94 protein-coding genes, 2 tRNA genes and 1 other RNA gene (2 of these 97 only partly in view) are annotated in these 115,343 nt (G+C 70.1%); 23 read left to right on the top strand and 74 right to left on the bottom strand.

The window, feature by feature from the left end; translation table 11 throughout:
- From CYJ26_RS00750 to CYJ26_RS00640, 23 genes are all read right to left on the bottom strand, one after another.
- Positions 1 to 1,730: the 5' portion of a primosomal protein N' gene (locus CYJ26_RS00750; RefSeq protein ID WP_101637891.1), read on the bottom strand. It extends 358 nt beyond the left edge of the window; 1,730 of the gene's 2,088 nt are visible here — the first part of the coding sequence; the start codon lies at positions 1,728 to 1,730; the stop codon falls past the left edge of the window.
- Between the two features lie 144 nt (positions 1,731 to 1,874).
- The gene (metK, locus tag CYJ26_RS00745; RefSeq protein ID WP_006549765.1) at positions 1,875 to 3,086 is read right to left on the bottom strand and encodes a methionine adenosyltransferase; all 1,212 of its coding nucleotides are present in this window, start codon (positions 3,084 to 3,086) and stop codon (positions 1,875 to 1,877) included.
- A gap of 93 nt (positions 3,087 to 3,179) precedes the next feature.
- Positions 3,180 to 4,508 carry a bifunctional phosphopantothenoylcysteine decarboxylase/phosphopantothenate--cysteine ligase CoaBC gene (coaBC, locus tag CYJ26_RS00740; protein WP_006549766.1) on the bottom strand — a complete coding sequence of 443 codons (1,329 nt, stop codon included), beginning with the start codon at positions 4,506 to 4,508 and terminating at the stop codon, positions 3,180 to 3,182.
- Positions 4,509 to 4,514: 6 nt separating this feature from the next.
- Positions 4,515 to 4,931, bottom strand: a complete 417-nt coding sequence (gene rpoZ / locus CYJ26_RS00735) for a DNA-directed RNA polymerase subunit omega (protein WP_006549767.1) — start codon at positions 4,929 to 4,931, stop codon at positions 4,515 to 4,517.
- A 64-nt stretch (positions 4,932 to 4,995) separates the two neighbouring features.
- A complete protein-coding gene (gene gmk / locus CYJ26_RS00730; protein WP_006549768.1) occupies positions 4,996 to 5,619 on the bottom strand; it encodes a guanylate kinase in 624 nt (207 codons plus the stop codon).
- Between the two features lie 50 nt (positions 5,620 to 5,669).
- The gene (pyrF, locus tag CYJ26_RS00725; protein WP_024036635.1) at positions 5,670 to 6,563 is read right to left on the bottom strand and encodes an orotidine-5'-phosphate decarboxylase; all 894 of its coding nucleotides are present in this window, start codon (positions 6,561 to 6,563) and stop codon (positions 5,670 to 5,672) included.
- Positions 6,560 to 9,883: a carbamoyl-phosphate synthase large subunit gene (gene carB / locus CYJ26_RS00720; RefSeq protein WP_006549770.1), complete on the bottom strand. Its 3,324-nt coding sequence runs from the start codon at positions 9,881 to 9,883 to the stop codon at positions 6,560 to 6,562. The genes pyrF and carB overlap by 4 nt, the downstream gene beginning before the upstream one ends.
- A gap of 1 nt (position 9,884) precedes the next feature.
- Entirely contained in the window at positions 9,885 to 11,084 is a 1,200-nt protein-coding gene (gene carA, locus CYJ26_RS00715; RefSeq protein WP_006549771.1) for a glutamine-hydrolyzing carbamoyl-phosphate synthase small subunit, read from the bottom strand.
- A 4-nt stretch (positions 11,085 to 11,088) separates the two neighbouring features.
- Positions 11,089 to 12,402, bottom strand: a complete 1,314-nt coding sequence (locus CYJ26_RS00710; protein ID WP_006549772.1) for a dihydroorotase — start codon at positions 12,400 to 12,402, stop codon at positions 11,089 to 11,091.
- The gene (locus tag CYJ26_RS00705) at positions 12,399 to 13,385 is read right to left on the bottom strand and encodes an aspartate carbamoyltransferase catalytic subunit (RefSeq protein ID WP_006549773.1); all 987 of its coding nucleotides are present in this window, start codon (positions 13,383 to 13,385) and stop codon (positions 12,399 to 12,401) included. Before CYJ26_RS00705 ends, CYJ26_RS00710 begins: the two co-directional genes overlap by 4 nt.
- Entirely contained in the window at positions 13,382 to 13,957 is a 576-nt protein-coding gene (gene pyrR, locus CYJ26_RS00700; protein WP_006549774.1) for a bifunctional pyr operon transcriptional regulator/uracil phosphoribosyltransferase PyrR, read from the bottom strand. The genes CYJ26_RS00705 and pyrR overlap by 4 nt, the downstream gene beginning before the upstream one ends.
- A 135-nt stretch (positions 13,958 to 14,092) precedes the next feature.
- Complete coding sequence (gene nusB / locus CYJ26_RS00695; RefSeq protein WP_006549775.1) at positions 14,093 to 14,560, bottom strand: transcription antitermination factor NusB; 468 nt, start codon at positions 14,558 to 14,560, stop codon at positions 14,093 to 14,095.
- Positions 14,561 to 14,565: 5 nt separating this feature from the next.
- Positions 14,566 to 15,129: an elongation factor P gene (efp, locus tag CYJ26_RS00690; protein WP_006549776.1), complete on the bottom strand. Its 564-nt coding sequence runs from the start codon at positions 15,127 to 15,129 to the stop codon at positions 14,566 to 14,568.
- Positions 15,130 to 15,159: 30 nt separating this feature from the next.
- Positions 15,160 to 15,732, bottom strand: coding sequence for a shikimate kinase (locus tag CYJ26_RS00685; protein ID WP_050765693.1), 573 nt, complete (start codon positions 15,730 to 15,732; stop codon positions 15,160 to 15,162).
- Positions 15,729 to 17,504: a 3-dehydroquinate synthase gene (gene aroB, locus CYJ26_RS00680; RefSeq protein WP_006549778.1), complete on the bottom strand. Its 1,776-nt coding sequence runs from the start codon at positions 17,502 to 17,504 to the stop codon at positions 15,729 to 15,731. Before aroB ends, CYJ26_RS00685 begins: the two co-directional genes overlap by 4 nt.
- Positions 17,498 to 18,718 (bottom strand): chorismate synthase, encoded by a 1,221-nt coding sequence (gene aroC, locus CYJ26_RS00675; RefSeq protein ID WP_006549779.1) that lies wholly within the window; start codon positions 18,716 to 18,718, stop codon positions 17,498 to 17,500. The genes aroB and aroC overlap by 7 nt, the downstream gene beginning before the upstream one ends.
- Positions 18,719 to 18,774: 56 nt before the next feature.
- Positions 18,775 to 19,689, bottom strand: coding sequence for a shikimate dehydrogenase (locus CYJ26_RS00670; RefSeq protein WP_101637779.1), 915 nt, complete (start codon positions 19,687 to 19,689; stop codon positions 18,775 to 18,777).
- A gap of 2 nt (positions 19,690 to 19,691) precedes the next feature.
- Positions 19,692 to 20,915 (bottom strand): endolytic transglycosylase MltG, encoded by a 1,224-nt coding sequence (mltG, locus tag CYJ26_RS00665; RefSeq protein ID WP_006549782.1) that lies wholly within the window; start codon positions 20,913 to 20,915, stop codon positions 19,692 to 19,694.
- Positions 20,912 to 21,388, bottom strand: coding sequence for a Holliday junction resolvase RuvX (gene ruvX, locus CYJ26_RS00660; RefSeq protein ID WP_034235550.1), 477 nt, complete (start codon positions 21,386 to 21,388; stop codon positions 20,912 to 20,914). The genes mltG and ruvX overlap by 4 nt, the downstream gene beginning before the upstream one ends.
- Before the next feature lie 13 nt (positions 21,389 to 21,401).
- On the bottom strand, positions 21,402 to 24,116 hold the full coding sequence (gene alaS / locus CYJ26_RS00655; RefSeq protein ID WP_101637778.1) for an alanine--tRNA ligase: 2,715 nt from the start codon (positions 24,114 to 24,116) through the stop codon (positions 21,402 to 21,404).
- 128 nt (positions 24,117 to 24,244) lie between these two features.
- Positions 24,245 to 24,868, bottom strand: coding sequence for a 30S ribosomal protein S4 (gene rpsD / locus CYJ26_RS00650; protein ID WP_006549785.1), 624 nt, complete (start codon positions 24,866 to 24,868; stop codon positions 24,245 to 24,247).
- A 185-nt stretch (positions 24,869 to 25,053) separates the two neighbouring features.
- Complete coding sequence (locus CYJ26_RS00645; RefSeq protein ID WP_006549786.1) at positions 25,054 to 25,860, bottom strand: sulfite exporter TauE/SafE family protein; 807 nt, start codon at positions 25,858 to 25,860, stop codon at positions 25,054 to 25,056.
- On the bottom strand, positions 25,857 to 27,236 hold the full coding sequence (locus tag CYJ26_RS00640) for a replication-associated recombination protein A (protein WP_006549787.1): 1,380 nt from the start codon (positions 27,234 to 27,236) through the stop codon (positions 25,857 to 25,859). The genes CYJ26_RS00645 and CYJ26_RS00640 overlap by 4 nt, the downstream gene beginning before the upstream one ends.
- A 34-nt stretch (positions 27,237 to 27,270) precedes the next feature.
- Here CYJ26_RS00640 and CYJ26_RS00635 point away from each other — a divergent pair, with 34 nt between their 5' ends.
- The gene (locus tag CYJ26_RS00635; RefSeq protein ID WP_006549788.1) at positions 27,271 to 29,571 is read left to right on the top strand and encodes an MMPL family transporter; all 2,301 of its coding nucleotides are present in this window, start codon (positions 27,271 to 27,273) and stop codon (positions 29,569 to 29,571) included.
- Between the two features lie 22 nt (positions 29,572 to 29,593).
- Here the strand turns inward: CYJ26_RS00635 and CYJ26_RS00630 are convergent, their stop codons facing one another.
- The 7 genes from CYJ26_RS00630 to CYJ26_RS00600 all read right to left on the bottom strand — a co-directional run bounded on the left by CYJ26_RS00630 (position 29,594) and on the right by CYJ26_RS00600 (position 34,207).
- Positions 29,594 to 30,211 (bottom strand): L-threonylcarbamoyladenylate synthase, encoded by a 618-nt coding sequence (locus CYJ26_RS00630; protein WP_006549789.1) that lies wholly within the window; start codon positions 30,209 to 30,211, stop codon positions 29,594 to 29,596.
- Positions 30,212 to 30,353: 142 nt separating this feature from the next.
- Complete coding sequence (gene aspS / locus CYJ26_RS00625; RefSeq protein ID WP_006549791.1) at positions 30,354 to 32,153, bottom strand: aspartate--tRNA ligase; 1,800 nt, start codon at positions 32,151 to 32,153, stop codon at positions 30,354 to 30,356.
- A gap of 137 nt (positions 32,154 to 32,290) precedes the next feature.
- On the bottom strand, positions 32,291 to 32,581 hold the full coding sequence (locus CYJ26_RS00620; RefSeq protein WP_006549792.1) for a YbjN domain-containing protein: 291 nt from the start codon (positions 32,579 to 32,581) through the stop codon (positions 32,291 to 32,293).
- A 21-nt stretch (positions 32,582 to 32,602) separates the two neighbouring features.
- A complete protein-coding gene (locus CYJ26_RS00615; protein ID WP_006549793.1) occupies positions 32,603 to 32,866 on the bottom strand; it encodes a hypothetical protein in 264 nt (87 codons plus the stop codon).
- An 83-nt stretch (positions 32,867 to 32,949) separates the two neighbouring features.
- On the bottom strand, positions 32,950 to 33,210 hold the full coding sequence (locus tag CYJ26_RS00610; protein ID WP_006549794.1) for a hypothetical protein: 261 nt from the start codon (positions 33,208 to 33,210) through the stop codon (positions 32,950 to 32,952).
- On the bottom strand, positions 33,210 to 33,722 hold the full coding sequence (locus CYJ26_RS00605; protein WP_048780455.1) for a type III secretion system chaperone family protein: 513 nt from the start codon (positions 33,720 to 33,722) through the stop codon (positions 33,210 to 33,212). The genes CYJ26_RS00610 and CYJ26_RS00605 overlap by 1 nt, the downstream gene beginning before the upstream one ends.
- A 5-nt stretch (positions 33,723 to 33,727) precedes the next feature.
- On the bottom strand, positions 33,728 to 34,207 hold the full coding sequence (locus CYJ26_RS00600) for a type III secretion system chaperone family protein (protein ID WP_180950808.1): 480 nt from the start codon (positions 34,205 to 34,207) through the stop codon (positions 33,728 to 33,730).
- A 398-nt stretch (positions 34,208 to 34,605) separates the two neighbouring features.
- Here CYJ26_RS00600 and CYJ26_RS00595 point away from each other — a divergent pair, with 398 nt between their 5' ends.
- Positions 34,606 to 37,116: a DEAD/DEAH box helicase gene (locus CYJ26_RS00595; protein WP_101637776.1), complete on the top strand. Its 2,511-nt coding sequence runs from the start codon at positions 34,606 to 34,608 to the stop codon at positions 37,114 to 37,116.
- 73 nt (positions 37,117 to 37,189) lie between these two features.
- Here CYJ26_RS00595 and CYJ26_RS00590 read toward each other — a convergent pair whose 3' ends face one another.
- The 8 genes from CYJ26_RS00590 to fdh are packed head-to-tail and all read right to left on the bottom strand — an operon-like array spanning position 37,190 to position 49,021.
- The gene (locus tag CYJ26_RS00590) at positions 37,190 to 38,851 is read right to left on the bottom strand and encodes a GTPase (protein ID WP_101637775.1); all 1,662 of its coding nucleotides are present in this window, start codon (positions 38,849 to 38,851) and stop codon (positions 37,190 to 37,192) included.
- Positions 38,848 to 40,557: a GTPase domain-containing protein gene (locus CYJ26_RS00585; protein ID WP_101637774.1), complete on the bottom strand. Its 1,710-nt coding sequence runs from the start codon at positions 40,555 to 40,557 to the stop codon at positions 38,848 to 38,850. The genes CYJ26_RS00590 and CYJ26_RS00585 overlap by 4 nt, the downstream gene beginning before the upstream one ends.
- Positions 40,550 to 41,953: a histidine--tRNA ligase gene (hisS, locus tag CYJ26_RS00580; protein ID WP_006549801.1), complete on the bottom strand. Its 1,404-nt coding sequence runs from the start codon at positions 41,951 to 41,953 to the stop codon at positions 40,550 to 40,552. Before hisS ends, CYJ26_RS00585 begins: the two co-directional genes overlap by 8 nt.
- A 60-nt stretch (positions 41,954 to 42,013) precedes the next feature.
- Positions 42,014 to 42,823, bottom strand: coding sequence for an MBL fold metallo-hydrolase (locus CYJ26_RS00575; protein WP_101637773.1), 810 nt, complete (start codon positions 42,821 to 42,823; stop codon positions 42,014 to 42,016).
- A gap of 9 nt (positions 42,824 to 42,832) precedes the next feature.
- Entirely contained in the window at positions 42,833 to 43,681 is an 849-nt protein-coding gene (gene fdhD / locus CYJ26_RS00570) for a formate dehydrogenase accessory sulfurtransferase FdhD (RefSeq protein WP_101637772.1), read from the bottom strand.
- Positions 43,681 to 44,751: an NrfD/PsrC family molybdoenzyme membrane anchor subunit gene (gene nrfD, locus CYJ26_RS00565; protein ID WP_101637771.1), complete on the bottom strand. Its 1,071-nt coding sequence runs from the start codon at positions 44,749 to 44,751 to the stop codon at positions 43,681 to 43,683. Before nrfD ends, fdhD begins: the two co-directional genes overlap by 1 nt.
- Positions 44,748 to 45,794 (bottom strand): 4Fe-4S dicluster domain-containing protein, encoded by a 1,047-nt coding sequence (locus CYJ26_RS00560; RefSeq protein ID WP_034235453.1) that lies wholly within the window; start codon positions 45,792 to 45,794, stop codon positions 44,748 to 44,750. Before CYJ26_RS00560 ends, nrfD begins: the two co-directional genes overlap by 4 nt.
- Positions 45,791 to 49,021 carry a formate dehydrogenase gene (fdh, locus tag CYJ26_RS00555; protein WP_101637770.1) on the bottom strand — a complete coding sequence of 1,077 codons (3,231 nt, stop codon included), beginning with the start codon at positions 49,019 to 49,021 and terminating at the stop codon, positions 45,791 to 45,793. The genes CYJ26_RS00560 and fdh overlap by 4 nt, the downstream gene beginning before the upstream one ends.
- 405 nt (positions 49,022 to 49,426) lie before the next feature.
- Here fdh and CYJ26_RS00550 point away from each other — a divergent pair, with 405 nt between their 5' ends.
- Entirely contained in the window at positions 49,427 to 50,977 is a 1,551-nt protein-coding gene (locus CYJ26_RS00550) for a DUF349 domain-containing protein (protein ID WP_239668783.1), read from the top strand.
- A gap of 129 nt (positions 50,978 to 51,106) precedes the next feature.
- Entirely contained in the window at positions 51,107 to 51,718 is a 612-nt protein-coding gene (locus CYJ26_RS00545; protein ID WP_048684480.1) for a hypothetical protein, read from the top strand.
- Between the two features lie 29 nt (positions 51,719 to 51,747).
- Here CYJ26_RS00545 and CYJ26_RS00540 read toward each other — a convergent pair whose 3' ends face one another.
- From CYJ26_RS00540 to CYJ26_RS00430, 23 genes are all read right to left on the bottom strand, one after another.
- Positions 51,748 to 54,075, bottom strand: a complete 2,328-nt coding sequence (locus CYJ26_RS00540) for a RelA/SpoT family protein (protein ID WP_006549811.1) — start codon at positions 54,073 to 54,075, stop codon at positions 51,748 to 51,750.
- Positions 54,076 to 54,123: 48 nt separating this feature from the next.
- Positions 54,124 to 54,690 (bottom strand): adenine phosphoribosyltransferase, encoded by a 567-nt coding sequence (locus CYJ26_RS00535; RefSeq protein ID WP_006549812.1) that lies wholly within the window; start codon positions 54,688 to 54,690, stop codon positions 54,124 to 54,126.
- A complete protein-coding gene (gene secF / locus CYJ26_RS00530) occupies positions 54,687 to 55,790 on the bottom strand; it encodes a protein translocase subunit SecF (protein ID WP_006549813.1) in 1,104 nt (367 codons plus the stop codon). The genes CYJ26_RS00535 and secF overlap by 4 nt, the downstream gene beginning before the upstream one ends.
- Positions 55,787 to 57,760 carry a protein translocase subunit SecD gene (gene secD, locus CYJ26_RS00525; RefSeq protein ID WP_101637768.1) on the bottom strand — a complete coding sequence of 658 codons (1,974 nt, stop codon included), beginning with the start codon at positions 57,758 to 57,760 and terminating at the stop codon, positions 55,787 to 55,789. Before secD ends, secF begins: the two co-directional genes overlap by 4 nt.
- Before the next feature lie 99 nt (positions 57,761 to 57,859).
- Positions 57,860 to 58,279, bottom strand: coding sequence for a preprotein translocase subunit YajC (locus CYJ26_RS00520; protein ID WP_024036558.1), 420 nt, complete (start codon positions 58,277 to 58,279; stop codon positions 57,860 to 57,862).
- Between the two features lie 126 nt (positions 58,280 to 58,405).
- The gene (ruvB, locus tag CYJ26_RS00515; RefSeq protein WP_034235563.1) at positions 58,406 to 59,446 is read right to left on the bottom strand and encodes a Holliday junction branch migration DNA helicase RuvB; all 1,041 of its coding nucleotides are present in this window, start codon (positions 59,444 to 59,446) and stop codon (positions 58,406 to 58,408) included.
- Positions 59,430 to 60,059 carry a Holliday junction branch migration protein RuvA gene (gene ruvA / locus CYJ26_RS00510; RefSeq protein WP_006549816.1) on the bottom strand — a complete coding sequence of 210 codons (630 nt, stop codon included), beginning with the start codon at positions 60,057 to 60,059 and terminating at the stop codon, positions 59,430 to 59,432. The genes ruvB and ruvA overlap by 17 nt, the downstream gene beginning before the upstream one ends.
- A gap of 69 nt (positions 60,060 to 60,128) precedes the next feature.
- Complete coding sequence (locus CYJ26_RS00505; protein WP_048684484.1) at positions 60,129 to 60,743, bottom strand: crossover junction endodeoxyribonuclease RuvC; 615 nt, start codon at positions 60,741 to 60,743, stop codon at positions 60,129 to 60,131.
- A 73-nt stretch (positions 60,744 to 60,816) separates the two neighbouring features.
- Entirely contained in the window at positions 60,817 to 61,581 is a 765-nt protein-coding gene (locus CYJ26_RS00500) for a YebC/PmpR family DNA-binding transcriptional regulator (protein WP_006549818.1), read from the bottom strand.
- Positions 61,582 to 61,644: 63 nt separating this feature from the next.
- On the bottom strand, positions 61,645 to 62,343 hold the full coding sequence (gene pdxT, locus CYJ26_RS00495) for a pyridoxal 5'-phosphate synthase glutaminase subunit PdxT (RefSeq protein ID WP_040319954.1): 699 nt from the start codon (positions 62,341 to 62,343) through the stop codon (positions 61,645 to 61,647).
- A 50-nt stretch (positions 62,344 to 62,393) separates the two neighbouring features.
- A complete protein-coding gene (gene pdxS, locus CYJ26_RS00490; protein WP_101637767.1) occupies positions 62,394 to 63,290 on the bottom strand; it encodes a pyridoxal 5'-phosphate synthase lyase subunit PdxS in 897 nt (298 codons plus the stop codon).
- A gap of 92 nt (positions 63,291 to 63,382) precedes the next feature.
- Positions 63,383 to 64,018, bottom strand: coding sequence for an NUDIX hydrolase (locus tag CYJ26_RS00485; protein WP_101637766.1), 636 nt, complete (start codon positions 64,016 to 64,018; stop codon positions 63,383 to 63,385).
- A complete protein-coding gene (locus CYJ26_RS00480) occupies positions 64,015 to 65,139 on the bottom strand; it encodes a PrsW family intramembrane metalloprotease (protein WP_244901980.1) in 1,125 nt (374 codons plus the stop codon). The genes CYJ26_RS00485 and CYJ26_RS00480 overlap by 4 nt, the downstream gene beginning before the upstream one ends.
- The gene (locus CYJ26_RS00475) at positions 65,136 to 65,804 is read right to left on the bottom strand and encodes a hypothetical protein (protein WP_006549824.1); all 669 of its coding nucleotides are present in this window, start codon (positions 65,802 to 65,804) and stop codon (positions 65,136 to 65,138) included. Before CYJ26_RS00475 ends, CYJ26_RS00480 begins: the two co-directional genes overlap by 4 nt.
- Positions 65,801 to 66,991, bottom strand: coding sequence for a glycosyltransferase family 4 protein (locus tag CYJ26_RS00470; protein ID WP_101637765.1), 1,191 nt, complete (start codon positions 66,989 to 66,991; stop codon positions 65,801 to 65,803). Before CYJ26_RS00470 ends, CYJ26_RS00475 begins: the two co-directional genes overlap by 4 nt.
- Positions 66,988 to 68,064: a phosphatidylinositol mannoside acyltransferase gene (locus CYJ26_RS00465; protein WP_034235469.1), complete on the bottom strand. Its 1,077-nt coding sequence runs from the start codon at positions 68,062 to 68,064 to the stop codon at positions 66,988 to 66,990. Before CYJ26_RS00465 ends, CYJ26_RS00470 begins: the two co-directional genes overlap by 4 nt.
- Complete coding sequence (pgsA, locus tag CYJ26_RS00460; protein ID WP_006549827.1) at positions 68,061 to 68,723, bottom strand: phosphatidylinositol phosphate synthase; 663 nt, start codon at positions 68,721 to 68,723, stop codon at positions 68,061 to 68,063. The genes CYJ26_RS00465 and pgsA overlap by 4 nt, the downstream gene beginning before the upstream one ends.
- A gap of 55 nt (positions 68,724 to 68,778) precedes the next feature.
- Positions 68,779 to 69,429, bottom strand: a complete 651-nt coding sequence (locus CYJ26_RS00455; RefSeq protein WP_006549828.1) for an HIT family protein — start codon at positions 69,427 to 69,429, stop codon at positions 68,779 to 68,781.
- Positions 69,426 to 71,465, bottom strand: coding sequence for a threonine--tRNA ligase (thrS, locus tag CYJ26_RS00450; RefSeq protein ID WP_101637764.1), 2,040 nt, complete (start codon positions 71,463 to 71,465; stop codon positions 69,426 to 69,428). Before thrS ends, CYJ26_RS00455 begins: the two co-directional genes overlap by 4 nt.
- 89 nt (positions 71,466 to 71,554) lie before the next feature.
- A complete protein-coding gene (locus CYJ26_RS00445) occupies positions 71,555 to 72,538 on the bottom strand; it encodes a lipid II:glycine glycyltransferase FemX (RefSeq protein WP_006549830.1) in 984 nt (327 codons plus the stop codon).
- A 194-nt stretch (positions 72,539 to 72,732) separates the two neighbouring features.
- On the bottom strand, positions 72,733 to 73,962 hold the full coding sequence (locus CYJ26_RS00440) for a carboxylate--amine ligase (RefSeq protein WP_101637763.1): 1,230 nt from the start codon (positions 73,960 to 73,962) through the stop codon (positions 72,733 to 72,735).
- Between the two features lie 102 nt (positions 73,963 to 74,064).
- Positions 74,065 to 74,136, bottom strand: a tRNA-Val gene (locus CYJ26_RS00435).
- A gap of 1 nt (position 74,137) precedes the next feature.
- Positions 74,138 to 74,210: transfer RNA gene (locus tag CYJ26_RS00430), tRNA-Gly, on the bottom strand.
- Between the two features lie 131 nt (positions 74,211 to 74,341).
- Between CYJ26_RS00430 and glgX the strand changes: the two genes are divergently transcribed.
- A complete protein-coding gene (gene glgX, locus CYJ26_RS00425; RefSeq protein WP_101637762.1) occupies positions 74,342 to 76,606 on the top strand; it encodes a glycogen debranching protein GlgX in 2,265 nt (754 codons plus the stop codon).
- Here the strand turns inward: glgX and CYJ26_RS00420 are convergent.
- The gene (locus CYJ26_RS00420) at positions 76,575 to 77,807 is read right to left on the bottom strand and encodes a carboxylate--amine ligase (protein ID WP_244901978.1); all 1,233 of its coding nucleotides are present in this window, start codon (positions 77,805 to 77,807) and stop codon (positions 76,575 to 76,577) included. The genes glgX and CYJ26_RS00420 overlap by 32 nt on opposite strands.
- Before the next feature lie 238 nt (positions 77,808 to 78,045).
- Between CYJ26_RS00420 and CYJ26_RS00415 the strand changes: the two genes are divergently transcribed.
- Together CYJ26_RS00415 and CYJ26_RS00410 are read left to right on the top strand one after the other, a co-directional pair.
- Positions 78,046 to 78,594, top strand: coding sequence for a DUF3000 domain-containing protein (locus CYJ26_RS00415; protein ID WP_048684504.1), 549 nt, complete (start codon positions 78,046 to 78,048; stop codon positions 78,592 to 78,594).
- Positions 78,591 to 79,886: an HRDC domain-containing protein gene (locus CYJ26_RS00410; protein WP_180950807.1), complete on the top strand. Its 1,296-nt coding sequence runs from the start codon at positions 78,591 to 78,593 to the stop codon at positions 79,884 to 79,886. Before CYJ26_RS00415 ends, CYJ26_RS00410 begins: the two co-directional genes overlap by 4 nt.
- Positions 79,887 to 79,970: 84 nt before the next feature.
- On the opposite strand, the gene pflA is transcribed toward CYJ26_RS00410, so the two are convergent.
- From pflA to dxs, 4 genes are all read right to left on the bottom strand, one after another.
- The gene (gene pflA / locus CYJ26_RS00405; RefSeq protein WP_006549836.1) at positions 79,971 to 80,855 is read right to left on the bottom strand and encodes a pyruvate formate-lyase-activating protein; all 885 of its coding nucleotides are present in this window, start codon (positions 80,853 to 80,855) and stop codon (positions 79,971 to 79,973) included.
- Positions 80,856 to 80,880: 25 nt separating this feature from the next.
- Positions 80,881 to 81,126 carry an autonomous glycyl radical cofactor GrcA2 gene (gene grcA2, locus CYJ26_RS00400; protein WP_006549837.1) on the bottom strand — a complete coding sequence of 82 codons (246 nt, stop codon included), beginning with the start codon at positions 81,124 to 81,126 and terminating at the stop codon, positions 80,881 to 80,883.
- An 89-nt stretch (positions 81,127 to 81,215) separates the two neighbouring features.
- Entirely contained in the window at positions 81,216 to 83,336 is a 2,121-nt protein-coding gene (gene pflB / locus CYJ26_RS00395; protein WP_006549838.1) for a formate C-acetyltransferase, read from the bottom strand.
- A gap of 284 nt (positions 83,337 to 83,620) precedes the next feature.
- Positions 83,621 to 85,657: a 1-deoxy-D-xylulose-5-phosphate synthase gene (gene dxs / locus CYJ26_RS00390; RefSeq protein WP_411161164.1), complete on the bottom strand. Its 2,037-nt coding sequence runs from the start codon at positions 85,655 to 85,657 to the stop codon at positions 83,621 to 83,623.
- Between the two features lie 274 nt (positions 85,658 to 85,931).
- Between dxs and CYJ26_RS00385 the strand changes: the two genes are divergently transcribed.
- Together CYJ26_RS00385 and CYJ26_RS00380 are read left to right on the top strand one after the other, a co-directional pair.
- Complete coding sequence (locus tag CYJ26_RS00385; protein ID WP_006549840.1) at positions 85,932 to 87,953, top strand: alpha/beta hydrolase family protein; 2,022 nt, start codon at positions 85,932 to 85,934, stop codon at positions 87,951 to 87,953.
- A 5-nt stretch (positions 87,954 to 87,958) separates the two neighbouring features.
- Positions 87,959 to 89,866, top strand: a complete 1,908-nt coding sequence (locus CYJ26_RS00380; RefSeq protein WP_101637760.1) for a chloride channel protein — start codon at positions 87,959 to 87,961, stop codon at positions 89,864 to 89,866.
- Here CYJ26_RS00380 and CYJ26_RS00375 read toward each other — a convergent pair.
- Positions 89,863 to 90,378: a hypothetical protein gene (locus tag CYJ26_RS00375; protein ID WP_006549842.1), complete on the bottom strand. Its 516-nt coding sequence runs from the start codon at positions 90,376 to 90,378 to the stop codon at positions 89,863 to 89,865. The two genes, CYJ26_RS00380 and CYJ26_RS00375, sit on opposite strands and share 4 nt — an antisense overlap.
- A 112-nt stretch (positions 90,379 to 90,490) precedes the next feature.
- Between CYJ26_RS00375 and CYJ26_RS00370 the strand changes: the two genes are divergently transcribed.
- The 3 genes from CYJ26_RS00370 to sucB all read left to right on the top strand — a co-directional run bounded on the left by CYJ26_RS00370 (position 90,491) and on the right by sucB (position 95,345).
- Entirely contained in the window at positions 90,491 to 92,059 is a 1,569-nt protein-coding gene (locus CYJ26_RS00370) for a leucyl aminopeptidase (RefSeq protein ID WP_244901977.1), read from the top strand.
- Between the two features lie 176 nt (positions 92,060 to 92,235).
- Complete coding sequence (gene lpdA, locus CYJ26_RS00365) at positions 92,236 to 93,609, top strand: dihydrolipoyl dehydrogenase (RefSeq protein ID WP_024036600.1); 1,374 nt, start codon at positions 92,236 to 92,238, stop codon at positions 93,607 to 93,609.
- A 38-nt stretch (positions 93,610 to 93,647) separates the two neighbouring features.
- The gene (gene sucB, locus CYJ26_RS00360) at positions 93,648 to 95,345 is read left to right on the top strand and encodes a 2-oxoglutarate dehydrogenase, E2 component, dihydrolipoamide succinyltransferase (protein ID WP_101637759.1); all 1,698 of its coding nucleotides are present in this window, start codon (positions 93,648 to 93,650) and stop codon (positions 95,343 to 95,345) included.
- 87 nt (positions 95,346 to 95,432) lie between these two features.
- Here sucB and CYJ26_RS00355 read toward each other — a convergent pair whose 3' ends face one another.
- On the bottom strand, positions 95,433 to 97,022 hold the full coding sequence (locus CYJ26_RS00355) for a protein kinase domain-containing protein (RefSeq protein WP_101637758.1): 1,590 nt from the start codon (positions 97,020 to 97,022) through the stop codon (positions 95,433 to 95,435).
- Positions 97,023 to 97,137: 115 nt separating this feature from the next.
- Here CYJ26_RS00355 and lipB point away from each other — a divergent pair, with 115 nt between their 5' ends.
- The 7 genes from lipB to CYJ26_RS00320 all read left to right on the top strand — a co-directional run bounded on the left by lipB (position 97,138) and on the right by CYJ26_RS00320 (position 104,283).
- Complete coding sequence (gene lipB, locus CYJ26_RS00350; RefSeq protein WP_101637757.1) at positions 97,138 to 97,821, top strand: lipoyl(octanoyl) transferase LipB; 684 nt, start codon at positions 97,138 to 97,140, stop codon at positions 97,819 to 97,821.
- Between the two features lie 81 nt (positions 97,822 to 97,902).
- The gene (gene lipA / locus CYJ26_RS00345; protein WP_006549849.1) at positions 97,903 to 98,928 is read left to right on the top strand and encodes a lipoyl synthase; all 1,026 of its coding nucleotides are present in this window, start codon (positions 97,903 to 97,905) and stop codon (positions 98,926 to 98,928) included.
- Between the two features lie 27 nt (positions 98,929 to 98,955).
- Positions 98,956 to 99,678 (top strand): DUF4191 domain-containing protein, encoded by a 723-nt coding sequence (locus CYJ26_RS00340; RefSeq protein ID WP_006549850.1) that lies wholly within the window; start codon positions 98,956 to 98,958, stop codon positions 99,676 to 99,678.
- Positions 99,679 to 99,816: 138 nt separating this feature from the next.
- The gene (gene glnA, locus CYJ26_RS00335) at positions 99,817 to 101,241 is read left to right on the top strand and encodes a type I glutamate--ammonia ligase (RefSeq protein WP_101637756.1); all 1,425 of its coding nucleotides are present in this window, start codon (positions 99,817 to 99,819) and stop codon (positions 101,239 to 101,241) included.
- 240 nt (positions 101,242 to 101,481) lie between these two features.
- Positions 101,482 to 102,426 carry an ABC transporter substrate-binding protein gene (locus CYJ26_RS00330; RefSeq protein ID WP_006549852.1) on the top strand — a complete coding sequence of 315 codons (945 nt, stop codon included), beginning with the start codon at positions 101,482 to 101,484 and terminating at the stop codon, positions 102,424 to 102,426.
- A gap of 73 nt (positions 102,427 to 102,499) precedes the next feature.
- Positions 102,500 to 103,483, top strand: a complete 984-nt coding sequence (locus CYJ26_RS00325) for an amino acid ABC transporter permease (protein ID WP_034236317.1) — start codon at positions 102,500 to 102,502, stop codon at positions 103,481 to 103,483.
- The gene (locus CYJ26_RS00320) at positions 103,480 to 104,283 is read left to right on the top strand and encodes an amino acid ABC transporter ATP-binding protein (RefSeq protein WP_006549854.1); all 804 of its coding nucleotides are present in this window, start codon (positions 103,480 to 103,482) and stop codon (positions 104,281 to 104,283) included. The genes CYJ26_RS00325 and CYJ26_RS00320 overlap by 4 nt, the downstream gene beginning before the upstream one ends.
- Positions 104,284 to 104,302: 19 nt before the next feature.
- Here the strand turns inward: CYJ26_RS00320 and CYJ26_RS00315 are convergent, their stop codons facing one another.
- From CYJ26_RS00315 to CYJ26_RS00300, 4 genes are all read right to left on the bottom strand, one after another.
- On the bottom strand, positions 104,303 to 105,028 hold the full coding sequence (locus CYJ26_RS00315) for a class I SAM-dependent methyltransferase (protein ID WP_180950806.1): 726 nt from the start codon (positions 105,026 to 105,028) through the stop codon (positions 104,303 to 104,305).
- Positions 105,029 to 105,137: 109 nt separating this feature from the next.
- A complete protein-coding gene (locus CYJ26_RS00310) occupies positions 105,138 to 105,800 on the bottom strand; it encodes a histidine phosphatase family protein (RefSeq protein WP_024035472.1) in 663 nt (220 codons plus the stop codon).
- Between the two features lie 114 nt (positions 105,801 to 105,914).
- Positions 105,915 to 109,427 (bottom strand): bifunctional [glutamine synthetase] adenylyltransferase/[glutamine synthetase]-adenylyl-L-tyrosine phosphorylase, encoded by a 3,513-nt coding sequence (locus CYJ26_RS00305; protein ID WP_101637754.1) that lies wholly within the window; start codon positions 109,425 to 109,427, stop codon positions 105,915 to 105,917.
- A 2-nt stretch (positions 109,428 to 109,429) separates the two neighbouring features.
- Positions 109,430 to 110,761, bottom strand: a complete 1,332-nt coding sequence (locus CYJ26_RS00300; protein WP_006549858.1) for a glutamine synthetase family protein — start codon at positions 110,759 to 110,761, stop codon at positions 109,430 to 109,432.
- A 135-nt stretch (positions 110,762 to 110,896) separates the two neighbouring features.
- Between CYJ26_RS00300 and panB the strand changes: the two genes are divergently transcribed.
- The 3 genes from panB to CYJ26_RS00285 all read left to right on the top strand — a co-directional run bounded on the left by panB (position 110,897) and on the right by CYJ26_RS00285 (position 114,021).
- On the top strand, positions 110,897 to 111,814 hold the full coding sequence (gene panB / locus CYJ26_RS00295; protein WP_081449234.1) for a 3-methyl-2-oxobutanoate hydroxymethyltransferase: 918 nt from the start codon (positions 110,897 to 110,899) through the stop codon (positions 111,812 to 111,814).
- Positions 111,815 to 111,825: 11 nt separating this feature from the next.
- Positions 111,826 to 112,743 (top strand): type I methionyl aminopeptidase, encoded by a 918-nt coding sequence (gene map / locus CYJ26_RS00290; protein ID WP_024035012.1) that lies wholly within the window; start codon positions 111,826 to 111,828, stop codon positions 112,741 to 112,743.
- A gap of 129 nt (positions 112,744 to 112,872) precedes the next feature.
- Complete coding sequence (locus tag CYJ26_RS00285) at positions 112,873 to 114,021, top strand: hypothetical protein (RefSeq protein WP_034236323.1); 1,149 nt, start codon at positions 112,873 to 112,875, stop codon at positions 114,019 to 114,021.
- 86 nt (positions 114,022 to 114,107) lie between these two features.
- On the opposite strand, the gene rnpB is transcribed toward CYJ26_RS00285, so the two are convergent.
- An RNA gene (gene rnpB / locus CYJ26_RS00280) (RNase P RNA component class A) lies at positions 114,108 to 114,496 on the bottom strand.
- A 34-nt stretch (positions 114,497 to 114,530) separates the two neighbouring features.
- Here rnpB and CYJ26_RS00275 point away from each other — a divergent pair.
- A complete protein-coding gene (locus tag CYJ26_RS00275; protein ID WP_006549862.1) occupies positions 114,531 to 115,328 on the top strand; it encodes a YaaA family protein in 798 nt (265 codons plus the stop codon).
- 4 nt (positions 115,329 to 115,332) lie between these two features.
- Here CYJ26_RS00275 and CYJ26_RS00270 read toward each other — a convergent pair whose 3' ends face one another.
- Positions 115,333 to 115,343 carry the final stretch of a zinc ribbon domain-containing protein gene (locus CYJ26_RS00270; protein WP_006549863.1) on the bottom strand. The gene runs 724 nt beyond the window's last position, so the window shows 11 of its 735 coding nt (coding positions 725-735); its start codon lies beyond the right edge, outside the window — the gene reads right to left on this strand; its stop codon occupies positions 115,333 to 115,335.

Genomic DNA, 115,343 nt, shown 5'->3' with positions numbered 1-115,343 from the left:
TCCCAGCGCACCAGCGCCTGCGCCACCTGCTCGGCAGGCCCGCCGAGCAGGATGACGCGTGCCTGTGGCCGGGCCAGGACCACCGCGCCCGACCACCGCCGCAGGGCCTCGCTGGAGGCTCCCAGGTCCGGACGGGCCGACAAGGTCGCGCCGTCAAGCAGCAGCACCGCGTGGTAGCCGCCCTCCGCCACCGGCTCAGCCCCCGGGGTGGCGACGACGAGCCTGGGCCGGGCATCAACGGTCTGGATGACGCCATGATCCTCTCGCGCTCCGGAGACCACCACCGGCACCATCGGAAAGGCCCGTCCCAGCTCATCGGCCGTACGAGCCGAGCCCACGGCGACCATCCTCAACAGCGTGTGTCCGCAGGCCGAACAGGACCATGACGCCATCTGGCGCCCACACCACCGGCAGGAGACCTCACCACTGCGGCTCATCATCACCGGCCCTGCGCAGGTGGCACAGTGAGCCGGAGTCCGGCAGGAGGCGCAGGCCACCACAGGCGCGTATCCACCACGTGGTACCTGGACCAGCACCGGCCCGCTGTGGAGAGCCTCACGCAGCGCACGGTGTGCCAGGGAGGGGATGCGGGCGTAGCCGGAGGCGCCCTCGGCCTCCAGCTCAGGCGCACCAGGAACCTGCACCCGGGGGATGACGTGCCTGATCAGCTCACGCGGCGCCGTGATCTGCTCGGCCCATCCTTGAGCGACGTAGCTGTGGGCCTCGATGCTGCGTGAGTACCCGGCGATGAGCAGCCCTGCCTTCTCCAGACCGCTGCGCAGTGCCAGGACTGTCCGGGCGTGGACGTAGGGCGAACGTGGCTCGTCCAGACGATCATCACCGTCGTCCCAGATCACCGCCAGGCCGAGGTTGTGCACAGGGGCGAAGGCAGCGGCCCTGGTCCCCACGACCACGCGAGCGTGACCGAGCAGGGCAGCGAGAAAGGCCTTGTAGCGGCGTGCTGGACCGTGCTCGGCCGACAGGACGACCACCGGCTCCGCCTGCCCCTGCTCAGCCTCCAAGCAGGCCGCCAGGCGCGCAGCCAGGCTCTGTGCCCCAGCAGTGGTCGCGGTGAGCACGAGGGCCCCTCGGCCAGCCGACAGGGTTGCGCTCACGGCACGGGCGAGCAGCACCTGCCAGTCCTCCACCACCCCGGTGCGCCCGGGCAGTGCCGTCCACACCGCACGCGGAGCAGCTGCCTGAGCCAGGGCCTGAAGAAACTGCGGACCGCCGTCATAGGCCGCCCAGCCTGTCTCACCGTCCGCGGCAGGCGTGGGCAACGCCGGCACGCTGACCTCGCGGTCGCGCTCGGCGCGCTCGGTACGCGCGTGCCGCGCCGGCACAGCCAGACGCAGGACGTCCGCCCTGGTGCCCGCCGTGCGCTCGGCCACCGCCTCCACCAGCCGTCTGGTGGAGGGCGGGACAACAGGCAGGTCCGAGACCACCCGGCGCAGCGCGGTCAGGCGCCCGGTATGGGTGGTGGTACTCCCCCGCTCCCACAACCACCCGTGGACCTCCTGGCCGCCGAAGGCCACAGTGACCCGCGTGCCGACGGCCGCGGCGACGTCCAGCTCAGGAGGGACGAGGTAGTCGAAGGGACGGTCCAGGTGCGGCAGCGGGCTGTCCAGGATGACCCGGGCAACCGGGTCGACGACGCCGGGCACGCGTACCGTGCGCTCTGCCGGGGCCGGTACCACGAGCAAGGCATCCTGATGACCGCTCTGGCTCATCGTCATCCCCCCCCCCGCAGCCTGACGGTGTCCCTGTCCCTCGTCACTCTACGGCGTACCACCGACACGAATACCCGGCCGTGCCAGCGGCGTCCAGAGGCCAGCCAGTCCCATGGACCGGCCGGCCCCGCGTGCCGACCGGGATCAGGCGCCGACGGCCTGGCGCAGCGCCTCGGCCCGGTCGGTCTGCTCCCAGGTGAAGTCCGGACGACCGAAGTGCCCGTAGGCGCTGGTGGAGCGGAAGATCGGACGCAGCAGGTCCAGGTCACGGATGATGGCGGCCGGGCGCAGGTCAAAGACCTTGCGGATGGCCTGCACGATGCGCGCCTGGGGCACGGTCTCGGTGCCGAAGGTCTCGACGAACACGCCCACCGGGTGGGCCGAGCCGATGGCGTAGGCCACCTGGACCTCGCAGCGCCGCGCCAGGCCGGCTGCCACGACGTTCTTGGCGACCCACCGCATGGCGTAGGCCCCGGACCGGTCCACCTTCGAGGCGTCCTTACCGGAGAAGGCACCTCCACCGTGACGAGCCATCCCGCCGTAGGTGTCCACGATGATCTTGCGACCGGTCAGGCCGGCGTCGCCAGCAGGGCCGCCGATAATGAACTGACCCGAGGGGTTGACGAGCACCTCCAGGTTGCTCGTCGCCAGCTCCAGCCCCTTGGCCTCCTCGGCCTGGAGCACCGGACGCAGCACCTCATCCACCAGGGCGTCGCGCAGCCAGGCCTGGCTGCGGTCAGGATCGTGCTGGGTGGAGATCACGACGTTCTCCAGGCTGACCGCGCGTTCGCCGTCGTAGCCGATCGTCACCTGGGTCTTGCCATCAGGGCGCAGGCCCTCAACGATCCCCTGCTTGCGCACCGCTGCCAGGCGCTCGGCCAGACGGTGGGCCAGGTGGATCGGCACGGGCATGAGCTCGGCAGTATCGGTACAGGCGTAGCCAAACATCAGTCCCTGGTCGCCCGCGCCCTGGAAGTCCAGCGGGTCGAGGTCACCAGCATCGCCACGCACCTCCAGCGCCTTGTCCACTCCGGCAGCGATATCCGGGGACTGCTGGCCGATCGAGACCGACACCCCGCACGAGGCGCCGTCAAAGCAGACCTCGGAGGAGGTGTAGCCGATCGCGACGATCTCGTCGCGCACGATCTGGGGGATCTCGACGTAGGCCTCCTCGGTGGTCACCTCTCCGGCCACATGAACCAGTCCCGTGGTCACCATCGTCTCCACAGCCACGTGCGCAGCCGGGTCCTGCTCCAGGATCGCGTCGAGGATGGAGTCGGAGATGCGGTCACAGACCTTGTCCGGGTGGCCTTCAGTAACGGACTCGGACGTAAACGGACGCAGGGAAGAGATCACGGGCTCACCCTACCGGCGGCGTGCGACGCGAACGAGGTCCCCCGGGCCGGCGCCGATGTGGATCGCGGCACGTCATGGACGCTGACGCTGGCCTCAGCGCGTCTGCCCGTCCCGCGCGTCCAGGCGCTCGGCAACCAGACCCACCAGCGCCCGAGCGACCTCAGCCTTCGACCCGCTAGCCTCCGCCACCGGCTCGCCCACGCGGTCCAGAACCACGACGCGGTTGGGCACGTCCCCGAATCCCGTGTGCTCGCCCACGGCGTTGACCGCCAGAAGATCCGCGCCCTTGCGGCGCGCCTTGGCGGCACCGTGCGCGAGGACGTCACCCTCACCGTCCCCGGTCTCGGCCGCGAAGCCCACGACGAGCGTGCGCCCGTCCTGGCGCGGCGGATCAGCGACCAGCTCGGCCAGGACGTCTGGGTTCTCCACCAGCTCGATCCTCATGCCTCGCTCGCCGGTGAGCGAGCCTGCCGGCTGCCCGTCCAGCGTGTGCTTCTTGATCTTCGAGGATCGCACCTGCGCCGGACGGTAGTCAGCCACCGCCGCCGCCATGACGATGACGTCGGCGTCCTGACCCGCCTGACGCACCGCCTCGCGCAGCTCCAGCGCGGTGGAGACCTGGACGACCTCGGCCTGCGCCGGCAGGTCACGCAGGACCTCGGCCTCGATATTGGCGGCCACGAGGGTCACCCTCGCACCAAGCCGGGCAGCCTCGGCCGCCATCGCCACGCCCTGGCGCCCGGAGGAGCGGTTACCCAGGTAGCGCACCGGGTCGATCGGCTCGCGAGTCCCCCCGGCCGAGACGACGACGTGGCGGCCCGACAGGACCTGTGCGGCGCCCGCCGCCTCCTCCTGGGTGAGCACCGCCAGCGCCTGGGCTACGACCCGCTCGGGCTCTGGTAGGCGTCCGAGCCCTGAGTCGCTACCCGTCAGGCGCCCGGAGTCCGGGTCGATGACCTTCAGGCCACGACGGCGCAGCGTCGCCACGTTCTCCACCGTGGCCGGGTTCAGCCACATCTGGGTGTGCATCGCCGGCGCCAGGACCACCGGGGCCGTCGCGGTGAGGATGGTGGCCGTCAGCAGGTCGTCGGCGCGGCCGGCGGCCACGCGGGCCAGGAGATCGGCCGAGGCGGGGGCCACCAGGACCAGGTCCGCCCACTCCGCCGTCGCCACGTGCTCGACGGCGGCCGGGTCGTCGAAGACGCCCGTGCTCACCGCACTGCCAGACACCGCCGCCAGGGCAGGGGCCCCGATGAAGCGCAGGGCCGCCTGGGTAGCCACCACCTTGACCTCATGACCGGCCTGACGCAGCAGGCGGATGATCGTGGGGGCCTTATAGGCAGCGATGGAGCCGGAGACACCGACGACGACGCGCCGCGGCCCGTCCAGGGCCGCGGCGCGCTCACTGATCACCGACGCCACGTCGGCTCAGAACTGGATGTCGTCCAGGCTGGTGGCGGCGTTGGAGCCGTCCTCACCCTCGGCCTCGCCCAGCGTGACCGGAGAGTCCAGCGAGATATCGGAGAACATGTCCGCCTCAGCAGCACGACGGGCCTCTTCGGCCTCAGCGCGGCGGGCACGGGCAACGTCACCGGGGATGACCTCGAGCTTGTCCTCGACGATCTCGCGCAGGGCGATGCCCAGCGGCTTCTCCTCAGGGGCGACCTCGACCAGCGGGCCGAAGTACTCCAGCTGGTTGTCCTCCAGCTGCTGGGTGTAGCTGTTGATCTGACGAGCGCGCTTAGCGGCCTCCACCACGAGCCCGTACTTCGAGTCGACCTTCTCCAGGAGGTCGTCGATCGGCGGGTTCGTGATGCCCTCCGGCTTCGGGGAGGTTCCGAGCATGTGCGTGACCTGCTTTCGTCATCGTGTGCCCGGCCGTGTGAGGCCAGGCGGTAACCGGGACAGTCTAGCCTGCCAGGCCAAGAAGAGACTCGAGCTCGCTCGTGGCACGCGCCACGGTGTCGTTGACGATCGTCACGTCGAACTCCCCTTCGGCCGCCATCTCCGTGCGGGCGGTAGCCAGGCGCCGTTCCTGCTCGGCCGCATCCTCGGTGCCACGGCCCCGGAGCCTGGCCACCAGCTCCTCCCAGCTGGGAGGAGCAATGAAGACCAGCTGGCATCCCGGCATGGAGCGGCGGACCTGACGTGCGCCGTCCAGGTCGATCTCCAGCACGGCAGGCCTGCCTGCCGCCAGCTCCGCCTCCACCGGACCGCGCGGGGTGCCGTAGCGGTAGCGTCCGTGGACCAGGGCCCACTCAAGCATCTGCCCGTCAGCCACCAGCCGGTCGAACTCCTCGTCGGTGACGAAGTGGTAGTGGACCCCGTCAACCTCTCCGGGCCTCGGAGCCCGGGTGGTCGCGGAGACCGAGACGAACAGGTCCGGGTGACGACGGCGCAGCTCAGCCACAAGCGTGCCCTTGCCCACCGCGGTGGGGCCGGCGATGACGGTGAGCGCCGGCGTCGGCCGATGTGACGCCGGGGAGCCCGGGGCGCAGGTCGTGGGATGGTCGGGTAGGGAGGGGAGGCTCATGCCACCATCATGCCAGGCGAGCCGCCCCTGCCCTGCCCACTACCTGCCAGTCAGCCGCGCAGGGCGCTGGCCGCGCTCGCGCTCGCCTGGGCCGCAGCCTGGCGCAGGTCGCTCACCTCGGGCCCGGCCCGCAGCACACCGCGGGAGGTCGAGGCCAGGACCTGGCGGCGCGCCGGGCCGAAGACCTCCTCCAGCTCCGCCGCCCCCGCGCCCTGGGCGCCCACGCCCGGCGCGAGCAAGGGGGCATTGGCCGCGGCCAGGTCCAGGTCAAGGCGCCTGACGGCGTCACCGATCGTGGCACCCACCACCAGGCCCAGGCTTCCCAAGGTCCCTGCCGCCCGCGCCGCGGCGTTGAGCTGCCCGACGCCGGTTACCACGCCTGCGGCGACCGACTGCCCCTGCTCGTCACGTGCGTGCTGGACACTGGCTCCCTCGGGGTTCGAGGTCAGGCCCAGGACGAACAGGCCACGTCCCGTGGCCTGGGCCAGCTCGATGGCCGGCGTCAGCGATCCCAGGCCCAGGTAGGGCGAGACGGTGATCGCGTCAGCCGCCAGCGGGGCGCCGTCGGCCAGGTAGGCCTGTGCGTAGCCAGCCATCGTGGAGCCGATGTCGCCACGCTTGACGTCCAGGATAGCCAGCGTCCCCACCTGTCGCAGGGCGGCCAGGGTCTCCTCCAGCACGGCGACGCCGGCTGAGCCGTGACGCTCGAAGAAGGCCGACTGCGGCTTGATCGCAGCCACCCGCCCTCCCAGAGCCTCAACCACTCGTGCGGAGAACTCCCTCAGGCCCGCGACGTCGTCGCCCAGGCCCCAGGCCTGGAGCAGGCCAGGATGCGGATCGATGCCCACGCACAGGGGGCCCAGATCGTCCATGGCGTCAGCCAGACGGGCCCCAAAGGGCAGGATCCCGGGAAAGTCCTGGTCGGCGTGGTCAGTCAGGCTCATCGCTGCTCACTCCTCTCGTGGCGAGCGGCGCGGTCAGCGTTGTGCTCCTGGAGGCTGCGCACCTTGAAGGGGCCGCGCAGCTGGGCCTCCAGCGCCTGGACCGCTGCCTGCAGCTCCTGGACGGTGGTGATCATCGGCTTGTTGGCGCTCGTCGTCGCTGCGCGGATGGAGTAGCCGTCAGCGCGCGCTCCCTGGCCCTTGGGAGTGTTGACCACCATGTCGACCGCACCGGACTCGATCAGCCCCACGATAGTCTGCTCGCCGTCCTTGCTCACGCCCTCGCTCAGCTTGCGCACGGGCGTGGCCGGGATGCCGTTGCGTCGCAGGACCTGGGCGGTACCGGTGGTGGCCAGGATGGTGAAGCCGAGCTCGGCCAGACGTGCCACCGGCAGGATGATCGCGCGCTTGTCACGATCAGCCACCGAGACGAACAAGGTGCCCTCGTCCGGCAGCCCGCCGTAGGCCCCCGCCTGGGACTTGGCGAAGGCGCGCGGGAAGTCGACGTCGTAGCCCATGACCTCGCCGGTCGAGCGCATCTCCGGTCCGAGCACGGTGTCCACCACCCGGCCCTGCGGGGTACGGAAGCGCTTGAAGGGCAGGACCGCCTCCTTGACCGCGATCGGATCAAACAGGTCGGTGACGGAGGCGTCCTCGGCCGGCAAGTAGCCCTGGGCCTTGAGTGAGGCGATCGACTCCCCCGCCATGAGCAGCGCCGCCGCCTTGGCCAGCTGGACGCCCGTGGCCTTGGAGACGAAGGGGACCGTACGCGAGGCACGCGGGTTGGCCTCGATGACGTAGAGCGTGTCGCTCATGAGCGCGAACTGGATGTTGAGCAGTCCCCGCACGCCCACCCCGGCGGCGATCGCCTCGGTAGAGCGACGGATCCTGGCGATCTCGGCGTCCGACAGCGTCATCGGCGGCAGGACGCAGGCCGAGTCCCCGGAGTGGATACCGGCCTCCTCGATGTGCTCCATGACCCCGCCCAGGAACAGCTCGTGGCCGTCGTAGAGGGCGTCGACGTCGATCTCGATAGCGTCGTCAAGGAAGCGGTCGATGAGGAGGGGGCCGTTGGCGTAGGCGCCACCGCTCTCCGCACCGGCTCGGGCCAGGTAGTCCTCCAGGCCCGAGCGGTCATAGACGATCTCCATACCGCGCCCGCCCAGCACGTAGCTGGGACGCACGAGGACGGGGTAGCCGATGCCCTCAGCCACAGCCAGCGTCTGGTCGTCACTGCGCGCCGTGCCATGAGCCGGGGCGGGCAGTCCGGCCTTCTCCAGGACCACGCCGAAGACCTGACGGTCCTCCGCGGCGTCGATCGCCTCGGGGCTCGTGCCCAGGATCGGCACGCCGGCAGCCTTGAGCCGGGCCGCCAGGCTCAGCGGAGTCTGCCCGCCCAGCTGGACGACCATGCCGGCCACCGGGCCGGCTGCCTTCTCCGCCTCGTAAACCTCCATGACGTCCTCGAAGGTCAGCGGCTCGAAGTACAGGCGGTCCGAGACGTCGTAGTCGGTCGAGACGGTCTCCGGGTTGCAGTTGACCATGACGGTCTCGTACCGCTCAGCCAGGGCCATCGTCGCGTGGACGCAGGAGTAGTCGAACTCGATCCCCTGACCAATGCGGTTGGGGCCCGATCCCAGGATGATGACCGCCTCACGCTCGCGCGGGGCCACCTCGGTCTCCATGTCGTAGGAGGAGTAGTGGTAGGGCGTGCGCGCGGCGAACTCAGCGGCGCAGGTGTCCACGGTCTTGTAGACCGGGCGCAGGCCGAAGGCCCGGCGAACCTCGCGCACCGTGTCCTCGCTGATGCCCCGCAGGGCTGCGACCTGGGAGTCGGAGAAGCCGTGGCGCTTGGCCCGGGCCAGGACCTCGCGGGTCAGGGCCGGCGCCTGCTGGACGGACTCAGCCACCTCCTGCAGAAGCATCATCTGGTCCAGGAACCACGGGTCGATCTTCGTGACCTCGAAGAGCTGGTCCAGGGTGGCGCCACCGCGGATGGCCTGCTGGAGCTCCAGCAGACGGTGCTCGGTGGGCACCTGGATGGACTCCAGGAGGGCGGCGGTGGCCTTGGCATCGGGCCGGGGACCGTCCCAGTGGAAGACCGTGCCCTTCTTGTCGATCGAGCGCATAGCCTTCTGCAGCGCCTCGGTGAAGGAACGGCCGATGGCCATGGCCTCGCCCACCGACTTCATCGTGGTGGTCAGCGTCGGGTCCGCGCCGCGGAACTTCTCGAAGGCGAAGCGCGGGACCTTGACCACCACGTAGTCGAGCGTGGGCTCGAAGGAGGCCGGGGTCGAGCCGGTGATGTCGTTGGGGATCTCGTCCAAGGTGTAGCCCACAGCCAGGCGCGCGGCGATCTTGGCGATGGGGAAGCCCGTGGCCTTAGAGGCCAGCGCCGAGGAGCGCGAGACACGCGGGTTCATCTCGATGACGATGACGCGCCCGGTAGCCGGGTCCACGGCGAACTGGATGTTGCAGCCACCGGTGTCCACGCCGACCTCACGGATGACGGCGATACCGATGTCACGCAGGCGCTGGAGCTCGCGGTCCGTCAGCGTCAGCGCCGGAGCCACCGTCACCGAGTCACCGGTGTGCACGCCCACCGGGTCGACGTTCTCGATGGAGCACACGACCACGACGTTGTCCGCCTTGTCCCGCATCAGCTCCAGCTCGTACTCCTTCCAGCCCAGGATGGACTCCTCCAGGAGTACCTCGGTGGTGCGTGAGGCAGCCAGGCCCTGGCCCGCGATGCGCTCCAGGTCCTCGGCGTCATAGGCCACGCCTGAGCCCAGGCCGCCCATGGTGAAGGAGGGACGCACCACCACCGGGTAGCCGCCCAGGGCCTCAACGCCCGCGTGGCACTCTGCCATGGTGTGCGCGATGCAGGAGCGGGCAACCTCCGCCCCGCAGCGCTCGACAACCTTCTTGAACTCCTCGCGGTCCTCGCCGGCGTTGATGGCCGCGGCGTTGGCCCCGATGAGCTCGACGTCGTACTTGTCCAGCACGCCGGCCTCCACCAGGCTCATGGCGGCGTTGAGGGCGGTCTGGCCACCCAGCGTGGGCAGGAGGGCGTCAGGGCGCTCCCGCTCGATGATGGTGGTGAGCACCTCGGTGGTAATCGGCTCGACGTAGGTGGCGTCAGCGATATCAGGATCGGTCATGATCGTGGCCGGGTTGGAGTTGACCAGGATGACCCGGATGCCCTCACCACGCAGCACGCGGCAGGCCTGGGTGCCAGAGTAGTCGAACTCGCAGGCCTGCCCGATGACGATCGGGCCGGAGCCGATGACCAGGACGGAGCGGATGTCGTCGCGGCGGGGCATGTCAGCGAGCCTCCTTCATCAGGCGCACGAAGCGGTCAAACAGGTGCTCGCCGTCGTGCGGCCCGGCAGCAGCCTCAGGGTGGTACTGGACGGAGAAGGCCGGCAGGTCCAGGGCTCGCAGGCCCTCAACCACACCATCGTTGAGGCCGACGTGGCTGACCTCGACCCGTCCGTAGCGCCCGCCGTCGTAGGGCGCCAGGCTCGGCTCCTCCACCGGGGCGTCGACGGCGAAGCCGTGGTTGTGGGCCGTGATCTCCACCTTGCCCGTCGCCCGGTCCAGGACCGGCTGGTTGACCCCGCGGTGGCCGTAGCCCAGCTTGTAGGTCCCGTAGCCCAGCGCCCGGCCAAAGACCTGGTTGCCCAGGCAGATGCCGAAGAAGGGCAGGCCGGCGTCGAGCACACCGCGCAGCAGCTCGACCTCGCGGTCGGCCGTGCCCGGGTCCCCCGGCCCGTTGGAGAAGAAGACGCCGTCCGGGTGAAGAGCCAGGACCTGGTCCAGGGTGGTGGACTGGGGCAGGACGTGGACACGCACACCGCGCTCGGCCAGCTGCCAGGGCGTGCGGTTCTTGATACCCAGGTCGATGGCGGCCACGACCGCCACCGGCTCGCGCCCGGCGAACTCGCCGCTGGGCTCGACCACGTAGCCCTGCGGCGTGGTCACCTCAGCGGCCAGGGCTGCGCCGGCCATCTGGGGGGCGCTGCGCACCGCCTCCAGGCAGATCTGGACGGCTGCGGCCGAGGGGCCGCCGGCGTCGTCAGCCCCTGCCGGCAGGGCGTCACCGGAGAAGATGCCGGCGCGCATGGCGCCGCGCTCACGAAGGTGGCGGGTCAGCGCACGGGTGTCGACCTCGCACAGACCGACCACGTCCTGGTTGACCAGCTCGTCCTCCAGCTCGCGCCGGGAGCGCCAGCTGGAGGCACGGCGCGCAGGCTCGCGTACGACGTAGCCGGCCACCCAGATGCGCGAGGACTCCGGGTCCTCGTCGTTGACGCCCGTGTTGCCGATGTGCGGTGCGGTCTGGACCACGATCTGGCGGTGGTAGGAGGGGTCGGTGAGGGTCTCCTGGTACCCGGTCATCCCGGTGTTGAAGACGATCTCCCCCACCGTGCGCCCGGTGGCGCCGTAGGAACGGCCGCGCAGGACGTAGCCGTCCTCCAGCACCAGCAGGGCGGTACCGCGGTCACTGCTGCGTTCACTCATCTCTTCAGTCCTCCTGTGTCGCGGTCGGGGCGCCGCCGAGTACCGTGGGGCGGCCGTGCAGGAAGGTCGCGATGACCTGTCCAGGCAGCTCCATGCCGGCGTAGGGCGTGTTGGTTGAGGCGGTCCACTGGGCGCGCGGGTCGACCAGGCGGCGCACGCTGGGGTCGACGACGGTGATGTTGGCGCTGGCGCCCACGCTCAGGCCCTGACCCTGGTCGCGCAGGCGCCCGATGAGCGCCGGTACGGTGGACATGGCCCGGGCCAGGTCCCGCCAGCTCATCCGGCCGGTGGAGACCATCGTCTCGATCAGCACCGGCAGGGCCGTCTCCAGCCCGGTCATGCCGAAGGCGCCGGCCTGCCACTCGCAGTCCTTGGACTCCAGGGGGTGGGGAGCGTGGTCGGTGCCCACGACGTCGATGGTCCCGTCCGCCAGGGCCTGGCGCACGGCCTCGACGTCCTCGGCCGTGCGCAGGGGCGGGTTGACCTTGTACAGCGGCGAGTAGCTGCGGGCCAGCTCGTCGGTGAGCAGCAGGTGGTGCGGGGTGACCTCGGCGGTGACCTGGATGCCGCGGCCCTTGGCCCAGCGCACCAGGTCCACGCTGCCGGCGGTCGACAGGTGGCACACGTGCAGGCGCGAGCCCACGTGCTCGGCCAGGAGCACGTCACGGGCGATGATCGACTCCTCCGCCACGGCCGGCCAGCCTCGCAGCCCGAGCTCGGCGCTGACCGCGCCCTCGTGCATCTGGGAGCCCTCGGTCAGCCGCGGGTCCTGAGAGTGCTGGGCGATGACGCCGTCGAAGGCCTTGACGTACTCCAGCGCCCGGCGCATGAGGACCGGGTCGGACACGCACTTGCCGTCGTCGGAGAAGACCCGCACGCGGGCGGCGGAGTGCGCCATGGCACCCATCTCGCTCAGGTGCTTGCCCTCCAGCCCCTGGGAGACGGCTCCCACCGGGTGGACGTCGACCCACCCGGCCTCGCGCCCGAGCCGCAGGACCTGCTCGACCACCCCGGCGTTGTCCTGGACCGGGTGGGTGTTGGCCATGGCGAAGACAGCCGTGTAACCGCCTACGGCCGCGGCACGGGTGCCGGAGAAGACGGTTTCGGCGCTCTCGCCGCCTGGCTCGCGCAGGTGGGTGTGCAGGTCGACCAGGCCCGGCAGCGCCACCAGGCCCTCCAGGTCATGGCGCTGGGTGCCTGACGGCGCCTGCGAGGCTGCCTCGGGCCCGAGGGCCGCGATCTGGCCGTCAGCGATGAGGATGTCCGTCGGGTCCTCGCCGTAGGGGCGGACACCGGTCAGGAGGTGGGAGGAGGTCACAGCTGGTTCCCTTCGTCGGCCAGGAGCAGGTAGAGGGCTGCCATCCGCACTGACACGCCGTTGCCAACCTGCTCGATCACGCGTGAGCGCGGATCGTCGGCAGCCTCGGCGGTGATCTCCAGGCCCCGGTTCATCGGGCCCGGGTGCATGACGATGGCGTGCTCGGGCATCGCCGAGCGTCGTGCCAGGTTCAGGCCGTAAGAGTGGGAGTACTCCGCAGGGCTGGGGAAGTAGCCGCCGCCGGCGGCGCTCATGCGCTCGCGCTGAACCCGCAGCATCATGACGGCGTCGGGACGCACCTGCTCGATCGTGGCGTCCAGGTCGTAGGAGACCTCGCAGGGCCAGCCCTCCATGCCCACCGGCAGGAGGGTCGGCGGGGCCACGAGGGTGACCTGGGCGCCGAGCGTGGTGAGCAGGTCCACGTTGGAGCGGGCCACGCGCGAGTGCAGCACGTCGCCCACGATGACGACCTTAGCTCCGGCCAGGTCCCGTCCCTGGGGCGCGGGCGAGCCATCGGAGCGCTCACCGCAAGGGTCGTACCAGCGGCGCAGGGTCATGGCGTCCAGCAGCGCCTGGGTGGGGTGCTGGTGCTTGCCGTCGCCGGCGTTGAGGACAGGAACGTTGATCCAGCCCGCGTGCGCCAGCAGGTGAGCGGCGCCGTCGGCGCTGTGGCGGATGACGACGGCGTCAGCACCCATCGCCATGATCGTCTGGGCCGTATCCTTGAGGGACTCCCCCTTGGAGACCGAGGAGCCCTTGGCGGAGAAGCTGATGACATCAGCGCTCAGGCGCTTGGCGGCTGCCTCGAAGGACAGGCGGGTACGGGTGGAGTCCTCGAAGAAGAGGTTGACCACGGTCTTGCCCCGCAGCGTGGGCAGCTTCTTGACGGCGTGACGCTGGGTGGCGGCCATGGCCTCGGCGGTGTCCAGGACCATGACGGCCTCGTCGTGGGACAGATCCTTGGCGCTGAGCAGGTGCTTCATCGTGCCTCCTCGTTCCCGCCGGCGATCGTGACGGCGTCGGCGTCGGCTCCGAGCTCAGTCAGGGAGACGACGACCTTCTCGGTGCGCGAGGTCGGCAGGTTCTTGCCCACGTAGTCCGCCCGGATCGGCAGCTCCCGGTGGCCGCGGTCCACGAGGACCGCGAGCTGGACCGCGGCCGCGCGTCCGATCGAGCCCAGGGCGTCCAGGGCGGCGCGGATGGTGCGCCCGGAGTAGAGGACGTCATCGACCAGGATGACCGTGCGTCCCTCCAGCGTGCCACCGGGAATGAGGGTGGGCTGAGGGACGCGGATGGGGTGACGACCCAGGTCGTCGCGGTACATCGTGATGTCGAGGGTGCCGACGGGGACCTCACGACGGTCCGCGCCCACGGCGGTGGCCAGCGCGGAAGCCAGCCGCCTGGCCAGCGGGACGCCGCCGGAGGGGATACCGAGGAGGAGGACGTCGTCGACTCCCCGGTTGCGCTCAACGATCTCGTGAGCGATACGAACGAGGGAGCGCGCGATCTCGGCCTCGCCGAGGATCTGCTTCCCAGTGGACTGCGTGCTGGCCACGGTGCGTGGACCTCCTTCCCCGCCTCACTGGACGGGCTTCAAGGATGTCGGACGCCTCAATCGTAGTCCCACCACCCAGCTCGCCGCGCGCCTGACTCCAGATCAGGCGCGCGGCGAAGGTCACGTTGGAGGCGCTCAGCGCAGCGTGTCAGCCAGGTCCCCGATCCGCCCCAGGACGCCACCGAGGTAGCGAGGGGAGTCGTCGGTTGAGAGCATCTTGGCCAAGGTCTGGGCCTCGTCAAGGGCAACCGGCACGTCGACGTCGTCGTTATAGACGATCTCCCAGGTGGTCACGCGGGCGATCGCCCGGTCCACCGCCGGCATACGAGTCAGGCTCCACCCCTGGGAGTAGGTCTCGATGTGCTCGTCGATCTGCTCCAGGTGGTCCGCCACGCCCGTGAGGATCTCACGCGTGTAGGCGGGAGCCTCGGTGTGGTTGGCGGAGTGGACGGCCCGCTCGGCTGCCAGGGCGCGCAGGTTCTCAGCCGCCTCGCCCGCCCGCAGCAGGCCGCGCTGGTCGGCCTCGAAGAGGATCTCGATAGCCCGCCGGCGCGCCTTGGTCCGGGCGGTGACGGTGTGCTTGATCCGTGCGGAGTCAGTCATACCGATCAGTCGGTGACGCGGGAGATGTAGTCGCCGCTACGGGTGTCGACCTTGACCTTGTCACCCTCGTTGAGGAAGAGCGGCACCTGGATCTCGGCGCCGGTCTCCAGGGTGGCCGGCTTGGTGCCCGCCGAGGAGCGGTCACCCTGCAGGCCGGGCTCGGTGTGGGAGATGGTCAGCACGACCGCCGCCGGGAGCTCGACGAAGAGCACCGAGTCCTCGTGGAAGGCGACGATGACGTCCTGACCCTCGAGCATGTAGGTCGCGGCCTCGCCGACCGTGTCAGCAGGCACGTAGGTCTGCTCGTAGGTCTTGACGTCCATGAAGACGAAGTCGTCGCCGTCCTTGTAGGAGTACTGCATGTCGCGGCGGTCGACCGTCGCGGTCTCAACCTTGATGCCGGCGTTGAAGGTGCGGTCCACGGTCTTGCCGCTCAGGACGTTCTTCAGCTTCGTGCGCACGAAGGCCGGGCCCTTGCCAGGCTTGACGTGCTGGAACTCGACCACCTGCCACAGCTGGCCCTCGATGTTGAGCACAAGGCCGTTCTTCAGGTCGTTCGTCGTTGCCACGAGTGGGTTCCTCACTGTTGGGGGCGAAAGTCAGACGCCTGCCAGTCTATCGCGCCTCTGCGGGAGCGAGGACAGGGCCTGGGCCACCTCCTGGGCACTGGTGTGCGTGGTGTCGATGACACCATCGGCCAGAGCCTGGCACTGCGCATCGCGCTCGTGAAGCATCTGGGTGAAGACGTGGTTGACGTTGCCCAGGGCCACCGAGCGCGGAGCATCCAGCCCGTTGCGGTAGGCCAGGCGGCGTACGGAGGCCGTCAGCGCCACCACCCGCGCACCGCGCTGGCGGGCGCCGGCTAGTGCCGCACCCACCTCGGCGCGCCCCAGGCACCCCGAGCCCAGCGCCACGACGTCGCCGTCCTCCAAGGCCTGCAGGGTCTGGACGGCCACCGCCGCCTCCACCTCGCGGTAGCGCTCCTCCCCCACGGCGACCAGGGCGCTGGCCTCAGCCACGCCCAGGTGCTGCGCCACGCGCTGGGCCAGGTCGATAGACCTGCCGCCGCGCTGGGCAGCCAGGGCTGCCCCCACGCTTGTGCAGCCCGATCCGGGTGGGCCCAGGAGGATGACCGCGACGGTCCGCTCACCGCCGTCACGAGGCTGGTTCATGACGCCGGCCTCGTGACGGCCTCGTGGGCCGCCTCCAGCACGCAGTCCTCAGGCTCCACGCCTCGCACCGGGTGGGCCAAGGCATCGAGGAGCACCATGCGGATACGACCAGCGCGGACCTTCTTGTCCCGGCGCATCACCGCCACCATCTCCTCCCATCGTCCTTGCCCCTGGGGGAAGGCCAGCGGCAGCCCGGCGCTGGCAAAGGCCTCACGGTGCAGGCGAACCAGCTCATCGTCCATCATCCCCATGCCCCTGGCCACCTCGGCAGCGTAGAGGCAGCCCACGGCCACGGCCTCGCCGTGACGCCACTGGTAGTGCGTCACGGTCTCGATCGCGTGGGCGTAGGTGTGACCGTAGTTCAGCACCTCGCGCAGGCCGGACTCCCTCAGGTCCTGGCCGACGACTCCCGCCTTGACGGCCACCGAGCGCGCCACGAGCTCGGCCAGGGCAGAACCGCTCCAGCGCGTCAGCTCCTCACCAGCGGCCAGGACCCGCTCGATGATGACCGGGTCAGCCATGAGCCCGCACTTGACGACCTCGCCCAGACCCGCACGCAGCTCGGCCTGCGGCAGGGTCTCCAGGCTCCCCAGGTCGCACAGGACCGAGGCTGGGCTGTGGAAGGCACCGACGAGGTTCTTGCCGGCGGCCGTGTCAATACCCGTCTTGCCGCCCACGGCCGCGTCCACCATCGCCAGCAGGCTCGTAGGCACCTGGACCACCGGGATGCCCCGCAACCAGGTCGCTGCGGCCATGCCAGCCAGGTCCGTCGTCGCTCCGCCGCCCACAGCGACCACGACGCCGTCGCGCCCGATCCCTGCCCCTCCCAGGGCCTCCCACAGGCTTGAGAGGGTCTCGGCGTTCTTCGAGGCCTCACCACCGGGGACCTCGATGACGCTCGTGCGCAGGCCCGCCTCGGTGAGCGCTGCCTCATAGCGTCGGGCCACCCGGGCTACCGAGTCCGCGTGGATGAGCGCCACGCCGCCCGCGCCCCCTCCAGGAGCCTTGCCAACGCCCTGGACGACGTCGGCTGACAGCTCGTGACCAATGACCACGTGGTAGGGACGGGCCCCGCCCACACGGATGCGTACCTTGCCGTGCTCGTCAGGCGCGCCGATCGGGACCGCTACCGGGGTGCGGGTCGGCACCTCGCCAACCTGGCCTGATGCGGCACCGGCGCCAGCGGGCTCAACCTTGCGCAGCAGCGCGAGGATCTGCGAGGTGATCTGCTCCGGGCTCAGGCCGTCGGTGGACACGGTGTGGGCCGCCACCTCCTCGTACAGGTGGTGACGGGCGCGATGGAGCTCCTCCATGCGCGCGAGCATGGGATTGGCCAGCAGGTCCTCGTCGTCCGAGCTCGATCCTGCCGGCCTCATCAGCGGCCGACCGGTACCGTCACCGACGTGGGCGGCCGCCGTCGCGGGCTCAGCCGCCAGGTGGATCACGAGCCGGCCCGTGAGCATGCGGCGGTTCTCCTCGCGCAGCACCGCTCCCCCGCCCAGTGCCACCACGCCCTGGGCCGCCGCCGGGGAGGTCAGCACGTGGCGCAGGGTGCGGGTCTCCCGATCGCGGAAGCCCTGCTCACCCTCGGCGGCGAAGATCTCGGGAATCGTGGCGCGAGCACGACGGCGGATCTCGGCGTCGGTGTCAGTGACCTGGACCCCGAGGGCGACGGCGAGCTGACGCGCCACCGTGGTCTTTCCCGCACCGGGCAGGCCGACGAGGATGATGGGCAGGATGTCAGTGTTGATGCGGGGCTGGTACTTCACCACTGGGTCCTCTCTGACACACGAGCGAGGTAGGACTCCAGGTTACGCCTGGCCTCTGACACGCTGTCCCCTCCGGTCTTCTCCAGCAGGGCCTGAGCGAGCACCAGCGCGACCATGGCCTCGGCAATGACGGCCCCAGGCACGACGGCGGTGGTATCCGATCGCTGGTGCAGGCCCGTGGCCGCCGAGCCGTCAGCCAGGTCAATCGTGCGCAGCGCGCGGGGCACGGTCGAGATGGGCTTGTAGGCGGCCCGCACCACGATATCGGCGCCGTTGGAGATGCCGCCCTCGATGCCGCCGGCCCGGTTAGAGGCACGCTCCAGCCGGCCGGAGCTGACCGCGAGGATCTCGTCGTGGGCTGCGCTTCCGCGCCGGGCGGCCTCGGCGAAACCGTCACCGATCTCGACGCCCTTGACCGCCTGGATGCCCATGAGGGCGCTGGCCAGACGGGCGTCGAGCCGCCGCTCGGCCTCGACGTAGCTCCCCAGGCCCACTGGCACCCCGGTAGCCACGACCTCGACGACGCCGCCCAGCGTGTCTGCAGACTTCTTGGCGGCGTCGATCTCGGCCACCATCCGGGCGCTGACCTGCGGGTCCGTGCACCGCACCGGGTCCGCGCTCAGCCGTGCCTCGTCCTGCGGGGTCGGGCGGGCGGCGTCGTCGGGCAGGGCCACGGAGCCCACACGCACCACGTGGCTGACCAGCTGGATACCGGCCACCTGCTCCGCCAGCGCGCTGGCCACCGCACCCAGGGCGACCCTGGCAGCCGTCTCGCGGGCCGAGGCCCGCTCCAGGACCGGACGGGCGTCAGGAAGGTCGTACTTGAGGATGCCGGACAGGTCTGCGTGCCCGGGCCTGGGCCGGGTCAGGGGCCGGTTGCGCGCGATCTCGCGCTCGTCCCCAGTGCCGGCGTCCACGAGCAGCGCGGCCGGGTCCACCGGGTCGGGGCTCATCACCACCGACCACTTGGGCCACTCGGAGTTGCCGATCTGCAGCGCCACCGGCGAGCCGATCGTGCGCCCGTGGCGCACGCCGCCCAGGATCGTCAGGGCGTCAGCCTCGAAGGCCTGACGGGCACCGCGTCCGTGCCCGAGGCGCCGGCGTGCCAGCGCGCGACTGATCTGCTCGCTCGTAATCTCCACACCCGCCGGCACGCCTTCTAGCAGGGCGGTCAGGGCCTGGCCGTGTGACTCACCGGCAGTCGTCCATCGCAGCATGACGCCATCTTCCCACACGCCACCGACGCCGTCGGCCGGGGTCTCAGCGCACGGGTCTACCGGGCGGACAGCGCCTGGAGGACGGCGCGACGCATGACCTGCGCATCCGGAAGGTGACCGGTCATGAGTCGCACCTGCGGCACGGCCTGGTGGAGCAGCATGAGCCAGCCCGGAGCCACCACTCCCCCGGCCTCCTGCCAGGCAGCAGCCAGGGCAGTCGGCCACGGGTCATAGACGACGTCGAGCAGCGTGGCCTGCTCCAGCGCCGAGCGCGATCCAGCGACCCGGCGCAGCGCAGGCACGAGCGCGTCCGCCGCGCCAGCCGGCAGGGTGGACACCGCCAGCTGCGCACCGGCGAGGGCCTGGGCCACCTCACGGCAGGAGGCCTCCTCCTGCGGGCGCCAGGTCAGCGCCTCGATCTCCAGCCCCATCCGGTGCGCCGCTGCCAGGGCCCGGCCGGGACCCGCATGATGGCGCGCCGCGACGACGATCCTGCGCGCGCCCAGCTCGGTCAGCGCCGCCAGGGCCGAGCAGGCCGTCGCTCCCGAGCCGAGGACGAAGGCCGTGCCGCCTCCTGCTGCCGCGGGCCCGGCAGTCTCACGCAGCGCCCCGACGATCCCGGCAACGTCGGTGTTGAAGGCCGCCAGCAGCGCCGGGCCCGTACCTGAGCGCTGAGCAACCACCGTATTGGCGGCCCCCACCGTCTGCGCCAGAGGATCGACGATGTCAACGAGAGTGAGCAGGCGCTGCTTGTGCGGCATCGTCACGCTCAGCCCCTCCCAGGTAGGAGCCTCGCCCGCCGGTGCCCCCAGCCGAGCCAAGAGCTCCTCCAGCTCACCCGGCGCGACCTCACGGCTGAGGTACTCCCAGTCCTCCAGGCCTAGGTCCTCATAGGCCGCTCGGTGCAGCACCGGTGACAGGGAGTGTGCGACCGGCTGACCGATGACGGCGGCGCGGTGCCTGACAGACATGGTCAGTTCCCGGCGCTGCTGGTCGACTGCCCCGAGCAGGTCTCGGCATGCTCCTGGCACCAGGCGGTCAGCTGCTCAGTGTTCTTCAGCTGCTCCTCGTGAGTGGCTGAGAAGAGCGTCTCTCCGGTGTCCAGGTTGACCGTGACGAAGTACAGCCAGTCACCGGCCGGAGGGTTGATGACGCCCTGGATCGCCTCCAGACCGGGGTTGGAGATCGGGCCGGGCGGCAGGCCCTCGTGCTGGTAGGTGTTGTACGGGTTGGAGGCGTCGGCGACCTCGTCCGCCGTCGGGATGCCTCCGGTACGTCCGAGCCCGTAGAGCACGGTGGAGTCCATCTGCAGCCTGCCCTTGGTCTCGCCGTCAGTGTCCGCCAGGCGGTTCTCGATCACCCGGGCCACCTGGCCGTAGTAGCTGGCCGAGGCGACCTCACGCTCGACGATCGAGGCCTTGATGAGCACGGTCTCGTAGTCGGAGGCCGCTACGCCCGCCGACTCCAGACGGGAGAGCGTCAGGCTCACCATCGCCCCCACGACGTCAGTCGCCGCCGCGTTCTCCGGCACGTCGTAGGTCGACGGCGCCAGCCAGCCCTCCACCTGGCCACCGGCGGCCTCAGGCAGACCGATACCTGAGGCGTCAGCGAAGGCGGCGTCGACCTCCTCGGAGGTGAAGCCGGCCACGGAGACCAGGCGGTCCTTGACCTGGGCCATGGTGTAGCCCTCGGGGATGGTCAGGGTGTGGTCCGATCGCGAGGCCGGGTCCAGCAGGGCCGCCACCGCGTTGGCAGCCGACATCTGCAGGCGCAGGGTGTAGGTGCCGGCCTGGATCTTGGAGGCGTTGGAGTTGGCGGCATAGGCGTCAGTGAAGGCTCCCACCGTAGCCACGACGCCGGCGTCCTTGAGGATCTGACCGATCTCGCCGCCGGAGGCGCCCTCAGGAATGGTCACGACCACCTCACCGGTACCGGCCCCGGTGTAGTCCGAGACCGTACCCGAGCCGCTGACCGCGCCCTTGACCACGTCCAGGGCCTGGTAGGCCACGAACCCGACGCCGGCCAGCACCAGGACGAGGACGAGGGTAGAGATGAGAGCGCGACGGCGACGCCGCCGACGCTGCTGGAGCCACTGCCGGCTGCGCTCACGCCGAGCGGAGCGGGTCTGACGCGGCGCAGGCGGCTGCGCCTCGCCCTCGCCCTCGCCCAAGGTGGCGAAGAAGTCGTCCTGGCTCATAGTCCACCTCTCTGGCTGGGCGTCACGGGCTCGCCTGCTGGCCGCCCCGTCCTGCGTTCGATCTCCAGGGCCTGCTCGAGGATAACGACAGCCGCGGCCTGGTCAACCACTGGTCGAAAGTCCTTGGCGTGCCGTCCTGAGCCGTGCAGGGCCTGGTGGGCACTGACCGTACTGAGTCGCTCGTCAACCAGGCGTACCGGAACCGGGCCGACGCGCGCCGCTAGCTGACGGGCCCAGCCACGCGCGTCACGGGTGGAGGCCGTGGAGCCGCCGCTGAGCTGGATCGGCAGGCCGACCACGACCTCAATCGCCTCGTAGTCCTCGACCAGGTCAGCCGCCTCCTCCAGATCGGCTCCGTAGCGGTCTCGGGTCAGTGTGCACTCTGGGACGGCCAGGATCGCGTCGGCGTCGCACCGGGCGACGCCGACGCGGGCCTTGCCGACGTCAAAGGCGAGTCTACTTCCCAAGCGCACAGGCACCGCCGATTCAGCCGGCCAGGGCGTGTGAGAGCGCGCGCAGCGCCTCGTCCAGGGCCGCCGCGTCCTGGCCGCCGCCCTGGGCCAGGTCCGGCTTACCGCCGCCACCACCGCCCAGGGTCTTGGCCGCCACCCGGACCAGGTCTCCGGCCTTCGCGCCCAGGTCTCGGGCGGCCCCGTTCGTCGCCACGATGACCAGCGGGCGCTCGCCGCTGACTCCGCCCACGGCCACGACCGCCGGCTCGCCCTCCCCCAGGCGCTGGCGCACGTCGAGCACGAGGCTGCGCAGGGCGTCGGCCGAGCCGACGCTGCCCAGATTGGCCGAAGCCAGGAGGTAGCCGCCCACACGCTCCGCTGAGTCAACGACCTCGGCGGCCTTGGCCACCATGGCCGCCTGCTCGGCTGCAGCGAGCTTCTTCTCGGCCTCCTTCAGTCGCGTCATGAGCGAGGCGATGCGCTCGGGCAGCTCGTCCGAGCGGCCACCGACGATGGCCGTGACCTGGGAGACCAGAGCGTGCTCCTTGGCCTGGAAGTCGTAGGCACCGTCACCCACGAGGGCGTCGATGCGTCGCACGCCCGAGCCGATGGAGGACTCTCCCAGCACCGCCACCCGGCCGATGTGGCCGGTGGAGGGCACGTGGGTACCGCCGCACAGCTCCTTGTCAAAGCCGTCACCGATGGTGACCACGCGGACCTCGGTGCCGTACTTCTCCCCGAACAGCGCAATGGCACCGGCCTGGCGAGCCTCGTCCAGGCTCATGACGTCGGTGCGTACCGTCAGGTCCTGGGCCAGCTTGTCATTGACCAGGGCCTCAATGTCGCCCACCTGGCCGGCCGACAGCGCCGAGCCGTGGCGGAAGTCAAAGCGCAGGCGGGACGGAGAGTTCTCGCTTCCGGCCTGGTCGGCATGCTCGTTGACCACCTGGCGCAGGCCCGCGTAGACCATGTGGGTCGCGGTGTGCGCCCGAGCGATCGCCAGGCGGCGGGCGGAGTCGATCTCAGCGTAGGCACGCTCACCCAACGCGATCGTGCCCTCGGTCAGTCGACCGCGGTGGACTGACAGGCCACGGATGGGAGCCTGGACGTCGACGACCTCGACGACGCCACCGTCAGCCAGGCGGATGACGCCCTGGTCGGCGAGCTGGCCACCCATCTCCGCGTAGAAGGGGGTGCGGTCCAGGACGACCTCGACCTCAGCGGGAGCCGTGACAGCGGGCTGTGGGACGCCGTCGACCAGCAGTCCGGTGACCACCGCCTCGGCGCTGGACTCGGTGTAGCCCAGGAAGGTGGAGCCACCACCCATCGCCTTCTCGATCTCCTGGAAGGCGCGGATGTCAGCGTGGCCCGCCTTCTTGGCGCGGGCGTCAGCGCGGGCCCGTTCCTTCTGCTCGGCCATGAGGTTGCGGAAGGCGAGCTCGTCGACCTCGACGCCCTGCTCGGCAGCCATCTCCAGGGTCAGGTCGATGGGGAAGCCGGAGGTGTCGTGCAGCTCGAAGGCCACCGAGCCGGGAACCACCGGCTTGGTCCCGGAGTCCTTGGCCTTCTCCTTGGCGGCGGCCACGGCCGTGTCCAGGATCGTCGTGCCGGCGGCCAGGGTACGGCGGAAGGCGTCCTCCTCGGCGTAGGCGACCTCGGAGATCTGCGCCCAGCCGGTCTCCAGCTCGGGGTAGGACAGCTTCATGACGTCCTTGGAGGCTGTCAGCAGGGTGGGCATCGCTGCGTCCAGCACGCCGAGCAGACGCATGGAGCGCACCGCGCGGCGGATGAGGCGACGCAGCACGTAGCCGCGGCCGTCGTTGCCCGGGCGCACGCCGTCGCCAATGAGCATGAGGGCGCTGCGGACGTGGTCGGCGACCACGCGCATGCGCACGTCGTCCTCGTAGGCCTGCCCCGCGCTAGGGCCGGCCGCTCCCAGGCCGTACTTCTTGCCGCTCATCGCCTCAGCAGCCGCGATGACGGGGTAGACCTCGTCGATCTCGTACATGTTGGGCTTGTCCTGCATGATGAAGGCCAGCCGCTCCAGGCCCGCACCGGTGTCAATGGCGGTCTGGTCGAGCTTGCCGACGAGCTCAAAGTCGTGGCCCTCGCCCTCCCCGCGCAGGAACTCATCGAAGACGAGGTTCCAGATCTCCAGGAAGCGGTCACCCTGAGCATCGGCCACCGGGCCGCCGTCCGGACCGTACTGGGCGCCGCGGTCGTAGTGGATCTCGCAGCAGGCACCGGCGGGGCCGGGCTGGCCGGTGGACCAGGAGATCTCCTCAAAGGGCAGCTTCTGGACGTGCTGCTGCGGCACACCGATCACCTTGGTCAGGTGGTTCCAGGAGACCTCGTCCTTCTCCCAGATCGTCATCCACAGCCGATCACCGTCCAGGCCGTACTTGCCCTCGGACTGGGGCCCGGTCAGCAGGTCCCAGGCGTAGGAGATGGCCCCCTCCTTGAAGTAGTCCCCGAAGGAGAAGTTGCCGTTCATCTGGAAGAAGGTGCCGTGACGCGTGGTGCGGCCGACGTTGTCGATGTCATTGGTGCGGATGCACTTCTGCACCGAGGCGGCGCGAGGCCACGGCGCCTGCTCCGTGCCCAGGATGTAGGGAATAAAGGGCACCATGCCGGCGACGGTGAAGAGGATGGAGGGCTCCGGGGAGACCAGCGAGACCGAGGGACGGATCTCGTGGCCCTGCGAGGCGAAGTAGTCCAGCCAGCGTGAGCGGATCTCGGAGGTGCGCATAGGAGTGTGCTCTGTTTCCTCAGTGGTACGAGTGTAAAAGACCAGGGCTGAGACTACCCCGGAAAACCGGAACGCCCCGAACCGGCCAGCGGTTCGGGGCGCCCGGCTGCGTCACGCGCGGGGCGTGATCAGCGCGAGTAGTACTCGACGACCATCTGGACGTCGCAGGTCACGGGGACCTCGTCGCGCTTGGGACGACGCACGAGCGTGGCCGAGAGCTTCTCCAGCTCGACGGTCAGGTACTCCGGGACGGCGGGCAGCACGTCGCGGTGTGTGCCAGCAGCGGCGATCTGGAAGGGGACCATGACCTGCGAACGCGGGCGAACCTGGATGGTCTGGCCGGGCTTGACGCGGAAGGAGGGACGGTCCACGACCTTGCCGTCGACCAGGATGTGACGGTGGACGACGTCCTGGCGGGCCTGGGCGATGGTGCGGGCGAAGCCGGCGCGCAGGACGAGGGCGTCCAGACGCATCTCCAGCAGCTCAACCAGGGACTCACCGGTCAGGCCCTTCTCGCGACGAGCCTCCTCGAAGACACGCTGGAGCTGAGCCTCGCGGATACCGTACTGGGCGCGCAGGCGCTGCTTCTCCTTCAGACGCACGGCGTAGTCGGACTCGGTGCGACGGCGGGCACGGCCGTGCTCACCGGGGCCGTAGGGGCGCTTCTCGAAGTAGCGCACGGCCTTGGGGGTCAGCGGGATGCCGAGGGCGCGGGACAGGCGCACCTGACGGCGGGAACGGGAGGAGCTCATAAGTCTCTTCTTCCTGTCGGATCGTGTCGCACGCCGGCAGCGGGTGCTTCCGGCGCGGGGTCAGCCTCGGAGGGCCAGGACCCCAGGAGCGCCAGCACGCACTCTCGCACGCACTGGCAACCCCGGCACTCTAGCGGTTGCTCGGCCCCGTCAGCGAGCCAGGACAGGCCGGTGTGAGGCGTTCCTCAGCCCTGCTGCGAGGCCCGGACACAGCGTCGGCTGCGCACGAGGGTGTGGACGACGACGGCGAGGAGGAACAGGCTGAAGGCCACGTTACCGGCCGCCGGGCTCAGGGCGGCCGCGCTGCTCACCCCCAGCGGCGCCGCTGCCACCGCGGCCACGCCCACGAGCAGGCTGGTCCTCAGGTCCACCATGTGGTGACGGGCGTTGGAGACCGTCCCAGCGATCCCGGTGGGGATCATGACCAGCAGGGAGGTGCCGCGCGCCAGGAGGTCGCCCACGCCGACCACGAGCTCCAGACCAGGGACGATGACGCTGCCACCGCCTACCCCCACCAGGCCTGAGAGCACACCCGCCACCACGCCCACCCCCACCAGGGCGACCACGCGCGCAGGGTCGAGCTCAAGCGCCGCCTGCCGCACCGGTACCCGCAGCTGCTGGGTGATGATGACCAGGGCCACGAAGCCGATGAGCGTCCACGGCAGGACACGTTCAGGAAGCCTGCGCAGCAGCCAGGTGCCGAGCTGCGCTCCTAGGAGCGAGCCGGCCACGAGGACGCCCGCCCCGACCACTGAGATCTCACCCCGGGCGGCGTAGGAGGCTGAGCCCACCGCCGCCGTCACCACGATCGCGGCCAGCGAGGTGGCCGCGGCCCGGCGCTGGTCCATGCCGAGCACGGCCATGAGGGCGGGCACGATGACCAGTCCCCCACCTACGCCGAACAGGCCGGACAGGAAGCCGGCCACGAGCCCGGTGGCCAGGGTCGCCACCACGCCTGGCAGCCAGCCCGGGCCGGTCAGCGCGCACCTCACGGGCGACCCAGGATCCGCCGCACGGCCTCCAGCCGAGCCGCCAGCTGCTTCTCGTGCCCGTGGGAGGTGGGTTCGTAGTAACGCGCGTGGGCCAGCTCCTCAGGCAGGTACTGCTGGGCGACGACGGCGTGAGGGAAGTCATGGGGGTAGAGATAGCCCTCCCCGTGGCCCAGCGCCTTGGCACCGGCGTAGTGGGCGTCGCGCAGATGGGGCGGCACCGCCCCGCCCTTGCCCGCTGACACGTCCGCCAGGGCCTGGGAGATACCCACCGTCACGGCATTGGACTTGGGCGCCGTAGCCACAGCCAGCGCCGCCTCGGCCAGGACCAGCTGGGCCTCCGGCATACCGATCAGCGTCACCGCCTGCTGCGCGGCCACCGCCGTGGTCAGCACCGAGGGGTCAGCCAGCCCGACGTCCTCGGCAGCGTGGATGGTGATGCGCCGGGCGATGTAGCGCGGGTCCTCCCCCGCCGCGATCATGCGCGCCAGGTAGTGCAGGGTCGCGTCCGGGTCCGAGCCCCGCATCGACTTGATGAAGGCGCTGATGACGTCATAGTGCTGGTCACCCTGGCGGTCGTAGCGCACCGCGGCCACGTCCGCGGCCTGCTCGACGTCGGTCAGCGTGATCACCGGGCGCGACTGGTCCTGGCCGGCCTCCTGGCTGCGCGAGAGCACCGCCCCGGCTGCCGCCTCCAGGACGGTGAGGGACTTGCGTGCGTCCGAGCCGGCCATGCGCACGACCTGCTCCCGGGCCTCCTCCTCGATACCCACGGCGTCGCCCAGGCCACGCTCGTCGACGAGCGCGCGGTCGACCACCTTGCCCACGTCCTGGGCAGACAGGGGATGAAGCGTCAGCAGTAAGGAGCGTGAGAGCAGGGGCGAGACCACCGAGAAGCTCGGGTTCTCCGTCGTGGCAGCCATGAGGGTGACCCAGCGGTTCTCCACGCTGGGCAGCAGGGCGTCCTGCTGAGAGCGGGAGAAGCGGTGGACCTCGTCCACAAAGAGCACCGTCTCCTCGCCGCTGGAGGCCAGCAGCCTCCTGGCCGCCTCGACCACGGCGCGCACGTCCTTGACCCCGGCGGTCACGGCGCTCAGCTCGACGAAACGGCGCCCCGATCCCCGGGCCACGAGGTAGGCCAGGGTGGTCTTTCCGGTTCCGGGAGGGCCCCACAGGATCACTGAGGACACCCCCGCGCCCGCCACACCGCCGTCGTCCGCCGGGCAGACCAGGCGCCGCAGCGGCGAGCCGGCGGTCAGCAGGTGCCCCTGGCCCACGAGCTCGTCGAGGGTACGCGGGCGCATCCGCACCGCCAGAGGGGCGTGCGGGTCCACGGGCAGGCCCACCTCGTCCCGCCCGGCGCTGTCAAACAGGTCCACAGGCCGAGCCTATCTCTCGTGGGACAATGACCTCATGCTCACCTGGCTCGCACGACGTCTCCTCAAGGACGCCTGGATCGTCGTCGCCGTCTGGGCCGCGCTCGCGGCCGTGCTCATGGTTCTGGCCCTGACCGGACTGGGCGGCAAAGGGCTCTTTGACCGCCTGGAGACCGACGCCGCCACCATCGGCGGCACCCAGTCGGCCCAGGGCGAGGAGATCATCTCGACCCTGACCGGGGACGCACAGACCGTCAGCCTCCTGGTCACCGGCGTCGACATCTCACAGGCCACGACCCAGCAGGCCGTGGCCACGGCGCTGGAGCCTGTCCACAAGGAGCTGGGGTCCCTGGTCGGCCAGACCAACGTCCTCGACCCCTTCGTCGTCCCCGGCATGCTCGACCAGCCGGCCGCCCGCGTCCTGGCCTCCAAGGACCTCGATGGCTTCCTTCTGGTCGTCACGGTCGACCCCAACGGCGAGGAGGTCTCCTCCCCCGACGACCAGGAGTACCAGGAGAAGGTCGCCGACATGGTCGAGCAGGTCGAGGCCCGCCTGGCCCAGGTTCCCGGCGAGCTGCGGTCGGTCAGCGCCACAGCCCAGGGCATCGTCTCCGATGACCACCTCATGTCCGCCGCGGTCAGCCAGCAGGTGGAGTCCGATCTCGTGCGCGGGGAGATGATCGCGCTGCCGGTGACCCTCGTGGTCATGGTGCTCGTCTTCGGCGGCTTCCTGGCGGCCGGGATGCCCATCCTGGGGGCCCTGTCCTCCATCGCAGGCTCCTTCGGCGTGCTGTGGATCGCCTCCACGCTCGTGGACCTGCAGTCCTTCGTCGTCAATATCGTCACCGTTATCGGCCTGGGCCTGTCGATCGACTACGCCCTGCTCATCACCTCGCGCTACCGCGAGGAGCTCGCACAGCCGGCTCAGGTGCCGCAGGAGAGCGCAGGTGCGGGCCAGGCCCGCCGCAACCGACGTCGTAGCCGTCGTAGCGGCCCGGTAGCCCAGGCCCTGACGACGACGATCACGACCGCCGGCCGTACCGTGCTGTTCTCGGGCCTGACCGTCGCCATCTCCCTGTTCTCGCTCCTGCTCATGGGCACCGACGTCCTGCGCTCGATCGCTGTGGCCTCGATCGCCGTCGTCCTCATCGCCGTCGCCGCGGCACTCACCCTCGTTCCCGCCGTCCTGGTGCTGGCGGGAGAGCGACTGGCTCGGCCCTCACCGCTGGGACGACTGCCGGTGCTGGGGACCTTGCAGCGCCACCTTGGCGACGTCACCCGCCAGGAGGGCTTCTTCTCACGCCTGGCGCGTGCGGTCCACCGGGTGCCCTGGCTCGTGCTGGGAGCCTGCCTCCTCATCCTGGTCGCCCTGGCGCTGCCGGTGCGCGGCATGCACCTGCTCACCTCCACCACCGAGCTGCTGCCCAGCGCCTCGCCCCAGCGCACCTACCTCACGGTCCTGCAGGAGGACTATCCCGCCACCCAGCAGCAGGACGCCACCCTCATCATCGCCGCGACCGGGCAGGAGGTGACCACCTTCATCAATGACCAGGTCGCTGCCGCCCCGGGAGTGGACTCGGTGCTCCAGTCCGCCACCGCCGGGCAGTACACCGTGGTCTACCTCGACCTGGCCGGAGACGGTACGCAGGCCTCCAGCGAGCGGGCCGTCCAGGCGGTGCGGGACCTGGCCGCCCCCGCCGACACCTGGGTGACCGGGCAGGCGGCCAGCCAGCTGGACTTCCGCTCCGCCGTGCTGGACGGCCTGCCCTGGGTGGTCGCCGTCATCGCCCTGGCAACCTTCGTGCTGCTCTTCCTCATGACCGGATCGGTGCTCGTCCCGTTCAAGGCTTTGGTCATCAACGCCCTGTCCCTGGCCGCCTCGATCGGGGTCCTCGTGTGGGTCTTCCAGGAGGGGCACCTGACCGGTCTGCTCGGCTTCACCCCGATCGGGGGTGTGGAGGCCTACGTCGTGGTCACCGCCGTCGGCGTCGGATTCGGGCTGGCTATGGACTACGAGGTCTTCATCCTGGCCCGGATCAAGGAGTACTGGGACGCCGGCTGCGACAACGACACCGCCGTCGAGCGCGGCCTGCAGCACTCAGGACGGATCGTCACCTCGGCGGCGCTGATCATGGTGCTGGTCTTCCTCGGCTTCGTGGGAGGCGACCTGCTCATCATCAAGCAGGTCGGGCTGGCGCTAGCCGTCATCGTGGCACTGGACGCCACGCTCGTGCGCATGCTGCTCGTGCCCGCCACGATGACCCTCCTGGGTCGGTGGAACTGGTGGGCGCCGCAGCCGATGCGCCGCCTCTACGAGCGCTACGGTATCCGGCACTGAGGCGGCCAGCGAGACAGTGCCCTTAGAGCAGGCTCACGTCCCCGGCGCCCTCGCGAGCGACCTCGGGGACGTCACTGGTCAGGTCCACCACCGTCGTCGGCTCGGTGGAGGTCACCGGCCCCTCGATGACGACGTCAATGAGGTGACCCAGGGCGTCCTCGATCTCCCAGCCGCTGGTCTCGGGCTCCTCGTTGCCGGGACGGATGAAGGTTGAGGACAGGATCGGGGCGCCGAAGCCGGCCACGAGCGCCTGGGTGATGGCGTGGTCAGGGATGCGCACGCCCAGCGTGTGCTTCTTGGGGTTGAGCGTCATCCGGGGGACCTCCTTGGTGCCCTTGAGGATGAAGGTCCACGGCCCCGGAGTCAGGCGCTTGATGAGGCGGAAGGCGTTGTTGCCCACGATCGCCAGCGGGCCGGCCTGGGCGAAGTCGGCGCACACGAAGGTGAAGTTGTGCTTGTCATCGAGCTGTCGGATGGCCCGGATGCGGTCCAGGCCCTCCTTGTTCCCCGGGGCGCAGGCCAGCGCGTAGCCGGAGTCCGTGGGGTAGGCGACCAGGCCGCCGTCGTGAAGCGTGTCCACGACCTTGGAGACCAGGCGTGCCTGCGGGTTGACCGGGTGGAGCTCGATGTAGCGCGACATGGCCCTATTGTGCTCCAGGTCTCGACGCCCGCGGGGCCGGACGGGGCCGACTCCCAGGACGACGGCGGCCGGCGGCTCACGCTCGTGCGTGGCCGCCGGCCGCGGTGCCGCCTCAGCCTGGGCGAGGCTGAGGCGTGAGTGCTCAGTCCGCCTTGGCCGCAGCCTTGGCGTCCTTGTCCTCAGGCACGGTGTCCACGCCGGCCTCCTTGCGCTGCTCGGGCGTGATGGGAGCAGGCGCGTCCGTCAGCGGGTCGTAGCCGCCACCGGACTTGGGGAAGGCGATGACGTCGCGGATGGAGTCGGCGTGGGTGAGCAGGGAGACGATGCGGTCCCAGCCGAAGGCGATGCCACCGTGGGGCGGGGCACCGAACTTGAAGGCGTCGAGCAGGAAGCCGAACTTCGCCTGCGCCTCCTCCTCACCGATCCCCATGACGTTGAAGACGCGCTTCTGGACGTCGTTGCGGTGGATACGGATCGAGCCGCCACCGATCTCGTTGCCGTTGCACACGATGTCGTAGGCGTAAGCCAGGGCGTGGCCCGGGTCCTTGTCAAAGGAGTCCAGCCACTCAGGCTTGGGCGAGGTGAAGGCGTGGTGGACGGCGGTCCAGGCGGACTTGCCCAGCGCCACGTCGCCCTCCGCCTTGGCCTCGGCCGAGGGCTTGAACAGGGGGGCGTCCACGACCCACACGAAGGACCAGGCGTCCTCGTCAATGAGGCCGCAGCGCTTGCCGATCTCCAGACGGGCCGCGCCCAGGAGGGCGCGCGAGGCGTCCACGCCGCCGGCGGCGAAGAAGATCGCGTCACCAGGCTTGGCGCCAGCGGCCTCGGCCAGGCCCGCACGCTCGGCCTCGGTGATGTTCTTGGCCACCGGGCCGCCCAGCTCCCCGTCCTCGGAGACGGTGACGTAGGCCAGGCCCTTGGCGCCACGCTGCTTGGCCCACTCCTGCCAGGCGTCAAAGGTGCGTCGGGACTGGGAGGCACCGCCCGGCATGACGACGGATCCGACGTACTCGTTCTGGAAGACGCGGAAGGTGGTGTCCTTGAAGTACTCGGTCAGGTCCGTCAGCTCCAGGCCGAAGCGCAGGTCCGGCTTGTCCGAGCCGTACTTCTCCATGGCGTCCTTGTACGTCATGTGCGGGATCGGAGTGGGCAGGTCGTAGCCGATGAGAGCCCAGACCTCCTTGAGGACGTCCTCGGCGACCTTGATGACGTCCTCCTGCTCGACGAAGGACATCTCGATGTCGAGCTGGGTGAACTCGGGCTGGCGGTCAGCGCGGAAGTCCTCGTCACGGTAGCAGCGGGCGATCTGGTAGTAGCGCTCCATCCCGGCCACCATGAGCAGCTGCTTGAACAGCTGGGGGCTCTGGGGCAGGGCGTACCAGGAGCCCGGCGCCAGACGCGCGGGCACGAGGAAGTCGCGTGCACCCTCAGGGGTGGAACGGGTGAGCGTCGGGGTCTCGATCTCGACGAAGTCGTGGCTGGCCAGCACCTTGCGCGCGGCCTGGGAGACCTGGGAGCGCAGGCGGATGGCGTGCTGCATGGAGGAGCGACGCAGGTCGAGGTAGCGGTACTTCAGTCGCGCCTCCTCCCCCACGCTTCCAGCATCCTCGGCGTGGTCGGAGACCTGGAAGGGCAGCGGGGCGGAGGGGTTGAGGATCTCGACGTCGGAGACGACGACCTCGATCTCGCCGGTGGGCAGGTTGGGGTTGGCGTTGCCCTCGGGGCGGGCACTGACCTCGCCGGTGACCTGAAGGACGTACTCGGCGCGCAGGTCGTGGGCGACCTCCTCGCGGATGACGACCTGGGCGATACCCGAGGCGTCACGCAGGTCGATGAAGGCGACCCCTCCGTGGTCACGGCGGCGGTCCACCCAGCCGGTGAGGGTGACGGTCTGGCCGATGTCGGTGCGACGCAGGCTTCCTGCGGTGCGGGTTCGCAGCACGGGTTGTGGTCCCTTCCGTTGGGGGGCGCATGGTTCCGGCGCCCGGCGGAGCGCACCGCGAGACGGGCGGGCGCTGAGGGTGATCCTAGCGCTCGGCCCTCCCACTGCCCGACAACGGACGGCGCCGCGGGCCAGGCTCAGCGCGCGAGCTGCGTGCGCAGCTGCCCGAAGACCTCAGTCATGGCGGTGATCGCGCCGTCGACCTGGGCAGCAAGCTGGGCCTGCGTGACGCCGGCGCCCCAGTCCACCCCGTACGCGGCACCCACACGCACGGCGTGCCCCTGCTGGTTCCAGAAGCAGGCGGGCATCGGGTGGCTGCGGTGGCCGGCTTCCAGCAAGTCACGTAGCGCGGCCAGGCCAGAGACCGGCAGGTCCAGCCCCAGGTCGCCGACGACTACCAGGGAGCTTCCACGGCCACCACGGACCATGAGGTGGAAGACGTCCTGTCCTCAGGGCAGCACGACGTCGCCGGCGGGCGTGACCTGGTAGGTCCAGGAACGAGATGCCAGCAGGTCCTGGACCCGCTGGCTGCTCGGCAGCGGCAGGACGCTGGTGGGCTCGGGCGCCGGCGGGTCCGCCACCGGCAGGGTTCCCAGACCGAGCTGACCGGCAGCCACGGAGAGCATCACGCTGAGGGTGTGGACGGCGTGGCCGACCTGGTAGGCCATCTGCTCAGCCGTCAGCCCGTCGGGATAGCGCACGCTGGTGCTCACTGCCCGGGCAAGCCGGGAGCCAGGCGCATGTGCACCGCGCCCGTCGCCCACGGAACCTCTCGGCGCCACTGGTCGACGACGCCTCAGACCTGAGCCTCCGGGTCCGCGGGCACGAGCGCCGGCAACTGAGCCTGTACCGACAGCGTGTCATGGCGGTCACCGTAGACCTGGAAGAAGCAGGGGCCGAAGGGCGAGTCCCAGATGAGGTCACCCTCGCCATCGAAGCGGGCCTGCCAACCACGTTCAGACAGGATGCTCGCCAGGCCCACCGTAGACAGCGGCACCTGCGAGGACCCGTTGGTCGCAGTGATGCCGTAGCCCGGACCCTGGAAGTGCTCAGTCATCACCACTGGCTCTCGTTCAGGTTGTCGGCACGCAGTGCGAGCCGGCTCCGCACATCCGCGAAGGCGTCAGCGATCGTTCCCATCGCACAGGCCACCTGCTGCTCGAGCTGGCAGTCAGCCACCCCGTGCTCCCAGTCGACCATGTGGGAGGCGCCGACGGAGAAGGTCAGGGCGTCATCGTTCTCGCGCCAGAAGCAGGTGGGCCAGATGTGCTCGCGGTGCCAGTCCTCCAGCGCGAAGCGCACCTCATCCAGGCGCTCCAGGGGCAGGTCCTCAAGCATGTAACCCATGACGTTGAGCATCTCCCCGCTCTCGCCACGCACCATGAAAGTCAGCAGGTCATCGTCCCAGCGTCCTACCAGGTCGCCGTCACAGTCCGTCTCGTAGACCCAGCCGTGACGCTCGAGCAGCTCCTGCACACGCTCACGCGTGAGGGGACGCACCTGCTGGGCGTCCGGCGCGCTGGCAGCGCCAGAGTCCCGGCGCCGCGCCCTGGAGAAGAGACCTCGCACGCCCCTCACCGTCCTAGCACCTCGTTGAGATCTGCGAACAGACCGTTGACCGTGGCGATCGCGCAGTCCACGTGCTGGGCCAGCTGGAGATCGCTCAGACCGTACTCGTAATCCACCGCGTGGCAGGCGAAGACCCGCACCTCGCCGTCGTCGTCAATCCGGTAGCACGCGGTGGGCCAGGCGCTGCGCCGGTGCGAGGCGTCCAGGACCGTGCGCACCTGCTCCAGGTGGCTGGCGTCGATGGTGCCTGGCAGCTGTGCCCAGATGCGCAGCACCTCCTGCTTCTGCCCACCCAGGTTGAAGTAGAAAGTAGCATCGTCCCATATCCCGCCCAGGTCGCCGTCGGAGTCGATGAAGTAGCGCCAGTCCCGCTCCTTGAACAGAGCAAGCAACCGGTCCTGGCTCAGTGGCGCGAGCACCTGCGATGAGTCCGCGCCTGCCCGCGGCGTCGGGTCAGGGCGCGAGAAGCGTGACAGAAGGCTCAAGGTAGGATCCCGGTGGCTGGTCGGCGCGAGCGCCGAGGTGGAAATGAGATGATGCTCACGCATCCTACAGGAGCACACGCACGGTTCAGGAATGCCTCACCTGGTGTCCGGCCTCACGTGTGACCTGAGGCGGTGCGGCGCGCCAGCCCTCGCCGTTTGGCTCCCGGCCCCGTAACCTTCGAGGCAGGAGCGATCCGTGCTGTCAGCCCCGTTCGGGTCCTGCACCGTCCCTGGAGGCGGGCAGGGACCCGTGAGTCTGTGCGTCAAGCCCGTCAGTCACCGCCGTCCATGGCCTGGTGCGGGGCGAGTGTGGTGGGTGCGGTGCGGCAAGAGGCTGGTCGAAGGGACCTGCCCCACACTCCGCGACCGGCCCCGACGGGCCACAGACGGGAACATCAATGAGTAGCACCACTGGGTCCACTGCATCTTCTGCCTCCTCGGGCCAGGGCGATCGCCCCCTGAGCCTGGACGACCTGTTCAACGCCGAGGTAGCCGGCGCCTCCTCCCAGACCCCGGACGAGGAGCTCGACAGCTTCGTCGAGTCCGAGGACGAGCCTGACGACGTCGACACCGCTGGCGAGCTGAACCTGCCCGAGAACGATCCCGAGGACGGCTCTGAGCCTGACGAGGACGACGCTGAGGGCGAGGAGCTGGAGGAGGACCAGGTCGACGGGCACCTGCCCTTCGCCCCCACCAGCGCCTCGGCGGCCTCCGCGGACGAGGCTGAGCAGGACGACGCCGCTGACCTCAAGCCTGAGGACGTCACCTTCGCCGATCTCGGCCTGCCTGCTGACCTGCTCAAGGCCGTGACCGACATGGGCTACGTCACCCCCACCGCGATCCAGCGCGAGGCGATCCCGGTCCTGCTGTCGGGCCGTGACGTCGTCGGCGTGGCCCAGACCGGCACCGGCAAGACCGCCGCCTTCGGCCTGCCGCTGCTCGACGCCGTCGACGCCCGTGACGGCGAGGTCCAGGCCCTGGTCCTGGCGCCCACCCGTGAGCTGGCCCTGCAGAGTGCCGAGGCCATCACGGACATGGCCTCACGCTCACGCGGGCTCGACGTCGTCGCCGTCTACGGTGGCGCCCCCTACGGCCCGCAGATCGGCGCCCTGAAGTCGGGCGCCCAGGTGGTCGTGGGTACCCCCGGGCGCGTCATCGACCTCATCGACAAGGGCGCCCTGCACCTGGGCGCTGTGCGCTACTTCGTGCTTGACGAGGCTGACGAGATGCTGCGCATGGGCTTCGCCGAGGACGTGGAGACGATCGCCGCCTCCCTGCCTGCCGAGCGCCGGACGGCGCTGTTCTCTGCCACCATGCCCCCCGCCATCCAGGCGGTGGCCCGTCAGCACCTGAGCGACCCGGCACGGGTAGAGGTCTCGCGCCAGTCCTCGACCGTGGACACGGTCCACCAGACCTACGCCGTCGTGCCCTTCCGCCACAAGGTCGGCGCGGTCTCGCGAGTCCTGGCCACCACCGAGGCTGAGGCCGCCATCGTCTTCGTGCGCACCAAGTCCACGGCCGAGGACGTAGCCATCGAGCTGGCAGGCCGAGGGATCCAGGCCGCTGCGATCTCCGGCGACGTCCCCCAGCGTGAGCGCGAGCGCCTCGTCGAGCGCCTGCGCAGCGGCACCCTGGACGTGCTGGTGGCCACGGACGTGGCTGCACGTGGCCTGGACGTGGACCGTATCGGCCTGGTCGTCAACTTCGACGTACCTCGTGAGGCCGAGGCCTACGTCCACCGCATCGGCCGCACCGGCCGTGCCGGCCGCCACGGCGAGGCGGTCACCTTCCTCACCCCCAAGGAGAAGGGCAAGCTCCGCCAGATCGAGCGTCTGACGGGCACGAGGCTGGAGGAGATCACTCTGCCCTCCCCCGCTGACGTCTCACGCCACCGCGCGGCCACGCTGCTGGACAAGGCGGCGCAGCGCCACGAGCGCGGCCGGCTGGAGATGTACACCGAGATGGTCCAGGACAAGGCAGCCGAGCTGGAGATCGAGGTGAGCGACCTGGCGGCCACGCTGCTGGCCCTCGCCGTAGGCGACGCCGGTCCCAAGACCTGGCAGGAGCGCAAGGAGGAGCCGCGCCAGCGCGTGCGCCGCGAGGAGAACGTCGACTCCGAGGGCACCTTCGTCTCGGCCACATTCGAGGGCGGACGTGACCGTGGCGAGCGTGGGCGCGGCCGTGACCGGATCGAGGGCAAGCCTGGCGCCAGCCGCGGCGGGCGCCGTCACGAGGACGGCACCGGCACGGTCTACCGGGTCGAGGTCGGTCACCGCGACCGCGTGCTGCCCGGGGCGATCGTGGGCGCACTGGCCAACGAGGGAGGGATCTCCGGGTCGGATATCGGCAAGATCGACATCCTGCAGTCCTTCTCCCTGGTCGAGATCCACACACCGCTGAGCGACGAGCAGCTTCAGGCCATGGGACGGGCGACCTTCGGCGGCCGCGAGCTGCGGATCCACCCCGACCAGGGGCCGGGCCACGGCTGGGACGGAAGCGACAACGCTCCCTCCGAGCACAGCCAGCGCCGCGCTGAGCGTCCCCGCCGTGAGGACGGCGGACGCGGCGGCTACCGTTCCGACCGCTCTGAGCGCGGCCGGCATGACGAAGGACGTGGTGGCTACCGCTCTGAGCGCGGCCGGCGTGACGAGGGTCGCGACGGCGGACGCGGCGGCTACCGCGAGGGCCGCGGCGGCTACCGTTCCGACCGCGGTGGGCGCGAGGACCGCTCTGAGCGCGGCCGGCGTGACGAAGGACGTGGTGGCTACCGCGGCGAGCGTGGTGGCTACCGCGGCGAGCGCGGCCGGCGTGACGAAGGACGTGGTGGCTACCGCTCCGAGCGCGCAGGCCGCGACGGCGGACGCGGCGGCTACCGCTCGGACCGCGGGCGTGACCGGGACCGCTGGTAAGCATCTTGACGACGGCGGCCGGCCCCAGCAGGGGCCGGCCGCCGTCGTGCTGCGTCACTGATCGCGCACAGGTCTAGCGGCGCTCCGGCGCGGCCAGCTCGGACAGCACACGCCTGACGTCCTCCCACCGGCTGACCTCGGCGCGCGCCGGTTCGACCACGCCTGAGCGCACGACGCCGTCCGTGGCCTCACGCAGCCTGCGCGCAGCACGCCGCTGGGCACGACGCGCCCCGGCACGTGCCAGGGCCCGTCCCAAGACCCAGGCCACCAGCCCGAGCACGACGCCGCCCACGAGCAGCACCGCCGGCCAGGGCACCAGGCCCCAGCGAGGCGGCTGCAGGTCCATCAGAAGCAGCATGCGCAGCAGGTGCGTGAGCCCCAGCCACGCGCCACCAGCCAGGGCCGTCCAGACCAAGGCCCACTGCAGGACGCTGGCCGCAGACCACCACCGCGGGGTTCGGGGCGCGATGAGCGGGGTGCGGCTCACCGCCACGTCCAGGTCCTCCAGGAGCGCCTCGGCACGCTCCTCACCGTGGCTGACGATCTCGTCGCGTGCGGGCTCGGGCAGGTGGGAAGCGAGCGCCGCGGACCACTGCCGAGCTGCGGTGCGCAGGCGGCCGCTGGCCGCGGGGCGGACAGGAGGCAAGGAGCTGCGGCCGATGACCTCGCTCCTGGGCGTGACGCCACGAGGCTGGCCGGTGGGCTGCCCAGCTCTTCCAGCGCTCAGGTGCAGGCCGCGTAGCGGGTCCTTACGCAGTCGCGCCACCCACCGCAGCGGTGGCCAGCCGACGTAGCCTGCGGCCTGCAGGACGAGGCTACGGCCGACGGCGCGCGTGACCGTCTCCACGCCCGCGGCCGCAGCCGCGGCGTCCTCCAGCTCAGCCAGAGCGGCCCGCTGGTCAGCCTCGCTGGCTCTCCCCTCCATCTCGCCTGGCCCGCCCACAGCCTGGCTGGCCGCGCGTGCCACCGTCCGCAGGTCCGCCTCCAGCCGGGCGCTCGCCGCTTCCCGACGCCCAGCGACCTGGCGGATCGTGTCACGCAGTTTCTCTACGCCCTGGCCGGTGCGGGCACTGACGAGCACCGGCGCCACGGTGGCCCAGCCCTCGCCCGCCAACAGCTGGCTCAGGTGGCAGGCCAGCGCCGCCTGCTCGTCCTGGGTGAGCCGGTCGACCTGGTTGAGGACGACGACGCTGACCGCGCTGTGAGCGGCCATCGGCGCGAGAAAGCCGTGATGCACGACGCCGTCGGCGTACTTCTGCGGGTCCAGGACCCACACGAGCACGTCCACCATCCCGGCCAGACGCGCCGCGCTCGCGCGGTGAGACGGCTCGTCAGAGTCGATATCGGGCAGGTCCAGCAGGATCGTGCGCTCCCCCAGGTCCGCCGGCACCCAGGCCCGCTGAGTCACCTCCAGCCAGTCCAGGAGCTCGCTAGCCTCATCGGCCTGTGTGGGGGAAAGAGCGGCCAGCGGCGCCGTCGTCGTCGGGCGGCGAAGGGAGGCCTGGGCGACCTCGCTACCCAGGAGCGCGTTGAACAGGCTCGACTTGCCCGAGCCGGTGGCTCCCAGCAGGGCCACGACGCAGGACAGCGGGGCGAGGGCACGCCGCTGGCCGGCTCGTGTGAGCAGGTCATGGGCCGGGGCAAGGGCTGCGGAAAGGGTGGGCTCGTCCAGCTCCTGGGCCAGGGTGACCGCCTGGTCCAGGGCGGCCAGCTTGTCCTGGAGGGTCTTGCTCATCGCCACTCCTGCACGGCTACCTCGACCCCTCTGACATGCTCGCGCAGGAGGCCGGACTCAGGTGCGCTGCTCGGCAGGGTCTTCAGGACGGCGCGCTGCTGCGTGGCAAGCAGCTCCTGGACCCGCCTCATGAGGTCGTCATAGGCACGCTTAGCCATCGTGCGCATCGCCTGGTCGCCGAAGACAGCCTCCAGCAGCCGCTGCGCCACCAAGGCGGTACCTCCCGCGATCCCGACCTCGGCGCCGCTCAGTCCGCCGGTGTGGGCGAAGACCAGCACCATGAGCGCCACGCCGACTCCTCCCACCCCGTAGGACAGGACACGCGCCGTCAGGCGTCTGTCCGTGCCCTCGGCACGCACCATCTCCAGCACACCAGCCTGCCAACCACGCACCAGCTCACCCGCGCGCTCGCGCAGGTCCTCCTCCCCTGCTCCCCACTGAGCCGCCTGGCCCGTGCGGCTGGGCAGGGTCCCCACGCGCCGCCAGGACCGGAGCGTCTGGCTGGCGGCCCCACCGGCCTCAGCCACGAGCAGGTCGACGACGCTGGACTCGATCGCCTCCCCCACCTGGGCGGCCGGGGTGGGTCTGCCCAGGAGCGCCGCCGAGACCCGGTCACGCAGCCGGGAGACCTGCCGCTCCAGCCCTCGCAGCCACTGGCCGGTTCCCACCAGGTCCTGCCACCGGGCCAGGACCTCACCGCGCAGGATCGTTCCGTCAGACACGGCCTCGGCGACCCGCCGCCCGGCACGCTCGTGGCAGGCCTGGGCCTCCTGCGCCAGCTCCTGGCGCTGTGTCTCCTGGCTCTCCAGGGCGTCGCCAACATGGCTCGCCTGCGCCACGGCAGCCTCGAGCGCCCCGTGAACCGTGCGCCTGGCGACCTGACGGCGAGCCTGGGCGTCGGCGGCCAGTGACCACAGCCAGCTACGCACGGGCTCAACCTCGTCGGGGGCAAGCAGCCCGTCCCCGTCGCGAGCGGTCTCAGGGATGACAAAGACCGGGCAGTCCTCTAGGCCCGCGGCACCCAGCCGTGAGCGCAGGTCCTCCTCGACCTCCTGCGCCTGGGCCGGGACCCGGTTGAGGACCACCGCAACGGTGACGTCCCGCTGGGCCGCCTCACGCAGGTGCCGCCAGGGCACGGCGTCGGCGTAACGCGCGGCGGTGGTGACGAAGACCCACAGGTCCGCGCTGGCCAGCAGGGTGGCGGCCAAGGCGCGGTTGTCATCGACCACGGAGTCCACGTCCGGGGCGTCCAGCAGCGCGATGCCCGCCGGCAGCTGCGAGCTGGCGCGCAGCTCCAGCTCGCGCGGCGTCACCAAGGCCGGAGGCGTGGCCGCGGCCAGGGCGTCCACGCGCACGCGCGCCAGCGTGCCCAGCACCCGGTCGGTCTCGAACCAGTGGCCCTCGCCCTGGGCGTGCAGCAGCACGGGCCGGCGCGTCGTGGGGCGGATGGCCGAGGAGGCCACCACCGCCTGTCCCACCAGCGAGGAGACGAGGGTGGACTTGCCGGCGCCTGTCGAGCCGCCGACGACCGCGAGCACGGGGGCGTCAGCCGACTCCAGGCGCGGCAGGACGTAGCCGCCCAGCTGCGCCGCCAGGTCATGGGCTTGCCGACGGCTCGCCTCGGCGCCGGGCAGCCGGTAGGGCAGCTCGACGGCGTCCAGGCAGGCTCGCAGTCCGGCGACCTGCGTCAGGAGGGTGTCAGGCACCGCGTACCCGCAGCTGGGGACGCAGGTCCTGCGGGTCGGAGGGCACCCAGGTCTGCGCGTCGGCCGGGGTCTGCTCGCCGGAGCGGATGTCCTTGACGGAGTCCTCCTCGCCCTGGGCGCCGGGGAACCAGACGAAGGGGATCCCGCGCTTGTCCGCGAACTTGATCTGCTTACCGAACTTGGCCGCGGTGGGCGCGACGTCGGTGGCGATGCCGCGTCGGCGCAAGGCGTCAGCCACGGCGTCCGAGGCAGCTCGGTGCTCCTCGTCGGTCACGGCCACGAGGACGGCCGTCGGCACCGCCCGGCTGACCTCGACCAGCTCGTCGGCAATGACGCGTGAGAGCAGGCGGGACAGTCCGATCGAGATGCCCACGCCCGGGAAGGTGCGCTTGCCGTTGGAGGCCAGGGAGTCGTAGCGCCCGCCCGAGCACACCGATCCCAGGTCCTCGGCCCCGGCCATGAAGGACTCGTAGACGGTCCCGGTGTAGTAGTCCAGGCCTCGGGCGATCTTGAGGTCCGCCACGATCGCGCCGGGACGACGGCGGGCGGCGGTGGTCAGCAGGCCGGACAGCTCATCCAGGCCCGTGGCCAGCAGCTCGGTGGGCTCAGCGCCGTCAAGGGCCTGGGCCACCGCCTCACGCACGGCCTGCGGGTCCGGGGAGCAGATCGTGGCCAGGCGCAGGGCCGCCTGCGCCTGGGCCTGCGTGGTCCCGACAGCCTCAACCAGCTCGGCCGCCACGGCCTCGGGACCGATCTTGTCGAGCTTGTCCACCACGCGCAGGACCTCGATGAGCTGGTCGTCGCCGATGCCGATGGACTGGTAGAAGCCCTGGGCCACCTTGCGGTTGGACACGTGGATGGTCACGGCCGGGATCGGCAGGGCGGACAGGGCCTCGTGCATGATGAGCGGGGCCTCGACGTCGTAGTGCAGCGGCAGGGCGCCGTCACCCACGACGTCGATATCCACCTGGTAGAACTCGCGGAAGCGGCCCTCCTGCGGGCGCTCACCACGCCAGACCTTCTGGATCTGGTAGCGCTTGAAGGGGAAGTGCAGGACTCCGGCGTTGTCGACGACGTAGCGGGCGAAGGGCACGGTGAGGTCAAAGTGCAGGCCTAGCTGCTTGGCCGGATCGACCTCCTGCTCCCGCTCGCTGGGATCAGCCTGGAGACGGGACAGGAGGTAGACCTCCTTGGAGGTCTCCCCCTTCTTCGTCAGCTGGGTCAGGGGCTCCACCGCGCGGGTCTCGATACCGCTGTAGCCGTGGAGCTCGAAGGTGTGCCTCAGGGTGTCGATGAAATGCTGCTCGATGACACGTCCGGCGGGAAGCCACTCGGGGAAACCGGACAGGGTGGACTGGGCTGGGCGCGCGGATACGGATGAGGCCATGGCCGGCATTCTCCCACGTCCTGACACCGGCGCAGAACCCCGGGCACCACGGGCGCGGAGCGCACAGGATCAGGCGTGTCGGTCCCCGCCGCGGACCTTGGCCTCAGCCAGGTAGGGGTTGCCGCGGTGCTCGTGCTCCATCGTCGTCACCGCCCCGTGCCCGGGCAGGAGCACCGTGGCCGGGTCCACGGCCTGGGCCAGGAAGCGCAGCGTGGCCCACATCTGCACCTGGTCCCCACCAGGCAGGTCGGTCCGCCCCACACTGCCCTTGAAGATGACGTCCCCGCTCAGCGCCAGGAGGTAGTCCTTCTCCTCCACCGTCGAGGGGTCGTCAAGGACCTCGGCCTCGTAGAGCAGGTCATTGTCGCCCAGGGTGGCGTTGAGGAAGAAGAGGGTCGAGCCCTCCGAGTGCCCCGGGGCGGCCACGGCCTGCAGGGCCACGCCCGGCACGATCTCGAAGGCCTGGGAGAAGGCGGAGGCGGGCAGGACGCGCAGGTCGGTGGGAGGCAGCCATGGGCTGGAGGCGAGCTGGGCGAAGGTCATCCCGTTGGCCCGGATCGCCGTCGTCGTGTCCGGGTCCTCCAGACGGTAGCGGTCCGGCTCAGGGACGTAGACGGGCACGGTCACCGTGTCCTGGCTGGCAAGCAGCCCCTCTGCGTGGGCGGCGTCAATGAGCCGCTGGGCGTCCCAGACGTGGTCGGCGTGACCGTGGGTGAGCAGGACCGCTCCCAGGCTCAGGCCGTGGGAGCGCAGCAGGGCCAGGGCGCCGCGCGTGGCACCGGCTCCAGGGTCGACGACGAGGGCCGGGCGCCCGGGTCCGGCTGCCAGCACGTAGCAGTTGGCGCCGAAGACGGCAGCGAGGGTGCGCTCAAGGATCATGGGACCAGCCTAGCCGGGCAGGATGATGCGCTCGGGATGGGTGTAGACGTTCATCCGCTCCCCGCGCACGAAGCCGATCAAGGTCATGCCGACCTCCTGGGCGACCTCGACGGCCAACGACGACGGGGCGCTGATCCCGGCCAGCACCGGGACCCCGGCCATGGCCGCCTTCTGAGCCAGCTCAAAGCTGGTGCGCCCGGAGACGAAGAGCACCGTGCCGCGCGCCGGACGCAGTCCCTGCTGCATGGCCCAGCCCACGACCTTGTCGGTGGCGTTGTGGCGCCCCACGTCCTCCCGGGCCACGAGCAGCCGGCCCGAGGCGTCAAAGAGCGCGACGCCGTGCAGGCCCCCGGTGGAGGAGAAGACCTTCTGGGCCTCGCGCAGCGCCCCAGGCATGGCCAGGACCGTAGCCGCCTCGACCTGGACGTCGTCAGCGTGCAGGTCCCAGGGCACCTGGGTGCGCAGCAGGTCGATCGACTGGGTCCCGCACACCCCGCAGGCCGAGGAGGTGACCACCTGTCGCAGGCGCTCACGCGGGACCTCCACACCCGGTGCCAGGCGCAGGTCCAGGACGTTGTAGGTGTTGACGGGCTGGCCGGTGGCGTCGTCCATGACCGAGCCCGCGCAGTAGCGCGCCGTCCGAACATCCTCCAGCGTGGTGATGACGCCTTCGGCGGCGAGCAGGCCCTGCGCGAGCTCGACGTCGTGGCCTGGAGTGCGCATCGTCACCGTGTAGGGCTCACCACCCACGCGAATCTCCAGCGGCTCCTCGACACTGAGCGTGTCCACCCGGCCCCACCCCGCGGGGTGGTCGGCGTCGATCGCCAGGATGCGGTGACGCGAGGTCAGCCTCGACATCAGAAGATCGAGTCCTCGGGCCACTGGCCTCCAGGCTCAGTGACCGAGCGTCCCTGCGCCAGCTTGTCCATGAAACGACGCCGCTGGGGACGCACGGTGTAGACGGGGTCCTTGGCGCTGGCCAGCCCCGCGTAGTAGATCGCGAAGCGCGTGCAGGCGCTGCCGGCGATGAGGGCGGCGCCGCTGACCGCGGCCACGGCCCGGTTGCGACCGGCGAAGAGCGCCCCGACGCCGCCGATGCTTGTCAGGATCTTCGCGGCCTTGTGCAGAGTGCCGGCCCGTCCCTCGTGCAAGGGCTGGCCCTCCTCGCCCAGACGCCGCTCCATCATGTGGTCGGCTGCCAGGTCACAGGCAGCGGCCACGGCGGCCAGGCGCCGCACCGGCGCGGTCTCACAGGGCCTGTTGAGCAGGAGGTTGAGCCCGCAGCCCGCTCCCTGGCCCGAGGCCACGAAGAGGAAGGGCATCTCGCGGTAGGCCTGGTGCCACAAGGGCGTGGCGGTGTCGGAGAAGAGCACCGCCGTGTAGGCCGCCAGCGGCGGGGCAAAGAAGGCGGCTCCGGCCGAGGCGAAGATGGAGGAAACGTCCACCAGCTCCCGCCACCACGACTCACGCGGCAGCCAGGGCTGGATGATCTCCAGGGCCGCAGCTCCCCCGGTGAAGACCGAGAAGCCGGTGAGGATCCACGAGCCCACGCTCATGGGGCTGGTGAGCTTGGCGGTGCGCATCATGTTGAGGAAGCGCTCGGGCCGTCCCAGGTCGATGACCAGGGCCGTGGCCCCGATGCCCAGTGAGCCCAGTCCCGCGATACGGGCCACACGCCTCAGGGAGTGGCGGTGGGTGATGTCCGCCCCTGCTCCAATGAGACCTGATCCGGCTGCCATGCCACCGAAGAAGAGGTAGATCGCGATCTCCTCCTCCCAGGGTGCGGGCTTGACGATGTTCTGCCCGTAGTAGGAGGTGAACTCGACCTCCGGCACCACCCAGTCCGGGCCCACGGCCTTGCGACGTCGCCGCTTCCCGTCGCGCTGTGGCACGGGCGGACGCAGGGAATCGAGGTCGGTGACGGTCACTTCTGCCTCCCGTGAGCGATGAACATGCCGAGGGCCGTGGCGATCATGGCCGTGCCCGCGACGCCGGCGAAGTTGAACATGGAGGCCAGGTCAGCCGTGGGGACCTCGGGGTCCGGCGGCAGGCCGTATGCCTCAGGCTCGTCCATGAGCAGGAAGACCGAGCCGGTGCCGCCCACCCCGTCCTGCGGGTTGGCGCCGTACAGGCGGGCCTCGGTGTGTCCCTGGGCGTGGAGCTCAGCCAGCCGTGCCCGGGCCCGGCGCACCATCTCGTCGTGGTCACCGAACTGGATGGACTCAGTGGGACAGTTGGTCGCGCACGCTGGCCTCTTGCCTGCCTTGAGGCGGTCGTAGCACAGCGTGCACTTCTGGGCGTTGCCGCCGTTGGGGATCTCCTCGCTGTGCCCACCGATCGTGATGGTGCCCTTCTCACGGCGGTCGATAACGCCGAAGGGGCACGCAGCCACGCAGTACCCGCAGCCGTTGCACACGTCGGCCTGGACGACGACGGAGCCGAACTCGCTGCGGAAGAGCGCCCCGGTGGGGCACACGTCCAGGCACCCGGCGTGGGTGCAGTGCTTGCACACGTCCGAGCTCATGAGCCAGCGCACTACCGGCAGTCCCTGAGGCTCCTGCGCGGCACCCTGGCCCGGCCGAGGGCCCTGACCGGGAACTCCGCCGTCCGCCGTTGTCCCCTCCTGCTCGGCCCAGCCGGGCCGGTGCCCGGGCATTCCCAGCGCCACCACCCCCGAGCGCCGCGCAGCGGCGACCTGCTCGCTGGTCTGCTCGACGAAGGCCACGTGGCGCCACTGATTGGCACCCAGGTGGTAGGTGTTGTCGAAGGAGTTGCCGGAGAAGGTGTTGCCGTGCTCATGCTCCTGGCGGGCCGGGACGCGGTTCCACTCCTTGCAGGCCACCTCACAGGCCTTGCAGCCGATGCAGATCGAGGTGTCGGTGAAGAAGCCCTGGCGCTTGTACTCACGGCCGTACCCCACGTCACGCAGCGGGTCGGTGGGGCCGTGCAGCTGGTTACGAAAGATGCTCATGCGATGCTCCCGGATGCGGTGGCGAGGCTGCCCAGCGGGTCCTGGCCGGTGGTGGGGGTCAGGCCCGCACGGCGCTGGTACTCACGCATGAGCTCCAGGCGCGCCGGGCCCGTGGGACGCCGGCCGGGACGGATGTCGACCGTCGAGGCCTTGGAGTCCTGGATGTGGGTGTTGGCGTCCAGCACGATGCCGAGCAGGTCGTTGGCCGAGTCGCCGGTGGTGATCGAGGTGGTGCCGTTGCCCCAGTGGAAGGGCATGCCGATCTGGTGGACGGTGCGTCCACCGATCTGGAGCGGGGTGAAGCGGTCGGTGACCAGGACGCGCGCCTCGATCACGCCGCGTGGCGAGATGAGCGTGGCCCATCCCCCGTTCTCCAGCCCCCGCTCGTCGGCCAGCTGGCGGTCAACCTCGCAGAACATGGCGGGCTGGAGCTCAGCGAGGTAGGGCAAGGTACGGGTCATGCCGCCGGACGTGTAGTGCTCGGTGAGACGGTAGGTCGTGAGCACGTAGGGGTAGACCTCGGCACCCGGCTGGCCTGCTGAGGGAGCGAAGAGGTTGTCCGCCCGGTCGAAGTTCTCCCGGGTCGGGTTGGCCTGCAGGGCGTACAGCGGGTTGGCCAGGGGCGACTCCTGCGGCTCGTAGTGGGTCGGGAAGGGGCCGTCCACCAGTCCCCGCGGGGCGAAGAGCCAGGCCTTGCCGTCAGCCTGGGCGGTGAAGGCATCCGTCCCGTCCAGGCCTGCCAGCCCGTGCACGCCCTGCGGCGCCACGTAGTCCGGGGCCTTGGTCGCCGGGAAGTCCGGGACGTCGTCGCCGACCCAGCGTTGCGACTCCTCGTCCCACCACACCAGCTTCTTGCGCTCGGACCACGGCCGGCCCTCGGCATCAGCCGAGGCCCGGTTGTACATGATGCGGTTGTTGGCCGGCCAGGCCCAGGCCCAGTTGTGCGCCAGCGGCCCGTCCTGCTCGTCACGGTCAGGGCGCAGCGCTGCGTGGTTGACGCCGTCGGCGTAGATGCCGGTGTAGATCCAGCACCCCGCCGAGGTCGAGCCATCGTCCTTGAGGTCGGCGTAGGCACTGAGCGGCTGGCCCTTCCTCTCCCCCTCCAGGTGGTAGCCGTTGATCTCGGCCACCACGGACTGCGGGTCGATCTCCCCCTCAGCGTCGGTGAGGTAGTCCCAGGTCATGTCCAGCAGGAGGCGGTCCATCGGGTCGGTGGAGTGGGCGAGCTTGTCCTGGATGCGCTTGCCAAGCAGGTAGTAGAACTGGAGGTCTGACATCCCCACCCCCGGAGCGTCCACGGCCTTGTGGCGCCACTGGACCAGACGGTGGGTGTTGGTGAAGGTGCCGGCCTTCTCCGCGTGAGAGGCGGCAGGCATGAGGAAGACCTCGGTGCCGATCTCCTCGGTGACCAGCTCACCAGTCTCGATCTCCGGGGCGTCGCGCCAGAAGTTCGACGTCTCGGTCTCGCGCAGGTCACGCACCACCAGCCACTTGAGCCTGGACAACGCCAGACGCTGCAGACGCGAGTGTGCCTGGGCCACCGCCGGGTTCTGGCCGATGACGAAGTAGCCCTCGACCCCGCCGTCCATCATGCGCAGGACTGTCTGGTAGGTCCCGTGCGCACCGGTGAGCCGCGGCAGCTGGCCGAAGTGGAAGTCGTTGTCCGGCGTGGCGGACTGCCCCCACCAGGCCTTGAGCAGGCTGACGGTGTAGGCCTTGGCCGCCGCCCAGCTACCCTTCTGCTCGGTGGAGGACACTGCGGCCAGATACTGCTCCAGCGTGTCCGACTTCCCGGCCACGGGCATGGGCAGATAGCCGGGCAGGATGTGGAAGAGCGTGGGGATGTCGGTCGAGCCCTGGATCGAGGTGTGCCCGCGCAGGCCCATGATCCCTCCGCCCGGACGCCCCATGTTGCCCATGAGCAGCTGGAGGATGCCGGCGGCCCGGATCATCTGGGCGCCACCGGTGTGCTGGGTCCAGCCCAGGGCGTAGCAGAAGGTCGTGGTGCGCTCACGGCCCGAGTTCGCCACGACGGCGTCGACCAGGTAGTCCAGGTCCTCGCGGCTGACTCCGCAGACCTCCTGGACGAGCTCAGGGGTGTAGCGGGCGAAGTGACGGCGCAGCAGGTTGAGCACGCAGCGGGGGTTGGCCAGCGTCGGGTCGGTCCTGATGCGCGAGCGGCGCATCGGGTCACCCTCCAGGCCGTCATCAGCCTCGTACTCCCACATCGCGGCGTCGTAGGTGCCGGTCGCCTCGTCGTAGCCGGAGAACAGCCCGTCCAGGTCCTCGGTGTCGGCGTAGCGCTCGCTGACCACGGAGGTGGCGTTGGTGAAGGTCAGGACGTAGTCCTTGAACCACAGCTCCTCGCTCAGGACCCGGTTGATGACGGCGCCCAGCAGGGCCACGTCACTGCCGGTACGGATAGGGATGTGCCGGTCAGCCTGGGAGGAGGTACGCGAGAAGCGCGGGTCGATGTGAATGACCGTGGCCCCACGCTTCTTGGCCTCGATGACCCACTGGAAGCCCACCGGGTGCGCCTCGGCGAAGTTGGAGCCCTCGATGATGACGAGGTCGGCGTTGGCGATGTCCTGCAGGGACAGGGTCGAGCCTCCTCGCCCGAAGGAGCCGGTGAGCCCGGGCACGGTAGCCGAGTGGCAGATCCGCGCCTGGTTCTCCACCTGGATGACACCCGAAGCCGTGTACAGCTTCTTCATGAGGTAGTTCTCCTCATTGTCCAGGGCCGCGCCGCCCAGGTGCGCGATGCCCAGGGTGCGGTGCAGACCGGTGTGACCGGCGTCGTCGGACTCCTGCCAGGTACGCCGGCGGGTGTCGATGTAGCGGTCTGCGATCATGTCGATCGCCGTGTCCTGGTCGAGCTCCTCCCACTGGGTGGAGTAGGGCCGGCGGTAGCGTACGGTGGCGATGCGGGTAGGCGAGTTGACCAGCTGCTCAGAGGCAGAGCCCTTGGGGCACAGCCGTCCACGGCTGATCGGGGAGTCCGGGTCACCCTCGATCTGGATGATCCGCTCGTCCTTGACGTAGATGAGCTGTCCGCAGCCCACCGCGCAGTAGGGGCACACCGAGCGCACCACCCGGTCCGCGGTCTCGGTACGGGCCTGGACCGCCTTGGTGGTCGGCGAGGTGACCGAGCGCCCACGTCCCAGGAAGTCGCCGGAGACGACCTGACGGACGACGGGCCAGTCCAGGAGAGTTGGCAGCTGTGCCATGGGGACCTCCGGGTCGCGAGTACTCAAGGAGCGAGGCAGGGGGCCTGCGTCTGCTGGGGCAATCGTAGGCCACAAGTCCCACCTGCGTGACGCACCTGGCACACAGAGACTCTCCACCCTTGTTCCGCCCCGGGATGACGTACCTGGAGGCCCCGGCCCCGGCGGGTCGGCCGACCCCAGAGCCGGACGAATTTAGAAAGACAGGTGTCCAACAAACCTCGATCGGCCTCGACGGCTTTCGCCCTGGGCACCACGAGCACCGCCTCCTGCTCACCGCGGGCTCCTAACGGGTAGGCTCGTGACGCTGTCGCCCTGCGGCACCACCACCATCACCCGGCCTCGGCCGGGCGGACACGGAAAGGGCACGCGCGTGCCCGACCCCGTCAACCACTGAAGGAGCACATCGTGACCGAGCAGTCCGAGCAGTTCGAGCCGTCCCAGCCTGAGACCCTCAGCGCTGCTGAGCCTGTCACCGAGTCCGTCGCCGCCCAGGCGACCGACCCCCAGCCCACCAGCCCCGAGCCGGAGGCCTCTACCGAGCCCGAGGCCGCGGCTCCTGCCGAGCCGGCCCAGGAGGCTCAGCCCACCGCCGAGGCGGACCAGGCCCCGGCCAGCGAGGCGGCACCGTCGGCCACCCCGACGCCGGCGAGCCTGCCCGCGCCCTCCGTGGCGGCCCCCGCCGCTGCGCCCGAGCCCGAGATCGACCCGCAGGAGGCCATGGACGCCGCCAAGTGGGGACGTGTGGACGGCGAGGGCAAGGTCTACGTCCAGGACGGAGGCACCGAGCGCGAGGTCGGTCAGTTCCCCGACGCGCCGATCGCCGAGGCGATGGCCTTCTACGTCCGCCGCTTCCTCGACCTCAAGGCCACGGTGGACCTGTTCGCCACGCGCCTGCCCCAGCTGTCGGTCCGGGAGATCGACTCCACGCTGGCCTCCATCGAGGAGTCCCTCAAGGAGCCCGCTGCGGTGGGTGACCTGGACGGGCTGCGTGCCCGCTTCGCCGCGCTGCGCGCCGTGGCGGCCGAGCGCCGTCAGGCCGTGACCGCCGAGCGCGCCGCGGCCAAGGAGCAGGCTCTCAAGGACCGCACCGCCCTGGTCGAGCGCGCTGAGGCCATCGCCGCCCAGGACCCGGCCCGCACCCAGTGGAAGAGCTCGGGCGCCGAGCTGCGCGAGCTGCTGGAGCAGTGGAAGGGCGCCCAGCGCCGTGGACCGCGCCTGGACCGCCCCACCGAGGACGGCCTGTGGAAGCGCTTCAGCCACGCCCGCACCACCTTCGACCGCCACCGCCGCCAGTACTTCAGCGAGCTGGACGCCAAGCAGGCCAAGGTCAAGGCCGCCAAGGAGGCGCTCATCAAGCGCGCCGAGGAGCTCCAGCACTCCACCGACTGGGCCGGTACCTCCCAGAAGTACCGCGAGCTGATGGAGGAGTGGAAGAAGGCCGGCCGCGCCTCGCGCAAGGAGGACGACGCCCTGTGGGCCCGCTTCCGTGCGGCCCAGCAGGTCTTCTTCGACGCCCGTCACGCCAAGGACGCGGCCGTGGACGCCGAGTTCGCCGAGAACCTCAAGGTCAAGGAGGCTCTCGTTGCCAAGGCTGAGGCCCTGCTGCCCATCAAGGACATCAAGGCCGCCAAGAAGGCACTGCGCCCCATCCAGGACGCCTGGGAGGAGGCCGGCCGCGTGCCGCGTGGCGCGGTGCGCCGCATCGAGGGACGCATGCGGGCCGTCGAGGACGCCATCCGCGAGGCGGAGAACGCCGAGTGGCGCCGTAGCGACCCGGAGACCAAGGCCCGCGCCGAGGGCCTAGCCGGTCAGCTGGAGGACTCCATCGCCGAGCTCGAGGCTGACCTCGCCGCCGCCCAGGCCGCTGGCAACTCCAAGAAGATCGCGGAGGCCGAAGCGGCTCTGACCGCCCGCCGCGCCTGGCTGGAGCAGGTGCGCCTATCGGCTCGCGCCTGACCAGGTTCCCTCCGGTGCCCTCGTGCCCCGTGTCCACAGCGCACGAGGGCACCGGCGTACCAGGACTCGTTGTCCACAGGGCCTCGCCTGCCACTAGCCCCTGCCGCGCCACGCCACCACCATGGCCCTATGACGACGACGTTCCCGCCCTCCAGGCAGCCACGCCCCTATCCCACCGCTGACCGCTGGTGGTCACCGCCTGTGACCACCGCCGTGGTGGAGGCGCTGACGGACCGCGAGCTCGGGCTGCTGCGGCAGGCGAGCACCGATCCGCTTCTGACTGAGCAGGTCCTCGGCCGCCTGTGGCCAAGAGACCGCCTCGTTCTGCCTCGCCAGCGCATGCACGCCCTGCGCCCGGCGCTTCTGCCCTCTGTTGTCCTCACCGGCGCCGGGGCGCTGTGGGTCCACGCCGGCGGCACCCCGCCCCAGGTCATCGTCGTCGCCTCACCCGAGCGCTGCGGACACACCCCGCGTACCCTGACGCGGCGTGTGAGGCTGCCTGCCGTGGACGTCACCGACATCGCCGGCCAACGCTGCACCACCCTGGAGCGCACCGTCGTCGACCTCGCACGCACCGCACCGGCCCTCCAAGCCGTCCAAGCCGTGCTGTGTGCCATGGCGCGCGGCACCCGCCGTGCCGCGCTGCTGGCTGCCCTGGAGCGGTGCCGAGGTTCCTGCGGCGTGGGACGCCCGCGGGCCCGCGCCATCATCCACGCCGTCTATGACGCCCCGCCCGCGTAGAGGTGCTGGCGCGCGGGCGCGGCCGCTGCTCAGGAGTGGCGGCGCGAGGTCGAGGTGGTCCGGCGGGCCTCGAAGACGCCGTCGATACGCCGCAGCGAGGCCAGGGTGTGGTCCAGGTGGCTCGCCTCAGCCAGCTCGACGACGAAGTGACCAGTGACCACCCGGTCACGGCTGGTGCCAATGTTGGCGCTCATGAGGTTAACGTGGTTGTCCGCGAGAACCCGCGTGATATCGGCCAGCAGTCCCCCGCGGTCCAGCGCCTCGACCTCAACCTGGACCAGGTAGGCACTCGGGGCGTGATCGGCCCAGTGGACCTCGATCATGCGCTCGGGCTCGCGCTGGAGCTGCTCGACGTTGAGGCAGTCGGTCCGGTGCACCGAGATCCCCGAGCCCCGAGTGATGAAACCGACGATCGGGTCACCAGGCATCGGTGTGCAGCAGCGCGCGAGCTTGACGTAGACGTCCCCAGCGTCCATGCCCTTCACGACCACGCCGGAGTCCGTCGGGCGCGGACTGCGGTGGGAGGAGGCGCGCGTGGGCACCACGCCCTCAGCCAGGGTCTCCTCCGCCCCGGCCTCGCCGCCCATGGCGGCCACCAGGGTGTCCACCACGTGCTGGGCCGAGATATGCCCCTCCCCGACCGCCGCGTACAGCCCGTCGATATCCCCCTTGTCCAGGGTCTTGGCCACGTCCGTGAGCGAGTCGTGGCTCATGAGGCGCTGGATCGGCAGGTCCTTCTTGCGCATCGCACGCGCGATGGCGGACTTGCCCTCCTCAATGGCCTCCTCACGGCGCTCCTTGGAGAACCAGGAACGGATCTTGTTGCGGGCCCTGGGCGAGCCCACGAAGCTGAGCCAGTCGCGCGAGGGCCCCGCGCCCTGGGCCTTGGAGGTGAAGACCTCGACCGTGTCTCCGTTCTCCAGCTGGGTGTCCAGCGGCACCAGCCGGCCGTTGACCCGGGCACCTACCGTTCGGTGCCCCACCTCGGTGTGGACCGCGTAGGCGAAGTCCACCGGCGTCGACTTGCCGGGCAGCGCCAGCACGTCCCCCTTAGGGGTGAAGACGTAGACCTGGGTACCGGCCATCTCGTAGCGCAGGGAGTCGAGGAACTCCGCCGGGTCCTGGGTCTCCTTCTGCCAATCCACGAGCTGGCGCAGCCACGCCATCTCACCGGCGTCGGCGTCCACGGCGCGTCCGCCTGCGGGGCTGGGACCGGTGGCGTTGGGATCCTCCTTGTACTTCCAGTGCGCCGCCACGCCGTACTCGGCCATCCGGTGCATCTCGTGGGTACGGATCTGGATCTCCACCGGCTTGCCGCCGGGGCCGACGACGGTGGTGTGCAGGGACTGGTAGAGGTTGAACTTCGGGACTGCGATGTAGTCCTTGAAGCGACCGGACATCGGCGTCCAGCGCGAGTGCAGCGCACCGAGCACGGCGTAGCAGTCCTGGATGGTGTCCACGATGACGCGCACGGCCACCAGGTCGTAGATGTCGTCGAAGTCCTTACCTCGCACGATCATCTTCTGGTACACGGAGTAGTAGTGCTTGGGCCGGCCAGTGACCGTGCCCTTGATCTTGTTGACCCGCAGGTCCTCCTCGATCTGCAGGCGCACCTGGCGCAGGTACTCCTCGCGGGCGGGGGCCCGCTCGGCGACCATATGCTCGATCTCCTCGTAGACACCGGGGTACAGCGCCTTGAAGGAGCGGTCCTCCAGCTCCCACTTGATCGTGTTCATCCCCAGCCGGTGGGCCAACGGGGCGTAGATCTCCAGGGTCTCCTTCGCCTTGCGGGCCGCGCCCTCGGCCGAGACGTACTTCCAGGTGCGAGCGTTGTGGAGCCGGTCCCCCAGCTTGATGACCAGGACGCGAATGTCCTTGGACATGGCGATGATCATCTTGCGCACGGTCTCGGCCTGCGCGGCCTCGCCGTACTGCAGCTTGTCCAGCTTGGTCACGCCATCGACCAAGAGGGCGATCTCGTCGCCAAAGTCTGCCCGCAGACGCTCCAGGGTGTAGTCGGTGTCCTCGACGGTGTCATGCAGCAGCGCCGCCGCCAGGGTCTGGGGCGTCATCCCCAGCTCACCCAGGATCGTGGCCACGGCGACCGGGTGGGTGATGTAGGGCTCGCCGGACTTGCGGCGCTGGCCCTCGTGCGCCTTCTGAGCCACCTCGTAGGCACGCACGATGAGGCTCGTGTCCGCCTTGGGGTGATTGGCACGCAGCGCGCGCAGCAGCGGCTCGATCGCCGGTGGGGTCGAGTGCCCGCGCGAACCGAACCAGGCCAGACGGCTGCGAACGCGCGAGCCGGGGACGACGCTCTGGGCGCCGGCGTCGTTGGTGCTCCTCGTCTCCGTCATAAACGGATCATAGCCGCGCCGAGGCCGCCAGCGCCCGCAGCCGCAGGCTCAGGACGAGGCGAAGGTGACCACGGAGTCGATCCGCCGTCCTGGCAGCTTGGAGCGCCCGCCGAGCCCCGCCAGCTCCAGGAGCATGCACAGGCCGACAACCTCAGCCCCGGCTTCCTCCAGCAGCGCGATCGAGGCCGCGGCCGTCCCACCCGTGGCCAGGACGTCGTCGATCACAAGGACCCTCTGACCGGGCACCACCGTCTCGGCGCGCAGCTCCATCCGGGCGCTGCCGTACTCCAGCTCGTAGTCCACGCCCAGCACCGGACCGGGCAGCTTGCCGCCCTTGCGCACGACGATCAGCGGCAGGCCCAGGTGGACCGCCAGCGGGGCGGCCAGGATGAAGCCGCGCGACTCCAGGCCGGCGACGGCGTCGACATGACCACGGTAGTGGGTTGCCAGACCGTCGACGAAACGCGCGAAGGCCTCACCGTTGGCCAGCAGCGGCGTGATGTCCCGGAAGAGGACGCCCGGCTCGGGAAAGTCCGGAACCTCCCGCAGGTTGTCCAGCACCAGGCTAGACAGCTCGGCGGGCAGCGCGGGCAGGTCAGGCTGAGGAGCGGTCATGAGTGCTTCTTCTTCCTCTTGGGCTGGGCGGCCACACCCAGGTGGCGCCCCGGCGTGAGCGGCGCCGCCACCGGCTGCGCGGCCAGGACCGCCAGGGCCTGCGGGTCGTCACTGGCCTCAGCCTCGCGCTCACCACGAGCACGGGCCACACGAGCGGCCTGCTCACGCACGCCCTTCTCCCGGCGTCGCAGGTCCACCAGCAGGGGCGTGGCCAGGAAGATCGAGGACATCGTTCCCGCGATCATGCCGATGAACAGGGTCAGCGCGATGTCTCGCAGCGTGCCGGCGCCCAGGATGAAGGCACCGACCACCAGCAGCGAGGCCACCGGCAGCACACCGACCACAGAGGTGTTGATCGAGCGGATGAAGGTCTGGTTGACCGCGAGGTTGGCCAGCTCGGCGTAGGTCGAGCGCGTCTGCGTGGCGAAGTCCTTGGTGTTCTCGCGGATCTTGTCAAAGACCACGACGGTGTCATAGAGCGAGTATCCCAGGATCGTCAGCACACCGATGATGGTGGCCGGGGTGACCTCGAAGCCCGAGGCCGCGTAGACACCTACGGTGATGATGATGTCGTGGACGAGGGCCAGCAGCGCAGCCACCGCCATCTTCCAGGTGCGGAAGTAGGCCCAGATGAGCGCCCCGACCAGGACGAAGAAGATCACCAGTCCACGCAGAGCCTTGTCCGTGACGTCAGAGGACCAGGTCGGGCCGATCGTCGTGGCCGACACGGCGCCGGCATCGACGTCGTAAGCCTTGGCCAGGGCCGCGGCCAGGGAGTCGGACTGCTCCTTGGTCAGCTCGGTGGTCTGCACGCGCACGGAGGACGAGCCCATCGTGGTCACCGACGAGGAGGCGGACATCCCCTCCTGGTTCAGGACGTCATTGGCCGGTCCCTCGGAGGGGGAGGCGACGCCGGTGATAGTCACCTCGGTGCCGCCCTTGAAGTCGATACCGGGGTTGAGACCGGGCTTGACCACGAGCACGGCCGAGATCGCGATGGCGACCAGGGCGACGATGTACCAGATCTTGCGGCGCGCGACGAAGGGCATCGACGTGCGCCCGGAGTAGAGGTCGTTACCTAGCTGGGCGAGACTCTTCACTTGTCCTCTCCCTCCTCTCCGCTCGTGGTACCGGGGTCGACGGCGTCAGCCTCCTGGTCGTGCTCGGCGCTCGGCTCGTCCTCGGCCTGGCGCGCCTGGGCACGGGCCTCGGCCTTGCGCCGGGCCAGCGAGGAGATCACCGAGTCAATCGCGCTCTGGCGGCCCTTGCCGTAGGCGGCCAGGGAGCGCGCCCCCAGGTGCTCCGGGTCCAGGCCGGACCAGCGGTGGCCCTGGCCGAAGAAGCGGAAGCGCAGGATCCACACCATCATCGGGTGAGTGAAGAAGACGATGATCGCCAGGTCCACCACCGTGGTCACGCCCAGGGTGAAGGCGAAGCCCTGGACGCCTCCCACCGCAAGGAAGTAGAGCACAACCGCAGCCAGGAGGTTGACGGCGTCGGAGACGATAATCGTCTGGCGGGCGTGGGACCATCCTTCATCCACGGCAGCCACGAGGGTACGTCCGTGGCGGACCTCGTCACGGATACGTTCGAAGTAGATGATGAAGGAGTCCATCGTGATACCGATGGAGATGATGAGTCCGGCCACTCCCGCCAGCGACAGGCGGTAGCCCATCGCCCAGCTCAGCAGCGCGATGGCCAGGTAGGTCACCCCGGCCGCGGCCACCAGCGAGGTCACAGCCACCACCGCCAGGCCACGGTACTGCCAGGCCAGGTAGACGATGATGAGCAGGAAGCCGACCAGACCCGCGATGAGGCCGTGGCGCAGCTGCTCGATGCCCAGCGTCGCGGAAATCTGCTGCTCGGACTGCACGGTGAAGGTCAGCGGCAGGGAGCCGAAGGACAACTGGTTGGCCAGCGTGTTGGCCTGGGCCTGGGTGAAACTGCCCGAGATCTGGACCCGGCCGTCGGTGATCGGGGTGGTCACGTCCGAGCTGAAGCCTGAGGCCATGAGCGTCAGGCCGTCGAGCACGATGGCGAACCGGGCCTTCTGGGAGTCGGTCGAGCCCGTCTGGGTCGTCGTCGAGGCCGAGGCGGCCGCCGCGTCACGGTAGGCCAGCAGGCGCTTGGAGACCGCGGCGAACTCGTCGGTGCCCTTCTTGTCGAACTCCAGGGAGACGACCCACTTGTTCGTCGTCGTGCCCTGGCTCGTGGTCTCCAGGCCGGAGCTCGCACGCGAGATATCGGTACCGGCGATATCGGCCGGGCCCAGGATGTAGGTGGCACCCGAGCCGTCCTTGGCGCAGGAGATGACGGCCTTGCTCGGGTCCTGGCTCACGCCGGTGAGGTTGTCCGCGGCCGTGCAGTCAGTCATGTAGGCGTCGTAGATCATCTGCTCGGTGATCCACTCGTCGGAGGAATGGTCGTCTGAGGTCGCCGGCAGCGGGTCAGAGCTGATCGTGCCGTCCTGGTTGACGTCGGCGTAGGTCTGAGCGACCTGCTCGGCCGTCACGGTCGGCACCGCCGTCGCCTGCGGCGTGGGCTCCTGGGCCGGCTCGCTTGCCGGCGCGCTGGTCGCGTCCTGGGTGGCGGCGTCGCTGGCCTGCGGCGAGGCAGAGGCGCTGGCCGCTGCCTTGGCGAGGTACTGGTTCTGAGCCTGGGCAATCGCCGTGGCCGAGCCCTGGATGATCCGGATGACCGGGCGGAAGTACAGCACCGCGGAGGTGCGCACGAGCTCCAGGGTCTCCTGGCTGGGCTGGCCGGGCAGGGCGACGACGATGTTCTGACCACCCTGACGAGAGATCTGTGCCTCGGCCACGCCAGAGGCATCCACACGCTGGCGGATGATCTCAATGGCCTGCTGCACGTCCTCGTCAGTGATGGTCGAGCCGTCCGTGGTGGTCGGCGTCAGGATGATCTGGGTACCGCCCTCCAGGTCGAGCGCCAGTCCCGGCGTCATCGAGGTGCGGTGGGTGGCAGCGCCCAGGGCCAGTGCGGCGTACCCGATGGCGATGACGACGAGCAGCACAAGGAGCCGTCGGCCCGGGTGCTTGATCTGCTTGCTAGACACGCGGTCTCTTCCTCGCAGTGGTGGGGTCAGCGGACGTCTTGCGGGCGACCGCAGTGGGATCGGGAGCAGGACTGGTCGGCGCCGCGGAACACGGCGGGCTCAGTCCTGCTGGTCACGGGCAGGGGCGTGAGGCTCGGCCGCCGAGCTCAGGGGCTCAGGAGCGGTCTGCTCCGTCTCCTCCACCGCGTCCTCGACCGTCTCGTCAGCGGCCAGGTCGTCGCCGTCGGCCAGCTCGGAGAGCTCATCCTCCACGGAGGCGAAGGGGGGCTCCTCCGCGCCCAGGATGGAGGCCTTGGCCCACAGCGACTCATCTCCCAGGGCCGTCGCCAGGGTGACGACCTCGCCGTCGACCTCCACGACCTTGCCGTAGAAGCCCGCGCGCGTGCGCACCCAGGTGCCCGGAACCATGGCCTCCTCGATGCGCGCGTTCTGCTGAGCCGTCATCTTCTCCTGCTGCTTGCGCGCAAAGCGCGACATGAGCCAGAAGGCAAGGACCATGACGATGAGCATCCAGAGCATCCAGGCTCCTCCGTTCGAGGGTGACACTGTCCCAGGCAGGGACAACCTTGCCGAGTCTAGGGCACTTGCGGCGTCAGTCGGTGCGGTGAGCGTCACCTGAGAGTGTGAGCCCCGCCGCCCAGGCGCTCACACCAGCAGCATCCCACCCTCAGGCGGCTGCAGGCCGAGGTGCTCGTAGGCGGCGGCCGTGGCGCTGCGACCGCGTGGCGTGCGCACGACCAGCCCCTCGCGCACGAGGTAGGGCTCGGCCACGGTCTCCACTGTCTCTGGCTCCTCCCCCACGCTCACCGCCAGCGTGGTCAGCCCCACCGGGCCTCCCCCGAAGCGGGTGCACAGGGCCTCCAGGACGGCGCGGTCCAGGCGATCCAGCCCGAGGGCATCGACCTCGAAGACCTCCAGGGCGGCCCGCGCAGCCTCCAGGTCCAGGTACCCGGGAGTGCCGTGGACCTCGGCCCAGTCCTGGACCCGGCGCAGCAGGCGGTTGGCGATACGCGGGGTACCACGCGAGCGGCGAGCCAGCTCCGCACCGGCCTGCGCCTCCAGCTGCACGCCCAGCAGCCCGGCCGAGCGGGCCAGGATCCGGGAGAGCTCGGCGGGACCGTAGTACTCCAGATGGCCGGTGAAACCGAAGCGGTCGCGCAGCGGCGCGGGAAGGAGGCCGGCTCGGGTCGTGGCGCCCACGACGGTGAAGGGAGGCAGTGACAGCGGGATCGAGGTGGCACCGGGGCCCTTGCCCACCACCACGTCAACCCGGTAGTCCTCCATCGCCAGGTACAGCATCTCCTCCGCCGTACGCGCCAGGCGGTGGATCTCGTCGATGAAGAGGACGTCCCCCTCCTCCAGGGAGGACAGGATCGCTGCGAGGTCGCCGGCGTGCTGGATAGCCGGACCGCTGGTCAGCCGCAGAGAGCCCTCTACCTCCGCGGCAATGATCATCGCCAGGGTCGTCTTGCCCAGTCCCGGGGGGCCTGAGAGCAGGACGTGGTCGGGAGTCGTGCCGCGTGAGAGCGCGGCCCGCAGCACCACCGAGAGCTGACCGCGGACCACCTCCTGGCCCACGAAATCCTCCAGCCGCTTGGGTCGGAGCGCTGCCTCGGCCGCACGTTCGAGCTCGTCAGCCCCGCCGCCAACCACGCGGCCTGGGATCGCCTCAGCCACGGTGACCACCACCGAGCCAGCGCAGCGAGGCCCGCAGCAGCTCCGGGACGCTGAGCGCCTCGCCTTGCTCCTGGGCTCCTGACTCCACCGCGCCCACAGCCTGGCGGGCCGTCGCCTCGTTCCAGCCCAGCTGGACCAGCGCCGCCACCACGTCAGGGTTGGCTTCCTCGCCCGTCTCAGCCGGAGCCTGAGGCCTCTCCGCAGCCAGGTCCTGCCCGGTCAGCGGTCCCAGCTTGTCCCCGACGTCGATGATGACGCGCTGTGCCCCCTTGGGCCCCAGGCCCGGTACCCGCTTGAGCGCCGCCACGTCCTGGCTGGCGATGGCACGGCGCAGGGCGTCAGGAGTGTGCACAGCCAGGATCGCCAGCGCCAGCTTGGCGCCGACCCCCTTGGCGCCCAGCAGGACCCGGAAGCACTGGCGCTCGTCGGCGTCAGCGAAACCGAAGAGCGTCAAGGCGTCCTCACGCACGACGAGCTCGGTGTGAACCGTGCCCTCCTCGCCCACGCGCAGCCCGGCCAGCGTGGTGGGCGTGGCCTGGAAGGCCATGCCCACGCCACCGACCTCGATGACGGCGCCGGTCAGCGAGATGTCGAGGACCGTGCCACGCAGGGAGGCGATCATGCAGGCTTCTCCTTCTCACGCTCGAACGTCTGTACAGACAGTAGCAGGCCGGGCAGGGCGGTGTCGCCGTCAGCGGCGGGCGCGGCGCGGATCGACGGCGCCGGTGCGCCGGGCGGCGGCCTGCGCCTGCGCCCACTGGCGCTGGGCGGGGGTGCGGGCGCTGGCACGCACCGCGCCGCCTTGCGAGACCATCTCCGCGCCGCCGTCGATCCCGGTGCCGCCTCCGCGCCAGCCGTGGCAGATGGCCTGGGCCAGTGCGTCGGCCGCGTCAGCAGGCTTCGGCGGGGCGTCCAGACCGAGGATGCGCGCGACCATCGCCTGGACCTGGAGCTTGTCCGCGGTACCTGAGCCGGTCACCGCAGCCTTGGCCTCGCTGGGAGTGTGCTGGGCAACCTCGAGGCCGGCCCGGGCCCCAGCCACCATGACCACACCCATCACCTGGGCCACCGAGATGACCGAGCGCAGGTTGTCCTGGGCGAAGACACGCTCGACCGACACGCTCGTAGGTCCCAGCCGGGCGATCCAGTCATCCAGGGCGTCGGCGATCGCTGCGAGCCTGAGCTCCGGGCTCATCGACGGCGGCGTGCGCACGACCCCGACCTCGACCAGGCGGGCGCGCCGCCTGGCGTCGATGTCAACGCAGCCCAGGCCGCACCGCGTGAGACCGGGATCGACCCCGAGCACCCGCTGGAGCGCGACCTGGGCGGTACGCGAGCGAGGAGAGCGACCTGGCTGGCCGCTCAGCGTGGCAGCCAGCTCAGTCCTCGTCCTCGTCGAGCTGGGCGGCGACCTCGGCAGAGATGTCCACAGAGGTGAAGACGTTCTGGACGTCGTCCAGGTCCTCCAGGGCGTCGATCAGGCGCATCACCTTGCGGGCGCCGTCGAGGTCGACCTCGACCTTGGTGCCGGCCACGAACTGGGACTCGGCGGAGTCGTACTCCATGCCAGCCTCGGTCACGGCGTTGCGCACGGCGATGAGGTCGGTGGGCTCGCACAGGACCTCGAAGGACTCCGGCCCCTCGACGACCTCCTCGGCACCGGCGTCAAGGACGGCCATGAGGATGGAGTCCTCGTCGATACCGTCAGCCTTGGCGATCTCCACCACGCCCTTGCGAGTGAAGTTGTAGGCGACCGACCCCGGGTCAGCCAGGTTGCCGCCGGTGCGGGTGAAGGCCACGCGCACGTCCGAGGCCGCACGGTTGCGGTTGTCAGTCAGGCACTCCACGAGGAAGGCCACACCGGCCGGACCGTAGCCCTCGTACATGATGGTCTGCCAGTCGGCGCCACCGGCCTCCTCGCCGCTACCACGCTTGACGGCGCGGGTGATGTTGTCCGCCGGCACAGAGTTCTTCTTGGCCTTCTGGATGGCGTCGAACAGGGTCGGGTTACCTGCGGGGTCCCCACCGCCGGTGCGGGCAGCGACCTCGATGTTCTTGATCAGGCGGGCGAAGAGCTTGCCGCGCTTGGCGTCAATCGCAGCCTTCTTGTGCTTGGTGGTCGCCCACTTGGAGTGTCCCGACATATGTGCTCCTTGGGTAAGTCGGTGCCCGCCAGGCAGGCACCGAAAGCCTGTGACGCACCGGTCCTAGGACCGGTGCCTCACCATCTCGACAAAGACGTCATGGACCCGGTGATCGCTTCCGACCTCAGGGTGGAAGGACGTGGCAAGCAGCGGTCCCTGACGAACCGCGACGATCCTACCGCCTGTCCCAGGCCGGTCCGCGCCGGCACGGCCAGATCGCGTTGTGGCAAGGACCTCCACGCCCTCGCCAACCTCCTCCACCCAGGGCGCTCGGATGAAGACGGCCCGCAGGGGACGCTCCTCATTAGCGCCCAGGGTCGGAGCCACCAGGTCCTCCTCGTAGGAGTCGACCTGCCGGCCAAAGGCGTTGCGTCGCACCGTCATGTCGATGCCGCCGATCAAGGGCTGGCCCGAGGCCGCCCCCTGAACGCGATCGGCCAGCATGATCATCCCCGCGCACGAGCCGTAGACCGCCATTCCGTCGCGCACCAGCGCACGCACAGGCTCCAGCATCCCGAAGGACGCCAGGAGCTTGCCCATGGTGGTGGACTCCCCACCGGGCAGCACCAGACCGTCCACGCGTGCGCCGTCGGCTCCAGCCAGCTGAGCCGCGCTGCGCACGGCCACGGCCCGAGCCCCCGCCGCTTCCAGGGCCAGGCAGTGCTCGCGCACGTCCCCCTGCAGCGCCAGGACACCAATGCTCACGCGCGAGTCAGGCAGCGAGGCGGCCGGGAAGAGGGCACGCGGGGTGTGCTGGCCCATGACCGAGGTTCCGACGCGCCGCGCAGGCTCGCTCCCCGTCACGGCTCCCCTCACCAACCGCGCTCAGCCAGGCGGTGCGGGGCGGGAACGTCCTCGACGTTGATTCCCACCATGGCCTCACCCAGGCCGCGCGAGACCTCGGCGATGACGTCGGGGTCGTCAAACTGGGCCGTGGCGCGCACGATCGCGGCGGCGCGCTTAGCAGGGTCACCAGACTTGAAGATGCCCGAGCCCACGAAGACGCCCTCAGCGCCCATATGCATCATCATCGCAGCGTCCGCCGGTGTGGCGATACCACCAGCCGTGAACAGGACGACCGGAAGGCTGCCCGTGCGCGCGACCTCGGCGACCAGCTCGTAGGGGGCACTAAGCTCCTTGGCAGCCACGTAGAGCTCGTCCTCGGGAAGCGAGGTCAGACGCCGGATCTCGTCGCGGATGGTGCGCATGTGGGTCACGGCGTTGGACACGTCACCGGTGCCGGCCTCGCCCTTGGAGCGGATCATGGCCGCCCCCTCGGTGATGCGCCGCAACGCCTCGCCCAGGTTGGTCGCCCCGCACACGAAGGGCACGGTGAAAGCCTGCTTGTCGATGTGGTGGGAGTAGTCGGCCGGGGTGAGCACCTCGGACTCATCGATGTAATCCACCCCGAGGGACTGCAGGACCTGCGCCTCCACAAAGTGGCCGATGCGGGCCTTGGCCATGACCGGGATGGAAACGGCCTCGATGATGCCGGTGATCAGGTCCGGGTCGGACATGCGGGCCACCCCGCCCTGGGCGCGGATGTCAGCGGGCACACGCTCCAAGGCCATGACGGCGACGGCGCCCGCGTCCTCGGCGATGCGCGCCTGCTCGGGGGTCACGACGTCCATGATGACGCCGCCCTTGAGCATGTCGGCCATGCCGCGCTTGATCGTCAGGGTGCCGGTGGTCGGGCTGGTGGTGCTCATGCGTGTCCTCAAGGACGGGCCGTGGAGCCAGGCCCCACGGCGACAACGGTTCGGTGGCGGCATCGTACGCCGGGCCCCGCCCCGCGCGGACCTCAGTCCCACTCCGTGATCGACCAGGCCACACCGTTCCACCCGGCCAGCAGCTCGCGGGCCAGCCCGGGCAGCTGGGTCGGGTAGACCGTCATGCCTTGGCTCACTGCGCGCTCCAGCTCCTCCAAGGGCCACCAGCGCACGGAGTCCAGGACCTCACGCTCCAGGTCCGTCCATCCGCTGCGGTCCATCTCGCCGTCCAGGTCGGCGCTGGCCTCGGCCTGGCCTGGGTCCAGCAGCGCGAGGAAGAGCTCCTCCTCCTGGCGGACGGTGACCAGGTTGAAGTCGAAGCGGCTGTCGCGGTAGACCACGGGGCCCCTCAAGGCGTCGTCGGCCAGCTCGATGCCGGTCTCCTCGGCCAGCTCGCGTGCCGCGGCCTGGCGGCTGGTCTCGCCCTCCAGGATCCCGCCACCGGGCGTGAAGGACCACCAGTGGCTGGCGTCGGTGCGATCGTGCCCCGTGACCAGGAGGATCGCGGGAGTGGGAACCGTCCGCAACGCGATGACCCGGGCGCCCCGGCGTCGCGGCAGACCCTCAGCATCCAGGTGCCACTCCCCCGCCGGGTCGATCAGCTCGCGCCAGTTGCGAGGAACCAGCTTCGGGTCACGCCCGTCCGGGGTCAGCTCAGCTCGACTCATCCTTGTCCCAGCTCCTCCTTGGCTCCACGCACCCGCTCCAGCAGCTGGCGCTCCTGACTGGCGTAGTCCGCCTCGGCGTGCCCGTCCAGCGCCTGCTGGCGCAGGGCGGCCAGGCTCGCCGAGGCCGCCAGGAAGTCCTTCATCGCGGCCTGGGCCGCCGGTCCGCGCTGCCTGGCCCAGCGCGTGGCCGTGGCCCGGCCGGCCCCGGTGGTGATCATCGTGATCTCCGCAGGCTCGTACCAGCCGGCGCGGGCATAGTCCGCCAGGCGCTGGCGCATCGTCATGCGCTCGCTCCAGCGTAACCAGACCACCAGGCTCACGCAGGCCAGGAAGAAGGGAACCTCCACCAGGAGGTAGAGGGAGGGGGCGGCCGAGAGCACGCCGTTCCAGAACGCGTGGAGGGCGACGGCGCCCACCAGCCCGCACGGCGTCATCCACACCCAGGCCACGGGCGAGCGCATCCGCGAGGCGAGCCCGATGGCCAGTCCCGTGCAGGCGGTGAAGGTGACGTGGGCGAAGGGCGAGGCGACTGCCCTCATGACGAAGGTCGCCATGAGCTGGTCACGGAACTGGACGAAGTAGAGGATGTTCTCAGCGAAGGCGAAGCCTGCCGCCACCACCGCCGCGTAGACGATCCCGTCCACCGGGCCGTTGAAGGAGCCTCGCCACACCAGGAAGATGATGAGGACCCCCAGCCCCTTAGTCATCTCCTCGATCAGGGGCGCGGAGACGATCGAGGCCACCAGGTCCCCACTGGCCACCGAGGCCGAGGCCGCCAGGACCGCCGTCGTCGTGTTGACCGCCAGAGAGATGACGGTGGCTACTCCCGCACCCCATAGAAAGGCCACGAGCAGGTTCGGGACCGGCTCGGGCTCCCACCGGTCGATCCACCGCACGGCCACCAACACGATGCCTAGAGGGACCAAGGCCAGCAGGGCCGGCCAGATCATGGCAGCGCCGTCGCCGGCCTGGGCGTAGATGACGGCGAGCACGATCAGCAGTCCCACCCCGCCCAGGGCAGCCATGAGGTAGGCCGCGACATCACGCACACGGCGACGCCGTAGCGCCTGAGGGCTGGACCAGCTCGCCCGCCGCTGACCGGTGGACGGGTCAAGGCTCACGGGGTCTCCCGGGCCGGGTCGGCGTCCTCAACGAGGTCGGCTGCTGGCAGGGGCGTGACGTCGTCGTCCATGTCCAAGGCCGCCGGCATGGGGGCGTGCCCGGCCAGGTGGGCCACGCGCACCAGGGTGCGAGCGCGCAGCTGACGGGCCTGGGCCACGTGGGTGTTGTGGAAACGGCGGGCGATGACCAAACGGTAGGAGCTGCGGTCCAGCCGGTCCAGGGCCTCACGCCCGGCCTCGGTCTGGCCGAGCTCCTGGCGGACTGGCTCGGACAGCACCGTGCGCAGGACCCGGGACAGGTCTGACTCTGCAGCCGCACGGCTACGTACCTGGGCGGCGGTCTCAGCCTCCGGGTCCAACCCGTCGTCAACCAGGGGGCCGCCAGCCTCCAGCGCCTCGTGCGCAGCCCGGGACACCAGGAGGGCCGAGGCCGGGTCCAGCAGGCCCAGGGAGGCGATCTCCGCGGCCGCCTGGGCACGGTGGACCAGCTGGGCCTCCAGGGTCGCGCGCGAGCCCAGGACCTGGCGGTGCAGGCGGTCGACCCGCAGGGCGTGGGCGTACAGGACCCACCCGGTCACGAGTACCACCAAAGCCAGGAGCGCCGTGACAAGGCCGGCCAGCTGCCACTGCGCCGTCTGCTCACCAGCAGCGATCACCTGGTTCATCGCTCCCCCACCTCCAAGGCGTCACGGATGCGGCCCACCACCGTACGCGCGCCCTTGGCCGCGGTCACACGCGTGTGCGCCGTGGACAGCGCCATGTCGTAGACGTCGAGGACGGCGTCGGTCACGGTCGACCAGTCGTAGCGGCCGACTACGCCGTCAGCCGCCTGGCGCCGGGCGCTAGCTGCCTCAGTATTGGTCAGGGTCTCCACGATGACCCGGGCCAGGTCCTGGCTGTCCTCGTTGCGGAACAGCGCGCCGTAACGGCCCTGGCCCAGGACGTCGGAGAAGGCGGTCAGGTCTGAGGCGATGACGTGGCTGCCTGCCGCCATGGCCTCCACAAGCACGATCCCGAAGGACTCTCCCCCTGTCTGCGGCGCCACGTAGCAGGTCGAGGAGGCCAGCATGGCGGCCTTGTCCTCGTCGCTGACCCCACCGAGGAAGACCACGTGCTCACCCCAGGGCGCCAGCTGCTCACGCACCTGACCGGCCTCGCCACGTCCGGCGATGAGGAAGCGGGCGCCGGGCACGGCCTCCAGCACGGTCGGAATCGCCCCGGCCAGGACGGACAGGCCCTTGCGAGGCTCGTCCAGGCGCCCGAGGAAGCTGATCGTGGGCGCCTGGTCGGTGCCGGCGAAGCGCGGATCGTCGTCGGGCGCGCTGGCGAAGGGGGCGACGTTGACGCCGTTGGGGATGACGACGGCGTCGCCACCGTGGAAGTGGACCAGGGTGCGCCGGGCCTCTTCGGAGACCGCGATCCGGGCCGTGATCCGCTCCAGGAGCGGAGCCATGACCGGTGAGACCAGCTCACGAGCGATCGAGCGGTCCATGGCGGCGTGAAAGGTCGCCACCACCGGCGCCTGGGCGGCCTGGAGGACGAGCATCCCCACGCTGGGGGTGATGGGCTCGTGGATATGGACCAGGTCGAAATCGCCAGCCTCGAGCCAGCGCCTGGCCCGCCGGGCCACCAGCGCCCCGAAGTTGAGCCTGGCCACGGAGCCGTTGTAGGGAATGGCCACGGAGTCGCCCGCGCTGGTCACCCAGTCGGGCAGCTCCAGGTCCACCGAGGCCGGCGCCAGGACCTGGACCTCGTGGCCACGGCGGATGAGCTCACCGGCCAGGTCCATCACGTGCACCTGGACACCGCCGTGGGCGTCCATGGAGTAGGGGCACACCAGCCCGATCCTCATGACTCCTCCTCATCCACGCGGCCGGTACCCCCAACCGTCTGCGAGGCCTGGCTCGCAGCCTCCCTCGCGCGGGAGCGGGCCAGACGCTCCTGGTCCAGATCGGCATCGAAGACGGCCTGGAGCATGTGCCAGTCGACGGCGTGGCGGGTCAGCCCGGGCTCCAGGGCAGCAGCCCACGCACGCGTCCAGGCGGCCACCACCTGGCGGTCGCGAGCCCTGGTGCTCGTGGCCTCACCGCTCTCGGCCACCGGCGGGACCTGGGGGCGCTCCACCTTGGTCAGGACCAGCTCCACGCCCCATGCTCCGCCCGCGCGACGCCGTCGCTCGCCGTGCAGGCGCTCGTAGGACACCGTGGCCACGTACAGGGGCAGGTCCAGACGGTGTGCGATGGCCGCCGGACCTGCCGCCACATGTGCGACCTCACCGGCCAGCTCCACCTCGATGCCTGAGGAGGACAGGTCCCGGTCGGCCAGCAGCGCGACGACGTAGCGGCCCTCGCCTGCGGCCGAGACCAGCTCGTCAAAGACCTTTTGCCCGCGGGCCTGCCCGATGATCCTCATGCCCAGGCCCTGGCGGAAGGCCACGAACTGCTCGAAGAGGTCCTGTGGCTCCAGCTTCTCGGCCACGGTGAGCACGGGAGCCAGGACACGGCTGGCCCAGGCCCCCACGAGGTCCCAGTTACCCATGTGGGGCAGGGCCACCACGATGCTGCCGCGCTCCAGGTCCGCCTGCAGCCGGGGGTCCAGGACCGCTCGCACCCGGGCGTCCACCTGCGTCGGGCTCAGTCCTCGCAGGGCAAAGACCTCATAGAAGTAGCGCATGTAGGAGCGCATGCCCGCCCGCGTCGCCGCCTCCAGGTCTCCTCGTGAGGTCCCCTCGGGCAGCAGACGGGCGAGGTTGCCACGCAGCTGAGGCACGCCGCCAGTGCGAGCGTTGCCCGCGAAGCCAGACAACCGCTGTACCGCCCAGGCCACGTCCGCCCCCAGGTGGAAGGCACCGTAGCCTACCCGCGCACGCAGGCGCGGGACCCAGCGCCAGGCCAGGCGATAGAGGTCCTCGGCTCCCAGGCTCACCGCTGGTGCTCCTGGTCAGGCTGGCCCTCACGACCGTCGCCGCGTGCCAGGAGCTGGCTGCGCACCGTGAGCACACGCTGCACCACTGTGATCAAGGAGGCTGCCGCCACCAGGACCAGGGCCGCCGTCAGCACCCACGTCGGCGCTCCCAGGCCGACCACGAAGGTGGCCAGCAGAGCCACGACCAATCGATCCGTGCGCTCTGCGATCCCGATCGAGGCGGTGGCACCCACCGACTCCGCCCTGGCCCGGGCGTAGGGGACGGCCGCTGCCAGCACCACACAGGCCAGGGCGGCGCCGAGCGTGAGAGTGCGCTGCGTGCCCTCGGGCAGGTGCAGCCCCGCCCAGGCCGCCAGCGAGGCGAAGACGGCGCCGTCGGCCAGGCGGTCCAGGGTCGAGTCCAGGAAGGCGCCGAAGACCGAGGTCCGTCCGGTGGCGCGGGCGAGGATCCCGTCGAAGGAGTCCGCCACGAGCACCAGGGCCGCCAGCACCGGTCCCAGGATGAAGTGGCCCTGGGGCAGGGTGGCCACCGCCACCGCCACCGAGGCGATCGTGCCGGTGACGGTCAGCATGTTGGGGGTGATCCCGATCTTCGCCATAGCGAGGGCGGGTGTGGTGAACAGGGCCTTGGTCAGGCCACGTCCGTGCTGTCCGAGCATGTCTTCCTTGCGATCGGGGTGGGTCGACGGCGGGGCGGGGCAGGAGCCTCAGGCCTCACCGGGGACTGGGGTTGTCAGGGTCAGCGCCCCACGCCTGGGCGAGCAGCTCACGCTGCTCGCCCAGGAGCTGGGGCACAGGCTTCGTCTTGCCGATGATGGGCATGAAATTCGCGTCCCCCGTCCACCGGGGCACGATGTGCTGGTGGAGGTGCGCCGCGATCCCGGCACCTGCCACCTGTCCCTGGTTCATCCCCAGGTTGAAGCCGTGGGGGTGGCTGACCTGGCGTACCACCTCCATGGCACGGGCGGTCAGCTCACTGATCTCCGCGCGCTCGGCGGCGGTGGCCTCGGTCCAGTCTGCGATGTGGCGGTAGGGGCACACGAGCAGGTGGCCGGTGTTGTAGGGGTAGAGGTTCATCAGCACGTACGCCCTCTCGCCCCGATGGACGATGAGGGAGTCCTCGTCGCCGCGACCGGGCGCGGCGCAGAAGGGGCAGCTGTGGCTGGAGGAGTCAGCCGGCTTGTCCTGCCCGCCGATGTAGACCATGCGGTGCGGGGTCCACAGGCGGCCGAAGGGGTCAGGGGCGTCAGCGTGCTGGAAGGGGGCCTGGATCGTGACCGGTCCGAGTGGACCGTCCACGACGGTGCCGGGCAGGTCCGTCAGGTCTGCCCGGCCTGCGTCGTCGGCCGCAGCGTGCTCACTCATCGGGCGAGCTTCTCCCCCGCCGGGTCGTTGACCTTGCGGGCGATGACGTCGGCGATGTGCTCGATCGCCTCGTCCACCGGCACGCCGTTGGTCTGCTCGCCGTCACGGAAGCGGAAGGAGACGGCGCCAGCCTCAGCGTCCTCACCACCGGCGATGAGGGTGAAGGGGACCTTCTCCTTGGAGGCGTTGCGGATCTTCTTACCGAAGCGGTCGTCGGACAGGTCCGTCTCCACGCGCACGCCCCGCTCGCGCAGCCTGGCGGCGACCTGCGTGACGTAGTCGTCGAAGGCCTCGGCCACCGGGATCAGACGCACCTGGACCGGGGCCAGCCAGGCCGGGAAGGCCCCGGCGTAGTGCTCGGTGAGCACGCCGATGAAGCGCTCGACGCTGCCGAGCTTGGCCGAGTGGAGCATGATCGGGCGCTGGTGGGAGCCGTCCGCGGCGGTGTACTCCAGGTCGAAGCGCTCGGGCTGGTTGAAGTCGTACTGGATCGTCGACATCTGCCAGGTGCGGCCGATGGCGTCCTTGACCTGGACGGAGACCTTGGGGCCGTAGAAGGCGGCGCCGCCCGGGTCAGGCACGAGGTCGAGGCCCGTGGAGGCGCAGACCTGGGACAGGGTGCGGGTGGCCGCCTCCCAGTCCTCGTCCGAGCCGATGAACTTGTCCTTCTTGGCCCCGTCCTCGTCGCGGGTGGACAGCTCCAGGTAGAAGTCCGTCAGGCCGAAGGCCTTGAGGATCGAGATAAAGAACTCGATCTGCTTCTTGATCTCCTCCGGAGCCTGCTCGCGTGTGCAGTAGGTGTGGGAGTCGTCCTGGGTGAAGCCGCGCATGCGAGTCAGGCCGTGGACCACGCCGGACTTCTCGTAGCGGTAGTCGTGTCCCATCTCGAACAGCCGCAGCGGCAGCTCACGGTAGGAGCGTCCGCGCGAGCGGAAGATGAGGTTGTGCATGGGGCAGTTCATGGCCTTGAGGTAGTACTCCTGGCCGGCCTTGGTCACGTTGCCCTCGGCGTCGGTCTCCTCGTCGGCGAGCATCGGCGGGAACATCGTGTCCGCGTAGTAGGGCAGGTGACCCGAGGTGTGGAAGAGGCCCGCCTTGGTGATCTCCGGGGTGTGGACAAAGTCGAAGCCGGCCCGCTCGTGGCGCTCGATGACGTACTTCTCGATCTCGTGGCGCAGCATGCCGCCCTTGGGGTGGAAGACGACCAGACCCGGGCCGATCTCCTCAGGGAAGGAGAACAGGTCCAGCTCGGCCCCGAGCTTGCGGTGGTCGCGCTTGGCGGCCTCGGCCAGGCGGGTCTGGTAGGCCTTGAGATCCTCCTTGGAGGCCCAGGCAGTGCCGTAGATGCGCTGGAGGGAGTCGCCGTGCTGGTCACCCTTCCAGTAGGCCGAGGAGGACTTGGTCAGGGCAAAACCCTGGCCGATCAGCTTGGTGGAGGGCAGGTGCGGGCCGCGGCACAGGTCCTTCCAGGCCACCTCACCGTTCCTGCGCACGTTGTCGTAGATGGTCAGGCCGCCGGCGCCGACCTCCACGCTGGCCGAGGCCTCAGCGCCCTTGCCCTTGGTGTCGATGAGCTCGAGCTTGTAGGGCTGGTCGGCCAGCTCGACGCGTCCCTCCTCCTCGCTGATCTCACGGCGGACGAAGGACTGCCCCTCCTTGACGATGCGCTTCATGCGCTTCTCGATGTCCTTGAGCAGCTCCGGGGTCACGGCGTCGATATTGCCGAAGTCGTAGTAGAAGCCGTCGGTGATGAAGGGTCCGATGCCGAGGTTGACCTCGGGGAAGATCTCCTGGACGGCCTGGGCCATGACGTGGGTGGCGCTGTGGCGCAGGATGTTGAGACCGTCCTGGCTGGCCAGCATAATGGGCTCGACGACGGCGCCGGTGTGAAGCTCGCGGGACAGGTCCCACGGCTCGCCGTCGACCTTCATCGCCACGACATCGCGGTCGCCCTCGAACAGGGTCGTTCCCGTGGTGCCCTCCTCGATGATGCGCTCGGCGCCGTCGAGGGTGATGGTCAGTTGCTGGGGTGACACGGGTACTCCTTCAGGTAGGCGGCGCGGGCTGTACTGGTGCTCGCGCGTACGCACCGGATCATAGCCAGTGGCGCCACCGTGCCGCTGCCTCAGACTCCCAGGCGCCGCCTGACCAGGTGACGGCCCCGGCGAGCCAGGCTCAGGAGCCGGTAGGTGGCCGGGCGCAGGTAGACGTCCCAGGCGCCGTCGACCTCCGTGGGAGCCTGGGCAAAGCGTCGCTTGTAACGGCCTACGGAGTACAGCTCCGGTACCCGGGAGGACTCCGCCCCCATGAGGTCCAGCCCTTCCTTGCCCTCGGCTGCCATGGTGCACGCCACAGCCCAGTCCAGCGCCTCCGCGCCGCGGAAGCCGCGGGACTCGTCCGAGGAGGCGCCATAGTAGGCCGTAGCCATCGTGCCCGAGACCGTCACCAGGTCCCAGCAGTGCGCGACGCCGTCGCGACGCAGCACGAACAGCCGCGCGTGCTCGCTGCCCAGCTGGGTGAGCATGTCCCAGTAGACCTGTGAGGGATGGGCCCGGAAGCCGTCACGCCGCGCCGTAGCGAGCATGACCTGGTAGACCTCCTCGAACTGCTCACGGCTCAGGCCGGTCTCCTCGGCGATGACGCAGCCGGCCTCACGAGCCACGCGCTCGGCCCGGCGCACACCACGGCGCCCGTCCTTTGGCATCGCCTGGCTGATCGCCTGCGGCGTGCCGGGCCGCAGGTCGATGACGTAGGTGCGGTCATAGGTGATCGAAGCCATGAGGGGGTGGGTGTCGCGGGCCTGGAAGCGGGCGTGCATCCGGATGAAGACGATCCGAGGCTCGCGCCTGCGCACCTCGGCCACCAGCAGGCGCCGGAGCTCGGCCTCGCGCTGCGGGCTCTGCTCCTTGAGCCAGACCGGCCCTCGTTTGGCCCACAGGTAGGGTTGTCCGGCGATCTCGTAACGGTAGAGCGCGAGGACGGCCACCGGCTTGTCCTCGATCATGTAGGCGTAGCGCCCGAAGAGCGGGTGCTCCTGGCTGGCCTCGAAGGCCTCCCAGACCTGAAGCTGTTCGACAGGGGCCGGGGTGCAGCCGACGGCGATCCGCATCTGACGAGCATCAAGCGGTACCAGGCGCGCCGTCTCGGCAGAGGAAGACCCCCCCCCAGACGTCTCGGCAGAGGCAGGGTACGAGGGCATCAGGATCTCTCCTCCGGGCATGTAGTGACCGGCCCATGGTATGGCAGCCGTAGGAGCCCCACCAATCCTCCCCGAGGAGGAGTCGCCCCCCCGCCTCAGGGGGCCTACCCGCGTCGCAGCAGGGGCCGGGGCCGGTAGCGGTGGAACTTGCGATCGTGGTTGAGCCTCTGAGCAGCCAGGATGACCCGACGCCGCAGCGACTTCTCGGCAGGATCCTGCAGAGGATCGACGGCGTGGCAGGCCAGGCGCAGCACGCGCCTGCGCAGCTGGCGGTCACGGACCTGGTGGAGGATGAGGTGGATGGGTACCAAGGTGTAAAGAACTTCTTGGCACGCCTGCCTGCGCGGCCCCGGGCGGCCATCGACCAGGTCCTCGATCATGGGCACCATGGGATTGACCCCGGCAGCGGTCATGTAGTAGCTGTTGCGGCCGATGCGGGGATTGACTTCGAAGAAGACGGCCTGCCCGGTGCGGGGATCAACCTTGAGGTCAAAGTTGGCGAATCCCCGGTACCCGCTGGAGGCGAGCAAGGACTCCACGCCCGCCCACAGCTCGGGGTAGGGCTCGGTGATCATGGCCACCGGGTTGCCGATGAGGCTCGGCGCGTGGTCCTCCAGGAGCACCCGGGCCGATCCGATCATCGTGACCTCGCCCGTGGAGGCCACATAGGCCGTCACCGAGCGCATCGCGTCATCCTCGCCCGGGATACGCTCCTGAATGAGGAAGGTGGAGGCGAACCCCGCCTCGCGCAGGTCCTGCCACAGCCGGCGCAGCTGGTCAGGAGTGTCGATCTGGTAGATCTTGCGCTTGGAGGGGAAGCTCAGGGCGTCCCAGTCCGCCCCGACGGCCGGCTTGCCGATCAGGGGAAAGTCGATCCCCACCTCAGGGTCCCCCGCTGCCAGCTGGCTGCCACGGACCACGACCTGTCGCGGCGTGATCAGCCCGTGCTCGGCGCAGGCACGAGCGAAAGCCACCTTGTCGCTCAGCGCGTCCATGGCCTCCAGGCTCGGGAAGGGAACGACGTACTGCGGTTCGAGCTCGTGACGATGGCGGGCCAGGAAGCTTGCCGCCCAGTCCCAGTTGCCGATGACGACGGCGCTACGCGGCCCACGACCGTCGACCAGGCTGCGCAGGGTGTCCATCAGGGCCGTCTGGTCGGCATAGCCCTGGTTGATGACGTCGATGTAGCAGGACAGGGCAATCGCCTGGACCGGGCTGGGAGAGATGAGCCGGACCCGTTGTCCGGTCGCCTCGTGCAGCTGGCGAGCCAGGGCGTAGGCACCCGTGTCTCCGCCCAGCACCACGGGAAGAATGTCAGGGCGAACGGCGGGCATACGGTGTGCAGTCAGCTGTCAGTCCTCCGGCCATGAGGTCGTCGTCAGGTCGATCGAGCCAGGTTAAGGAAAACCCCGGACGCGGGTCCGGGGCAACTACCGTGGGCGATACTGGGATCGAACCAGTGACCTCTTCCGTGTCAGGGAAGCGCGCTCCCGCTGCGCCAATCGCCCGAGCGGATGACGGGACTCGAACCCGCGACCCTCACCTTGGCAAGGTGATGCTCTACCAACTGAGCCACATCCGCGTGGCACCCTCATCGGGTGCGGAGAAAAAGTTAGCAGGTCATTGACCTGGCCGCCAAATCCCATGAGTGTGACTCCTCACCTAGTCGCGTGGTCCGCTGCACACAATCCTCACACGTGACAGGCTTGGCCTATGTCGTCTGCCACCACCGCCCCTGACCCCTGGGCGCCACAGGTGTGGCCCGGACGGGCTTATCCGCTGGGCGCTACCTTCGATGGATCGGGCACGAACTTCGCCCTGTTCTCCTCCCTCGCCCAGGCCGTGGACCTGTGCCTGTTCGACGGGGAGGGCCACGAGACCCGCGTGGCACTGACTGAGGTGGACGCCAACGTCTGGCACTGCTACCTGCCCTGGGTGCGCCCCGGTCAGCACTACGGATTCCGGGTCACCGGCCCCTATGACCCCGCCGCAGGGCACCGGTGCGACGCCTCGAAGCTGTTGCTCGACCCCTACGCCAAGGCGATCTCGGGCCATGTGACCCCCTCCCCCTCGCTGTACTCCTACAGCTTCGAGGACCCTTCGGCCCGCAACGAGGAGGACTCAGCCCCCGCCACGATGCGCTCGGTGGTCACCTCCCCCTTCTTCGACTGGGGCCACGACCGTCCCCCGGCCCGCGCCTACCACGACACCGTCATCTACGAGGCCCACGTCAAGGGCATGACCCGCCTGCACCCCCTGGTGCCCGAGGAGCTGCGGGGGACCTACGCTGGCCTGGCCCACCCCGCGGTCATCAGCTACCTCACGGACCTGGGCGTCACAGCGATCGAGCTCATGCCGGTCCATCAGTTCGTCAACGACACCCACCTGCAGGAGAAGGGGCTGTCCAACTACTGGGGCTACAACACCATCGGCTTCTTCGCCCCGCACAACGCCTACGCCGCCTACGGCAGCGACGGCCAGCAGGTCCAGGAGTTCAAGGCCCTGGTCAAGGCCATGCACGAGGCCGGTATCGAGGTGATCCTCGACGTCGTCTACAACCACACCGCCGAGGGCAACCACATGGGTCCCACCCTGTCCTTCCGCGGCATCGACAACGCCGCCTACTACCGGCTGGTCGACGACGACCGGGCCCATTACTTCGACACCACCGGCACGGGCAACTCCCTGCTCATGCGCTCCCCCGCCGTCCTTCAGCTCATCATGGACTCGCTGCGCTACTGGGTCACCGACATGCATGTCGACGGGTTCCGCTTCGACCTGGCCTCGACCCTGGCCCGGCAGTTCGCCGAGGTCGACAAGCTCAGCGCCTTCTTCGACATCATCCACCAGGACCCAATCCTCTCCCAGGTCAAGCTCATTGCCGAGCCCTGGGACGTGGGAGAAGGCGGTTACCAGGTCGGCGGCTTCCCTCAGCTGTGGAGCGAGTGGAACGGCAAGTACCGTGACACGGTCCGCGACTTCTGGCGCGGGGAGCCCTCAACGCTGGGCGAGTTCGCCTCGCGCCTGACCGGCTCGTCCGACCTCTACCAGCACTCCGGGCGCACCCCGGTAGCCAGCATCAACTTTGTCACGGCCCATGACGGCTTCACCCTGGCCGACCTGGTCTCCTACAACTCCAAGCACAACGAGGCCAACGGCGAGGGCGGAGCCGACGGCGACTCCAACAACCGTTCGTGGAACTGTGGGGTCGAGGGGCCCACCGATGATCCCGCGGTGCTCGACCTGCGCCGTCGCCAGGTCCGCAATTTCCTCGCGACCGTGCTCTTTAGCCAGGGTGTCCCCATGATCTGCCACGGCGACGAGCTCGGGCGCAGCCAGGGTGGCAACAACAACACCTACTGCCAGGACAACGAGACCAGCTGGGTGAGCTGGGACCTGGATGAGGAGGCCAAGCAGCTCCATGACTTCACCCGCCAGATGGTCCGCCTGCGCCGCGACCACCCGGTGATGCGCCGTCGTCGTTTCTTCTCCGGCGACGCCGGGCACGGCGGAGAGTCAGCGCTGGGCGAGATCGCCTGGCTGCGCCCCTCGGGCGAGCGCATGACCGATGCTGACTGGGGTACCTGGTACGCCCGCGCCATGGCCGTCTTCCTCAACGGCGGAGCGATTGCCGAGCCTGATGAGCGCGGCCAGCGCCTGGTGGACGATTCCTTCCTCGTCCTCATCAACGCCTCGCCCGACGACATCGAGTTCACCCTGCCCGGCGCCGACTACGCCGCGGCCTGGAGCGTCGAGCTGGACACCGCCCCCACCGAGCGCCTGGAGCCAGGCTCGACCCATGAGGCCGGCGCAGTCATCACCGTTGAGGCGCGCTCGATGACCTTCTTGTCCGCACCAACCTGCGAGTCCGGGACGCTCGCGGCTGTCCCGGTCCCTCCCAGGACTGACGCCAGCCCGCAGACGCCGACAGCTGACAGGGAGCGGCCTAGAACTTGGTGCGCATATGCTCGAAGTTGATCCGCGCCCACATCCGCTGAACCAGGCGGTCCTCGCGGTTGAGCAGAGGATTGGCCCAGGTCCCCTCAGCGAAAAAGGGCTCCAGGCGCCGGCGCAGCGCAGGGTCGCCCGCCTCACGTAGGGCCACGGCCGCCGGCACCATGGAGAAGAGGAAGGGGCGGTCCGCGGCGCGCTCGGCGTCGCTGAGTGAGGTCGCCACGTCCCGGCCTAAGACATAGTGGTCAACAAGAGGCCGGACAAAGGGGCAGCCGGCCAGCGTCACGTAGTAGGAGTTACGGCCCGGGCGGGTGTTGACCTCCAGGAAATGGGGGTTGCCCTGGGCATCGTCCATGACGTCGAAGTTCGCGTAGCCGCTGTAGCCGGTCTCGCGGATGAAGCGGCGCGCGTGGTCCAGAAGGTCCTGGCGCCTGCGGTCACCCAGGATGACCAGGGGGTTGCCCACGCCCTTGGCTGAGCGGTCCTGGACGACGACGTCGCCGGAGACGGCCATACGGACCTCACCACGGGCGTCGGCGAAGACCGTGAGGGTGTGCAGCGAGGTATCCGCCGTCGAGAGCACCTCCTGGATGATGAGGCCGTGGTGGTAGCCCGAGGCCTCGACCTGGGCACTCACCCGAACCAGCTCCTCGTAGGACCCCAGCGTGTAGACCTTGTGCTTGTCCTCAATATCGGCGTAGTGCCAGTCCGCGGAGTGAGACGGCTTGACGATGAGGGGGAAGTCCGCGCCGCGCAGCTGCTCGACCCCACCGAGCACCTCCAGCCCGGAGTCAGTCACCTCCTGTGCCACCTGGCCGAAGGGCAGGACCCAGGTGCGCGGATAAGGGATCCCCAGACGCTGGCACAGCGCGTAGAAGCGGTCCTTCTGCGTCAAGCGGTCCAGCAGGTCGAAGTCGATGACCGGGACCGCGTACCCCCAGGCCTCCAGGTCCGCCCTGTTCTTGGCCAGGGTACGAGCGTGCCAGTCGCTGGCACCGGAGAGCACGAGCGGCCGAGTGCCATCGGGGATCCTCCCGGCCTGCTCACGCAGCGCCCGCAGCAGGGTCTCCTCCTGGTCCAGCCCGTCGATGACGGTGTAGGAGGTGAAGCGGCTGGTGGAGGTGTAACGGATGTCGGCCGAGGCCAGGACGGTCGAGGTCAGGCCGTAGACCTCGTGGAACTGCCGGGCGTAGGAGTAGCCGAGGGCGTCTGCTCCCAGAAGCACAGGATGAAACTGCGGCACCATACTCCCAATACTCCGTTCCACGACGGTCACGTCACTGTCGGACGCCGGCAACGTTGGCTGTCACCGGCGACTCACTGTAACCCATCGGTGCACCTGCTCCCTGAGGCGGCGTGGGAGCCACCGCCAGGGGCAGGTACGCCGCTAGCCTGGCCCGGTGACCCCACCGTCGACCACCAGCGTCTCGCCGCCGCTCGATGCCCGTGCCGATCAGGAGACGATCCCGGAGCGCTTTGAGCAGGCGCTGCTGTCCCTGCGTCACGCCCCTCGTGCGCGCGGGCTCATCCTCGATGAGGTCCCTGCTCCACGACGGATAGCGCCCTACGCCGCTGCACTGACGGCAGAGACCACCCTGACCCTCGATGGCGCCCCGGAGGCCTCCGGGCGTTTCGTTGTGCTGCACGACCCTGCGGGTCAGGACGCCTGGGACGGGGACTTCCGCCTGGTGGTCATGGCCCGTGCCCGGCTCGACGACGAGGTGGGCACCGACCCGTTACTCGGCTCAGCAGTGTGGTCCTGGCTCGCGGACGCGCTGGACTCGGCCGGCGCCGGGCACCGAGCACTGGTGGGCACGGTCACCCGGGTCCTGTCCGAGACCTTCGGAGGTCTTGAGCTCACGGACGCCTGCGCCCACGCCGAGATCCGGGCCTCCTGGTCACCCACCACCCCGGACCTGGGACCGCATCTGCAGGCCTGGTACGAGCTCATCCACCTGGCTGCCGGCCACGAGCCTGAGCTGGCCACCTCACTCCACCTGGCAGGCCGGTGAACACCGTGTCCGCCTCCTCTCCCCTGCCCGTGGCCCACCCAGGCACCACCGACAACCCCGTCCCGTCTGCCGAGGTACGTGACTACGTCCATCCGCACGAAGGGCTGCCACCGGTCACTGACTCCCCGGAGCTGCTCTCCCAGGCTGCCGACTGCCTGGCAGCCGGTCATGGGCCGGTCGCCGTCGACGCCGAACGCGCCTCGGGCTTCCGCTACGGCCAGGACGCCTACCTCATCCAGCTGCGCCGCGAGGGTGCCGGGACCTTCCTGGTGGACCCGGTCACGGCCGGGGACATGAGCGCACTGGCAGCCGCCCTGGACGGCCCCGAGTGGATCCTGCACGCTGCGGACCAGGACCTGCCGTGCCTGAGCGCCCTTGGCCTGCACCCTCGTTCCCTGTTCGACACTGAGCTAGCCGCCCGGCTCCTGGGACGGGCCCGGGTCGGGCTGGGCGCCGTCGTCGAGGAGACCCTGGGCCTGCGGCTGGCCAAGGACCACGCGGCCGCGGACTGGTCCACCCGGCCGCTCCCGCGCACCTGGCTCGTGTACGCCGCGCTCGACGTCGAGCTCCTAGCCGACCTGCGCGTGGCGCTCGGTGCCGAGCTAGAGGAGGCAGGCAAGGCTGAGTGGGCTCGCCAAGAGTTCGATTACGAGCGCACTCGTCCACCGCGTCCAGCCAAGATCGACCCCTGGCGCAAGACGCCCCGGGCTGGGCGAGCCATGCGCTCGGCGCGGTCCCTGGCGGTGCTGCGAGAGGTATGGACGGCGCGAGAGGAGCTGGCTCAGCAGCTGGATCGCACACCCTCGAAGGTGCTTCCCCACAGCGCCGTCGTCGCCGCGGCCGTCGCCCGTCCTACCTCCAGGCGCAAGCTGGCTGCGCTCAAGGAGTTCTCCTCCCGCCAGGCCCGCCTCAACCAGGAGGTGTGGTGGCGCGCGGTCGAGAAGGCGCTCGAGCTTCCTGAGGACCAGCTGCCGGCGATGCACGCTGCGCTCGCCCCGGGCGAGCTGCCCCAGCCGCGCTCGTGGGCACGTCACCACAGTGAGGCAGCCATCGCCCTGGATGAGGTGCGTGGTGCCGTACGTCAGCGCGCCGAGCAGCTGCGCGTGCCCCAGGAACTGCTGCTCGCGCCGGACACGCAGCGTCATCTCGCCTGGCAGATCGGCGAGGAGGAGGCGGCCGGCCACGTGCCTGACGTCTCGGTCATCGCGGTGGCCCGACGTCTGGAAGAGCTGGGAGCACGGCCGTGGCAGGTCGAGCAGACGGCGGCCCAGCTCTCCGACGCCCTGGCCTGATCCGAGGCTGACTCACGCCTCGATCCAGCCACCGCACTGCCTGAGAGCGGCGGCAGGCCGGAACCTGCCACCGCGCCGAACCGGTCAGTGGACCGTGAAGCCGTGGGAGCGGAAGACCTCCCGGGTGGACTCCACCAGCTCCGGCGAGGGCGGGGGGACGTCGCGCAGGGTGTAGTTCAGTCCCAGCGCGTCCCACTTATCCGTGCCCATCTGGTGGAAAGGCAGGACCTCGACCCGCGAGACCACGTTCCTCCACCGCTCGATGATCTGGGCGACCTTCTCGATATTCTCCGGGTCATCAGTCAGTCCCGGCACGAGCACGAAGCGCGCCCAGATCTCGATGCCCTTGGCCGCCAGGCGGTCACCGAAGGCGATCGTGGGGGCGAGCTGGCGTCCGGTGACCCGTTTGTAGGTCTCCTCGTCCCCGCTCTTGACGTCGAGCAGCACCAGGTCGACGTTGTCGAGCATCTCGTCGCTGGCGTTGGCGCCGAGGAACCCGGAGGTGTCGATGCAGGTATGGATCCCCATCTTCTTGGCACCCTCCAGCAGCCTGCCCGCAAAGGCGGGCTGCATGAGCACCTCTCCTCCGGACAGGGTGATGCCGCCCTTGGAGGCGCGGAAGACACCGCGGTAGCGCCTCATGCGCCGCAGCAGCTCCTCAGCCTCCACCGGCTCACCGTCCTTCATAAGGAAGGTGTCCGGGTTGTGGCAGTACTGGCAGCGCAGCGGGCAGCCGTTGAGGAAGACGGTCATCCGTGTGCCGGGGCCGTCCACCGCCGTGACCAGCTCCCAGGAGTGGATCGAGCCGAGCGAGCCGTCGCGCATCCGGGCCAGACGGTCCGAACGCTCGATGTCGCTCAGCTCCTCAAGTCCTCCGATGCCCGCCCCGCGCAAGCGGGCGGCCGGGGCCAGGAAGTCCTGGTCCCGGCCGCCCGATGCTGCAGGGGCAGAAGTGTCAGTAGTGCTCATCTGACTTCTTCAACCCCGTACCGGCTCAGGCGCCGGCGTGGAAGGTGCGGTTGAGGACGTCAAGCTGCTGCTCACGGGTGAGCTTGACGAAGTTGACGGCGTAGCCGGAGACGCGAACGGTGAGGTTCGGGTAGTTCTCCGGGTGCTCCATCGCGTCCTCGAGGGTGTTGCGGTCCAGGACGTTGATGTTGGCGTGGTACAGGCCCTTGACGCCGCCGTTGTCCTCGCGCTGAGCCTTCATCGAGGCGAGGCGCTCTTCGTACGTGGCCATGAGTGGCCCCTTTCATTCAAGTGGTGTGTTTCGACACGAGTGTCGAGTGGTTGTCCTGCCCGCCGGCCGGCGGGTGGACGCATGAGGGATCAGGCCTCGGCGGAGTCCTCGGGAACGAAGCCCGCGTCGAGGATGCCCACGAGGTTGGACACGCGCTCGTCGAGCGTGCGGCCCAGGCCCTGCGGGGTGATCGTGTTGGTGAGAGAGATGCCGTCGAGGGCGTCGTTGTAGTCGAGCTTGCCCACGCTCAGCATGGAGGCCACCATGCCGTGGGTGTCCATGCCGTTCTCCGGGTTGGCACCGGGGGCGAAGGGGGTGCCCTTCTGGTGACCCGAGGGGAAGGCGCCGGTGGCCTTGCCGTAGACGACGTTCGAGGTGATCGTCAGGACCGACTGGGTCGGGATCGCGTCACGGTAGAAAGGCTGAGCCTTGATCTTGGACATGATCGTGTGGACCACGGTAGCCGCGATCTCGTCGGCGCGGTCGTCGTCGTTACCGTAGATCGGGAAGTCACCCTCGGTGACGTAGTCCACCACGAGGCCGGTCTCGTCGCGCACCGGCGTGACCTTGGCGTACTTGATGGCGGACAGCGAGTCAGCCACGATGGACAGGCCCGCGATACCGCAGCCCATGGTGCGCACGATCTCAGAGTCGTGCAGCGCCATCTCGATCGCCTCGTAGGCGTAACGGTCGTGGCAGTAGTGGATGATGTTGAGGGCCTCGACGTAGGTGGCCACCACCCAGTCGAGCATCTTCTCGTACTTGTCCCAGACCTCGTCGAAGTCGAGCGGGCCGTCGCCCTCGATGCCGGGCAGGCCGGTGACAACCTGCTTGCCGGTCATCTCGTCGCGGCCGCCGTTGATGGCGTACAGCAGCGCCTTGGCGGAGTTGACGCGGGCGCCGAAGAACTGCATCTGCTTGCCCACGCGCATCGGGGACACGCAGCAGGCGATCGCGGCGTCGTCGCCCCAGTGCTCACGGATCTGCTCGTCAGCCTCGTACTGGATGGAGGAGGTCGTGATCGAGATCAGCGCACAGAAGTCCTTGTAGCCCTGCGGCAGCTTCTCGTCCCAGAAGATCGTGATGTTCGGCTCGGGGGCCGGGCCGAGGTTGCGCAGGGTCTGCAGCAGACGGAAGGAGGTCTTGGTGACCAGCGGGCGGCCGTCCTCACCGAAGCCGGCGTCAGACCAGGTGGCCCAGTAGGGGTCACCGGAGAAGATCTGGTCGTAGTCGGTGGTGCGCAGGAAGCGGGTGATGCGCAGCTTCATGACGAAGTTGTCGATGAGCTCCTGGGCGTAGGTCTCGTCGATGACGCCCTCGCGCAGGTCGCGCTCGAAGTAGATGTCCAGGAAGGCCGACAGGCGACCGATGGACATGGCGGCGCCGTCCTGGGACTTGACGGAGGCCAGGTAGGCGAAGTAGGTCCACTGGACAGCCTCGTGGGCGTCCTTGGCCGGGCCCGAGATGTCAAAGCCGTAGGAGTCGGCCATGACCTTGAGCTTCTTCAGGGCCTTGATCTGCTCGGCGTGCTCCTCGCGGTAGCGGGCCCAGTGCTCGGAGAAGGGCTTGTCCGCGACGGCGTCCTTGGCCTTCTGCTTCTCCTCGATGAGGTAGTCGACGCCGTACAGGGCCACACGACGGTAGTCACCGATGATGCGGCCGCGTCCGTAGGCGTCGGGCAGACCGGTGATGATGTGGGAGGAGCGGGCGGCGCGGATGCGCGGGGTGTAGATGTCGAAGACCGCGTCGTTGTGGGTCTTGCGGTAGCGGGTGAAGATCTTCTGGACCTCGGGGTCGATCTCCTTACCCGCCTCCTTGATGGCCTGGGCCACCATGCGCCAGCCGCCGTTGGGCATCATGGCGCGCTTGAGCGGGGAGTCGGTCTGCAGGCCGACGACGACGTCGTCGTCCTCGGAGATGTAGCCGGCCGGGAAGGCGTCAATGTCCGACGGCGTGTGGGTGTCGACGTCGAGGATGCGGACCTTGCGCTCCTCCTTGAGGTAGTTCTCCTCCAGGGTGTCCCACAGGCGCAGGGTCTTGTCGGTCGCACCGGCAAGGAACGAGGCGTCGCCGTCGTAGGGGGTGTAGTTGCGCTGGATGAAGTCGCGGACGTCGATGCCCTGCGACCAGGAGCCCTTGACGAACCCCTCCCATGCGTCGCGGCTGGTGCTCTCGTCCGCGGTGGCGGATGCTGTGACCTCGGTGGTCATCCGTGCCCTCCTGTAGGTGGGTGGCGGCTGGCCACCCGATGGTGTCCGCCCTTGTGGGGCGCTGCGGCACGTCCTCGCGCCGTCGCTACCAGGGTATGCGTCCACGTGGCCCAGGTGAACCTTTCACACGGTCGAGGCCGGTGGGATCACTCACAGGGGAATCGTTAGGCACTCCGTCCTACTCCCCTGCCGTCACGCGTCCGTGACGCAAGCCTCAGACCGGGAGCGCGATGACAGGACAAACCGGACCTTGGTCCCATGCGTCGACGGCGTCCGCCAGATCCTCAGGCGCTGCGCGTGCGCACGATCCGCCGTGCGGCCCGGGCAACGCCGTCGGCGTCCATTCCGAAGTCAGCCAGCAGCTGGTCGCGCGAGGCCGTGGTCAAGAAGCGACGCGGCACGCCGATACGCGCCACGAGCGGCGGGCGCTCAGCCCCCAGGGCCACCTCGCCGTCGCCCTGAGAGCCGGTCCACCGCTCCTCCAGCGCGTCACGCAGCTGGGAGCCGATACCACCTTCCACCAGCCCGTCCTCCACCACGACGGCGCCGCGGCAGCGCGCGACGAGGTCGACCAGGGTCTGCGGCACCGGGATCGCCCAGCGTGGGCTGACCACGAGCACCGGCTCACCCTGCTCGGCCAGCCGGACGCCGGCCTGGAGGGCGGCAGGAACCATCGCCCCGATACCGACGATGACCACCGCGCCGGACACGTCCCCCTGGGTGGAGTCGGCCAGCACGTCGAGCGCCTCGAAGGGATGATCGGGGTCACCGATCGTGCGTAGGACCGGCTGGGGCGCAGGAAGCGCTCCCTTGGCGTAACGCAGGACGGTCGGTCCGTCCTGGGTCGCCACCGCCGTGCGCAGCGCCTGGCGCAGGGTCTGCTCGTCACGGGGCGCGGCCAGCCGCAGGCCTGGCACGTGAGACAGCAAGGCCATGTCCCACATCCCGTTGTGGCTGGCGCCGTCCGTGCCGGTCAGGCCCGCACGGTCCAGGACCACCGTCACCCCAGCCCAGTGGAGAGCGACGTCCATGAGGAGCTGGTCAAAGGCACGATTGAGGAAGGTGGCATACAGCGCGACCACCGGGTGCATGCCCGCGAAGGCCATGCCAGCGGCCGCCGTGAGCGCGTGCTGCTCCGCGATCCCGACGTCGATGACGCGCTCGGGCATCGCGTCCGCCAGGGGCTGGAGCCCAACCGGTTGCTGCATGGCAGCCGTGACGCCGACGATCCGCTCGTCGCGGCGGGCCAGCTCCAGGACCTCCTCGGCGAAGACGGCAGTCCAGCCGAAGCGCTCGGGCACCACCGGCAGCCCGGTCTCCGGGTGGATCCTGCCCACCGCGTGGAAACGGTCAGCCATGTCCTCCTCGGCCGGGGTGTAGCCACGGCCCTTCTGCGTGATGACGTGGACGATGACTGGCTCGGCGTACTCACGGGCCCGGGTCAGCGCGAACTCCAGGGCCGTCTCATCGTGCCCGTCCACCGGGCCGGTGTACTTGATCCCCAGGTCCTCGAAGAAGGCGGAGGGTACCAGCACGTCCTTCAGGCCCCGCTTGAGCCCGTGCAGGGCGTCATAGGCAGCGCGTCCCGGCGCTCCCTGGCTCAGCAGCCCCTTCTTGACGGTTGACAGCATCCGCTCGTAGCCGGGGTTGGTACGCAGTGCGTCCAGGTGGTGGGCGAGCCCGCCGATGGTGGGGGCGTAGGAGCGGCCGTTGTCGTTGACGACGATGACCAGGTGCTTGTCCACCGAGTCCGCGATGTTGTTCAGGGCCTCCCAGGCCATGCCGCCAGTCATGGCGCCGTCACCGATCACCGCCACCACGTGCCGGTCCTCGCGGTGGGCCAGGTGGTTGGCCCGGGCGATCCCGTCAGCCCAGGACAGGGCGGTCGAGGCGTGGGAGTTCTCCACCACGTCATGAACCGACTCCGAGCGCGCCGGGTAGCCGGAGACCCCGCCACGCTCACGCAGGTGGCTGAAGTCCTGGCGTCCGGTGAGCAGCTTGTGCACGTAGGCCTGGTGCCCGGTGTCGAAGACGATGGTGTCGCGAGGAGAGCTGAAGACCCGGTGCACCGCCAGCGTCAGCTCGACCACACCGAGGTTGGGGCCCAGGTGGCCGCCGGTGCGGGCCACCGTGGCCACCAGGTACTCGCGGATCTCCTGCGCCAGGGCGGTGAGGTCGTCGCTGGTCAGGCGCCGCAGGTCACTGGGGCACCTGATCGAGGACAGCAACGGCGTGGCCGGCAGGTCCTGGCACGCCTGGACGTGCGCACCGCCACGCACGTGGTCCTGGCCCGAGCCGGGAGCCTGGGTGCTCAGGTTCATCGCCGTCGTCCTCCCGATTGGTCCCTGCCCGCGCATGAGGTGCCCATGCGCGGGGCTGGCGTGGCTGCCGCCTGTCATCGGCCGCCGAGGTGCACCTGCAGGGTCGGTGGCCAGACACCACAGCATAGGCGCTGAGTGACCACCCCTGCTCCCGCGGCGCATGCTGTGTGTCACCCAGGGGACACGCAGGGCACGTAGGGTATGGCATGGCACGCGTCACGCGGCCTCCTCACGGCCCGACGCGACGCACCAGCCCAACGGACAGGAGCAACTCATGAGCACCACCGCCCCCTTCGGCACCTGGCCCTCGCCCATCTCACCGGGCACGATCACCACCCGCACGGTGACCCTGTCACAGGTGCGCGTGGACGGCCCGGACACCTACTGGGTCGAGCAGCGCGCCTCCCAGGCAGGGCGCCAGGTCCTGCTGCGCCGTGACGGTGACGGCCAGGTCGGCGAGGTCCTGCCGCTCACGCCCTCCGACGAGCTGGTGGACGTGCGCACCGGCGTCCACGAGTACGGCGGACGCGCCTACGCCGTCGACTCGGGCATCATCGTCGTCTCCCACGCCGGGGACGGCCGGCTCTACCGCTACGACGTCAACCACCGTCTGCGCGGCCTGGTACCGCTGACGATCTACGGGGACGTGCGTCACGGGGACCTGGAGATCGACACCGCCCGCGGGCTGGTCTACGCCGTGCGCGAGGACCACCGCGGGGGCGGCGAGTCGGTCAACACCCTCGTCGCCGTCCCCCTGGACGGCTCGGCCGCACGCGACGACTCGCCCGTGCGCACCCTCGTATCGGGCACGGACTTCGTCACCTCTCCCACGCTGTCCCCCGACGGCGAGCACCTGGCCTGGATCACCTGGAACCACCCCTCGATGCCCTGGGACGAGGCGGTTCTCCACGTCGGCGACCTCCAGCCGGACGGCACCATCGGCTCCCAGACCGTGCTGGACGGGGGCGAGGGGCACTCCGTGTCCGAGCCGCGCTGGACCGAGGAGTGCGACCTGGTCCACGTCGCCAACGGCTCGGGCTTCTGGAACCTCTACCGCACCGAGGGGTTCCCCCGCCGCGGTACCAACCGCGAGGGGTGGACCCGCCAGCTGCGCACCCGTCCCCTCCACCCGGCCGAGGCCACTTTCACCTTCCCGGCCTGGCAGCTGGGTCCGCACCACTTCGACGTCCTGGACGGCGAGCACCTCATCGCCTCCTGGGCCCGCGACGCCGTGTGGCACCTGGGCACCATCCGTCTGGCCAACGGCGAGCTGGAGGAGTGGAACGTGGGCTGGCAGCCGTTGGGCAACGTCGCCTCGTCCTCCTCGGGGCGGGTGGTCATGCTGGCCAGCAACGAGCACTGCCTGCCGGCCATCGTCGAGGTCGGTCACGGCGGCGTGCAGGTCCTGCGTGACTCCGGCGAGCTGGACCCGGAGTCGATCGGGATCTCCTTCCCCGAGGCGGTGTCCTGGCCGAGCTCCGACGGCGCCACCGCACACGGCTTCTTCTATCCTCCGGCCTCGGCCGGCTACACCGGGCCGGACGGTGATCTCCCTCCCCTGATCGTCAACGTCCACGGCGGGCCGACGGCGGCCTCGCGCCCGGGCTACGACCTGCGCGTGCAGTACTGGACCAGCCGCGGATTCGCCTACCTCGACGTCAACTACCGCGGCTCGACCGGCTACGGCAGCTCCTACCGCAAGGCGCTTAACGGCGCCTGGGGGCTGGTCGACGTCGACGACGTCGTCAGTGGCGCCCGGTACCTGGCTGAGCAGGGCCTGGTGGATCCCAGCCGCATGGCGGTGCGAGGTTCCTCGGCCGGTGGCTTCACCGTGCTGTCCAGCCTCATCCGCTCCGACGTCTTCTCCGCCGCCACCTCCAGCTTCGGGGTCACGGACCTGGCACAGATGGCTCGCACGACCCACAAGTTCGAGTCGCGCTACATCCACACCCTGGTGGGTGCCACGGATACCGAGGACCCGGTCCTGGCCGAGCGCTCCCCGATCTCCCACGTCAGCGACATCCACGCCCCGCTGCTGCTCCTGCAGGGCAGCGAGGACCCGATTGTCCCGGCTGACCAGGCCACGACCCTCTACCGGGCCGTGGCCGACCAGGGCCTGCCGGTGGCCCTGGAGGTCTTCCAGGGCGAGGGCCACGGGTTCCGCTCGGCGTCCAACATCCACCGGGCCCTGGAGGCCGAGCTCAGCTTCTACACCCAGGTCTGGCACCTGCCGGTCACTGAGGAGCTACGCACCGCGGTACGCGTGGACAACCTCGATCCCGCCAGGCAGGACTGAGCCAGGTGCCTGGGCACGAACCGCCCCAGGGTCCTGGCCGTCCCCGCCTGCGCCAGCGCGCCGCAGCCGACGCCCTGGCCATCCTGCGTTACCACCGCTCTGGCCTGTACAGCCTGGCGGTCCTGGTAGGCCTGGCAGCGGGAGCCGGTGCGATCTGCTTCCGGCTGGGTATCGACGCCTGGGCGCAGCTGCTGACCGGCAGCCACGCCCCGGCTACCAGCCCGGCAGGTGGCGGTCTGCTGTCCTTCGCAGGGGGCTGGTTCCTCCTGCTGGTACCAGTGGTCTCGGGCCTGATCGTCGGACCGCTCATGGCATGGCTCGGGCCCACTCCCACCGGTCACGGCGTGGCGGGAGTCATCTGGTCTGCGCGCCGCAGGGACGGCGCTATGGCTCCCCGCGCGGCCACGGCCAGCGTCGTGGCCGCGGCCCTGACCATCGGCGGTGGCGGCTCAGTCGGCCCTGAAGGACCCATCGCCGAGCTAGGTGCCTCCACCGCCTCGCTCGCCGGACGTCGGATGGGCTTGCCGAGCCGGTGGGTGCGGATGCTGGCTGCAGCAGGCACGGCCGCCGGCGTCGCGGCCGCCTTCAACGCCCCGCTGGCTGGTGCCTTCTTCGCCATGGAGGTCATCCTCCTGGACTTCACGGTTGACGCCTTCGCCTTCGTGGTCCTGGCTTGCGTCTCCTCCACCGTCCTGTCCCACCAGGTGCTCGGTGAGGCGGTGACGATGCCTCTTCCTGAGCTCGACCTGGCCGGGGATGCCCGCCTGGGCTGGGTCGCCCTACTGGGCGTGGTCGGCGGCGTCGTCGGCGTCGTCTTCTCCCGCTGCCGCTACCTCATGGCCGACGCCGCAGCCTGGCTGTGGCGGGTGACCCACCTGCCGATATGGGCCCGCCCGGCGCTGGGAGGGCTCACGGTTGGCGCCCTGCTCATGATCTGGCCGCAGTCCTACGGGGAGTCCTCCGCGGTCCTGTCCACGATCCTGGACGGCGGCTACAGCGCCGGGGCGCTGGTGGGGCTCATGAGCCTGAAGATCGTGGCCACGAGCCTCACCCTGGCGGTGGGCTTCGCCGGCGGGGTCTTCGCCCCCTCGCTCTTCATCGGGGGCGCCCTGGGAGCCGCCTTCGGCCTGGCGCTGGTCCCCGACCACCCTTCAGCAGCCGCGGTCTTCGGAGTCATCGGGATGGGCGCGGTCTTCACCGGTGCCGCACGGGCTCCGATCACCGCCGTCGTCCTCATCATCGAGATGACCTCGCAGTACTCCCTGCTCACCCCCCTCATGCTGGCCAGCGTGCTGGCCACCTTCGCCAGCAGGTTCCTGACCCGCACGACGATCTACACCGAGGAGCTGCGCCGCCGCGGGGAGGACGTGGAGGACCCGCTCGCCTCGACCCTGGTCGGGCGTGCCACGGCACGGCGGCTCATGTCCTCACCGCCGGCCGTATTGCTGGCCAGCGACCGCCTCACCCACGCCGCGCGGGTGCTCCAGGCCTCCGGCTCCTCAGTCCTGCCCGTGGTCGACGACGCCGTGGCGCCCGGTGCCGGGAGCCTGGGCTCCCTCCTGGGCTGCGTCAGCGCGGTCCAGATCGCCGAGACCCTGGCGGAGCCGGACCACAGCCGCGCCAAGACGCTGGGCGAGCTGCGGCTGACCCACGAGAAGGTCGACGAGCACGAGGAAGCCACCGCCGTCCTCGCCCTGCTCTCACGCAGCCACGCTGACGGGGTGCCGGTCGTGCGCGGGCCTGGCGCCAGCGGCGGCGCGGCCTCGTGCCAGCTCGTCGGCTGGATCTCCCAGCAGGACATGGTTCGCCGCCTCTACCGTCACCAGCGCGCGGCCCAGGAGGCGGCCGCCAGCCGCACCTCACTAGGTGCACGCGTGCAGCGCCGGCTGCGCCGTCGCCTCTCCTCGCGCTAGCCCTGGCGCCGGGTCAGCTCCTCCCGACGCTCAGCGGCCACGACGATGCGCCGCGGGTCGCTCATCCACATCCACACCGCGGCCACGGCCGGCAGGAGGAGAGGCAGGAAGGCAAGGCGACGTCCGCCGTCGGCCCACACGCTGGAGTCCAGGCCAGGCGCCGTGCCGGTCCACGTCAGCAGGCCGAAGAGCAGCGCGCCGGTGAGCAGGGCGGTCAGGCTCATCCACCCCACCATGCGCATCCGCCGACCGTTGTGGGCCACGCATACAGCCGCCAGCAGGTAGAGGATCCCCGCCGCCACGTCGAGGGAGTCGACCACAGGGGTCTGGGTGGGGCGGCGGATGAGGTCCACGGCCGAGGGTGCCAGCACGAGGGCTCCGAGAACTGCCAGGGCCACCACCAGCAGGCGGCTCCAGCCCCGTGCCGGACGACGATGGTCCTCGACGGTGCGCACCACGAGGGGCTGGTCGCCGGCTGCCTCGTGATGCGACGTTGCTCCAGGTCGCTCCATCGTGCCCGTGTCCTCCTCAACCTCACCTCACGCCGTGCCACGCCCAGCGCCGGCCACGGTCGTGCCCAGCCACGTCACCGACTGTGCGGCCCAGGACACTACCATTGCCGGGGTGAGCACCACACAGAGCGCGCCCAGCAGCGCCAGCCAGACCACTTTGTCCCTGACCAGCCTTCCTGCGAACCAGGTCCAGGCCCAGACCATCGTCCTAGCGGCCGTGCGTGAGGCAGGCACCTCGCCTCGCGCACGAGTGCTGACCGACGGCGTCGACACCTCCGGCCTGGACGTGGAGGCCTTGGAGCAGACACTGTCCGCTCTCGGCTACACCGCAGGCCTGGACGAGGTCGTGCGCCTGCACTCGCGCGGCCTGGGTGAGGTCACCGCCGCCACCCTGCTCGTGGTGGGCACGGGCACGGACCTGGAGCTGGCCGCGCAGGCCGACGCCGACGCCGTGGCCCTGGGCGGTACACGCGCCGGGGTGCTCGCGCGAGCTGCGGCCCGCGCCGTGCGCGAGCTGGCCGGGACCGACTCGGCCGTGCTCGCCCTGCCGGCCGCTGACGCCAGCGACCTCGAGGCCGTGGCCCGCGGCGCCGCCGCCGGCGGTTACTCCTGGGCGGGGCGCGTTCCTGCGCCCACAGCGGCACTGACTGAGGCCGTCATCGCCACCAGCCTCGCCGGTGAGGCGGCCGAGCAGGCCCTGGCGCGTGCCAGCATCCTTGGCGGAGCGCTGCGACTGACCCGTGATCTGGTCAACGAGCCTCCCAACCGTCTGACTCCGCAGACCTTCACCGAGCTGGCCCAGCGCGTGGCCCAGGACTACAGCCTGGAGATCGAGGTCCTGGACGAGGTTGCCCTGGCCGAGGGCGGCTTCGGCGGGATCGTGGGTGTGGGCCAGGGATCGGTCCACCCGCCGCGCCTGGTGCGCGTGAGCTGGGTTCCCGAGGCAGCGGCACGCCGTGTGGCGCTGATCGGCAAGGGCATCACCTTCGACTCCGGCGGCCTGTCCCTCAAGCCGCCGGCCTCCATGCCGGAGATGAAGTCTGACATGGCCGGTGCTGCCACCGTGCTGGCCACGGTGGTCGCCGCCGCCCGTCTGGGGCTGGAGGTGCGGGTGGACGCCTGGCTGGCACTGGCGGAGAACATGCCGACCACCGACGCCCAGCGTCCCAGTGACATCGTCTCGATGTACGGGGGTACCACGGTCGAGATCACGAATACCGACGCCGAGGGCCGCCTGGTCATGGCTGACGCGCTGGCGAGGGCCGTGGAGGACGAGCCTGACGCGGTGCTCGACGTCGCCACGCTGACCGGCGCCCAGATCGTGGCGCTGGGCGAGCGCGTCAGCGGCGTCATGGGGACGCCGGCCCTGCGCCAGGCCGTCACCGAGGCCGCCGTGGCCGCTGGCGAGGCCTTCTGGGCCGTGCCGCTGCCCGAGCACCTGCGCGCCAACCTCGACTCTCCCTTCGCCCAGCTGCGCAACGCCAGCGTCGGCAACCGCGCAGGCGGCATGCTCGTGGCCGGCCTGTTCCTGCGCGAGTTCGTCGGCCAGGTCCCCTGGGCCCACCTGGACGTGGCCGGACCGGCCTTCAACGACAAGTCCGCCTGGGGCGGGGTGCCGGTGGGTGGCACCGGCGCCGGCGTGGCCACGCTGGTCGAGCTGCTGCGCTCGATGGCCTGCTAGGAGGCCGACGGCGTCGCCAGCCACCCCACCAGATGAGGTGACCCTTCTCACGGCTCGGTCAGGACCCTAGTCCTGACCGAGCCGTCTGTTCAGTGGGTGCGGGAGCCGCGGAGGTGAAACAATGTGCAGCGTGCCGGGCCCCGACTGGGCGATGGACAGAACTGAGGAGAGTTTTCGTGACAGACACCGTCTACGACATGGTCATCCTGGGCGCTGGCTCGGGCGGCTACGCCGCAGCACTGCGCGGGGCCCAGCTGGGTCTCAAGGTCGCCCTCATCGAGGCTGACAAGGTCGGCGGCACCTGCCTCCACCGCGGGTGCGTTCCCACCAAGGCCATCCTGCACGCCGCTGAGACGGCCGATGCCGTCCGTGAGGCTGGGGCCCTGGGCATCCAGGCCGAGCTGCACGGCATCGACATGGCCGCCGTCGGCGCTTACAAGGACGGCATCATCACCAAGATGTACAAGGGCCTGCAGGGCCTGGTCTCCTCGCGCGGGATCGACCTCATCACCGGATGGGGCAAGCTGGTCTCCCCCACCACCGTCGAGGTTGACGGTAAGGCGATCACCGGCAAGAACGTCATCCTGGCCTCCGGCTCCTTCTCCAAGACCATCGGGCAGACCATCGACGACAAGGTCATCACCTCCGAGCAGGCCCTCGAGCTCGACCACGTCCCCTCCTCGGCCGTCATCCTGGGCGGCGGGGTCATTGGTGTGGAGTTCGCCTCCGCCTGGGCCTCTCTGGGTACTCAGGTCACCATCATCGAAGGCCTGCCGCGCCTGGTCCCCAACGAGGACGAGGCCATCTCCAAGCAGCTGGAGCGCGCCTTCCGCAAGCGCAAGATCGCCTTCAAGACCAAGACGATGTTCAAGTCCGTGGACCGCACCGCCACGGGCGTGACCGTCCACACCGAGGACGGCAAGTCCTACGACGCCGAGCTCATGCTCATCGCCGTCGGCCGCGGGCCGGCGACCGCCAACCTGGGCTACGAGGAGGTCGGCGTGTCCATGGACCGTGGCTTCGTCCTGGCTGACGAGTACGGCCGCACCAACGTTCCCGGCGTGTGGGCCGTGGGCGACATCGTCCCCGGCGTCCAGCTCGCCCACCGCGGCTTCGCCCAGGGCATCGTCGTGGCGGAGAAGATCGCCGGTCTGGACCCGACCCCGGTCGATGACGTCAAGGTCCCCAAGGTCACCTTCTGCGAGCCCGAGATCGCGTCGGTCGGCCTGAGCGAGGCCAAGGCCAAGGAGATCCACGGCGAGGACGCCATCACCACCGCCGAGTTCAATGTCGCTGGCAACGCCAAGAGCCAGATCCTGGGGACCCAGGGCTTCGTCAAGCTGGTTTCTCTCAAGGACGGCCCGATTCTCGGCTTCCACGCCATCGGCGCACGCATGGGCGAGCAGGTCGGCGAGGGCCAGCTCATGGTGAGCTGGGAGGCAGACGCCGACGACGTCGCCTCCCTCGTCCACGCCCACCCCACACAGAACGAGACCCTCGGCGAGGCCGCTATGGTGCTTGCTGGCAAGCCCCTGCACAACCACGGCTGACACGTCGGCGTACCGCAGAAGAGATCAAAGGAAGACAGATGTCTGAATCCGTCAAGATGCCCGCCCTGGGCGAGTCCGTGACCGAGGGAACCGTCTCCTCCTGGCTCAAGGCCGTAGGTGACACCGTCGAGGCCGACGAGCCCCTGCTGGAGGTCGCCACCGACAAGGTCGACACCGAGGTCCCCTCCCCCGTCTCCGGCACCCTGCTGGAGATCAAGGTCGCTGAGGACGAGACCGTCGAGGTCGGCACCGTCCTCGCCATCATCGGTGACCCCTCCGAGGCCGGTTCCGCTCCCGCTCCGGCCGCACCGGCCCCCGCTGCTGCGCCCGCCCCAGCTCCGGCCGCCGCGCCGGCGCCCGCTCCTGAGCCGGCCGCTGCACCTGCTGCCGGCGCGGGCGAGGGCACCGAGGTCACGATGCCGGCTCTGGGTGAGTCCGTGACCGAGGGAACCGTCTCCTCCTGGCTCAAGGCCGTGGGTGACACCGTCGAGGCCGACGAGCCCCTGCTGGAGGTCGCCACCGACAAGGTCGACACCGAGGTCCCCTCCCCCGTCTCCGGCACCCTGTTGGAGATCAAGGTCGCCGAGGACGAGACCGTCGAGGTCGGCACCGTCCTCGCCGTCATCGGCACGCCCGGCGCAGTGCCTGCCGCGGCTCCTGCTCCCGCTGCACCGGCCCCTGCTGCTGCGCCCGCCCCGGCTCCCGCAGCACCTGCCGCGCCCGCCGCGCCGGCGCCCGCTCCTGAGCCGACCGCTGCGCCGTCGGCCGCTGCTGTGGCCTCGGCCGCCTACGTCACCCCGATCGTGCGCAAGCTCGCCCGGGACAAGGGCGTGGACCTGACCACCGTCACCGGTACCGGTGTGGGCGGGCGGATCCGCAAGCAGGACGTCGAGGCCGCTGCTGCCGCCGCTGAGGAGGCCCGCAAGGCCGCCGCCGCGGCTGCGGCTCCCGTCGCTGCCGCTCCGGCTGCTCCTGCGGCTGCCGCCAAGCCCTCGGCCAAGCCAGCCGTGGACACCGAGTTGCGCGGCACGACCCAGAAGATGAGCCGCCTGCGCCAGGTCATCGCGACCCGCATGATCGAGTCGCTGCAGACCTCGGCCCAGCTGACCACGGTCGTCGAGGTGGACGTCACCCGCATCGCCGCCCTGCGCGCACGCGCCAAGAACGACTTCCTGGCCAAGAACGGCACGAAGCTGACCTTCCTGCCCTTCTTCGTCCAGGCAGCCACCGAGGCGCTCAAGGCTCACCCCAAGCTCAACGCCACGATCAACGGCAAGGAGGTGACCTACCACGACGTCGAGCACATCGGCATCGCGGTGGACACCCCCCGCGGCCTGCTGGTGCCCGTGGTCAAGAACGCCGGGGACCTGAACATCCCGGGCCTGGCCAAGCACATCAACGACCTGGCCGCTCGCACCCGCGACAACCAGGTCAACCCCGATGAGCTGTCCGGCTCGACCTTCACGATCACCAACACCGGCTCCGGTGGCGCGCTGTTCGACACCCCGATCATTAACCAGCCCGAGGTCGCCATCCTCGGCCTGGGCGCGATCCAGCGCCAGCCGCGCGTGGTCAAGGACGCCGACGGCAACGAGGTCATCGCGATCCGCTCGGTGTGCTACCTGGCGATCTCCTACGACCACCGCCTGGTCGACGGCGCCGACGCCTCGCGCTACCTCATGACGGTTAAGAAGCGTCTGGAGGAGGGCGACTTCGCCGGCGAGCTCGGGCTGTAACCCGGCTCGGCTCCGTCTCACCGACAGCGGCGGGGCACCACCCAACCAGGGTGGTGCCCCGCCGTCGTCTCGGTCTGCTGTCCTGGCTCACCTCGTCGCTTGGCCCTCGGCCACTCTCACTGGCGCCTGGGCTACCTCCGCCACCCGCCACGGCTCGGGCAGCAGGACGAAGACGACCTCCTGGGCAGGCTGCACCGGCACGCGCCGGGACCCCGCCGCCTCGACCAGGGTGTAGGCCTGCTGCGTGCGGGTCAGCTGCACGGCCACGGCGCCCGGCCAGCGTGCCGCGGCGGCCTCAGCAGGCTCCACCTCATGCACACCGGCCACTGCCGTTGTCAGGCCCTGGACCCGAGCGCCTCGGCTGACTATGCCGGCCAGGAGCTCGGCGTCAGCCAGGGCCGCAGGAGAGCCAGGCACGGTGGTCGATGCCAGCGCCGTCGCGTCCGCCTCCTCCAAGGCCTGGTCCCGACGTGCCACGAGCGCGACGACGGCGCGCCGCAGCTCCTCAGGCCTGCCCGGCCGATCGGGCTGCGTGGCCTGCACCGAGGAGGTCTGGGCCTCCACCGCCACCTGCCGCCCCGGGCCAAGGAGCAGCGCCAAGCACGTGACCACGATGACCGGGGCGCTCACGCCCGCCACCGCCCACACCGCCCGCTTCCACCACCCGCGCCGCCGGCTGGAGTCGCTACGACGCGCCCGGGGGCCTCCCCGTGGCGCCCTGACCGCACGTGGAGCCCGGACCGAACGGTGCGTGCGTGCGTCGCGCCCGATGGGCGTGAGAGCCCGGCGCGCGCCGCCTGGACGACGTCGTGCAGGCTTCGTCCGCGTGGGTACCGCCAGCTGCCCGCGCAGCGCCGTGGCCTGAAGGAGCGCTTCCTGCGGCAGCTCAAGGGGCCGAGGACGTCCCAGCTCCTCGGCTCGCGAGGCAAGCTCCGCCGCGCTCGGGCGGCGAGCCGGATCGGCGCTCAGGGCATCATCGACCACCGCGTGCAGACGCGCCTGAAGGGCCAGGGTACCCTGGGCGCACGAACGCAGCACCGCTGCCAGGCCGTAGACGTCGGTGGCCAGCGTGGCGTTACCCCCACGATCCTGCTCAGGAGCCGCCCATCCAGGCGTACCGGTCTGCGTGGGCGCGCCCATGAGGTCCACCAGGACGCCGTGGCCGCCCGTCGTGACCATGATGTTGGCCGGGCAGACGTCCCCGTGAACGATGCCAGCCTCGTGCAGGCGCGCCAGGCCCGCGGCCACCTCCTGCAGCAGCGTCGCCGCCTCGCCGCGAGTCAAGCTGCCCCTGGCGGCTAGCAGGACACCAAGATCGACCCCCTCCACCAGATCCATCACCACCGCCAGGTACTCACCCGCCAGATCCAGCACCGCACGGACCGCCACCACGCCAGCCGTCTCCAGCTCTCGCAGTACCTGAGCGCGCTGACGCAGCTCGCGGCCACGCCGCCCAGGTGGGAGCCGGAGCACACGCACCACCAGGTCGTGGCCCTGCTCATCGACCCCACGCAGCACGGCGCTGGACGCGGTTCGGCCGGCAGGAACCAAAGGCTCAGTGGCCAGGCCACGAAGCTCCAGCTCCTGGGCCACCAGGACCTGCTCACTCGTCTCGGGCCGGCTGGTCCCCTGCACCCTGGCCACCTGGGTGCGCCGTGCCCGCGTAGTCCGTCTCATGGCCTCATGCTCACCATGCTCGCCCCACCGTGCCAGCCGGCCCGGTACGGCTGTGGACACAGCCGAGCGATCCGCCGTCGTCCACAACCGTGCGCCGCGGCCTAGGCTGGCCCGCGTGCAGCGACTTGACCTCGACCTCGCCTCCCGGCTCGTGCCCTACCCCGAGGCCCGCGCCCTCCAGCAGCAGGTGCATGATGAGGTCGTCGCCGGTACCCGGCCCGGCACGCTCATCCTCGTCGAGCACGAGAGCGTCTACACCGTCGGCCGGCGCGCGCACTCCTGGGAGCGTCCTGCCGGCGACGTCGTCGAGCCTGGGCACGTGCCCGTCATCGAGGTCGACCGCGGGGGCAAGACCACCTGGCACGGGCCCGGCCAGCTGACCGTCTACCCGATCGTGCGCCTGGCCAGCCCCATCGACGTCATCAAGTACGTGCGCGCCCTGGAGGCAGCCGTCATGGAGGTCTGTGCGGCCTATGGCGTCAGGACTATGCGGGTCGAGGGCCGCTCGGGCGTGTGGGTGCCCCCGGCGCCCGGCAGCCCGCCGGCCGCGCGTGAGCGCAAGATCTGCGCCCTGGGGGTGCGGGTGGCGCGAGGAGTGACGCTGCACGGCATCGGTCTCAACGTCGACCCGGACCTGGCGGCCTTCGGGCTGGACCGGATCATCCCGTGCGGGATCGACGACGCCGGAGTCACCTCCCTGGCTGTCCAGACCGGACGCCACCTGGCCACCAGCGAGCCGGCCGACGCCGTGGTCGCCAGCCTCCAGGAGCATCTGGCACCGTTGACGGCCGAGGGCTGAATCTGGGCCGTCGGTCCCACACGGCGGCAGTACGGGCATAGGATCGGTTCGCACCTGCCACTGGCCAAGGAGGAAGAGCACGTGACGGACACGATCGCCCCGCAGGGTCGCAAGCTGCTGCGTGTCGAGGCGCGTAACGCCGAGACCCCCATCGAGCACAAGCCCAGGTGGCTGCGGACCAAGGCCGTCATCTCCCCCACCTACCAAGAAGTGCGTGGGATGGTGCGGGACAAGCAGCTGCACACCGTGTGCGCGGAGGCGAACTGCCCCAATATCTACGAGTGCTGGAACGACCGTGAGGCCTCCTTCCTCGTCGGCGGCGAGCTGTGCACCCGCCGCTGCGACTTCTGCGACATCGCCACCGGCCGCCCCACGGCCTACGACGAGGACGAGCCGCGGCGCGTGGCCGCCTCCGTGGCGGAGATGAACCTGCGTTACGCCACCGTCACAGGTGTGGCCCGCGATGACCTGCCCGACGGCGGCGCCTGGCTCTACGCCGAGGTCGCCCGCCAGATCCACCAGGTGCTGCCGGGCTGCGGCGTCGAGCTACTCGTGCCGGACTTCCGTGGCAACCCCGATGCCCTGGCTGAGGTCTTCTCCTGCGCCCCTGAGGTCTTCGCCCACAACCTGGAGACCGTCCCGCGGATCTTCAAGCGGATCCGTCCCGCCTTCTCCTACGAGCGCTCACTGTCCGTTCTCCAGCAGGCCTCCGCCGCGGGGCTGCTGACCAAGTCCAACCTCATCCTGGGCATGGGCGAGACCCGCGCCGAGGTCGAGGAGGCCGTCGACGACCTCGTGGCCAACGGCGTCGACATCCTCACCATCACCCAGTACCTGCGCCCGTCCAAGCTCCACCACCCCATCGACCGGTGGGTCAAGCCCCAGGAGTTCGTCGAGCTGGCCCAGATGGCACAGGACAAGGGAATTCCGGCCGTCATGAGCGGGCCGATGGTGCGCTCCTCCTACCGCTCGGGACTGCTGTGGTCGCGCGCGATGAAGGCCAAGGGCCGCCCGATCCCCGCCGAGATGGCCGAGCTCGCTGTCGCCGGAACAGCCCGGCAGGAGGCCTCCTCTCTCGTGGCTGCAGGCCTGGGCGCACAGGAGTAGCGCTGACTTCGGCTAAGGTGGGCAACCGTGAGCACATCCGCCAGCCCCGCCCCGAAGAAGAAGCGTCGCTTCGGGCAGTACATCCAGAACATCAAGGACTCCTACACCGTCTCCCGGCGTACCTACCCCTGGGTGGGGTGGGCGCTGCTCGCCATCACGGCGGTCATCCTGGCCGCGGCGGTGGTCCTGTCCCTGGTGACCAGCCAGGCTCTGTGGTACTGGCTCATCATGGCCGTGCTCCTGGCCCTCATGGCGGACATGGTCCTGCTGTCGTGGACCGTGCGACGCGCCTCCTACACCCAGATCGAGGGGATGCCCGGGGCGGCTAAGGCCGTGCTGGACCAGATCGGCCGTGGCTGGTTCGTTGAGCCCGACCCGGCCGGGATCAACCCCAAGACCCAGGACGTCGTGTGGCGCCTGGTGGGACGCCCCGGCGTCGTCCTCATCGTCGAGGGCCCGGTGGGACGCACCCACAAGCTCGTGGCTGACGAGTCCAAGAAGGTCACCCGGATCCTGCCCACCGTCCCGCTGCACGTCATCCATGTAGGCACGGGCAAGGGCCAGACACGCCTGATCGACCTGTCCAGGACCCTGCGCCGGCTTCCCACCAAGCCCACCAAGCTCACCAACACCGAGATCACCCAGGTCTCCAAGCGCCTGTCCTCGCTGTCCTCCAAGGGCCTGCCGATCCCCAAGGGCATCGACCCCAACAACGTGCGCCCCGACCGCCGCGCAATGCGAGGACGCTGATCGGCCTGGTCCTGCCGGCCGAAACACCAAGGACACACTCACGGTACGCCAGCGTCACTCCTGGACCCTAACGTTGCCGTGTCAGCGCCGGGCGCACGCGCCTGGGACGCAGTGAACCGACCCTCGCAAGGAGCAAGCATGTTCAAGGACGCCGCCGAGGCACTGGCTTATATCGACAAGGAAGAGGTCGTCCTCATCGACGTCCGCTTCTGCGACCTGCCCGGCGTCATGCAGCACTTCACCATCCCGGCCAAGGAGTTCAAGGCCGAGGCCCTGGTGAGCGGTCTCATGTTCGACGGCTCCTCGATCCGCGGGTTCACCGCGATCCACGAGTCGGATATGAAGCTGGTTCCGGATGTGACCACGGCCTTCCTCGACCCCTTCCGTGAGCAGAAGACGCTGGTGATCAACTTCTCCATCGTCGACCCCTTCACCGACGAGGTCTTCTCCCGCGACCCGCGCTCGGTGGCTGCCAAGGCGGAGAACTACCTGCGCTCAACCGGTATCGCTGACACCTGCTACATCGGGGCCGAGGCCGAGTTCTACCTCTTTGACTCCATCGAGTACGAGACCACTCCGGCCTCCACCCGCTACGCCATCGACTCCGCCGAGGCCGCCTGGAACTCCGGGCGCAGCGAGGAAGGCGGGAACAAGGGGTACAAGACCCCCTTCAAGGGTGGTTACTTCCCCGTCTCCCCCAACGACCAGATGGCTGATATCCGAGACGCTATGGTCCGCACCTGCCAGGAGGTGGGCCTGGACATCGAGCGTGCCCACCACGAGGTCGGCACGGCGGGCCAGCAGGAGATCAACTACCGCTTCGCCTCGCTGCTGGCCGCCGGTGACGACATGATGAAGTTCAAGTACGTCATCAAGAACGAGGCCTGGCGCCAGGGCAAGACAGCCACTTTCATGCCCAAGCCCGTCTTCGGGGACAACGGCTCAGGTATGCACTGCCACCACTCGCTGTGGAAGGACGGCGAGCCGCTGTTCTTCGATGAGCGCGGCTACGGCCAACTCTCAGACCTCGCCCGCTGGTACATCGGCGGCATCCTCAAGCACGCCCCGAGCCTCCTGGCCTTCACCAACCCTTCCGTCAACTCCTTCCGCCGTCTGGTCCCCGGCTTTGAGGCCCCGGTCAACCTGGTCTACTCCGCACGCAACCGCTCGGCGTGTATCCGGATCCCGGTCACCGGCTCCTCCCCCAAGGCCAAGCGCGTGGAGTACCGGGTGCCGGACCCCTCGGCCAACCCCTACCTCGCCTTTGCCGCCGTGCTCATGGCCGGGATCGACGGCATCCGGGGTCGGATCGAGCCCCGTGAGCCCATCGACAAGGACCTCTACGAGCTCGCTCCCGAGGAGTACTTCGACATCGACAAGCTGCCCTACTCCCTGGACCAGGCTCTGGACGCCCTGGAGGCTGACCACGACTACCTCACTGAGGGAGACGTCTTCACCCCTGACCTCATCCAGACCTGGATCGACTACAAGCGCGAGCACGAGATCGCTCCGCTGCGCCAGCGTCCGCACCCCTACGAGTTCGAGCTCTACTACAACCTCTGAGCGAGAACCTCTGAGCAGGCCTTGTAGACAGGGTCCCGATCCGCTGCGGATCGGGACCCTGTCCGTATGCACCCCTTCTGGAGCCTTCCATGTGGCCAGAACGACACCGTTCTATGCGATTTTGACTGCATACTTATACGCCGAACCGGCTATTGTTGCTTCTGGACCTACTCGCAGCGGTCGGGTCCACGCTCTGTCCAGCGCGCCACCCCGACCACGTACCTCCCCAGGAGCCCTCTGATGAAGCGCCTTCCCGCCCTCGCCGCCCTGGCCGCCTCCGCCTGCCTCGCGCTGACGGCCTGCACCTCCGCCTCGGATCTCAAGACCGACGACGCCGCCTCCTCCGGCGCCTCGGCCGGCACCAGCGCCGAGATCCCCAGCTTCGACGTCTCTGGTATCGCCAAGCAGGACGACATCGCCGCGATGCTGCCCGAGTCGATCTCCTCCGACGGCAAGCTCACCATCGGCGTGTCCGCCGACTACCCGCCGGCCGAGTTCCTGGACACCTCCAACCAGCCCGTTGGCTATGACATCGACCTCAGCCGCGCCCTAGCGGCCGTGCTTGGCCTGGAGGCCACGGCTCAGCACGCCGAGTTCGACTCCATCATCCCGTCCATCGGCTCGAAGTACGACCTGGGCATCTCCTCCTTCACCATCACCCCCGAGCGCGAGGCCTCCACCGAGATGGTCTCCTACATCTCCGTCGGCTCCCAGTTCAACGTGGCCAAGGGCAACCCCACCGGGCTGGACCTGTCCGACACCCTGGGCCTGTGCGGCAAGACCGTCGGCGTCCAGACCGGCACCGCCCAGGAGGAGGACATCCAGGGCTTCAACGAGGACTGCCAGGCTGCGGGCAAGGACGCGATCGACATCAAGTCCTACGCCCTGAACTCCGACGCCACCACCGCTCTGGCCGGCGGCACCCTGGACGCCGTCTTCTCTGACTCCACCGTGGCCGGCTACGCCCAGATCCAGACCGGTGGCGCCGTGGAGACCGCTGGCAAGGTCTTCGACGCCGCCCCGCAGGGCATCGTCATTGCCAAGGGCGACGAAGCCACGGCCAAGGCCATTCAGGCAGCCGTGCAGTACCTCATGGACGAGGGCATCTGGAACGACATCCTCACCTCCTGGGGTGTGGACACCTCCCAGGCCCTGACCACCGCGGAGATCAACCCGGCCGTCTGACCCGGCGACACCTGACCATCGTGCCTCAGGGGCTCGCGTCCCGAGGCAGGACCCCGTGCGAGGACCACTACTGATGACTACCTCTTCTGCTCCCTCGCGGAGCACCGCCCCGGCCTCCGGGGTCGTCCTCAACAGGCTCAAGCCTGTTCCCCACCCCGGTCGCTGGATCTCAGCAGCCGTCGTCGCCCTGCTTGTGGCGATGCTGGTCCACGGCCTGGTCACCAACGAGAAGTTCCGTTGGGACCTGGTGTGGTTCTACTTCCGCTATGACGACGTCGTACGGGCCGTCGGCTGGACGCTAGCACTGACGGTGGCCGCTATGCTCATCGGTATCGTGCTGGCAGCGGCCACGGCCGTGGCTCGTCAGAGTGAGAACCCGGTGCTGCGCTACGTGGCCTACGCCTACGTCTTCTTCTTCCGTGGTACCCCGATCTACACCCAGCTGGTCTTCTGGGGCCTGCTGCCGGCGCTGTACAACAAGCTGAGCCTGGGTGTGCCCTTCGGGCCAGAGTTCTTCGTCTTCTCCACCAAGGAGGTCTTCTCCGGTGCGGTCGCAGCCATCCTGGGCCTGGGACTGAACGAGGGCGCCTACCTGTCTGAGATCATGCGCTCGGGCCTGAACTCGGTGGACGCCGGTCAGCGCGAGGCCGCCTCGGCCTTGGGGATGTCGAACGGCACGATCCTGCGCCGGATCATCCTGCCCCAGGCGATGCGCGTCATCGTGCCGCCCACGGGCAACGAGACCATCTCCATGCTCAAGACCACCTCCCTGGTGCTGGCTGTCCCCTTCACCAAGGAGCTGACCTTCGTCGCCAACAACGTGGGCAACCGGCTCTTCCAGCCCATCCCCCTGCTCATCGTGGCGGCGTTGTGGTACCTCATCATCACCTCCATCCTCATGGTGGGCCAGCACTACATCGAGAGGTACTTCGGTCGCGGCTTCGACACCGTCGGCACGCCCTCCCCGCGTGCCCACCGCGGCATGTCCAAGCGCCAGCAGGCCATCCTGGACGCCGGCACCACCACCTCCGACCCGATGATCGAGTACACGCCATGACCACGACGACCACTGACCACGCCCCGACCGACAAGGTCCGCATCCGTGGGCTGCACAAGCTCTTTGGGGAGCTGCACGTCCTCAAGGGCATCGACCTGACCGTCGCCCCCGGATCCGTCACCGTGCTCATCGGTCCCTCCGGCTCCGGCAAGTCCACGCTGCTGCGTTGCATCAACGAGCTGGAGTCGATCGACGCCGGTCGGGTGTGGGTCGACGGCGAGCTCATCGGGATGCGTGAGGAGCAGCGTGCCGACGGCAGCGTGCGCCTGCACGCGCTGAGCAACAAGGCCCGTGCTGCCCAGCGCGCCAAGATCGGCATGGTCTTCCAGCGCTTCAACCTCTTCCCGCACATGACGGCCCTGGCCAACGTCATGGAGGCCCCCGTCCAGGTCAAGGGCATGGCCCGCGCCCAGGCACGCGAGCTGGCAGCGAGCCTGCTGGAGCGCGTCGGTCTCGGTGACCGGCTCGGCCACTACCCCTCCCAGCTCTCGGGAGGCCAGCAGCAGCGCGTGGCGATCGCCCGGGCGCTGGCGATGGACCCCGAGCTCATGCTCTTCGACGAGCCCACCTCAGCCCTTGACCCCGAGCTGGTCGGCGAGGTGCTTCAGGTCATGAAGGACCTGGCCGCGGACGGTATGACGATGGTCGTCGTCACTCACGAGATGGGCTTCGCCCGTGAGGTGGGCGACCAGCTGGTCTTCATGGACGAGGGCGTCATCTGCGAGTCCGGCCGGCCCACCGATCTCCTGGACCACCCGCGCGAGGAGCGCACCCGCGCCTTCCTGTCCTCTGTGCTCTAAGGCCTGTTCTCGACCTGCCTTACCGTCCGGCCATGACCTCGACCAGCAGCGTCTGGCACGCCCGGAACGTGGTCGGTCCCAGGGCCTGCCCCAGGGCCGTCGTGAGATCCTCACGACGGCCCTGCTCCAGCAGCCGGTAGCGCGAGGTCGTCCCTAGGAGCTCCAGGTAGTGGCGCGTCGGCATCTGCCAGTCCCAGGCATAGACGCGGCGGCGCCCTTCCCTGAGCCTGTCGGCCCCAGGGACCTCCAGCACGGGTTCCTGCGTCCAGCCCCCTCCCGTGTCATGGGCCTCGGTGTCCACGGGCACGGCGGTACCCCACCGACGGTTGCGCTCGCTCACCACCGCCTCGACCCGGCCGGTCTCATGGTGGGAGGCCTTCAGGTGCCAGCCGTTCCACACCAGCGCGGCCATGGCATCGTCGGCCAGCAGACCGGCCAGGCGCACCCAGCGGGTCGCAGGATCGGTCCAGTGCCAGGCCTGGGCGCTGACGAGCAGGTCGATCTTCTCCTCGGTCTGCGGGTCCAGGTCCTCGAAGCTCCCCTGACGCAGCCGCACGCGGGCAGCAAGCCGTTCCTGAGCGGCCCGCTGGCCCAGGACCGCAATCATCTCAGCGCTCGGGTCCAGGGCCGTCACCTGTGCTCCCGCGCGGGCCAGGGTCAGGCTCGCCTTTCCGGTGCCCGCCCCGACGTCGAGCACGCTGCCCTCCAGACGCGCTCCCGCGTCCGCACGCAGGTCAGCCCACATCTGCTCCGGATAGCCCGGACGCAGCCGCTCGTAGTCCTGGGCCCCGAGCTGAAGGAGGCCGCACGGAGGTGACGGTCGGAACGCTGGCTGATCCCGTTCTGCGCGGCGCTCACCGCTGCCGGCCTGCCGGGTCGGCAGCGCGCCACGTCCCTTCCGCCCAGTCCTCCAGGCGCCAGCCATGCTCGTGGTCACCCATGACCACGGAGAAGGCCGTGTTCGTCATGGGATGGTTGGCGATCCAGGCCGGGTCGGCGCCGGCCGCCGTCGCCGCCACCAGGGCGGTCCATACCCGTAGCACCGTGCCGTGAGCCACGAGCAGCGCAGTGGCGTCAGGAGCGGCGACCTGCGAGATCTGCTCGACGACGGCGCTGAAGCGGCCCACCGTGTCCGCGCCGTCCTCGGGCGAGCCGGGCAGCCGGGCGTGCAGACGGCCGATCATCCACGCCCGGGTGGTGTCGGTGTAGCAGGCGATCGAGGCGGCATCGGTATTCATCTCCAGGTCCCCGGCCAGGACCTCCCGCAGACCGGAGCAGATCTGGGCCTGCAGGCCCGTGGCCTGCTCGACGGGGGCGATGGTCTGACGCGCGCGCAGGATGGGCGAGACCCACAGCGAGCTGATGTCCTCCAGGTGCCCGGCCTCACGCAGCCGGCCCGGCAGGCTGGCGGCCTGCGCCAGCCCGACCTCATCAAGGGGGTTGCCTGGGAAGGCGGTGTCCAGGGCACCCATGACGTTGGCGATCGTGCGGCCGTGGCGAACAAGAATGAGCTTCACGGCCCCATCCTGCCAGCAGCCTGCGGCCTGGTGGCTCACCCTGGGGTGTGAGGAGGCTCCGCCAGGCGCGCGGGGTCCACCGAAAAGCAGGGACCACCGAGAGCCAGGGACCGCCTAGGACCACGGATAGGGACCGGTCCCGGAGCGTGGACGCCCGTGAGCCGGCCTGCGCACGACCTTGCCGTGCTTGTCCCCTGCCTTGGGCGTCTGCCCGGCCTCGGGCCGGTCCCCCACGCTCGCCGTCGTCCCGCCCGCTTGGCCAGGACCCGGCGCCGCGTTGCTGACCGCCGCGCTCCTTTCGTCTGCGGCGGCCCGGCCGCGTGGCTGCCCGTTCGCCAGGCCCCCGGCTGGGTCGTCCGGCTCAGGGGCATGGGAGCCGAAGATGAGCCGCGCCGCCACCGGTCTGGCGTGGCGGGCCATGCGGCGGTAGGTGTCCTCCAGATCGCGCTCATGACCTGGTGCCAGACCGATAAGCCGGCCCACGACCCGGATCTGACGCGGGTCAGAGGGCAGGACGTCCACGCGGGCTCCGCCGTCGCGTCCGGTCCCGATGACGTTGGCCGAGCGCAGACGGGTGGCAGTCTCCCAGGAGGCGACCAGCGCCGTCGTCTCCGCCCCGGTCAGCAGCCCGGCCAGGGCGGCGGCCCGCAGCGCGGTCAGGGTCGAGGTCGTGCGCAGCCCGCCCACGCGCCCGGCGTGCTGGAGCTGAAGGACCTGCACGGCCCACTCCACATCGCTCAGGCCCCCCGGCCCGAGCTTGAGATGACGGCCGGGATCGGCGCCGCGCGGCAGCCGCTCGGACTCCATACGCGCCTTGAGACGGCGGATCTGGCGCAGCTCATCGGGCGCCAGACCGTGCTCGGACCAGCGCAGCGGCGCCACGAGGTCCTCGAAGGCGCGACCCACCTGCGCGCTGCCTGCGCAGGCGCGCGCACGCAGCAGGGCCTGACGCTCCCAGGCACCCGACCACCGCGCGTAGTAGTCCCGGTAGGAGTCCAGGGACCGGCTCATCGGGCCCTGACGTCCCTCGGGGCGCAGGTCGGCGTCCAGGGCAAGCGGGTGGGGGCCTACCGTAGTCAGCAGACCGAGGGTGCGCCGAGCCACCTCCTCTGCCTGCGCCGCGGCAGCGCGCTCGTCGGCCCCGTGACGTGGCTGGTGGACAAAGAGCACGTCCGCGTCCGAGGCGTAGGTGGTCTCACAGCCTCCGAGACGGCCCATCGCGATGATGGCGTAGTCCGCCAGGGCCTGTGGCCACCGGCCGTCCTCGCCGGGCAGCTCGACGCCCTCGCCGGGGTCAGTGCTCTCGGCCAGGGTCAGCGCCGTGGCTACCGCGAGCGCTCCGTCCAGCACGGCGTCAGTGGCGTCGGTGAGGATCTGGGCGGTGCGCTCGGGATCCAGACCGTCCAAGGAGTCGGCCAGGGCCGCCCGCAGCAGCTCACGCGAGCGTACCGAGAGCAGGGCGTGTACGGCCTCGACGGCCTGGTCCTGGCGGTGCTCGCCAATCAGGCCTGGCAGACGCCGCCGCACCAGGCGCGTGACCTCCTCGCGCAGCGCTCCACCGGGACGCGGACGCAGCTCAGCGTCATCATCGAGCCACGCGATCGCCTCCGGGCGCTCAGCCAGCCGGTCCGTGGTCCACCTGGCACCGGACAGCACGTGGCACAGGCGCCGTGCCGCCACCGGCGAGTCACGCAGCATCGCCAGGTACCAGTGCGAGCCGCCGATCGCCTCGGACAGACGCCGGAAGGACAACAGCCCTGTGTCCGGGTCGGGGCCGTCCCCCAGCCACCCGATCATGACCGGCAGGAGCTGACGCTGAATGGCCGCGCGCCGGCTGACTCCCTCAGTCAGGGCCTGGATGTGGTGCAGCGCCCCGTCCGGGTCGAGGTAGCCGCCGGCGGCCAGACGCTCGTGGGCGGCGCGCGGGGCCATCGCCATCTCATCGCGGCTCAGCGCCGCCGCGGCGCCCAGCAGCGGCCGGTAGTACACCGACTCGTGGACGGAGCGGACCTGGCGGCGCACCGACTGGAAGAGCTCGCGCAGCTCCTCGGGGTCAGCCAGGTGCTCCCGGTCAATGCCCCGCCCGATCCGCCTCAGGTTCTCCTGGCGGCTAGGCAGCTCATGCGTACGTCGCAGGCGCAGCAGCTGGCTACGGTGCTCCAGCAGCCGCAGGGTGCGGTACCCGTGGTCGAGCACGGCTGCGTCCTCACGAGAGACGTAGCCTCCGGCGCTCAGGGCCGCCAGGGCCCGCAGCGTTCCACGCACCCGTAGGGACTCGTCGGCCCGGCCGTGCACGAGCTGGAGGAGCTGCACGGTGAACTCCACGTCCCGCAACCCTCCCGGGCCCAGCTTGATCCGGCGGTCCTGCGTGCCGGGGCGTGCGGAGTCGTGCTCCACGCGCTGTCGCATCGCCCGTGCGTCGTCCACGAAGTTCTCCCGGCGGCTGGCCTCCCACACGAGAGGAGCCACCCCCTCCTCGTAGGCCCGGCCCAGGCCCGGGTTCCCGGCGCAGGCGCGCGCCTTGAGCAGCGCCTGGAACTCCCAGGAGGAGGCCCAGCGCTCGTAGTAGGTCAGGTGCGAGGCGAGCGTGCGCACCAGGGCCCCGTCCTTGCCCTCCGGACGCAAGCCGGTGTCCAGCGGCCACAGGGGCGGCTCCGTGCCGGAGGCAGAAACCACGCGGGCCAGCTCCGTAGCCAGGGCCGTGCCCGTGATCAGCAGCCGCTCCTCTCCGGCTTGCGCGGCCTCGTCAGCCGACCCGGTGGCGCAGGCAGCCGGGGCGACGACGTAGACGACGTCGACGTCGGAGATGTAGTTGAGCTCGCAGGCCCCGGTCTTGCCCATCGCGATGACGGCCAGGGCCACCTCAGCTGCTGCCGGGCCGACGGCGTGACGCGCCACGAGCAGGCCGGTCTCCAGCGCGGCATCCGCCAGCTGAGCCATCCGGGTGCCGACGACCTCGGTGTGCGCCAACGGGTCCGCAGCGCACAGGTCATCAGCCGCGATGGCCAGCAGCCGGTCACGGTAGGCCACGCGCAGCGCCGCGGTGGCGCGGGTGGTCGCCTGGCTTCGTTCCTGGCATGAGGACAAGGCATCTCGCACTGCTCGACCCAGGACCTGCGCCGCCTCGTGCGGCCCCTCGTCCTGCCACGAGCGCGAGGGGTGGAGGGCCGTCAGGCACTGCGGGTGGGCCACCAGGAAGTCGCCCAGCGCGCTAGAGGCCCCGAGCACGGCCAGCAGGCGCCTGAGGTGGTGGTGCGCGTTGCCGCGAGCGCCGGGCTCCGCCTGCGGATCCTGTGCCGCGGTCAGCGTGCCCAGGAGCGAGGCGAGCAGCCGGGCCTGGCTGCTGCGTGAGGGACCACGCACCTCGTGCGCCAGGCGGACCAGGGTCAGCAGAGCCAGGTCCGGGTCAGCCGTACGCCCCAGGGCCTGGACCAGGTCCACTGCCGCCGGGCCCAGGCTCGCCTGCGCCGTCGGACCGTGGGAGGCAGGCGGGTCCGCGAGCAGCTCACGCAGCGCCGCGTCCTCCAGGCAGGCGCGTGCGCGCTCGGAGTCCTGGAAGCCGGCCGCCAGGAGCCGTGAGCGCACCGAGCGCTGACGGGCCCCGGTGGGCGGCAGCTCGCCGCCCACGCTCAGGCCTTGGGGAAGAACTGGGAGAGCTCGAAGTCCGTCACCTGGGCGTCGTAGGCACGGTACTCGTGACGCTTGTTGCGCATGAAGAACTCAAACGCGTCCTCGCCCAGGGTGTCAGCCACGAGATCGGACTTGGCCATCGCCCCGACCGCACGCTTGAGCGAGGTCGGCAGGGCCGCGATGCCCAGGGCCTCGCGCTCGCGGTCGGACAGCGCCCACACGTCGTCCTCGGCCTCAGCAGGCAGATCGTAGCCCTCCTCGATCCCCTTCAGGCCTGCTGCCAGGATGACGGCGAAGGCCAGGTAGGGGTTGGCCGAGGAGTCGATGCCGCGGAACTCGATGCGCGTGGACTGGGCCTTGCCGGGCTTGTGCATGGGCACGCGGACCAGGGCCGAGCGGTTGGAGCGGCCCCAGCAGATGTAGCTGGGGGCCTCGTCCCCGCCCCACAGCCGCTTGTAGGAGTTGACGTGCTGGTTGGTCACCGCGGAGATCTCGCTGGCGTGGTGCAGCAGACCAGCGACGAAGGCCCGGCCCGTGGCCGAGAGCTGGTACTGACCGGCCGGATCGTGGAAGGCGTTGCGGTCACCCTCGAACAGCGAGAAGTGGGTGTGCATCCCGGAACCGGGCTGACCGACGAAGGGCTTGGGCATGAAGGTCGCGGTGCACCCCTCCTGAAGGGCTACCTCCTCGACCACGGCCCGGAAGGTCATGATGTTGTCCGCCATCGACAGGGCGTCAGCGAAACGCAGGTCGATCTCGTTCTGGCCAGGGCCTCCCTCGTGATGGGAGAACTCCACCGAGATCCCCATCTGCTCCAGCATGAGGATGGCGCGGCGGCGGAACTCGTGGGCCGTGCCCCCGGCGACGTGGTCAAAGTATCCGGCGTGATCAGTCGGGCTGATGGAGCCGTCCTCGTGGCGATTGACCAGGTAGAACTCGATCTCGGGATGGATGTAGCAGGTGAAGCCCGCCTCAGCCACGCGCGCGATCTGGCGCTCCAGGACAGCACGCGGGTCCGTGCGCACCGCCTCGCCCGCCGGGGTCAGCACGTCGCAGAACATCCGCGCCACGGAGTTAGCACCAGTACGCCAGGGCAGCATCTGGAAGGTCGAGGGATCGGGAGCCAGGAGCATGTCGGACTCGAAGACGCGGGTGAGCCCCTCGATGGCTGAGCCATCAAAGCCGATGCCCTCCTCGAAGGCGCTCTCGACCTCGGCCGGGGCGATCGCCACGGACTTGAGCTGGCCCAGGACATCGGTAAACCACAGGCGGATGAAGCGAATGTCACGCTCCTCGATCGCCCGGAGGACGTACTCCTGCTGCTTGTCCATGCTCGGAACCTCTCTGTGGCAAGGGCCGGTGGCGGGTGAGCCGTCGGTGCGGTAGGTGGCACCATCATGCCGTGCGCGCGTGTCCGGCGCGTTGCACGCGCTCAGGTGTCTCGGGATGCGCCTAGGCTGGAGCCCATGACTGAGACACCCTCGTCCTCCTCGTCCCTGGGCCACAGCCAGCCGCAGGCAGGCGAGACCTCGGCTCCCTACGGGTCTGCCGTACCTGCTTCCTCACCTGCCTCCAGCGCGCCCCGGCCACGCAAGGTCCGCGTCCAGCACCTGGCACAGATGCGCGAGCGCGGGGAGAAGATCGTCATGCTCACGGCCTACGACGCCGTCACAGCACGGATTCTCGACGTCGCAGGAACGGACGTGCTCTTAGTGGGTGACTCCATCGGCAACGTGAGCCTCGGCTACGACTCCACCTTGCCGGTAACCCTGGACGAGATGGTCGTGGCCACCCGCTCGGTGGCACGCGCCACCGAGCGCGCCCTGGTGGTGGCCGACCTGCCGTTCGGCACCTACGAGGCAGGCCCTGAGCAGGCCCTGGCGAGCGCCGTGCGCCTGGTCAAGGTGGGGGCCAACGCCGTCAAGCTGGAGGGGGGTCGCACCCGGGCCCAGACCGTGCAGGCCCTGACCGACGCCGGGATCCCGGTCATGGCCCACGTCGGCTTCACCCCGCAGTCGGTCAACGCCCTAGGAGGATTCCGCGTCCAGGGACGAGGTGAGAAGGCCGCCGACCGGATGGTGGCCGACGTCCAGGCCCTGGGCGAGGCAGGCGCCTTCGCCGTCGTGCTGGAGATGGTGCCCGAACCCGTTGCCGCGCGCGTGACAGAGCTCTCCCCCATGCCCACCATCGGAATCGGCGCGGGCGGCAGGTGCGACGGCCAGGTGCTCGTGTGGTCGGACATGGCGGGGATGACGCAGTGGACCCCGCGTTTCGCAGCGCAGTTCGGGCAGGTCGGCACGGCGCTGAGCCAGGCTGCCGGAGCCTTCGCCCAAGCGGTTCGCTCCGGCAGCTTCCCCGCGCCCGAGCACTGGTTTGACGCCTGAGCCAGACTCCTATGCTTAGGACCATGACTGAGCACGACGCTGCCTCTTCCACGACCTCGCTGGCTGACCGGGCTCCCCGCGGCACCTTGACCAAGGGCGTCGTCGGCCCCGAGCGCCACGTCCCGGGCTCCATCGCCCGCCCGGAGTACATGTTCCACGACGGTCCCGAGCGCGTGACCGCCTCTGACGTCAAGGACGCCGAGACCGTCGAGCGGATCCGCCAGGCCGGTCGCCTAGCCGCCCGTGCCATGGCCGAGGCCGCCAAGGCGATCGCCCCGGGCGTGACCACCGACGAGCTGGACCGGATCGCCCACGAGTACCTGTGCGACCACGGCGCCTACCCCTCGTGCCTGGGCTACATGGGCTTCCCCAAGTCGATCTGCACCTCGGTCAACGAGGTCATCTGCCACGGCATCCCCGACTCCACCGTGCTCAAGGACGGCGACCTCATCAACCTTGACATCACCGCCTACATCCACGGCGTGCACGGGGACACCAACGCCACCTATGCCGTGGGTGAGGTCGATCCCGAGACGGCCCTGCTCATCGAGCGCACCCGCACCGCCATGGAGCGGGGCATCAAGGCGGTGCGCCCGGGCCGCGAGGTCAACGTCATCGGCCGTGTCATCGAGAAGTACGCCAAGCGCTTCGACTACGGCGTGGTGCGTGACTACACCGGCCACGGAGTCGGCGAGGCCTTCCACTCCGGCCTCATCATCCCCCACTACGACGCTGCCCCCGCCTACGACGACGTCATGGAGGTGGGCATGGTCTTCACGATCGAGCCCATGCTCACGCTCGGCACTGAGGACTGGGAGCAGTGGGACGACGGCTGGACGGTGCTGACCAAGGACCGTTCGCGCACCGCCCAGTTCGAGCACACGCTGGTGGTCACCGAGGACGGGGCAGACATCCTCACCCTCCCCTGAGCCTCAGTGGGGCTGCTCAGTCTGCGTGCCAGGCCTGCGCACATGGCTGGTGAGCGTGTAGCGTCTGTCATGGCGTGACCAGCGTGACGCCGCCCACGTCCCTCTACCACTCCCAGGAGATGTCGCCCTATGGCACCGCGTTTCAACCCTCCGCCCAACTGGCCCGCTCCTCCGGAGGGTTTCATCCCGCCACCCGGGTGGCAGCCTGACCCCTCCTGGGGCCCTGCCCCAGAGGGCTGGCAGCTGTGGGTTGACGACGGAGCTGGTCCTGACCCCACGGCCGTCATCCAGCCGGCTCCCGGCGCTGGTACCCCGGCCACAGCACCCGCCTCCTCGCCGGCGCCGACCGTCCCGGTCCAGCCCTTCGGAGCCTCGGCCGGGTCTGCGCCGTCGGTCTCCTCACCCCCCGCCTACGCCGGAGCCACGGCCGTCTTCCCCGCCGCCGCACCGACGATGCCTGCAGCCCCCGGCGCCCCCGCTTTCGCCTCCCCTGGAGGTCCAACAGGTCCGACGGCGGGTGGCTGGCAGCCCATTGACGTCGGTACTCCCGGCGCAGGCAAGGACCCACTGACCCGCAAGTGGTGGTTCTGGCTCATCGTCGTCGTGGTCGTCCTGGCCGTCGTCGGCGGCGCCGCCGGGGCGATCCTGTTCCTGGTCAAGGGCTCCGAGCCTGGTTCCGGTAGCGAGTCCTCCTCCGAGGTCTCTGTCTCCGCCCCCGCAGATGAGTCGGAGGCCGCAGCCGGCTCCGAGCAGGACTCCGAGGCTGAGGAGTCAGAGGCTCCCGAGGCCACCAAGGGCGCGGGCTCATCCATGGACGACCCCCTCGACCCCAGCCAGCCAGTGACCTTCAAGGCCGGTGAGTTCGACGATGACCCGCAGGCCTCGATCGACGTCACCCTCGGCGCGGTGGAGTGGAACGCCAACGAGTCCATCAAGGCGGCCTATGACGCCCAGGGCTACTCAGAGGGTTACAAGGATCCGGGTGAGGGCAAGGTCTACATGCGGGTCCCGGTGACCATCACCTACCACGGCTCCGGCCAGCTCAGCAGCTTCGAGCTGGAGATGGACTACGTCAAGGACGGCAACACCCACACCACTGAGTCCGTCTTCCTGGATGACGAGTTCGATCTCCAGGACATGCCGCGTGACGGCGGTTCGGCGAGCGGGTACTACACCTACGTCATCAACGCCTCTGACGCCAACAGCGGTGTCTTCGCCGCCTCGGCCTTCTCCTCCAGGTACGACGGCACCGGCGAGGTCTATATCCAGGCCAAGTAAGCAACCCACGTCATGGCACGGGCCGCTGTCCGGGGATCCCGGGCAGCGGCCCGTGCCGTGCGCCGCAGGAGGCGCGCACGAGCGGACGAACGAGCCGACCTGTACGCCGGGTTCTGTTGCCGCCTGCCGTGACCGGCGATGGCGGTGGCGACCATCCATCTTGGCCTGCTGTTGCCAGCAGGCTCACGCGACCTACCCGCAGGCTCGGGCGAGCAGCCCTCTGGCGCCTGCTGTGCGGTCTTGCTCCGGGCGGGGTTTACCAAGCCGCTGTAGTCACCTACAGCGCTGGTGGGCTCTTACCCCACCGTTTCACCCTCGCCGACCAGAAGCGAGCTTCCGGCCGGCAGTCTGTTCTCTGTGGCACTGTCCCGCGGGTCACCCCGGGTGGCCGTTAGCCACCGCCCTGCTCTGTGGAGCCCGGACGTTCCTCGATCCACGGGTCGCCCCGCGGTACCGCGGCCGCCCGGTCGGCTCGTCCGCGCCGGACAGCCTACCCCTAAGATCGGTGCGTGCTCATCCTCCTACCTCCCTCTGAGGGCAAGACCGCACCCGACGCCGGCCCGGCCCTGGACCTGGGCAGCCTGTGGGAGCCAGACCGGCTGACTGGGGCCCGCCGCACGGTCATGGCCGAGCTGGCCGCGCTCAGCGCCGGTAGCGAGGCTGCCCGCGTGCTCGGGCTCGGACCACGCTCGGCAGATGACGCCGCGCTCAACCTCGTCCTGGAGCAGGCCCCCTGTGCCCCGGCCTACGCGCTGTACACCGGGGTGCTCTTCGACGCCGCCCAGATGTCCCTCCTGGGCTCCTCCGCGGACACTCGCGAGGTCCTGCGCCATGAGGTGATCGTCTTCTCCGGCCTGTGGGGCGCGGTGAGAGCCACGGACCTGCTGCCCGACCACCGGCTGTCGATGGGCGTGAGCCTGCCCGACGCCGGGCGCCTGGCGTCCTTCTGGAAGCCCGTCCTGGCGCCGGTCCTGACCAAAGCGGCCGACGGCGTCGTCGTCGACTGCCGCTCCGGGGTCTACTCCCCTGCCTGGCAGCCGGGTCCGGGGGCGCAGGGCCAGCTGGTGCGCGTGCGGGTGGTCAGCCGGAGACCGGACGGTAGCCACGCCGTCGTCTCCCACCACGCCAAGCACACCCGCGGGCTGCTGGCCGGAGCGCTCGTGCGTGCCCGCGCCACGTCCGGCCTGCCCGCTGACGCCGACGTCGAGGACGTCCTTGCCCTGGCCGCTCAGATCGAGGGCGTACGCGATGGCTGGCTCGGCGAGCCGGACTCGCGCGGCCGACGAGATCTCACGCTCGTCGTGTGAGAGATCAGCGCTCCA

Origin of the sequence: Actinomyces urogenitalis, assembly GCF_002861525.1 — a bacterium.
GTDB lineage: Bacteria > Actinomycetota > Actinomycetes > Actinomycetales > Actinomycetaceae > Actinomyces > Actinomyces urogenitalis.
Note: the sequence above shows the minus strand (reverse complement) of the source record. Positions and strands in the feature narration are given on the sequence as shown.

Bases quoted from the DNA above. Each gene is read 5' to 3' on its own strand.
- CYJ26_RS00540 (WP_006549811.1), bottom strand. From the start codon at position 54,075: ATGACGGAGACGAGGAGCACCAACGACGCCGGCGCCCAGAGCGTCGTC.
- CYJ26_RS00440 (WP_101637763.1), bottom strand. From the start codon at position 73,962: ATGCCCGCCGTTCGCCCTGACATTCTTCCCGTGGTGCTGGGCGGAGAC.
- CYJ26_RS00590 (WP_101637775.1), bottom strand. From the start codon at position 38,851: ATGAGCAAGACCCTCCAGGACAAGCTGGCCGCCCTGGACCAGGCGGTC.
- rpsD (WP_006549785.1), bottom strand. From the start codon at position 24,868: ATGAGCTCCTCCCGTTCCCGCCGTCAGGTGCGCCTGTCCCGCGCCCTC.
- grcA2 (WP_006549837.1), bottom strand. From the start codon at position 81,126: ATGGCCACGTACGAAGAGCGCCTCGCCTCGATGAAGGCTCAGCGCGAG.
- pdxT (WP_040319954.1), bottom strand. From the start codon at position 62,343: ATGGGCCAGCACACCCCGCGTGCCCTCTTCCCGGCCGCCTCGCTGCCT.
- ruvA (WP_006549816.1), bottom strand. From the start codon at position 60,059: ATGATCGCCTCCCTGCGTGGCACGGTCCTCGACATCTCGCTGACCGGC.
- CYJ26_RS00620 (WP_006549792.1), bottom strand. From the start codon at position 32,581: ATGGTCCGTGGTGGCCGTGGAAGCTCCCTGGTAGTCGTCGGCGACCTG.
- CYJ26_RS00325 (WP_034236317.1), top strand. From the start codon at position 102,500: ATGACTACCTCTTCTGCTCCCTCGCGGAGCACCGCCCCGGCCTCCGGG.
- CYJ26_RS00575 (WP_101637773.1), bottom strand. From the start codon at position 42,823: ATGATCCTTGAGCGCACCCTCGCTGCCGTCTTCGGCGCCAACTGCTAC.
- carB (WP_006549770.1), bottom strand. From the start codon at position 9,883: ATGCCCCGCCGCGACGACATCCGCTCCGTCCTGGTCATCGGCTCCGGC.
- CYJ26_RS00670 (WP_101637779.1), bottom strand. From the start codon at position 19,689: ATGTCTGTCAGGCACCGCGCCGCCGTCATCGGTCAGCCGGTCGCACAC.
- panB (WP_081449234.1), top strand. From the start codon at position 110,897: ATGACTGAGACACCCTCGTCCTCCTCGTCCCTGGGCCACAGCCAGCCG.
- carA (WP_006549771.1), bottom strand. From the start codon at position 11,084: ATGAGTGAACGCAGCAGTGACCGCGGTACCGCCCTGCTGGTGCTGGAG.
- alaS (WP_101637778.1), bottom strand. From the start codon at position 24,116: ATGCGCACCTCCGAGATCCGCTCACGCTGGCTGGACTACTTCGCCTCG.
- CYJ26_RS00385 (WP_006549840.1), top strand. From the start codon at position 85,932: ATGAGCACCACCGCCCCCTTCGGCACCTGGCCCTCGCCCATCTCACCG.
- CYJ26_RS00445 (WP_006549830.1), bottom strand. From the start codon at position 72,538: ATGCGGATCGCCGTCGGCTGCACCCCGGCCCCTGTCGAACAGCTTCAG.
- pflA (WP_006549836.1), bottom strand. From the start codon at position 80,855: ATGAGCACTACTGACACTTCTGCCCCTGCAGCATCGGGCGGCCGGGAC.
- CYJ26_RS00610 (WP_006549794.1), bottom strand. From the start codon at position 33,210: ATGACTGAGCACTTCCAGGGTCCGGGCTACGGCATCACTGCGACCAAC.
- pgsA (WP_006549827.1), bottom strand. From the start codon at position 68,723: ATGCTCGGACAGCACGGACGTGGCCTGACCAAGGCCCTGTTCACCACA.
- mltG (WP_006549782.1), bottom strand. From the start codon at position 20,915: ATGAGCCAGGACGACTTCTTCGCCACCTTGGGCGAGGGCGAGGGCGAG.
- CYJ26_RS00470 (WP_101637765.1), bottom strand. From the start codon at position 66,991: ATGAGGATCGGGCTGGTGTGCCCCTACTCCATGGACGCCCACGGCGGT.
- pflB (WP_006549838.1), bottom strand. From the start codon at position 83,336: ATGACCACCGAGGTCACAGCATCCGCCACCGCGGACGAGAGCACCAGC.
- dxs (WP_411161164.1), bottom strand. From the start codon at position 85,657: ATGAACCTGAGCACCCAGGCTCCCGGCTCGGGCCAGGACCACGTGCGT.
- pdxS (WP_101637767.1), bottom strand. From the start codon at position 63,290: ATGAGCACCACCAGCCCGACCACCGGCACCCTGACGATCAAGCGCGGC.
- CYJ26_RS00520 (WP_024036558.1), bottom strand. From the start codon at position 58,279: ATGCTCTGGATGCTCATCGTCATGGTCCTTGCCTTCTGGCTCATGTCG.
- CYJ26_RS00595 (WP_101637776.1), top strand. From the start codon at position 34,606: ATGAGTAGCACCACTGGGTCCACTGCATCTTCTGCCTCCTCGGGCCAG.
- glgX (WP_101637762.1), top strand. From the start codon at position 74,342: ATGTCGTCTGCCACCACCGCCCCTGACCCCTGGGCGCCACAGGTGTGG.
- CYJ26_RS00635 (WP_006549788.1), top strand. From the start codon at position 27,271: ATGCTCACCTGGCTCGCACGACGTCTCCTCAAGGACGCCTGGATCGTC.
- fdh (WP_101637770.1), bottom strand. From the start codon at position 49,021: ATGGCACAGCTGCCAACTCTCCTGGACTGGCCCGTCGTCCGTCAGGTC.
- map (WP_024035012.1), top strand. From the start codon at position 111,826: ATGCTTAGGACCATGACTGAGCACGACGCTGCCTCTTCCACGACCTCG.
- CYJ26_RS00355 (WP_101637758.1), bottom strand. From the start codon at position 97,022: ATGAGACGGACTACGCGGGCACGGCGCACCCAGGTGGCCAGGGTGCAG.
- rpoZ (WP_006549767.1), bottom strand. From the start codon at position 4,931: ATGCTCGGAACCTCCCCGAAGCCGGAGGGCATCACGAACCCGCCGATC.
- pyrF (WP_024036635.1), bottom strand. From the start codon at position 6,563: ATGAGCCTGACTGACCACGCCGACCAGGACTTTCCCGGGATCCTGCCC.
- CYJ26_RS00375 (WP_006549842.1), bottom strand. From the start codon at position 90,378: ATGGAGCGACCTGGAGCAACGTCGCATCACGAGGCAGCCGGCGACCAG.
- CYJ26_RS00455 (WP_006549828.1), bottom strand. From the start codon at position 69,429: ATGAGTGAGCACGCTGCGGCCGACGACGCAGGCCGGGCAGACCTGACG.
- CYJ26_RS00545 (WP_048684480.1), top strand. From the start codon at position 51,107: ATGACGACGACGTTCCCGCCCTCCAGGCAGCCACGCCCCTATCCCACC.
- CYJ26_RS00315 (WP_180950806.1), bottom strand. From the start codon at position 105,028: ATGTGGGCTGACCTGCGTGCGGACGCGGGAGCGCGTCTGGAGGGCAGC.
- nusB (WP_006549775.1), bottom strand. From the start codon at position 14,560: ATGACTGACTCCGCACGGATCAAGCACACCGTCACCGCCCGGACCAAG.
- CYJ26_RS00475 (WP_006549824.1), bottom strand. From the start codon at position 65,804: ATGAACCAGGTGATCGCTGCTGGTGAGCAGACGGCGCAGTGGCAGCTG.
- CYJ26_RS00560 (WP_034235453.1), bottom strand. From the start codon at position 45,794: ATGAGCATCTTTCGTAACCAGCTGCACGGCCCCACCGACCCGCTGCGT.
- CYJ26_RS00485 (WP_101637766.1), bottom strand. From the start codon at position 64,018: ATGAGTCGAGCTGAGCTGACCCCGGACGGGCGTGACCCGAAGCTGGTT.
- CYJ26_RS00285 (WP_034236323.1), top strand. From the start codon at position 112,873: ATGGCACCGCGTTTCAACCCTCCGCCCAACTGGCCCGCTCCTCCGGAG.
- aroC (WP_006549779.1), bottom strand. From the start codon at position 18,718: ATGCTGCGATGGACGACTGCCGGTGAGTCACACGGCCAGGCCCTGACC.
- CYJ26_RS00500 (WP_006549818.1), bottom strand. From the start codon at position 61,581: ATGTCGGGACACTCCAAGTGGGCGACCACCAAGCACAAGAAGGCTGCG.
- glnA (WP_101637756.1), top strand. From the start codon at position 99,817: ATGTTCAAGGACGCCGCCGAGGCACTGGCTTATATCGACAAGGAAGAG.
- gmk (WP_006549768.1), bottom strand. From the start codon at position 5,619: ATGAGCCTCCCCTCCCTACCCGACCATCCCACGACCTGCGCCCCGGGC.
- sucB (WP_101637759.1), top strand. From the start codon at position 93,648: ATGTCTGAATCCGTCAAGATGCCCGCCCTGGGCGAGTCCGTGACCGAG.
- fdhD (WP_101637772.1), bottom strand. From the start codon at position 43,681: ATGTCGAGGCTGACCTCGCGTCACCGCATCCTGGCGATCGACGCCGAC.
- CYJ26_RS00705 (WP_006549773.1), bottom strand. From the start codon at position 13,385: ATGAAGCACCTGCTCAGCGCCAAGGATCTGTCCCACGACGAGGCCGTC.
- CYJ26_RS00300 (WP_006549858.1), bottom strand. From the start codon at position 110,761: ATGGACAAGCAGCAGGAGTACGTCCTCCGGGCGATCGAGGAGCGTGAC.
- CYJ26_RS00685 (WP_050765693.1), bottom strand. From the start codon at position 15,732: ATGAACCAGCCTCGTGACGGCGGTGAGCGGACCGTCGCGGTCATCCTC.
- CYJ26_RS00630 (WP_006549789.1), bottom strand. From the start codon at position 30,211: ATGTCGCGCTACATCGAGCTCCACCCGGTCAACCCGCAGGCACGCCTG.
- hisS (WP_006549801.1), bottom strand. From the start codon at position 41,953: ATGCCGGCCATGGCCTCATCCGTATCCGCGCGCCCAGCCCAGTCCACC.
- CYJ26_RS00535 (WP_006549812.1), bottom strand. From the start codon at position 54,690: ATGACCGCTCCTCAGCCTGACCTGCCCGCGCTGCCCGCCGAGCTGTCT.
- CYJ26_RS00330 (WP_006549852.1), top strand. From the start codon at position 101,482: ATGAAGCGCCTTCCCGCCCTCGCCGCCCTGGCCGCCTCCGCCTGCCTC.
- CYJ26_RS00320 (WP_006549854.1), top strand. From the start codon at position 103,480: ATGACCACGACGACCACTGACCACGCCCCGACCGACAAGGTCCGCATC.